The following is a 110,098-nucleotide window of genomic DNA, read 5'->3' on the forward strand; positions in this document are numbered from 1 at the left end:
AAGGGCCCGGCGAGAGGACATGCAATTGGGATTGACAAACCAAGGCCCGTTACAGAAGCCCGGATGAAAGGAGCGGCATCCGGGGCCTCACGAACTCCGAGTTTGAACCCGGATATCGCTCCGCTCATCCGGGCTACGCAGCCGGACTTTGGCTGATCCTGCCCATCCGGGGAGTTCCGAAACCCCGTCCGACGCTCCACATTGGCTACGACCCATGGAGCCATCGATGCCCGACCTCTCTTCGCTCTCCGCGCTGTCGTCAGCGATATCCGCGACCGTCGCCGCTGCCGCGCCCTCGCTCGTCTCCGTTCATTCGCACCGCTCGCGGGCCTCCGGCTTCATCTGGAAGCCGGGCCTCGTGGTCACAGCCGACGAAGCGCTAGCCGACGAAGGCGAGGTATCACTCGCATTCGCTGACGGTACGACGCGCGCTGCGACCATCGCCGGGCGCGATCACACCACGGACATCGCGCTGCTTCGCTTCGGCGGTCAGGACGCGCCGGCTGCGCTGCTCACAAACGATGTCCCGCCGCTCGGATCGCTCGCCGTCATCATGGCCGCCGACCAGGGCACGCCGGTCGCGGCACTCGCGCTCGTGTCGAAATCCGCCGGTCCCTGGCGTAGCCTGCGCGGCGGCGACATCGAGGCGAGGGTCGAGCTCGACACCCGCTTGCGCCACAGCTCCGAAGGCGGCCTCGTGCTCGACGCGCAGGGACACGCGATCGGGATGGCCGTACGCGGGCCGCGCCGCACGCTCGTCATTCCCGCCGCGACCATCGCCCGGGTGGCCGGCAAGCTCGAGACCCACGGCCGCATCGCGCGCGGCTATCTCGGCGCCGGGCTGCAGCCGGTCAGGCTCGATGACGGCTTGGGCGCAATGGTGATGAGCGTCGACAAGACTGGTCCGGCCGCCGTCGCCGGACTGCGCCAGGGCGATATCATCACCGCACTCAACAACCAGCCATTCAGAGGCATGCGCGCGCTGATGCGCGAGCTCGGCCCGGATAGCGTCGGCGCCGTGGTCGAGGTGGCGGCGCTGCGCGGCGGCGAGCCGTTACAGGTGGCACTGACCATCGGCGAGCGGCCCGCGTGAGCGCGGACGAACCCGCGCCGATCACGATCGCCATCACGGTCGACGATGCCGAGCTGGCCGACCGGCTGGCGGCGCTGCTCGGCGGCGTCGCCGGATTGCGGTTGGTCGCATCAGGCGAATACGCCGAGGTGGCGGTCACGCGCAACAGCGAGGACGCAAGCGACCGCCGGACGCCAGACGGTGCCGCGAGCGACGCGTTTCAGCTCACCGCGCGCGAGCGCGACGTGCTGGCGCTGATGGCCGAGGGCTGCTCCAACAAGGAGATCGCGCGCAGCCTCGGCATCTCCGTGCACACCGCGAAATTCCACGTCGGCTCGCTGCTCGACAAGCTCGATGCCACCGGCCGGACGGATGCGGTGGCGCATGCGGCACGGCGCGGGATCATCGAGCTTTAAGATGATCTCTCCGCACCGTCATTCCGGGGCGCCCGCAGGGCGAACCCGGAATCCATCGGGCGGCAGAACAAGAGGCAAGATGGATTCCGGGTTCATCGCTGCGCGATGCCCCGGAATGACGACGGAGTGTCGGGCGGCTACGCCTTCTTCTTCACGTCCTTGACGTTGGAGAACACGATGCCTTCTGCGCGTTCCTTGGTGTAGCCGAGATAGAACTCGTTCTTGGCGAGGAACACCGGATCGCCATCGACGTCGTCGGCGACACCGGAATTGTTGGAGGCGATGAACGCTTCCAGCTTCTTCTTGTCGTCGCAGGAGATCCAGCGGGCCAACGAGAATTCGGAGACCTCGAACTCCACCGGCAGCGAATATTCGGCGTCGAGCCGCGCCTTGAGCACGTCGAGCTGCAGCGGACCGACGACGCCGACCAGCGCCGGCGCACCGTCGCGCGGGCGGAACACCTGCACGACGCCCTCCTCCGACATCTGCTGCAGGGCTTCCTTCAGCTTCTTCGCCTTCATCGCATCGGTGAGGCGGACGCGGCGGACGATTTCCGGTGCGAAGCTCGGCACGCCGACGAAGGTCAGGTCCTCGCCCTCGGTCAGCGTGTCGCCGATGCGAAGCGAGCCGTGATTGGGAATGCCGACGACGTCGCCGGCAAAGGCTTCGTCCGCGACCGAGCGGTCCTGGGCGAAGAAGAATTGCGGGCTCGACAGCGGCATGGTCTTGCCGGTGCGCACCAGCTTGGCCTTCATGCCGCGGTTGAGCTTGCCCGAGCACAGCCGCGCGAACGCGATGCGGTCGCGATGGTTCGGATCCATGTTCGCCTGGATCTTGAACACGAAGGCGCTCATGCGCGGCTCGGCGGCATCGACCTTGCGCAGATTGGACTCCTGCGCACGCGGCGACGGCGCGTAGCGGCCGAGGCCTTCGAGCAGATCGCCGACGCCGAAATTGCGTAGCGCGCTGCCGAAATAGACCGGCGTCAGATGGCCCTCGCGGAACGCATCGAGCTCGAACGGCTTGCAGGCTTCCTTGACCAGCTCCAGCTCGTCGGTGATCTGGCCCATGTCGAGATTGGCGTTGAGCTTGCCGAGCTCGGAGATCGCGATCTGCTGCGCCGCGCCGGTCTTGGCGCCGCCGCCTTCGAGCAGGCGCACGCCGCCGTCGCGAACATCATAGGTGCCGATGAAGTCGCGGCCGCGGCCGACCGGCCAGGTCATCGGCGTGGTGTCGAGCGCCAGCGTCTTCTCGATCTCGTCCAAGAGATCGAACGTGTCGCGGCTCTCGCGATCCATCTTGTTGATGAAGGTGATGATCGGGATGTCGCGCAGGCGGCAGACCTCGAACAGCTTTCGCGTGCGCGCCTCGATGCCTTTGGCGGCGTCGATCACCATGACGGCGGAGTCGACCGCGGTCAGCGTACGGTAGGTGTCCTCGCTGAAGTCCTCGTGGCCCGGCGTGTCCAGCAGGTTGAAGACGAGGCCTTCGAACTCGAAGGTCATCACCGAGGTCACGACCGAGATGCCGCGCTCGCGCTCGATCTTCATCCAGTCCGAACGGGTGTTGCGGCGCTCGCCCTTGGCCTTGACCTGGCCGGCGAGATTGATGGCGCCGCCGAACAGCAGCAGTTTCTCCGTCAGCGTGGTCTTGCCGGCGTCCGGATGCGAGATGATGGCAAAGGTGCGCCGGCGCGCGACCTCGTCGGACAAGGCGGTGCGGGCGGGCTGTTCGGTCGTGATGGTGGTGTCGGACATGAGGCGGCAGGCGTCGTTTCGGGCCAGAGAACGGGCGATGTGTCGGGAGACGCGCGGGCTCACGGCCGCCGCGCGCCCTCCATATAGGCGTTTTGCACCGCAACTCCAACCGGGGAGTTCATCCCCCGCCCGCCCCGGATCAGTGCCGGAGCACCGACACCAGCCAGAAGGTCAGCGCCGAGACGATCGCGGAGGCCGGAATCGTGAAGATCCAAGCGTAGACGATCGATCCGGCGACGTTCCAGCGCACCGCAGAGGCGCGGCGGGCGGCGCCCACGCCGACGATGGCACCGGTGATGGTATGAGTGGTCGAGACGGGCACGCCGAGGAAGGTGGCCAGGAACAAGGTGATCGCACCGCCGGTCTCGGCACAGAAGCCCTGCATCGGATTCAGTTTGGTGATGCGCAGGCCCATGGTGCGGACGATGCGCCAGCCGCCCATCAGGGTGCCCAGCGCCATCGCCGCCTGACACGACAGCACCACCCAGAACGGCACCGTGAACTGCTCGCCGAGATGGCCTTGCGAATACAACAGCACGGCGATGATGCCCATCGTCTTCTGGGCGTCATTGCCGCCATGGCCGAGCGAGTAGAGCGAGGCGGAGGCGAATTGCAGGATGCGGAAGGCGCGGTCCACGGCAAACGGCGTCGATCGCACCGAGGCCCAGGACACGATCGCCACCAGGATCATCGCCAGCACCAATCCGACGAGGGGCGACAGCACGATGGCGAGGAGCGTCTTCGACAGTCCGCTCCAGACGGCGGCCGAGATGCCGGCCTTGGCGATCCCTGCCCCCACCAGCCCGCCGATCAGAGCGTGCGAGCTCGACGAGGGAATGCCGGCCGCCCAGGTGACGAGGTTCCAGACGATGGCGCCGACCAGCGCGGCAAAGATCACCTGTGCGTCGACGATCGCGGGATCGATGATTCCGGTGCCGATGGTCTGGGCAACATGCAGGCCGAATACGCCGAAAGCGATGAAGTTGAAGAACGCGGCCCAGAACACCGCATATTGCGGCCTGAGCACCCGGGTCGAAACGATGGTCGCGATCGAGTTGGCGGCATCGTGCAAGCCGTTCAGGAAGTCGAAGGCGAGCGCGACGCCGATGAGGCCGACCAGGATCGGAAGGCCGAGATGAGCATCCACGGCGCGCGCCCCTAGACCTGTTCGATCATGATCGAATTGATCTCGTTGGCGACGTCGTCGAAGCGGTCCGCGACCTTCTCCAGATGGTCGTAGATCTCGGCGCCGACGATGAAGTCCATGGTGTTGGCGTTGCGGTGCTTGAGGAACAGCTCCTTCAGGCCGATGTCATGGAGATCGTCGACACGCCCCTCGAGCTTGGTCATCTCCTCGGTGATCGCGGTGATCATCGGCACGTTCTGGCCGATGGCCTGCAGCAGCGGCAGCGCCTTCCCGATCAGATTGGCGCATTCGACCAGCAAAGTGCCCATCTCGCGCATGGTCGGCTCGAACTCCTTCACCTCGAACAGCACCACGGCCTTGGCCGTCTGCTGCATCTGGTCGATGGCGTCGTCCATCGAGGTGATCAGGTTCTTGATGTCGCCGCGATCGAACGGGGTGATGAAGGTGCGGCGGACGGCGGTCAGCACCTCCCTGGTGATGTTGTCGGCCTCGTTCTCGAACTGGCTGACGCGCTGGCAATGAACGAGAATGTCATCGCCGCCCTGCAGCATGTCCTGCAGCGCATGCGCGCCCTGGATCACCACCTTGTTGTGGCGGGTGAACAAATCGAAAAACCGCTCCTCCCGCGGGAGGACGGCGCGAAACCAGTGCAACATGGGACGAGGTCCATCGATTCTGGAACGGGCCAGGGCCGGCCCGTCACAGAACTGTCATATCCCGGATCTCGCCGCAGCAGAAGCGGCGGTCGGATCATCCACCGCTTTCTGCCATCTCGTAGGAATTACTCGCAAATCAATGACTTAGAGGGAGCGCTTGAACAGATGGGCGAGTTCCCCGATCACGCCGCGGCGGAAGGTCAGCACGCAGGCGACGAAGATGCCGCCCTGGATGACTTTCACCCACTGCCCGAAGCCGGCCAGATATTGCTCCATACCCACGATCACGAACGCGCCGACGACGGGCCCGAACACGGTTCCGAGGCCGCCGACCAGGGTCATCAGCACGATCTGACCCGACATCGCCACTTCGACGTCGGTCAGCGAGGCGTTCTGTGCAACGAACACCTTCAACGCGCCGGCCAAGCCGGCCAGCGTCCCCGACAGGATGAAGGCGAGCAGCTTGTACTGGTCGGTCTTGTAGCCAAGCGAGATCGCACGCTGCTCGTTCTCACGGATCGACTTCAACACCTCGCCGAACGGCGAGTTGATGGTGCGAAAGATCAACAGGAAGCCGCCCAGGAAACCAACCAGCACGACGTAATAGAGCACCGTCGGCTTGGACAGATCCAGGATGCCGAACATCCGGCCCTGCGGAATGCCCTGGATGCCGTCCTCACCATGGGTAAAGGGCACCTGCAGGTAGATGAAGTACAGCAGCTGCGACAGCGCCAAAGTGATCATCGCGAAATAGATGCCCTGGCGGCGGATCGAGATGTATCCCGCGACGACCGAGAGGACGAATGATCCGGCCACGCCGACCAGGATGCCGAGCTCGGGCGGCAGGCCCCAGACCTTGAGTGCGTGCGCGCTGCAATAACCGGCGGTGCCGAGGAACATCGCGTGACCGAACGACAGCAGGCCGCCATAGCCGATCAGCAAGTTGAAGGCGCAGGCGAGCAGCGCGAAGCACAGCGCCTGCATGACGAAGAACGGGTAGAGCCCCGTCCAGGGCACGATGGCGAGCAGCGCCGCCATGATGACGAACACGATCATCTCGTCGCGCATCGCGCGCGGGGTGATCGGCAGGGTCGCGTCGGTGATCGATGTCATGTCAGGCCGCCCGTCCGGTCAGACCCGTCGGCTTCACCAGCAGCACCAGGACCATCAGAACGAAGACCACGGTGTTGGAAGCCTCGGGATAGAAATATTTGGTCAGTCCCTCGATCACGCCGAGAGCAAAGCCGGTGATGATGGAGCCCATGATCGAGCCCATGCCGCCGATCACGACCACCGCGAACACGACGATAATCATGTTCTCGCCCATCAGCGGACGGACCTGGTTGATCGGTGCCGACAGCACGCCCGCGAGTGCGGCGAGTCCGACACCGAGCCCGTAGGTGAGCGTGATCATGCGCGGCACGTTGATGCCGAACGCCCTCACCAATGTCGGGTTCTCCGTGGCGGCGCGCAGATAGGCCCCGAGCCGGGTCCGCTCGATCAGGAACCAGGTCGCCAGACAGACGACAAGGGAGAAGATAACGACCCAGCCGCGATAGACCGGCAGATACATGAACCCGAGATTCATGCCGCCGCGGAGCTGATCGGGAATCGCATAAGGCAGGCCGGACGAGCCGAAGAAGTTCTGGAACACGCCCTGGATGATCAGCGCCAGACCGAAGGTCAGCAGCAGGCCGTAGAGATGATCGAGCCCGGCCAGCCATTGCAACATGGTGCGCTCGAGGACCATGCCGAAGATGCCGACGATGATCGGCGCCAGCAGCAGCGCCCACCAATAGCCGATGCCGCCGAGGTTCAACAGGAAATAGGCGCAGAACGCGCCCATCATGTAGAGCGCGCCATGGGCGAAGTTGATGATGTTGAGCATGCCGAAGATGACGGCAAGCCCGAGACTGAGCAGCGCGTAGAACGAGCCGTTGATCAGTCCAACCAGAAGCTGTGCGTAGAGGGCCTGCATCGTCTTGTTCTATTTTCTCTCGGCGTTTCCTCAGGGACCAACAGCCCCGGCGGCATCAGCCGCCTGGACTGCTGCGGCTCACTTCTTCAACAAGGCGCACGCGCTCTTGTCGAGCGGCGTGAAGGCCTGGTCGCCCGGCACCGAGCCGACCAGCTTATAGAGGTCCCACGGGCCCTTCGACTCCGCGGGCTTCTTCACCTCGAACAGATAGGCGGTGTGGATGGTGCGGCCGTTGGGCTGGATCTCGCCCTTCCCGAACAGCGCATCGTCGGTCGGCATCGACTTCATCTTGTCGACGATCTTGATGCCGTCATGCGGATTCTCGCCGAGCGCGTCCAGCGCCTTGAAGTAATGCGACAGGCCTGCATAGACGCCGGCCTGCACCATCGTCGGCGGCGCGCCGTTCTTCATCCGCTTGGCGAAGCGTTCGGAGAACGCTCGGGTCTGATCGTTCATGTCCCAGTAGAAGGTCTCGGTGAAGTTGAGGCCTTGCGCGATGTCGAGCCCAATCGATTTGACGTCGGTCAGGAACAAGAGCAGCGCCGCGAGCTTCTGGCCGCCCTTGGTGAGGCCGAACTCGGCCGCCTGCTTGATCGAATTGGTGGTGTCGCCGCCGGCATTGGCAAGACCGATGACCTTGGCGTTCGACGACTGCGCCTGCAGCAGGAAGGACGAGAAGTCGGAGGTGTTGAGCGGATGCTTGACGCCGCCGATCACCTTGCCGCCATTGGCAGTCACCACAGCCGTGGTATCGCGCTCCAGCGCCGCGCCAAAGGCATAGTCCGCGGTCAGGAAGAACCAGCTCGTGCCGCCCGCCTTGACCAGCGCCTGGCCGGTGGTGTGCGCGAGCATGTAGGTATCGTAGGTCCAGTGCACCGTGTTCGGCGAGCATTGCGCATTGGTGAGGTCGGAGGTGGCCGCGCCCGAATTGATATAGACGCCGTTCTTCTCCTTGACGACGTTGTTCACCGCCAGCGCCACGCCGGAGTTGGGCACGTCGACGACGACGTCGACCTTCTCCACGTCGAACCACTGCCGCGCGATCGAGGTGCCGATGTCGGGCTTGTTCTGGTGATCACCGGAGATCACATCGATCTTCCAGCCCTTGGCGGTGAGGCCGGAATCCTCGATCGCCATCTGCGCCGCGAGGGTCGAGCCGGGGCCGCCGAGGTCCGAGTACAGACCGGACTGATCGGACAGCGCGCCGATCTTGACGGTCTTGTCTCCGGCCGAGGCGATGCTGCCGGCTGCCACCGTGAGCGCCGTTCCCAGCAGCAATGACGCGATGAATCTGCTCTTCATTTCCAACTTTCCAGAACGTCCCAAAAACAGTGCCCCGACGCCGGTCAGACGCCGAGATAAGTATGCAGCTTGTCCATGTTGGCGGACAGATCGGCATTGGCGAATCCATCGATGATCTTGCCATGCTCGACGACGTAGTAGCGGTCCGCGACCGTCGAGGCGAACCGGAAGTTCTGCTCGACCAGGAGGATCGTGAAGCCCTCCTTCTTCAGCCGCGCGATGGTGTGACCGATCTGCTGGATGATGACCGGCGCGAGGCCTTCGGTCGGCTCGTCAAGCATCAGGAAACTGGCGCCCGTACGCAGGATGCGTGCGATCGCCAGCATCTGCTGCTCGCCGCCCGATAGCTTGGTGCCCTGGCTCTTCAAGCGCTCTTTCAGGTTCGGAAACAGCTCGAAGATCTGGTCGAGCGTCAGCCCGCCCGGCCGCACCACCGGCGGCAGCAGCAGGTTCTCGCGCACGTCGAGGCTTGCGAAGATGCCGCGCTCCTCCGGGCATAGTGCGATGCCGAGCCGCGCGATCTTGTCGGAGGTCATGCGGATCAGCTGCTGGCCGTTGAACTGAACCGAGCCGGTGCGTTTGCCGATGATCCCCATGATCGACTTCAGGGTCGTGGTCTTGCCGGCGCCGTTGCGCCCGAGCAGGGTGACCACCTCGCCGGCATTCACGTTGAAGTTCATGCCGTGGAGAATGTGGGATTCGCCGTACCAGCTCTCGAGATTCTTGACCTCGAGAATGGTGCTGGTGGCAGCCGCCTGCCCTGGGGTCGTGGCCGTCATCACCTCAGGCATGTCCGGCTCCCAGATAGGCTTCCTTGACGCGCTCGTCCTTGGAGAGCTCCGAATATGGACCTTCCGTCAGCACCTGCCCGCGCGTCAGCACGGTAATGGTGTCGGAGAGGTTGGCGACGACGCTGAGATTATGTTCGACCATCAGGATCGTGTACTTGGCCGAGATCCGCTTGATCAGGGCGGCGATCTTGTCGATGTCCTCGTGACCCATGCCGGCCATCGGCTCGTCCAGCAGCATCATCTCCGGATCGAGCGCCAACGTCGTCGCAATCTCCAGCGCGCGCTTGCGCCCATAGGGCATTTCGACTGCCGGAATATTGGCGAACTCGCTGAGACCGACGTCGTTGAGCAGCTCCAGCGCCCGACCGTTGAAGTGGTTCAGCACGCTCTTGGAGCGCCAGAAGTCGAATGACGAGCCATGCTGCCGCTGCAGGGCGACGCGAACGTTCTCCAGCGCGGTCATGTGCGGAAACACCGCGGAGATCTGGAACGAACGAACCAAGCCGAGGCGCGCCACGTCGGCCGGTGCCACGGCTGTAATGTCCTGACCCTTATAGAGAATCGTGCCGGCCGAGGGCCGTAGGAACTTGGTCAGCAGGTTGAAGCACGTCGTCTTGCCAGCCCCGTTCGGGCCGATCAGCGCGTGAATGGTGCCCCGGCGAATTTTGAGCGAAACATCGCGAACGGCAAAAAACCCCGCGAACTCCTTCGTCAATCCGTGGGTCTCGAGAATGAACTCGTCAGCCAAACAGATTCCCCCCGAGCCGGCGCCGTCAGCGCCTGGCCCTCGCTTCTCTTCCTGTAAGGCGGCTCTGCCGGATGGCTGGACGATTCCCGTCGCCACCCGCGGCCGCTTCGCGCCGGAATATGCCGTCAACCGAGGGAGTTAGGCAAGGCGGAAAGCTGGGCAACGGCGTCGCAAGCCGGCCGGTTGACCTTGCGTTGCGGGGGGTCTGTACTTCCCGCATACATAGAACCAAGCCCGACGCCGTCGCATGGACCGGGCGGAAGCTCGCGGGCGCGCCGACGGCCGTTCATCGGCGCAGCCGAAAGGTGCTCGCCGCTGCTGCGCTGCTACTTCGCCGTCTTCACCTCTTTGGCGTAGAGGTCGGGCTTGAAGCCCACCACCCGCTTGCCGCCGAGGTCCAGAACCGGCCGCTTGATCATCGACGGCTGCGCCAGCATCAGCGCGATCGCCTTGCTCTTGGTCAGGCCCTCCTTGTCGGCCTCTGGCAATTTCTTGAACGTGGTGCCGGCGCGATTGAGCAGCAGCTCCCAGCCGACCTCCTCGCTCCATGCCTCGAGCTTGGCCTTCTCGATGCCTGCGGCCTTGTAGTCGTGGAAGTCGTAAGCCACGCCGTGATCATCGAGCCAGGCCCGCGCCTTCTTCATCGTGTCGCAGTTCTTGATTCCGTAGATCGTGATGCTCATGCCACGCGTCCTCAACCAATCGTGTCCGACCGCGGCGCCTGTCTCATGTTGCGACAATCGGCCCCGCATTTTGCAGTGCGATTCACTCGCTTTTGATGCGGCAGCCGCAGTCCGTTCCGCAGTCGGAATTCACTCCGACCTTTGCCACGAAAGTGTCGGCTGAGCATTACATTTTCTTCGCATCCCCGGCGTATCTGGCCCACGAACAGGAGACCGCGAATGGGCAAGATCATGGTCCGTTGTCCGCAGACCGGCCGCAGCATCGAGACAGGGATGGAAATGGACGCCGAGCGCTTTCAGCGCATGCCCGTGTTCTTCTCCCGCGCCTACTGCCCGCACTGCCGCACCTACCATGAATGGTTTGCCGCCCACGCCTGGGTCGAAGAGACACGCGACCGCGAGCGCGTTGCGGTGGCGTGATTGCACATGCGATGACGCACGCCGTGACGACGGACGCGAGATCAAGATAGCAATGCAGCAACATCGTCCTCGGTGAGCGCCTTGCCGATGTTGCCTTCATTGTCGAACAACCGGTCGGCGATCGTCTGCTTGCGCAGCTTCAACTCGCCGATCTTCTCCTCGATCGTGCCGGCGGTCACGAGCCGATAGACGAAGTCCTTCTTGTCCTGGCCGATAAGGTGGGCGCGGTCGATCGCATGGGCTTGGACCGCCGGATTCCACCAGGGATCGTGGGTGACCACCGTGTCGGCGGCCGTCAGGTTCAGCCCGACGCCGCCCGCCTTTCAGGCGGATCGGGAATACCGGAATGTCACCGCGCTGGAACGGTGCGATCGCACGCTTGCGGTCGCGCGTGTTGCCGGTCAGCAGCTCATAGTCGATGTCAGCCGCCTCGAAGCGCTGCTCGATCAATTCGAGCATCGGAAGCAGCAGGATGGTGAACCTGGCGCACGCCGACGCGCATGCGCAGCATCCATGTACCGCGATCAGTGCCGAAGGATGGACTGGCGCTGCGGCCTGGGGATATCTGGGCGGGCCGCCGCATCTCATGGCTGGTACTGACAGCCCGCGGCGCGAGGTCAGCCATGCGCCGGAGGGCGCGGCATGCCGGCGGTGCCCGCAGCCGGCATGAGCGGCTGCCCGATCCAGGCGCGATTCAGTAAGCACGTGAGGGACGGACAGGGTTCGCCGCGGATGCGTGCCATGGCTTCCTGATAGGGGCCGACGGTCCGCAATCTCTCCGGCAATGCTGCGTAGGCCCGCGGCAGCCAGATTCGAGCTCGCGCCGCGCTGCGGCGATCGCGCTCGTCGAAGGGCAGTGCAAATGCCAGCCGCAGCCGCTCCGGCAGCATCTCGGCGGTCAGCGCCGTGAACCAGCGCGGCGGCCCGATCCATGTGGCCTCGCCCGAAAAGATGCGCTGCGCGATGTCACGCGCGGCGGCGCTGACCGTCAGCGTATCCGACGCCATCATCCCGGCCGTGTAGGCCTTGAAGGACACCCAGTCCGGCGGCAGCGCCTCGTGCGGAATGCCGAACAGCCCGGCGAAGCGCGTCGCCTCGCGCCAATATTGCTCGCGCTCAGCGTCACCGAGCGGCGGACACAACAGGCCGTAGGACATCATCGCCGTCTCGACCAGCGTCGCGTGCACCCAGCGCAGCGCATCGACGTCGTTGGCGACAAAGCGCGAGCCGACCGGGAATGGCCCGACGCTCTCCGGCATCACGCCGTCGACCGCAGCGTGCCGCCGATGAAGACGGCGCGCCACAGCGACCGCCTGAGCGCGCGTGCCGAACACCATGGTGTAGACGATGCCGAACGTGCGATGGAAGCGGCCGAGCGGATCGGCGAACACTTTCGACTGCTCGGCAATTCCGGCCGCGACCCAGGGATGGGCGAGTTGCAGCAGCAGCGCGCGTCCTGCCCCGAGAAACAGCGCGGCTTCGCGATGCACAAGCCACATCACGCTGTCAGGTCCAAGCACGCCATCGCCCGCGACGGCGGGGGCCGACAGCACCTCGTCGAGACAGCGCTGGAAATCGGCCTCGCTGACGATCACGGCCGTTTGGGGATCTCCAGCCCGCGCTGCACCGCCGGCCGCGCCAGGCCGCGTTCGAGCCAGGCCTTGACCTGCTTCAGTTCATCGAAGACGACCAGCTCGCGCGCGCCATAGAAGCCGATCAGATTGCGGACCCAACCGAGCGTGGCGATGTCGGCGATGGTGTAGTCGTCCTCCATGATCCACTGCCGGCCGTCGAGCCGCGCCTCGAGCACCGAGAGCAGCCGCCTGCTCTCGGCGACGTAGCGCTGCAGTGGCCGCTTGTCTTCGTACTCACGGCCGGCGAATTTGTGGAAGAAGCCGAGCTGGCCGAACATCGGCCCGATGCCGCCCATCTGGAAGTGCAGCCATTGGATGGTCTGCCAGCGCCGCGCCGGATCCGTGGGGAGGAATTTCCCGGTCTTCTCGGCCAGATATTGCAGGATCGCGCCGGACTCGAACAGGCCGAGCGGCTTGCCGCCGGGCCCATCGGGATCGACGATCGCCGGGATCTTGCCGTTCGGATTGAGCGAGAGAAACTCCGGCGTCTTCTGGTCGTCCGTGCCGAAATCGATCGTGTGCGGCTCGTAGGCCAGCCCGGTCTCCTCCAGCATGATCGAGACCTTCACGCCGTTGGGCGTCGGCAGCGAGTAGAGCTGGATGCGGTCGGGATGCTGCGCCGGCCAGCGCGTGGTGATCGGGAAGCTGGAGAGGTCGGACATCAGGGCTTGCTCGCGCGTTGCGGTGAGGCCTTCAATCTAAGTTCATCCCGAGCCGCTGCAAGATGTCAGGAACCGGCCGCACGTCCGGGGCCTTATGTGGCTGCAACGCGCAGAAGGTCAGCATGCCAAGTCCGACCTACCAGCTGATCATGCAGGCGATGCATGCACGACGACAGGTGTTGTGCATGTATGGTGGATTTGCCCGTGCGCTGTGCCCTATCATCCTCGGTCATACTGCGGGACGTGAGCGCGTGCTCGCATTTCAGTTCGCCGGTGGCGCGAGCCGCGGCCTGCCGCGAGGCGGACAGTGGAAGTGTTTCGACATTGCCGAGATGAGCGAGGTCGAGCTGCGCGAGGGCCGCTGGCATTCCGGGCGCAATCATCGCCACCCGCAACATTGCGTCGCCGAGGTCGAGCTCGATGTGAACCCGGACAGTCCCTACGCGCCGACGCGACCGATTGCGACGCCAAGCAGGCGATGATGCTATTGCGGCTCGCGCAGGCGCACACGCAGCAGCGCCGGCAGCTTGGCCGTGGCCTCGTGCTGGGCGAGCTTGGCCGCGACGCGGCGCATCAGCGACGAGGCCCCCTGCTTTGCCAGCACCTTCAGACCACGCGCGCTGAAATCGACAACCACCTCGTGATGGCGCATGCCCTTGCCGCCCTTGACCAGGCCAAGGTCGCGCACCAGGCAATAATGCCCGTCGCTCATGCGTGCCAATCGGGTGTTCTCGAACATGTCGAGAAGCAATGCATCGAGTCGGGATTCCGTCAAGATTGACAGGAACGACTCAGGAACTCAGCACGCTACCGACCGGACGTCGCGGTGAAAACGGCAGCGCAGGCCCGTAGCCGAAGCGCAGCACGAGATCCGGCCGCCGCGTCGTCCCGATCAGACGCGCCAGCTCGGGCCGCAAGGCGGCCACTTCGACCGGCTGGTTGATGAAGGCAAGCTTGAGCCCGAGCCGCGTTGCTTCGAGCGCGAAGCGCTGACAGGCCTGTCCGACCTTGATCCAGTGCGCGGCATCGGCCTGCTCGGCCGCGAACACGGCAATCCCCGCAGAGGACGCGATCTGGCGCGCATATTTGTCGTTCTCGGCGGATGCGTCGAACAGGCGGTCGAACGCGAGGCTGCCCAGCGCCGTCGGCAATGATGGATTGCCGCTGGCTCCAGCAAACAGGCCGTCGCCACTCGCCATCGCACTGCGCGGATTGAAGCGGATCCAGTCCTTCAGCTCGCGCATGAACGCGGCGTCGCGCATCTGTGCGCTGTTGCCGGCCATGACGAGATCGCGGATTGCCGCGATGGCGGCAGGCGCCGTGATGATGGCGAGATCGACACCGGCCACCGCTGACGCGACCTGCAGGGACGAGAGATCGCGCGGCGGCACCTCGCGTCCGTCATAGTCACCGCGCGTCGACTGTCTGCGGACGATGGCGGACAGCAGCGGATCGACGTCATCACGCCGCCCTCCGGTGAAGCTGTAGCGCACCATCGGACCGTCGATCATCACCTCGCCCGGACGGCCGCTGGCAGCGGCCGCGATCGCAAGGTTGGCCGCCGCGCAGCCGAGGCTGACGTACAGATGATGATCGTCGGGATCCACCACCGCCGTGCGTCGCGACAGATCGGGCGTGATCGTGATCGCATCGGCCGCCACGGCGAAGCGCCATGGCTGCGTGTTGTGGCCGTTGGCCGCCAAGGTCGCGTAGCGGATCACGTCGGCGACCTCCGCCGACAGCGGCGCGCGCAGCCGCGCGCTGTAGTCGTCGTATGCGGACATCGTCCCGGTGGCGGAGCGCCACGCACCCGCGCCGAGCGCAGCCGCCGTCAGCGCGCCGCTTGCTCCTAACAGGATCTGCCGTCGGTTCATGATCACATGCTCGCCGAACTGATGACGACGAGGATAAACGTGTCTCGCGCCAAAGTGTTGTTTCAGATCAACAACGTCACGTTCGACCAAAATACCTCGCAATGCGCCGTTGACAGCAACAACAAACGAGCGTAGGTACCGCCGCCTTGCGGATGACTGCACCCGCGACGAACATGAGCGAACCAATGTCCTTCTACGAACACATCATCTGCACGTCCAACGGCTTCGGGCCGTCGGATCGCGCACGCCATGCTCGGGGGAGCGGTCTTGCCTGACGCAAGATCCATTGTCCGGTTCACACGGACCCTCCCGAGCCAGCCGCTCCGGAGGGTTTTTTGTTGCCCTCACGTCAGCGGCTCGCACGGCGAACTCACAATTGTCCCGGCGACCAGCCGGAACGGGAGACCCGGATCCCGGGGCTCGCGCAGGTGATGCGCGTGCCCAAGAGCGCGGGGCCTGTCGGAGGGAACGAGGCGTTCGCGCCGGACACCGATGACAGAGCGAGCTTCCTTGGAGCTCGCACCATGCGGCGTCGATGAGCGCCGCAGACAAGCTATTTGAATTCCCGGCCGCTTGCGGCCCGGAACTGCTGGTGGTGAAGATCGCGGATCCTTCGCGCCAATGCGGCGACGAGCCGCCTTCGATCGATCGTACCGTGGAATCCGTCAAGCGAGACGGGTGAGTCGCGGGTTGCGGTGAGGCCGACGCCAAACCTGCGTTTCGATCGTCGTATTGCCGCGATCGCCCGTTCCCCAGCATGCAAACATCGTCGCCCGGCTGCATTTCGCAGCCGAGCAACGCACCGTCGCAACTAACAATCGGCGTCGTCCGCGCGAACGCGGGGCGACACAGCGGAGTTGCACGGCCCCACATCCACGAGCCGTGGTGAAGACGACTGTTACTTCGCTTGCCACGCCAGAGGTCGCGGGTTCGAATCCCGTCCGGCAGCACGCCGGTAGCTCAGAGGTCAGAGCGCTGTCCGGTCCGCGAAAGTGGGACCGGGTCTCAGTCGTCGCCTGTTCCCGGCTCGTGGTCCCGCTTTCGCGGCGGTGGTGAAGATGTCTGTTACTTCGTTGAAACCGAGCGCCCGACAAGGGCAGCGACAGCATCGACCCGTCCCCGCCGCCCCCTTGCCACGCGCCGTGGTGAAGAGTGCTGATACTTCGATTGCTAATCGAGAGGTCGTGGGTTCGACTCCCATCCGGCGTTCCATGCGCCGGTAGCTCAGCGGCAGAGCACTATCCGGTCCGCGCGAGTGGAGCGGAGCTCAGCATTCGCCCGTTCCCGGCGCGTGGTCGCCATCGCGTGTGATGTCACGGCATCGCGCGTGTCGGCCGGTGCTCCGGCCATTCCATCCAACATCCATCAACCCAGAGGAGGCCACCATGGTCAGGCTCAACACGTTCCTGCGCGCCTTCACCCACGAGGGTGCGCCATCCCGACAGCTCGCGCCGGTGCAGGCGCTCCAGCGCACGCTGATGAGCTGCCTGTTGTGGGAGGACCAGTTCTACGAGGACGGGGTCGCGATCGCCGATCGGATCAAGGCTCTCGTGGCGCAGGTCGAACCGCGCGAGGTCGCTCAGCTTGCAGTGCGCGCGCGCGAGGAGATGAAGCTGCGCCACGCGCCGCTGCTCGTCGCCCGAGAAATGGCACGGCTGCCGTCGCACCGCGCGCTGGTCGCCGAGACGCTGGCCCGCATCATCCAGCGGCCGGACGAGATGACCGAGCTGCTCGCGATCTACTGGGCGGATTCTCTGGGTCCGCAGCAGCAGCGCAAGCGGCAGCCGGTCTCGGCGCAGGTCAAGAAGGGGCTGGCGAAGGCGTTTGCGAAGTTCGACGCCTATCAGCTCGCGAAGTATGACCGCGACGGCCCGGTGCGGCTGCGCGACGTCCTGTTCCTGGTGCACGCCAAGCCCAAGGACGCGGACCAGGAGGCGGTGTGGAAGCAGCTCGTCGATGGCGAGCTGCCCTCGCCCGACACTTGGGAGGTCGCGCTGTCGGCGGGTGCGGACAAGCGGGCGAGCTTCGAGCGGCTGCTCGCCGAGAAGCGGCTCGGAGCGCTGGCGCTGCTGCGCAACCTGCGCCTGATGCGCCAGGCCGGGGTGCCGCGCGCGACGATCGCGGCCGCGATCGAGACGATGCGGACGGACCGTGTCCTGCCGTATCGGTTCATCACGGCGGCCCGGCATGCGCCGAACTTCGAGCCCGAGCTCGAGCAGGCAATGCTGCGCTCGGTCAAGGGCCATGCGCGGCTTCCGGGCCGCACGCGGCTCCTGATCGACGTGTCCGGTTCGATGTTCGCGACGCTGTCCGCCAAGTCGGAGATGACGCGGGCGGAGGCGGCGTGCGGGCTGGCGGTCCTCGCCCGCGAGGTCTGCGACGAGGTGGAGATCTTCACGTTCAGCGATGAGGTCGTGAAGCTGCCGCCGCGGCGGGGTTTCGCGCTGCGCGATGCGATCATCAACTCGCAGCCGCATTCCGGGACCTATCTCGGCCGCGCGGTGAAGGAGGTCGACCGCAAGGGCGACCGCCTGATCGTCTTCACCGACGAGCAGAGCCACGATCCGGTACCGTCGCCGAAAGCGCGCGGGACCATGGTCAACGTGGCGTCGTACCAGCACGGGGTCGGTTACGGCCCCTGGACGCGGGTCGACGGCTTCTCCGAGGCCGTGATCGCCTGGATCGCGGCGCAGGAGCAGACCCTCCGCGGCGCCACGCTGCACTGACGACAACCGGCCCGGACGCGTCACAGACGCGCCCGGGTCTCACTTCGAAAACGAGCACTGATGACATCTGCGCCGATCTCATCCGCGCGCAGCGAACGCCGTCTCCGCCTCGCGACGCAGCCGGTCCGGCGTGTCGACATAGCGCGGCGAGTAATGGAAGGTCGTCAGGCGTCGCGCGCCGGCCTCACGCGCCAGACGGCCCGCTTGGGCCGCGGTGAGATGCCGCCGCTCCCGCGCAATATCCGCATCTTCGTCGGCAAAGGCGCTCTCGATGAACAGGTGATCGGCGTTGCGCGCGAGCGCGACGATCCCAGCGGCGTTCTCGGGGGTGAACGCGGCATCGGTGACATAGGCGATGCGTTGGCCGGGGCCGCGGCGCAGCACATGCTCGCACAGCAGCCCCAGCGGCAGGATGCGACCGCCCGCCTCGATCGGTGTGTCGTCCCCCTCGCCGCGTCGTGCCGCGCTCTTGGCGATGTTGAGCCACGGACCGACGTCGAGACCGAGCGTGGCGAGGCCCTCGGTCCAGACATTGATCCGCATGGCTTCCTGCAGTGCGAAGCCGAGCGAGGGAATGTTGTGCTCCAGCGCGCAAGCCTCGATTCTGAGTTCGCCATCGTCGAACACGATGCCCTCCGGGAAGGACTCCTCCGGCAGCGCCTCGCCGCGGAATGCGTGCCGCGCGCGGAAGAGTGCGCGGCCGGCAAGTCGGTTGGACACGAACTCGCCGACATCGATCACGAGATCCGGCGAGCCCTCGCCGAGCAGATTCCAGTCGTAAGCGGCAAGCTTCGCAGCAACGCCTTCGATCAGGCCGGAAGGTCCGACCACACGCAGCGCGCCCATGCGCCCGAGATGTACGCGCAGCAGCCGGTCGAAGCCGCAAAAATGATCGAGATGGCGGTGGCTGACGAACACCTCGCTGACGCGCAGCAGCTCGCGATGGGACAAGGATCCGAGGTCGCCGCAGTCGAACAGCATCGCGCGGCGGCCGAAGCTGAAATCGACATAGACGCCGGGATCGCCGAACACATCGTTGATCAGGCGCGGCTGCACCAACGCACTCATGATGCCCTGCCGTGCTGTTCCACGAGCCCTCCGTCATCATCGCTCAATCAAGCATCGCGCGGCCTTCATCAGCGCAAAGCCGAGCAGATTGAAGCCAAGCCGTGCGGAGGGATCGCGCGCCCTTCGCAGCCATCACCTGATGGCCGCGATCAGATGTGCCAGATTTTCCTGCGATGTCCAGCTGCCGAGAAGGCAGCGAGCGGGCTCGTTCGTCTCACCGCCTGCTCGTTCGTCGCGCAACCCGTTCTTGCGTTGATCGAGGCGCTTGCACCGGCCGGCCCTCAAAGCGACTTCGCGCTGACCCGCCGCGCGCCCGCTTCCTTCAGTATGCCCTCCACCTCGCCCGACTGCCGTCCGTGACAATCGACGGATACCTCGATCTCGCCTCCCAGCTCGGGCGCGCCCGTCTTGTCGACGCCGGGGTGGCCACTCTCGACGTCGGCGCCGGCGGCTTGCGAGCCGGCGCTGTTGGCGGTGCCCGGCGCCTGCACGAACACGTCGGTGCGGGCGATGCCGTGATCCTGCACCAGATGCTCGACGGCGAGCTCGGCGTCACGGCGCGTTGCGAAATGACCGATGATCGTGCGTTCCATTTGATAGTCCTTGGCTGTCTCGCCGCTGAGCATCATCTGTGTTCAGCGTCGAACGCATGGCGCATGGACACCGTTCCATGGCGCCGCGGCGCCGGTGATCGACGCGCGCCGGCGCCATGCTCCACCGGGCCGAAGGGTTGGAACGATCACGATCGGCTGTTGTTGCCGGGTCCGGCAAACCGTTTCCCTCAGGACGTCTCGTCTCACGCGCATGACCGTCGACCATGCGTGGTGTTCGCGGGCGGGCTCGGACTCGGCGCCTATCATGGCGGTGTCATCGAAGCTTTCGTCGCGCGAGGCGGCCGGCTCGATTGCGTGACGGGCGCCTCCGCCGGCGCGATCACCGCGGTTCTGATCACAGGCAGCGCGCCCGACGCACGCCGGCAATTCAAGCGACTGTTGGCAGGCGGAGCACACGCTCGACGCCCGCTTGCTGCAGACAGCTGCAAGGCCGCGCCGGAACCGAGGAGATTCACCTGTCGAGCGACCTACCGTCCGGGCGCCGAGGAGGCCGGACCCGCAAAGTCGCTCGACCTTTCGGCCGCGGCGCTCGACGAGCGCTGGCGTGCCGGTTCCCTCGACACGCAGCAGGCCAGGGCGATGTCGCCGCCTGTCGACGGTATCCAGGTCGTGCGGCGGTCCTCCAATGCTTGACGACGGCCGAAATTCCCCAAAAACGCCGCTTCAACCCGCCGTCCGAGGTCACAGCCCTTGACGGAACAGCCATAAACCGGACAAAGATTGCGCCAAAATGTCGCGGCGGAGGTGATCCCATGAGATACGTCGACGGCGCTGTGATGTTCTTCAGCCTGTGGCTGCTGGCATCCATGATTCTCGACGCGCTGACGCCGCCCGAGCTGAATTTCTACATGATCGGCCCGATCATCGCGCCCGCGGTGCTCATCACCGGCTTCCTGTATGGGCTCCGCATTCCCTCTCGCGACTTCGTGCTGGTGTCAGCGGCGGTCTGGCTGGTCTGCGAGATGATGCTGGAGATGATCACCCCGAAACCGCTCTCACCCTTCCTGGCTGTTTCAGCCGTCGCGCCGCTGCTGTTGGCCGGCATCCTCCTGCACATCCAGCACTGGCGCCAGACCGGCGGCCATCCGCGCCGGCCCGGTTCGCCGTCGTTGACCGACGCGCCGGTCTCCTCCAACGTCCTTCCGAGCCGACGCCCGTTCTGACGGGATCCGGCAGCCCGCGTCACACGCCGGTGGCCTCCATCGCCAAGCCGGACGGCCCTGAACCGGCACCATCGCCCCTCGCCGCTTAGGAACGGCGGATCGCACGCATCGTGGTGACCGAATCGCGCGACCGCGGATTGCTCCGCACGCGCATCGAATCGCCATGGCGCGACGTGAGAGCAGGAATGGCGAGTGGCCCGTTTCAAGACGGTGCGCCGGGAGCGCTGGCGCTGCGGCCCGGCGAGGGCAAGCCGGACAACGCGACCGACCCCTATTTCATTGGGGTCCGCGACGATCTCGCCGACAAGGGATTCTTCACCGCAAATGCGGAGGAGCTGATCACCTGGGCGCGCAGCGGCTCGTTGATGTGGATGACCTTCGGGCTCGCCTGCTGCGCCGTGGAGATGATGCAGATGTCGATGCCGCGCTACGATGCCGAGCGCTTCGGCTTCGCGCCGCGCGCCTCGCCTCGGCAATCGGATGTGATCATCGTCGCCGGCACGCTCACCCACAGAATGGCGCCGGCCTTCCGCAAGATCTACGATCAGATGCCGGAGCCGCGCTACGTCATCTCGACACCGGGGCGAACGCGTAACGGCGTCATGCGCCCAGAAATTCGTTTCGCTTGTCAGCTCAACGACATCAGCGCTGTCCAGTCTTGTCCTTGAAAATATTTCTCTTTCTATTTTTCGGAATTCGTGTTCTATCTGCGTGATCCCGTGCTCCTCGAGAGGGACGCTTCGCGATCGTTACGGACGTTGGGCGCGGGATGCGGTGGCCGCTGACATGCCGCAGCGCAGGTGACTGTGCGGACGAACGGCAGTTGGCGGACGTGAAATCGCGTGGTCCTGGCATCCCGACGCTGATGCCAAGCCTTTGGGTGATGATGATCCCGAAGGCGACGGTGGCTAACACGCCGGACACCGGGGAGATCGCGTATAAGCGTGAAGACCATCGCGCGGGGAATGCCGGGTTGATCCGGCTGCACCTGTGGTGACTGCCGCCTGCTTTTCTTGCTGCAGGCGGGCCATGGGTGAGGCCATCACCCGGCATTCCCCGCGCCCTCTGTTTTCCGAGGGCGAACCGACCGCACAGCTCGGGCGCCATGCGCGTCGCGAGGCCGAACGCTGACGTCTGCAGGGGACGATGATGTCACCGCCGCCGGAGCAATCAGCGACAGAACCTCGAGGCCGAGAGAGAGACGTTCTCCGCCCTGGCAGCCTTTGGATAATGCACGGCAGAATGCAGAATTTTCCGTAATCCTACGGGACTGAAAATTTACGTGGAACTCAGAAACCTGCTCTTAAGCTCTCTACGTCCATCAGAAGCCGACACACAGCCGCGCGGGGACCATGCTGAACGAACTTCTTGTGATCGAAGATGCCGACGTTCATCTGTCGATCCTGCGCAAGATCGCTGTGCAGGCGGGCTTTGCGACGACCGGCGTAAACTCGGTGGACGGCGCCATGAACGTGCTGCGCCGGCGCAACTTCGAGTGCATTACGCTCGACCTGAATCTCGGCGAGCGCTCCGGCACCGAGGTGCTGCAACTCCTCGCCGACATCAAATCCCGCACCCCCGTCCTGATCATCAGCGGCTCGGACGACCAGACCCGCGACGTCACCGTCCGCGCCGGCAAGATCCTCGGCCTCAACGTCTACCCGCCCTTCTCCAAGCCGGTCGACCTCGCGCTGCTGCGTCAGACCTTGCGCCAGATCGCCGCCGATACCGATCGCCAGCGGCTCGTCAAAGCCAACATCCGCTAGCGCGAACGCGCGTCTCTCACCGGTGCTCTTCCTGCCGGCGCCCGCGGCATTGCCGCGCGGCGGCCATCGCCATGTCGCCTTTGATGCAGATCAAGGCGCCGCACGCCCGCCGCCTGTTGGCTGGTCCGGGGCGAACGGAAACGAGATGCAATGACGGCAGCGAATTCAGCCAGCGAAGCAGCGGTGGTCGAGGCCACGCCCTACGAACTCATCGGCGGGGAAGCGGGCGTGCGACGTCTGGCCGAGCGCTTCTACACGATCATGGACGAGGAGCCCGACGCGAGCGGCATCCGCGCGATGCACGATGCCGACCTCGGTCCGATCAAGCAGCTGCTGTTCGAGTTTCTCAGCGGCTGGCTGGGCGGACCGGCGCTGTATTTCGAGCGCGCCGAGCATCGCTGCATCATGTCGGCCCACCGGCCCTATCCGATCGGCGACGCCGAGCGCGACGAGTGGATGACGTGCATGCGCCGCGCGATGTTCGATTGCGACATCACCGGCGACATGTACGATCTGCTCGATCGGGCGTTCCTGCGGATGGCCAACGCCTTCCGGACGCGCACTGCCGGCTGAGCCCCTCGGGCTCAGCCCCGCTTCTCGGCGGCTTCGCGCGCCAAGCGCTCGGCGCGAAGACGCTCGCGGTTCTTGTAGAAGGCCCGCTGGGCCTCCTCATGCTCGCGCATGGCCTGCTCGGCATCGGCCCTGCGCATGGCATCGCGCGCCCGACGCTCTTCAGGCGTGAGGACGCGTGGCGGTCTGGCTGTGCTTTCGTAAGTCATGTTCAGATAACGCCGGGCATCGCGAGGAGTTCCGGGCGGGCCGGTCACTCAGTCCGCTTTGCGAGGAAACAGCCGGTCGCGGATGTAACGGGACGTCGGCGTCAGGCTCAGTCCGTAGGGCTTCTGCCAGACCGCGCGGTCGATCTCCTTCTTGTCGCCGATCTCGAGCCGGCCCTTGGCGTGCTTGGCAATGAAGATCGCGTCGCTCATCTTGCGACCGGACCGCTTGTTCTTGGCGGTGACCTCCTTCCACAGGCGCAGCCGGCCGAGCTTGAGCTTCGGAAGCTCCTCCTTGATCTCGCGCTTCAGACAGTCCTTCGCGGTCTCGCGCGCCCGCTTGCGGCCGCCTGGAAACATCCAGCGCCCATCGATACGGCGCCGGACCAGGAGAACCTTTCCGCCCTTGGCGGCAACCAGCTTGGACGCCTTGGTCATGTCTCCGGAACTCTCACCTCGGACGAGCAATGAAGCGGAGCGTATCAGGATTCGTTCCCAATCCCGCCCCGGACCTTTGCGGAGCCTCGCTGCGGTCCAACATCGTCAGGCTTCGCCGGCCGGCGAACGCCGCGCAGCCCGACGCCGCGCGGTTCTGCCCGGCGGCATCTCCGAGAGCGCCGGCTTGCAGCGCCTCGGCGATCAGGACCGGTCTAGTAGCAGGAGCGCGGATCGACCGCGACGTACTCTCCCGACGGGTAGCGATAGTAGCAATTGCCCTGCGACAGATAATAACCCGGCCGGGACGCTGCGGTCGCGCCCGCGATCGCTCCGGTGGCGCCACCGAGCACGGCGCCTGCGGCTGCGCCGCCGGCCTTGCCGGTCAGGATGCCGCCGAGGACGCCACCGATGATGGCGCCGCCGAGCGCGCTGGCGGCAGGATCCGGATCGGCCGGCGGGGGCGCGGGTTCGTATTCGACCGCCGGCGGCGCGCGATAGGCTGCGGCCGGCGCATAGACGACGTCGTCGGCGTAGTCCTCGGACACGTAGGTCGGCGGTCCGTCCATCGGCTCGTCATAATAATACCAGACGCCGCCCACGTCCCACCACCAGCCGCGGCGCCCATTGTGCACCTCGTGACGCCAGCGGCCGCCTTCCCAGCCGAGCCGGCCCCGATAGGATTGCCCGCCATAGTCCCGCACGGCGATGCCGCCGCGCGCATATCGGGCGTCGGGGCTCCGGCCCGCGGCCGCGGGGCCGGGCCCGGGAGCGTAGCCATGGCCACGGTCATAGCCGGCGCCCGGAGGGCGCCCCTGCTGTTGCGCGACGGGTGCCGCTGGACGAGGCTGGGGCGGCATGGCGACGCGCGGCGCCGGTCCACCCGGCTGTCCTGCCACCGGACCTTGGCTCGGCGTTGGGATGTGCCCCTGGACAGCCCCTTGCATAGCGCCCTGGCGTGGCCCCTGCTGCGCCTGGGGCTGACCGGCCGGCTGACCACCCTGCCCCTGGCGGATGACACCTGGCGGGCGGCCCTGCGGAGGATGGCCCGGGCCGGCCTGGTCCGGGCCGGGACCCTGGGCGTTTCCGGCGGCAGGCCATGCCACGGCCGTGAGGATCGCCAAGGCCGGCAGCCAGAATCTGGTTTGATCGAACGACGTCATGCTTCCCTACCCCTCGCTCGCCCGCCAACTCTGCTGTCGTGGCCAGGGCGGTGGCTTGCCGATCTCCGGCTGGACGCTGCGCCGAACCTCTCGGCCGCACCACATTCTGCGCGACAAACCGATCAAATCGCGACAATTTTGCGGCGAGTTCCCTCGGCCACGATCAGGATACGCGAAAAGCGCCCTGATTCGCCGCCGCGATCGCCCGGTCGAGCCGATGCGCAGCGGGCGATGATCGGGCTGCAGCCGATGCCGCATTCGGTGCTGCGTAATCGGGGGCCACCGTCCTCAGCGCTCCGGCGTGATGACGTTGCAATTGCTCCGCCCCGACATCAGGCAATCCTGCATCTTGCTCGCGGCCGTAAGGCTGTGCGCCAGCCAGAGGCCGAAACCGACCATAACTGCTGCGAACACCAGCGCTGCGATTGCGCCTCCGCGGCCGCTGCCCTCGTCCTGTCCACCCATGCGATGACGTGCCTAGGCCGAGCGCTGGTCGGCCGCCGCGCCGTGGGGCTCCTGGTGCTGACGCGAAGCCGGCGTGACCGGCGCGATCCGGGTGCAGCTCGTCACCCAGAAGATCTGCCCGCATTCCCATTCCGCGCCGAGCACGCCGGGCGGCACCGGCGTGGGACGGGCGAGGACCGCAGTCATGACGCATGCGCTGATCACGAGGCCCACAAGCGCGAGGGCGAGCGCGATGCGCCCGCGCCCCCGAAATACAGAGGTCATGCCGGTAAACTCCGTTGGACGTCGCACCCGGGCGGTGCGCCAGTGCCCGTGGGGTGTGAGGCAATTCACATCCGGCTGACCTTCGTCAGCGTGACGGGGAATGTTTACATAGCGCTGGGCGTACAGCATGCAAGCGTGGGGCATGACCGATGTGGAGGAGCGGCGATAAAGCATTTGTCATCGACGCATGCGATCCTATACACACGGCCTCGCGCTGGCCTTCGCTCCTGTTCACACGACCGTGGACGACCTGCCGGGTGGCGCACACAGCCCCTGACCGACCACACCCTGACCGAACACCCAAATAGCGAAGTGACGACGTCTCCATGAGAGGATTCAAGGAACCTGGATTTGCCGACCGGCAGAAGGCCGCACAGCAGGCCCGCCAGAGCATCGTGCAGAAGTTCAAGGCGCAGCCCGGGCCGGACGATCCCGAAGTCGTGAAGCGCCGGCAGGAGCGCGAAGCTGCCGCCGCCCGCCGCGAGCAGCAGCGGCTCGAGCGCGAGGTCGCGAAGGCCGAGCAGAAGCGGCTCGAGGAGGAGGCGAAGGCGGCCGAGGCCGCGCGGCTTGCCCGCGAAGCCGAAGAAGAGGCCGCCCGCCTGGCCGAGATGGAAGCCGAGCAGAAGGCCAAGCGCGATGCGCGCTACGCCGCGCGCAAGGCGCGCGGAAAGAAGAAGTAAGCGTGCGGGGCGCCGTGGCGAGCTGCTCGCCACGGCGCCCTCGTCGATGTTTCCGGCTTGGCCTCCAGACCAAGCCTCGAGCCTGACAGGGATTCGAGCCTGACAGGGACTCGGGCCCGACGGGGATGGGCCGAATCAGTTCTTCTTCATCATCCCGTCGTCCTTCTTCATTCCGTCCTTGGACATGGCATCGTCCTTCTTCATGCCGTCCTTGGCCATCGTGTCCTTCTTCATGCCGTCGTGGGACATCGCCCCTTTCTTCATCCCGTCGTCCTTGCCCATCTTGTCATCCGCAAAAGCGGCCGGCGCCGCAGCGACGCTGAACGCGACGGCAGCGGCAGACAAAGCGAGGATGAGGCGGTTGCGAGAGGTCATGATGGTCGCTCCTTCGAGGTGCGGGGTTGGACGGCGATCAATGCGCCGCTCACCCATCTCGACGATGCAAACAGAGCGGTTGTTACGGGCGCTCGGAATTATTTCCGTCGATCAATTTTGATTCGAGTTTGGCGATGTTTGGAACGTCGACACAATTTCGCCCAGGCAGGCCGATGTTAGTGCAACCGCTGCACGGGACTCAGAGGCTGACATTTGCGCCGCAGCAATATGTCGCTTCCCCTGCATTTGAACTCGAACCAACTGTATAGTTCGGCTAGAGGTAATTCCGGCGGTTTGGCTAATAATCAGCAGGCCAGCGAACCCGGTCGGGAACCCAATCAGAAGTTGTCCAGGGGAAGTCTCATGCTCTCACGACGCCATATCATCGCCTCCGCGCTCGCTGCGCCGGCCATCCTGCGCTTTGGAACGGGAACCGCCCAGGCCGCAACGACGCTGAAAATCTCGCATCAGTTCCCCGGTGGAACCATCGACAAAGGCGACTTCCGCGACCGGCTCTGCCGCGTGTTCTCCGAGGAAGTGGCCAAGCGTTCCGGCGGCGAGATCGCCACCGAGATCTACCCGAACTCGTCGCTCATCAAGACGGTGGCGCAGTTTTCGGCGATGCGGAAGGGTGCGCTCGATATCAGTCTTTACCCCATGCCCTACGCCGGCGGCGAGGTTCCCGAGACCAACATCGCGTTGATGCCGGGCCTTGTCACCACCTATGACCAGGGCATGCGCTGGAAGAACGAGCCGGTCGGCAAGATGCTGAGCGACTTCCTCGCCGACAAAGGCATCATTCTGCTGAGCTGGGTCTGGCAGGCCGGCGGCGTCGCCAGCCGCTCGCGTCCGCTGGTGACGCCCGACGATGCAAAGGGCATGAAGGTGCGCGGCGGCTCGCGCGAGATGGACATGGTGCTGCAGACCGCCGGCGCGTCCGTGCTTTCGGTTCCCTCGAACGAGATCTACACCGCGATGCAGACCGGCGCCTGCGATGCCGGCATCACGTCGTCGACCAGCCTGATCTCGTTCCGCCTGGAGGAGGTCTCGAAGGCCCTGACCTCCGGCGCCAAGGCGTCGTACTGGTTCATGCTCGAGCCGCTGATGATGTCCAAGGCCTCGTTCGACAAGCTGCCGAAGAACCAGCAGGACATCCTGCTCGCCGTCGGCGCAGAGATGGAAGCGTTCGGGCGCAAGGGCGCGCAGGAGGACGATATCGAGGTCGCCAAGGTCTATGAAAAGGCCGGTGCCAAGGTTGCCGAACTCGACGCCGAGACCGTCAACAAATGGCGCGACATCGCCCGCGACACCGCCTGGAAGGACTATGGCGGCAAGTCGGCGAACTGCGCCAAGCTCCTCAAGCTCGCCTCCGACGTCGCGGCCTGATTGATGCACGCGCCCGTCTCCGATAGCGAGGCATCGCCGGTCACCGGCGCCAGCGGACCGCTGGCGCCGCTTCAGCGTGTGATCTCGCTGCTCAACAGCATCATCGTCGTTCTCGCCGCGATCGCACTGGTCGCGGCCTGCGTCATCCTCAGCTACAGCGTGGCCGGCCGTGCGCTGTTCAAGGCCGCCAACTACTGGCAGGACGAGGCCGCCGTGTTCCTGCTCGTCGGCGCCACCTTCATGACCGCGGCCTATGTGCAGGAGCATCGCGGTCACGTCAGCATCGAGGCGTTCGTCGGCCTGATGTCGCCGCTCGCCAACAAGATCAGGCTCTGGCTGGTCGATGTCGCGAGCTTTTTGTTTTGCGCCTTCTTCACCTGGAAGTCCTGGACGCTGACCCACGAGGCCTGGGTCGATGGCCAGGTGTCCAACTCGATGTGGTCGCCGCCGCTCGCGATTCCGTACGGCCTGATGGCCGCCGGCATGAGCCTGCTGTGCATTCAGATGCTGCTGCAGATCGTGTCGCCGCTGACCGGAGCCCGTCGATGAGCGTATTCGGAATTGGAGTCGCTTACGGGCTTTCCACCCTGTTTGCGATGTTCGCGGGCATGCCGATCGCGTTCGCGCTCGGCGCCGTCGCTGTGGTGTTCATGGCGATCTACATGCCGACGGCATCGCTCGATACGGTCACGCAGAACGTCTACGAGGAAATGGCCTCGATCACGCTGCTGTCGATCCCGCTGTTCATCCTCAAGGGTGCCGCGATCGGCCGCTCCCGCGCCGGCCAGGATCTCTACTCGGCGCTGCATGCCTGGCTGCATCGCGTTCCCGGCGGCCTCGGCGTCGCCAACGTGTTCGCCTGCGCGTTGTTTGCCGCGATGGCCGGATCCTCGCCCGCCACCTGCTCGGCGATCGGCTCGGCCGGCATCCCCGAGATGCGCAAGCGCGGCTATTCCGGCGGCTTCGCGGCCGGCATCATCGCCGCCGGCGGCACGCTCGGCATTCTGTTGCCGCCCTCGATCACGATGATCCTGTTCGCAATCGCCGCCGAGAAATCGCTGGGCCGTCTCTTCCTGGCCGGCATCGGCCCGGGACTTCTGCTGGTCACCCTGTTCGGCGTCTACGCGGTGGTGCGCTTTCGCCAGGAATACGCCCGGGCCAAGGTCGCCTATGAGAAGTCCGGCGCCTGGTCAGACATCCTGACCAAGGACGACTTCACGATGGCGCAGCGCTTCTCGGTGCTGCCCCGCGTGATCCCGTTCGTGCTGCTCTTGACCGGCGTCATGGTCGCACTCTACGGCGGCTTCGCCACGCCGTCGGAGACGGCCGGCCTCGGCGGCATCCTCGCGCTGGTGCTGATTGCGATCATCTACCAGGTCTGGAGCCCGGCCGATCTCGCGCCGATCATGAAGGCGACCTTGCGGGAATCGACCATGCTGATGCTGATCATCGGCATGTCGCTGCTGTACTCCTACGTGATGAGCTACCTGCACATCTCGCAATCCGTGGCGGAGTACATCGTATCGCTGCATCTGCCGCGTTGGGAACTGTTGTTCGCGATCCTGCTGATGGTGGTGGTGCTCGGCTTCTTCCTGCCGCCGGTGTCGATCATCCTGATGACCGCGCCGATCATCCTGCCGCCGCTGCGGGCGGCGAATTTCGACATCATCTGGTTCGGCGTCGTTATGACGATCGTGATGGAGATGGGCCTGATCCACCCGCCGGTGGGCCTGAACATCTTCGTCATCCGCAACGTCGCTCCCGACATCCCCTTGCGCGAGGTGATCTGGGGCACCCTGCCCTTCGTGCTGCTGATGATGGCCGCGGTGGTGCTGCTCTGCTTCGTGCCGCAGATCTCGACCGCGCTGCCGGACCTGGTGATGGGGCCGGATCTCAGCCGCTGACGCGGCGGCGAATGACGACTAGGGAGTAGCGAATAGGGACGATCCGGTAGGCCTCGCCCATTCGCTACTCGCCATTCGCTACTCGCTTTTGTTTTGCATTCAGCGCGGCAGCGACACGGCTGACCGGCGGGCGGGCGAGCAGCCGGCTCATCTCATTGGTAGCCGCCAAGAGCTTCGTCATGTCGACGCCGGTGCGGATGCCCATCCCTTCGAGCATGTAGACGACGTCTTCGGTCGCGACATTCCCCGTCGCGCCCGGTGCGAACGGGCAGCCGCCGAGGCCGCCGGCGGCGGCGTCGATCACGCGGACTCCCTCCTCCAGGCCAGCATAGAGGTTGGCCAGCGCCTGCCCGTAGGTGTCGTGGAAGTGCATCGCCAGATGCGACACAGGGACGTCGTCGCAGACCGCACGCAGCATCTGCTTGGCCTTGAGCGGCGTGCCGACGCCGATCGTGTCGCCGAGCGAGACCTCGTAGCAGCCGAGGTCCCACAACGCCTTGGCGACATCGGCCACCGCCTGCGGCTTGATCTCGCCTTCATAGGGACAGCCGAGCGCGCAGGAGACGTAGCCGCGCACCTTGATGCCGTCGGTCTTGGCGTGCGCGATCACCGGCTTGAACCGCTCCAGCGACTCCTCGATTCCGCAGTTGATGTTGGCGCGGGAGAAGCTCTCCGAGGCCGCTGTGAACACCGAGATCACCTTGGCGCCGGCAGCATGCGCGGCCTCGTAGCCCTTCACGTTGGGCACCAGCACGTGGAATTCGCCGGGCAGCGCCGCCACGCTGCGCATGACCTCGTCCGAGCCCACCATCTGCGGGATCGCCTTGGGCGAGACGAACGCGCCGACCTCGACGGTGGTCAGGCCGGCGTCCACCAGCGCGCGGACGAAGGCGATGCGGTCGGCGACGCTGACCTGCGTCTTCTCGTTCTGCAGGCCGTCGCGCGGGCCCATTTCGATGATGCGCACGCTCTCGCTCATGCTGCCCTCTTTTGTTGGAGGATCAGGCGGAGGGTTCGACCTCCGCCAGTTCGACGCCTTCCTGCACGATGTCGCCGACCTTGCACTTGATCGCCTTGAGCCGACCGGCGAAGGGGGCACGCAAGGTCTGCTCCATCTTCATCACCTCCAGCGTCAGGATTGCCGCGCCTTTCTCCAGCTCGGCCCCCTCCTGCGCCAGCAAGGCCACCACCGTCCCCGGCAGCGGCGCAACGATCTTGTCCTCGCCGCTTTGCTCCTCGTCATCGCCGCCGAACGGATCGACCCAATGCAAGTCGAAGCGGCCATTGCGGGTGCGGAGATACAGTTCGTGCCCTTCGATGACGGCCACCACATGGGATTTGACACCGTCGCGTACAAGGTCGAAGCCGCCATCCTCGGTCGGAATGGCCGAGAATGAGCTCACGCGGTCCTCAATCGTCAAGGTCTGTGCGCCCGGACCATAGCCCAGCGTGATCGTGCGCGGCTCGCTGCCTGTACCCTGGCGCAACGAGAACACGCGCTGCCGCAGCCCGACAGGCATCCAGCCGGAGGCGCGCCATGGCGAGCCCCGCTCCGCCGCGGCGATCTTCTGCTCCTCGATGAGAATGGCGGCGACGGCAGCGCAGAGCTCGAGATCGCCGGCCGTAGCGCCGGCCTCCGTCAAACGCGTCAGGTGACGCTCGATGAAGCCGGTATCGATCGCATTGGCCGCGACGTCGGGATGGGTCAGCAACGCCGAGAGGAACGGAATGTTGCTGACGATCCCACGAACGTCCGTGTCCTCGAGGCCGCGATTGAGCCGTTCGATCGCCACGTCCCGCGTCGGCGCCCAGGCGATCATCTTGGCCAGCATGGCATCGTAATAGGGTGACACGGCATCGCCTTCGCGATAGCCGGCGTCGATGCGCAAGCCACCGGTCTCCGCCGGAGTCCGCCAGGTCTTGATGGTGCCGACCGAGGGCATGAAGTTCTTGGCAGGGTTCTCGGCGTAGACACGGGCCTCGATCGCATGCCCGTTCAGAGGAATCCGGTCCTGAGTCAGCGGTAGCTGCTCGCCAAACGCAACACGCAGTTGCCATTCGACGAGATCGACGCCCGTGATCAGTTCGGTGACGGGATGCTCGACCTGGAGACGCGTGTTCATTTCGATGAAGAACACGTCGCGGCCGTCGGAGACGAACTCGATCGTGCCGGCGCCCACATAGTTGACCGCCCCCGCCGCGCGGCGCGCGGCCGCGCACACCGCCTCGCGCTGCGCCGGCGTCAGCGTCGGCGACGGCGCCTCCTCGATCACCTTCTGATGCCGGCGCTGCAGCGTGCATTCGCGCTCGAACAGCGAGACAAGATTGCCGTGGCTGTCGCCGACGATCTGCACCTCGATGTGGCGTGGATTCTCGACGAACTTCTCGATCAGCACCCGGTCGTCACCGAACGCGGCCTTGGCTTCGCGCTTGGCGCTGGTGACCGCATCGGCGAGATCGCCCGCAGCATGCACCACGCGCATGCCGCGGCCGCCACCGCCGGCGGACGCCTTGATCAGCACGGGATAGCCGATCCGCGCGGCCTCGTTGGCGAGCGTCGGCGCGTCCTGTGCTTCGCCGTGATAGCCGGGCACCAGCGGGACGCCAGCCTGCTCCATCAGGAACTTGGAGCCGGATTTCGAGCCCATCGCGGTGATCATCGCGGCGGTCGGACCGACGAAGACGAGCCCCGCGTCGAGACAGGCCTGCGCGAACTCGGCGCTTTCGGACAGGAAGCCGTAACCGGGATGGACGGCCTCGGCGCCGGTCTGCCGGGCCGCTTCGATCAGCCGCTCGATGTTGAGATAGGAGTCACGGGCGCGCGCCGGCCCGAGCAGCACCGCTTCGTCGGCGAGTGCAACGTGCAGCGCACTGCGATCGGCCTCGGAATAGACGGCGACGGTCTTCAATCCCATCGCGCGGGCGCTGCGGATGACGCGCACGGCGATCTCGCCGCGGTTGGCGATCAGAAGCTTGTGGAAACGACGATACAATCCGGGACGAGCCATGATCACATCCTGAACAGGCCGAACTTGGTCGGCTCGACCGGGGCATTGGCGGCAGCCGACAATCCGAGACCAAGCACGAGGCGGGTGTCGGCGGGATCAATCACGCCATCGTCCCACAGCCGCGCCGTTGCGTAGTATGGATTGCCCTGCGCCTCATATTGCGCGCGGATGGGGCTGCGGAATTTCTCTTCCTCTTCCGATGACCAGCTCTCGCCTTTGGCCTCGATGCCGTCGCGGCGGACCTGGCTCAGCACCATCGCCGCCTGCTCGCCGCCCATGACCGAGATGCGGGCGTTCGGCCACATCCACAGAAAGCGCGGCGCATAGGCGCGGCCGCACATGCCGTAATTGCCAGCGCCGTAGGAGCCGCCGATCACGACGGTGAACTTCGGCACCGAGGCGGTCGCGACTGCCGTCACCAGCTTGGCGCCGTCGCGGGCGATGCCGCCGGCCTCGTATTTTTTCCCGACCATGAAGCCGGTGATGTTCTGCAGGAAGACCAGCGGGATGTTGCGCTGGCAGCACAGCTCGATGAAGTGCGCGCCCTTCAGCGAGCTCTCGCTGAACAGGATGCCATTGTTGGCGATGATGCCGACGGGATAGCCGAAGATGTGGGCGAAGCCGCACACCAGCGTCTGGCCGTACAGCTTCTTGAACTCGTCGAACTCCGAGCCGTCGACCACCCGCGCGATGATGTCGCGGACATCGAACGGCTTGCGGCCGTCGACCGGCACCACCCCGTAGATCTCCTCGGCCTGATAGCGCGGCTCGCGCACATCGCGCATGTTGAGCGCGGTGCGCACGCCCGGCGGCTTCAAGGTGCCGACGATGCGGCGCGCGATGCCGATCGCATGGGCATCGTTCTGGGCGTAGTGGTCGGTGACGCCGGATTGGCGCGAATGCACGTCGGCGCCGCCGAGTTCCTCGGCGCTGACGACCTCGCCGGTGGCGGCCTTCACCAGCGGCGGGCCGCCGAGGAAGATCGTGCCCTGATTGCGCACGATGATGCTCTCGTCGGACATCGCCGGCACGTAGGCTCCGCCCGCCGTGCAGGAGCCCATCACGATCGCGATCTGCGGAATACCCGCCGCCGACATCTGCGCCTGGTTGAAGAAGATGCGGCCGAAATGCCGCTCGTCGGGAAAGATCTCGTCCTGCAGCGGCAGAAATGCGCCGCCGGAATCGACCATGTAGACGCAGGGCAGATTGTTCTGCCGCGCGATGTCCTGGGCGCGCAGATGCTTCTTCACCGTCATCGGGTAGTAGGTGCCGCCCTTGATGGTGGCATCGTTGGCGACGACCATGCATTCGCGCCCCGCGATGCGGCCGATGCCGGTGACGATACTGGCCGAGTGCACGTCGCCGCCATAGAGCCCGTGAGCGGCCAGCGGCGACAGCTCCAGAAACGCGGTGCCGGGATCGAGCAGCAGGTCGACGCGCTGGCGCGCCAGCATCTTGCCGCGCGACAGATGCCGCTTGCGCGAGGCCTCGCCGCCGCCTTCGGACACCTGCGCGAGCTTGGTTCGCAGATCGGCGACCAGGGCCCGCATGGCGTCGGCGTTACGTGCAAAATCGGAGGATGAGGGATCGATCGTGGAATGAAGCGTCATGACCGGCGTCTTCGTTGCTGGGGCCGATTGGAAAGCCGTAGGAGCACGCGTCAGGACACGCGCGGCCGGAGCGACCGCCGCGAGCACGGGTGTACCATCTTTGCCGGCATCCTGTCCTCCCTGCCCGTCTGCGGCCATCAGAGGGCCGTCCGTCGTTCTCGAATTAAACGATCATACGTTTTTAAATTCTATTCTCAAGCGGATTGTTGTATGATCCAAACAGAATGGCAGCCTATTGAGAAAACGAATGTTTTCATACGTCAGCGACGAAAGCCGATCGCGTCGGGCTCTCCAAATCGACGCCCGCAGGACGGCCGGGCGAGGCTGAGATGGCGCGCACGATCGGGTCCCATGGTCCGACCACGATGGAGGCGATCCGCAAGGCCGGCCTGCGGCTGATCTTCCAGCATGGCTACGAGGCCATGAGCCTGCGCCAGCTCGCCGCCGAGGTCGGCATCCAGCCCGGCTCTCTCTACAATCACATCAGCACCAAGCAGGAGCTGCTGGCGGACCTGATCCAGGACCACATCAACGATCTTCTGCGCGAGCTCGAGACGGCGCTGCGCGACAAGGAGGGTGCGGTCGAACGTCTCAGGGCCTTCGTCGCCTTCCACGTCAGCTATCACATGACCAGGAAGCGCGAGGTCTTCATCGCCAATTCGGAGCTGCGCAGCCTCGACCCGCGCAACTATGAGGCGGTGGTGGCACTGCGCGGCGCGTATGAGCAGCGGCTCGCCGAGATCCTCACCGATGGCGTCGCGGAAGGCGTGTTCGACGTCGACGACGTCCAGGTCGCGACCTTTGCCATCATCGCGCTGCTCACGGGCCTGTGCAGCTGGTATCGTCCGGGAGGCCGGCTGACCAAGGATGCGATCATCGCCGCCCATGAAAAGCTCGTGTTGTCCGGCGTCATGCCGCGGAGCGCAAAGCCATCGCCGAGCGGCCGCGACGGCATCAAGACGGAATAGGCAAAGGCGGCGATGACGGAGCGCCCCGACCTCGACGAGATCGACCGCAGGATCCTCCGGGAGCTGCAGGCCGACGGCCGCATCCGCATCAACGAGCTCGCCGACCGTGTCGGCATCTCCCATCCGAATTGTCTGCGCCGCGTCCGCGCGCTGCGCAGCAGCGGCGTGATCAAGGCGATCCGCGCCACCATCGACGAGCGGCGGCTGGGCTATGAGGTCGTGTCTTTCGTGACGATTCAGCTGGAGAGCCAGCACCAGACAGCGCTGGGAGCATTCGAGGCCGCGATCATGCCGCTGTCTTGGGTCCAGCAATGCTGGCGGATCTCGGGAGACGCGGATTTCCTGCTGAAATGCGTCTCGACCGGGGTCGAGGGGATGAGCCGGCAGCTGCGCCAGTTTGCCGCCCTGCCCGGCGTCCGCGCGATCCGAAGCTTTCCGTCGCTCGGCCAGTCCAAAGACGAGCCCCTGCCGATCCCCGGCCGCGGCGATGACGCGCCCGGCTGAGCCTCGAGGGCACAGCAGGCCGTCCGGCCGGTCCGCCGGAATCAGGGCGCGAGGATCAGTGCGCGAGGATCAGTGCGTCCAAGGCTCGCCGCGGCGGAACGAGAAATTGTCGGCATAGGCGATCTGCCGCTTCACCGGCTCCTTCGGCTCGATCACCTGGTAGGGAATGCCCTTGCGCTCGCAATAAGCAATCGCCTCGTCCTTGCTGTCGAAACGCAGGGTCAGCTGCTGCTTCATGTCCGACGAGGACGTCCAGCCCATCAGCGGCTCGACCGCGCGGGGCTGCTCCGGCTCGTAATCCAGCTGCCAGTCCCGGGTCTTGGCCTTCCCGGATTGCATGGCGTTCTTGGCCGGCTTGAAAATGCGTGCGGTCATGGCTGGAAGAGCCCCTGGAAGCTGCGGTCGTCAGGCGTTTGGCGGAAACGGCCGGGATGGGGTACACGCAACCTTCAGCACGGAACGGTGATTCCCATCCTGGATGTGACCGTCTATCGTGCTCCGTATAGTCATTCTGCCGTCCCGTGACAATCTCGGTCGACTGCCACGGCGCCTCCTGCTCCCAAACGTTCCTCATTCAAAACAGCGCGTTGAAGCGGCCATGAAAATCAATGCCACGCTGCCCGAGAGGGGGCGCGACCTTCGGCTGGACCTGTTTCGCGGAATCGCCAACTGGGCGATCTATCTCGACCACATCCCCGACAATGTGGTGAACTGGATCACGACCCGGAATTACGGCTTCAGCGACGCCGCCGACCTGTTCGTCTTCATCTCCGGATATACCGCCTCGTTCGTCTATGCTCGGATGATGATCGACCGCGGCTTCATCGTCGGCGCAACGCGCCTGACCAAGCGCGTGTGGCAGCTCTACGTCGCCCACATCGTGCTGTTCGTGATCTACATCGTGGCCATCAGCTATCTGGCGACACGGTTCGGCGTGTCCGAGATCATCGACGAGTTCAACGTCGCAGGCCTCGTCGACCATGCCAGCGATACCCTTGCGCAAGGCCTGATCCTGAAGTTCAAGCCGGTCAATCTCGACGTTCTGCCGCTCTATATCGTGTTGATGGGGTTCTTCCCGCCGGTGCTGTGGATGATGCTGCGCCAGCCGGATCTGACGATGATCGCCTCGATCGTGCTGTGGCTCGTGGCGCGCCAGATGGGCTGGAATTTCGCCGCCTATCCGGCCGGCACCTGGTACTTCAATCCGTATTGCTGGCAGGTGCTGTTCGTGTTCGGCTCCTGGTGCGCGCTCGGCGGCGCCCGCCGTTCGATGGGCATCATCATGGCGCCCGCGACACTCTATTTCTGCCTCGCTTATCTGCTGCTCGCGCTGATCATGACGATGGCGGGCCGCTTCCCGGACTACGGCACGATGATGCCGCACTGGCTGTACTCGGCGTTCAACCCGAACGACAAGACCAATCTCGCGCCGTACCGCTTCCTGCATTTCGTGGTGATCGTGATCCTGGTCATCCGCTTCGTGCCCAAGGAATGGCCCGGGCTGGAATGGAAGGGCTTCGATCCGCTGGTCGTATGCGGCCAGCAGTCGCTCGCGGTGTTCTGCGTCGGCGTGTTCCTGTCCTTCATCGGACACTTCACGCTCATGCTGAGCTCGGGCTCGCTGCTGGCACAGATCCTGGTCAGCGCGGCCGGCATCGCGATCATGACGACGGTGGCCTATTACATCTCGTGGTCGAAGCGGCAGGACAAGCCGCTGCCGAAGCCGGCGGCCGCGAAGCCTGCCGCACCGGCTTCAGGCGGCGTCGAGGGGCGTATCGGTGAGCGGCCCGTCGGTTGACCTGCATCAAGGGCCCTCGAGCCGGGCCCGCTAAGGTCCGCAGCACAAGAGATGCCGCATCCGCAGCGCGCGCTTTCCGCGAGCGCGCCGATTGCAGCGCGGCGTCTTGCTGACGAGTTTGCTGACAAGGACCAGATCATGTCGACCCATTTCCATGCCGTCGTGTGGCTCGATCACAGCGAGGCCAAGCTGTTCCATATCGGCCTTACCGGCTCCGACGAGCTGACGCTGCATCCGCATCTGCAGACCAAGCATCTGCATCACAAGGCGAACGCGATCGGCAGCGGCCACGCCGCTCCCGACAAGCATTTCCTCGAGGAGATCGCCCACGCGCTCAACGACGCCGGTGAGATCCTGATCATCGGTCCGGCCAGCGCCAAGACGGAGCTTGCCAAGTACCTGCACGAGAAGCATCCTGCGGTTGGAAAGCGCATCGTCGCCGTCGAAGCAGCCGATCATCCGACCGATCGCCAGATCGTCGCCTATGCCAAGCAGCACTTCAAGATGGCGCCGCCGCGCGTGGCGACGGGCACTGCGGGCTAAATTGCGCCGTCGTCCCGTCGCAGGGTCCGCTCGATCATGGACATGCTGACGCCGGACGATGCCAACGCCATCAACGTTACGCCGGACGCTCATCACGGCCGGCGTCGCGTCCCCTGGTCCGGGCTGATCTCGATCATCCTGCTGCTGGCTGCCCTTGCCGGCTTGGCTGCGTGGTGGCTGCGCGGACCTGTCATCACCACAACGCGCATCACCCGCGGCACGGCGGCCGAGATCGTTTATGCGACCGGCGCGGTCGAGCCGGAGACGTGGTCGCGGACGACGCCCCTGGTGCGCGGCCGCATTGTCGAGCGCTGCCGCTGCGAGGGGCGGCAAGTGAAGGCCGGCGACCTCCTGGCGCGGCTCGACGACAAGGAGGCGCAGGCCACCTTGAACGATCTGCGCGCACAGGAGGACTTCCAGCGCCACGAATTCGAGCGGCAATCGCAGCTGCTGGCCCGGGGCGCCGCGACCTCGCAATCCTATCAGCGCTCAGAGAGCGACCTCGCCCGCATCCGCGCCCAGATCGCGGCGCAAAGCCAGCGCCTCGACTACTACAAGCTGGTCGCGCCGATGGACGGCGTCGTCCTCAAGGAGGATGGCGAGGTCGGCGACATGGTCGATCCCGGCACCATCCTCTACCGCGTCGGCCTGGAGAAGCCGCTCTGGGTCGTGGCCGATGTCAACGAGGAGGACATCCCCCGCGTCCAGGTCGGCCAGAAGGTGCTGCTGCGCACGGATGCGTTCGGCAATCAGGCCCTGGCCGGCACGGTGAAGCAGATCACGCCGGCCGGGGATCCCGTCGCCAAGACGTTCCGGGTCCGGATCGGCCTGCCCGACGACACGCCGCTGCGGGTCGGCATGAGCGTGGAGGCCAACATCGTCAGCCGCGAGAAGGCGGACGTGCTGCTCGCCCCAGCCAATGCGGTGGTGAGCAACAGCCTGCTGGTGATCGCGGACGACCGGGTGCACCGGCGCAAGGTCCGGATCGGCATCCGCGGCGCCGCGGCCGTGGAGATCGTGGAGGGCGCACAGGAGGGCGAGCTGGTGGCATCGCCGGCGACCGCCGACATCAGAGACGGTGAACGCGTCCGGCCGCAGGCCGAGACCGCACTGCCATGAAGCTCGTCCTCAGCATCGCCTGGACCCATGTGCGCCACCGCGCCCGGCAGACCCTGGTCGCGATCGCCGGCGTCATGACCGGCGTGGCGTTCTCGGTGATGATGGCCGCGATGATGGAGGGATCGCAGGACGACTTCATCCGCACCCTGGTCGACGCCCTACCGCACATCTCGATCACCGACGAGCTGCGCCGGCCGAGCCGGCAGCCGGCGGATAGGGTCTTTGCGGCAGCCGAATTCCACGGCCTGATCCCGAACGTGCGCCGCCCCGGCATCAAGAACCCGATGGCGACCATCGCCTCGTTGCAGAGCTGGGTCCCCGGCGCGCTGACGGCGTCGGTGCAATCCAAGGCCGTGCTGCGCTACGCCGGCCGCAATCTGACCGTCTCGATCATCGGCATCGACCCGCATACCGAGCGCGAGGTGTCGACGCTGGCCAGCCACATGCGCCAGGGCAACCTCAATTCCCTGTATCGCTCCTCGCACGCGATCCTGCTCGGCGACCGGCTTGCGGCCAAGATCGGTGCGCGGGTGAACTCCAACCTCACCCTCGCCTCGGCCCAGGGCGTGAGCATGAACGCCACCGTGGCCGGCACCTTCCATTCCGGCTTCCGAGCCACCGACGAGACCACCGGCTACGTGCTGTTGCGTACCGCGCAGATCCTGGAGCGCCAGACCGGCATCATCAACGAAATCCGTATCCGCACCAATGATCCGATGCAGGCGCGGCTGATCAGCGAGCGCATCGGCGAGCAGACCGGCTACAAGGCGATTTCCTGGCAGGAGGCGCAGGAGGATCTGCTGTCGGCGATCACGCTGCGCAACATACTGATGTACACGATCGTCGGCGCCATCCTGCTGGTGGCGAGCTTCGGCACCTACAACATCATCTCCACAATCACCCATGAGAAGACCCGCGACATCGCGATCCTCAAATCGCTCGGCTTCCGCGACCGGACCATTCGCGCCATCTTCATCGTCGAGGCGCTGCTCATCGGCCTGACCGGCGCCGCCCTCGGCTGGGTGTTCGGTTATCTCCTGACCCGCGGGCTTGCCTCGCTCGAGTTCAAGACGCCGTTCTCCGACTACAACCACCTGCCGGTGCTGTATTCGCTGAAACACTATCTGCTTGCCGGCGCCGTCGCGCTGGTCTCGAGCCTCGTCGCTGGCTACTTCCCGGCCCGCGCCGCGGCGCGTCTGCATCCGGTCGACATCATTCGGGGCGCGACGTGAGTCCGCCACTGATCGAAGCGCGCAAGATGACCAAGGTGCTGCCGGGCGAAGTGCCCGTGACACTGGTCGCCGACATCGATCTGGCGATCGCGCCGCGTGAGTTCATCGCCATCACGGGCCCGTCCGGATCGGGCAAGTCGTCCCTGCTCTATCTCCTCGGCCTGCTCGATTTGCCGAGCCGCGGCGACGTGCTGATCGACGGGCGTTCGACAACGGCCATGAGCGAGGAGGACCGGGCCGAGGTGCGGCTGTCGCGGCTCGGCTTCGTTTTCCAGTTTCATTTCCTGCTGCCGGAATTCTCGATCGCGGAGAACGTCGCCCTGCCGATGCGCGCGCTCGGCCGGCTGTCGCCGCGCGCGATCAGCCAACGCGCCGAGGAGCTGCTTACCTCGCTCGGTCTTGCCGACCATCTGCGCAAGACGCCGGACAAGCTGTCAGGCGGCCAGCGCCAGCGCGTGGCGGTCGCGCGTGCCCTCGCCAACGACCCGCCCGTGATCCTCGCCGACGAGCCGACCGGAAGTCTCGACACCGCTGCGACCGCGCAGGTGTTCGGCATCCTGCGCGATCTGGTCCTGATCAGGGGCAAGACGGTGGTGGCCGTGACCCACGACCTCAACCTCGCCGCCCAGATGCAACGGCGCGTGCACATCATCGATGGTCGGCTGGCGCAGGACGAGCTGACGCACCGAGCTCTCGGTGCATCAATCCCGCCAGGAGATTCGGCAGGTTCAGCCGGACAAGCCCCAAGCCGTTGATTTGATTTAGCGCAAAGACGCGTGTTTCGGATTCAGATGATGTGAGGGCTGGCGGATGTTCCTTCCCCGGATTCACCCGCACCACTTCGGATGCTCCCGGGTCTTGCCGCTGCGGGAGCATCCGGATTTTTTTGTAAAGCCGCGCATCGATCGCTTGTGCCGCTCGACGTCGCCCCCCGGAGCGACGTCCCTCCCCGGTGTCCCCATCATCGTGAGTCTCGGGACGGCAAGCCGCACGCTGCTTGCTGCGTCCGGGCAGACCCAGCCGCACGGGAATTGGTCGGGGCAGCTGGATTCGAACCAACGACCTGCAGTACCCAAAACTGCCGCGCTACCAGGCTGCGCTATACCCCGATGTCCTCAGGACCACCGTCCCGGAAGGACTAGGTCACTACACGGTCACGGCCCCGGCAGCAAGACCGCGGACAGCGGCATCCAAGGACCGGGCCCAGTCGCTTCGGCAGGGAAGCGGCAGAGGCAAAGAATGGCGTGCCTGACGACCTCCAGGAATGACAAAGCCCCGAACCCGGGGCTCTGCGAACTCGGCCAGATGCGCCTCGCTCAGTGCGAGGACAGCGCCGGAGATCCCGTCTCGGGATGGATCTCGGCCGCCATCATGCCCTTCGAGCCCGGCCCGTAGCGAACCAGCACCCACTGGCCGGGCCTCAACTCGGTCATGCCGAACCTGCGCAGGGTCTCCATATGGACGAAGATGTCCGGGCTCCCCTCGCCGCAGGTCACGAAGCCGAAACCGCGCAGGCGGTTGAACCACTTAACCTGAGCCCGCTCCAGCCCGCTGGTCGGCGTCACCGTGACGTGGGTGCGCGGCGGCAGCATCTGCGCCGGATGGATCGCCGTCGACTCGTCCATCGAGACGATGCGGAAGGCCTGGTAGCCCTTGGCGCGCTGGACGCATTCAACCACCAGACGGGCCCCCTCATAGGCGGTCTGGTAGCCGTCCCGCCTGAGCACCGTGACGTGCAGCAGAACATCCGGCCAGCCATTGTCGGGAACGATGAAGCCGTATCCCTTCGAGGCATCGAACCATTTGATGACGCCGCTGATTTCGACGAGGTTCTCGCCTAGACCAGCCAGCGCATCGATTGCCGAGTCGCGCGCGGCACCGCTCTGATAGTCAGCCCCGAGCCGGCTTGGTGTAGTAACACCAGCAACCGGGCCCCCAAGCTTCTTGGACTCAAATCCGTCCGACCCCATAACCCCGGACCTCACAGATGAATTGTGAGCCGCCACCCCTGCAACGGCGCCCTGCGCGTGCTCATCACTTATACCCTCGACGAGTCACGCGAATCTCTCGAATCAAAGATAACATTCCCTCGTGCCGCGCATAGACAAAAATCGGATTCAGTGAGGCATATGAACAGACTTGCCGACAAAAATGCATCAATTTCCGTTCAATTACGGACGAATGGTCCGAGCACTTCACCGATGTCGAAGCGAATGACGAGGTCTGCAACGTCGTCCTGATCGGTCGGTTCCCGATTGATGATCGCGAGTTGTGCGCCCGCCTGCTTTGCCATCAATGGAAAGCCGGCCGCCGGCCACACCACCAGCGATGAACCGATGGCGAGAAACAGATCGCAATGCTGCGCAAGCTCGGTCGCGCGCCGCATCTCAGCCTCGGGCATCGCCTGACCGAACGAGACCGTCGCCGTCTTCACCGGTTCGGCGCATTCCGGACAATCGGGCGCGGCGCCACCGGTCTGGAAGCGCCGCTGCACCCAGTCGAGCTCATAGCGCTGCCCGCATCCGATGCAGCGCGCATAGGTGGTGTTGCCGTGCAGCTCGATGACATGATCGGGGGCGAAGCCGGAGTCCTGATGCAGGTTGTCGATGTTCTGGGTGATGACCGCCGGAATCTTGCCGGCACGATAGAGTGAGGCGAGAGCATGATGGCCCCGGCCGGGCCGCGCCGCGGCAAATGTCTCCTGCATCGCGAAGCGTCGCCGCCACGCCTCGTCCCGCGCATCCTGGCTGGCAACGAACTCGTCGAAATGGATCGGGCGGTTGCGCGTCCACAGCCCGCCCGGGGAGCGGAAGTCGGGGATGCCGGTCTCGGTCGAGATGCCCGCCCCCGTAAACGGGACGATGACGTTCGCGCCCGCGATCATGTCGCCCAGGCGGTTCACGCCGTCCTGCAGATTGGACGCAATCATCAGCGGCCGCTCCGATGCATCTCGGTTGGCATCATTTTCTTCCCCTTCCTAGCACGTTCGGGACTGCCCGGTCCGGCGCCGCTCCTGCGTCGTTGAGCCACCCGAGCGCCGGAACTCTTCAGCATCGCGCTGCAAGCGGAACGAGTCTCGAACATCGGATTCTCCCGTGAGACGGCATCCCGCCCCTGCTCTCCCCAGCCAAGCCATCGACGTTGCGCGACCGGGCGGGCTCTCCGCAATCACGCCGCAATCAGGCATCCACATCGCGCCAGCGATTCGCCAGGAAGTTTGTCACGCGTCTCATGGCTCGTTTCGCCGGATAGCGACCGGAGCAGAGAGGATCCGTGGCCCAGAAAGAGACGCAGGACGATCGGCGCACCCAGGAGCGTGCCGAGATCACGGCAAGGATTGCGCGATTCAAGTCGACACAAGAGAGGTTCGCGCGCGAGCGCGAGGAATATGCGCGGCAAGCCTGGCGCAAAGCCCAGCGCGGCGAGGCTGCCGAATAGCGAGCCTTGCGTGCGGATGAAAGAAAAGCCCGGAGGCAGTGCCGTCCGGGCTGTTCTTCTCATCTCCGGCGCTCGCGCTTACCAGTGATGACGCCAGTAGTGACGGCGATGATAGTAGGGGGCGCCGTAATAGGCATACGGACCGGGTCCATAGGCGTAACGCGGGCCGTAACCGTAGTAGCCATAGCCCGGGCCATAGTAATAGGGATGCGAGGCCGCGATCGCGCCCGCGGTCAGCGCTCCCGCCGCGAGGCCGAATGCGAGCCCGGGTCCAAGGCCGCGCGCCTGTGCGGGCGCGGGCGTGGCCAGTGCGGTGGCAGCGACGGCGCCTGCTGTCGCCAGAACAGCCAATGTCTTTCTCAGCATGATGACCTCCAATTCAAATGCGTCCAAACAACGCAGTCGGCAGCGAATTGGTTGCAGCTGAGGGTGCCGTGACTGTGGGAACCGAAGACCCTCCCCGGACGTTTTGTGGGGTCAAGGTGGAGCGGACATGGCGTCTTGGCTGGAACTTCTGTTCAACATCATCGGCTATGGCGGCTTCGTCGTGATCGCCTCGCGGCACCATGCGCCGGCGTCCGTCGATGTGCGGGAGCGCCACGGCGATGTGCCCGGCGTGGATGGAGACGGCCTCTGACATCACACGGAGGCAGCCAGCTCCTCCACAGGTCATCCGCAGCATATCCACAGCTCGGTACGATCCGCTTTGGCGCCACCCGATCAACGGCTTGGTGCGCAATATGCGCAGAATTGTCCACATGATGCGGAGAACACCTGCCATCCGCCCCTCGCCCGCGGGATGCCTGCGGCTGCCGCTCGTGCCTGCGCTGCGGCGTCGGATCCGGCTTTACAAATTGCCTTGAACCTTCTGGTGCCTGCCCAAGACACATCAATACTGGGGATTTCAGGGCCCAGTCTTCGAGGGTGGCGCCACGCGACGAAGATATTCCGTCGCGCTGGCGCTGCTGTCGTTTCAGCTCGGCCGCTGCGCCATGCCGTCGACCGATCCCGCAAGGATCCACCCGGCCATGTCGTCAAAAAAAAAGAGGCCCCCTCTTCAGGGAGCCTCTGATCGCGATCGGCAACCGTGGAAGGTCGGATCAGGCGACCGCGTCCTTGGCGGCCTTGACCGGGCGTGCGCGCACGATCTTGCGGGCCGGCTTGGCCTTGAACATCATCTCTTCGCCGGTGAAGGGGTTGGTGCCCTTGCGCGCCTTGACGGCCGGCTTCTTGACGACGACGAACTTGGCGAAGCCCGGCACGAGGAACACGCCGTTCTTCTTCAGCTCCTTGTGGCCGACGTCGGTGAGCGTCTCCATGACGTTCTTGACGTCGCGCTTGGACAGCTCGGTGGAGGTCGCAATCTTCTCGATCAACTGCGACTTGGAAAGTTGGGTAGCCATCGTATCTCCTCGTGATTGGTACCGGGTGATTGGTACTGATGAATGACGTGACGACTGCGCGGCTATCAGCGCATTGCTGCGCAGACTGGTCGGGGCTTTCTGGCTGCATTGCACAGCCGGGACTTCAGTCGTCTGGTGGCGTATCACCCCGCGATTTTCGGGATTGTCCTGCATTTCAAGGGGCCCCGAAGCACCCACAGCGGCGCCAAAATTCCAACGGAGCGCGAAGAAGTCAAGCTGCGATGGCGATCGAACGGAGCATGCGATTCATTTTCCCCTATATTTCCAGGCATTTTCGACGCTCCTGCGTGATTTTGGCCGCACATGAGCGTCGAAAAGCGCTGAAAAGCCTGCACGCGGCGGCATCGCGCCGTTCATTCGTCGCCGCGAATCACTGCCAAAATAGCGATTCGTCAGCATTTCGCGGTCGCTACCCCGTCGCGCAAACCCAGTAAAGCTACGCGTCGAGCGGATCACAATCCGGCGCGGGCCCACATGTCTCGATCACAGGCGTGATGCGCGAAAGAACCAATTGCTGCTATGGATCGACGTCCATAGGCGGCGGTTGATCATCCGCTGCAAGTTCAGGGAGAGAAGAAACGATGCGTTATCTTCACACCATGCTGCGCGTGCGCAATCTCGACGCCGCGCTCAAATTCTATTCCGATGCGCTGGGCCTCAAGGAGGTACGCCGGATCGACAACGACAAGGGACGATTCACGCTGGTGTTTCTCTGCGCACCCGAAGATGAACATCTGCTGAAGAGCCTGCCGCCGACGCGCGGCGCGCCACTGGTCGAGCTCACCTACAATTGGGATGAGGAAAGCTATGGCGAGGATCGGTACTTCGGCCATCTCGCTTATGAGGTCGACGACATCTACGCCACCTGCGATCGGCTGATGAAGCTCGGCATCACCATCAACCGGCCGCCGCGCGACGGCAACATGGCCTTCGTCCGCTCGCCCGACCTGCACTCCATTGAACTGCTGCAGAAAGGCGAGCCGAAGGCGCCCGCCGAGCCCTGGCTGTCGATGCCGAACACCGGACATTGGTAGGCCGCTCGCCCGCATCATCCGGCCGGAACATCGAGCCCACCCTCGCGTTGTCGCTCCGATTGACGGAGAGGATATGAGGAGGCCGAGATGGGTCGTGGAATTCTACTGTGGTTGTTGGGCGTGCCGATCCCGGTGATCATTCTGCTGTGGCTGTTCTTCGGCCGCTGATCGCCGCGAACGATACGTTCGACGGAAAAGCCCCGCTTCGAGCGGGGCTTTTTGCGTAACATGAGCTAACGTCGATGCCATGCGAACGCCGAGACAGGAGCCGAACGTGTCCGACAACAAACTGACGATCTGGGGCCGTCCCAACTCGGTGAATGTACAGAAGGTGCTGTGGTGTCTCGCCGAGCTCGACCTCGCTCATGAGCGGATCGACGCCGGCATGCAATTCGGCCGCAACAACGAAGCCGACTATCTCGCCATGAATCCGAACGGCCGCATTCCCACGCTGGTCGATGGTGATTTCGTGCTGTGGGAGAGCAACGCGATCATGCGTTATCTCTGTCTGGCGGACGGCAAGGGCACCCCGCTCTATCCGGTCCTGCCGCGCCACCGCGCCGGCGTCGAGCGCTGGTTGGACTGGACCCTCTCGACGGTGCAGCCGATCGAGCGGCCGCTGTTCTGGGGCCTGGTGCGAACTCCGCCCGCGGAGCGCGATATGCGCGGGCTGCAGAAGGCGGCCGACGAGGCCGCGGCGATGTGGCGCATCCTGGACGCGCATCTGGCGACGCGAAGCTATGTCGAGGCCGAGAGCTTCACCCTCGCCGACATCGCGCTCGGCGCCTATGCGCGGCGCTGGTTCGGCGTCGAAGGCGTCGTCAAGCCGGAGCTGATCAACCTGGCGCGCTGGTACCACGTCGTCGCGCAGCGCCCGGCCTTCATCCGCCACATCGCGCCGCCGCTATCGTGAGGGCATCAGCGCCCGACCGAGGTCCCCGTCTCGAACCGCAGGGCCCCGCCGACTTTCATGCAGGTGTCAGTGCCTTCGACGCGGACGAAATTGGCGCCGTAGGATGCGCAGGGATTCCGAGCGACCGCGGCGGGACGGGATGCCGGCTTGTTGGTTGCCGCGGCCTTGGGTGTCAGGAGCGATGACCCCGGCGCGCCCGCGGATGCGGGGAGCGGCGCGACGGCCAACCATGTGACGATGCCGAGGATGAAAGACCTGAACATATCAGCTTGATAGCGCGTCGGTCGCGAGAACGCGACGGCGCGATGCGCTACTTCCCGATGAACTTGACGCCGACCGAAGCGCCGCGGCGCCAGACCACCTGGCACAGCCGGCCGGTGCGCGCATCACGCGCGAAGGCGAGCCGGATGGTCGCCGGCAGAGCCGCGGCATCCTCCAGGGTCAGCCGGGCGCCGGCACTCGAAATGTCCTGAACCAGGCAGTGCCGCACGGCGAATCCACCCTCCAGCGTGATCCACGCCGGTTGCTTCATCGATTTGCGGGCTTCCCGCTTCTTGGGCGCGGCCATCATCCTTCTCCTGCTTGCCCGCTGCAGTACGGCAAGGACCCTAATGGACGGTTGATTGGACCAAACAGGCCTCCGACCGACCGGAAGCCCGACCGTCGATCAATTGCGAATAATGAGGATGACCGTGCGGGGTGGCGCTCCCTAGCGGAATCGAACCGCTCTCTCCACCGTGAAAGGGTGGCGTCCTAACCGATAGACGAAGGGAGCCTACGTACGATGCTGCCAGGGCAAGCCACCCCAACACCACCGCCGCCTGCGCGCATTTGGCAAAACCTTCAACAAATCAGCGAGTTGAGGCTGAGATCTGCGAGGTCGGCCGAACCACCGGAGATGATTCCGTGCCGCGCGCGGCCGAACGTATAGAGGCGTTTGTCCGCCCGGGCAAGCCGCCCCTTGCACGTCTTTACCGGTCCTGTCGTGCCATGCTCAACGCGCCGCAAACAACGGAGAGATCCCGTCCGTGTCGATATAGACGATGCCGTCCTCGACCTTCAGGGGATACTGGGCCAGCGCGCTCTCCGGCGGATGCACGGGCTGGCCGGTCAGGGCATCCCAGGTCCAGTTGTGCACCGGACAGCTCAGCAGGCGGCCGTCAAAGCCAGCCTCCTCCATCGGCGCTGCGGTATGCGGGCACACGCCCTGGAAGGCCTTGAGCTCGCCCTGGTCGGGCCAGGCGAGGATGATGAGCTGGGCGTCGGCGATGACGAGGCGCATCCCGCCCTCGTCGATTGTGTCGGCCTTGCAGACGCGGGTGAACATGCGGGCCTCCTCGGTCCTGCCTGCGACGTACGTGGACGAAGCCAGACCAGCAAGACTCATTCCGTGCGCTCTTCGCGCCCACAGCAACAGCCCGGTGCTGGCACCCTTCTTGCGACATTACTCGCTGGGATCGCGTTGGACGTCGCGTCGTGTCGCAAAGGCGACAGAGCGTGCGGCCGGCGGCAAGTGGCGGCGGAGTGCGACATGACCGACATGACGGAACTGAGGACACGCAAGGAGCCGCTCAATCTCGCGATCGTGCATGTCGATCCCGACGCCTTCATCGCCAACCTGATGGGCTGGCTCGAGATCACGGCCTTCATCAAGGCGCAACGTGCCGGCGAGGCTGTCGTGCCTGCTGACGGCAAGACGCCGGCTTTGACGGCTGCGCAGCTGAAGAATGGCGGCGTGCATGAGGTCGGCAACGACGCGCTGTTCGCCTTCGCGATGACGGCGGCATTGAAGGGCGACAAGCCCGCCGTCGACAAGGTCGAGACCGCCCTGCTCGACAGCATGGGGCAGGATTTTCCGGGGTCGTTCGCGCTGTGGCACTTCCGCGCTGCGATCGACGCGCCGACCACGCTCGACGATTTCGTCGGCCAAGCGGGCAAGAAGATGCTGACGGGCGATCTGCCGCCGCCCCCCTTGCGCGCCAAGGAGTCTTGGAGCGCCGGACTGCGGTTCTTCGAGAAGGCGCGCAAGTCCAACTTCGTCCACGAGATCATGTATCCGCTGGCGAAATGGACGCGGGCGCGCTGGACCGAGACCGCCGAGAAAGGCGTCGCCTTCCTGCATCACATCGAGGACAACGTTCCGGTGCTGCGCGAGGTGCTCGAGGAGAAGCGCAACGACCAGGCGTTCATCGCCAACGTCCTGCTGCGGCTGGCGCCCGCCGTCGACATGGAGCTGAACGAGGAATATCAGGGATTTCTGCGCTCGCTGGCGCGGCGCAACTGACGGGGTCGCCCTCGCCGTGAGCTCGGTCGTCCGTAACGGGCGATTGCGATGGTGGGGTTTGCGACACGCGACAGCAAAAAGGCCGGCGGGCGTTACGCCGCCGACCTTTTGTCGCGACTGCCGGCTCCGGCTGGCCGGTTCCGTCGCACTCCTGGGGGAGTCCACGGACAGGGTCGCGCGACCTGGTTAATGATCTCCTAACGGCGACAGCCGTGCGCTTACGGAGAGCTCGGTCAGCTCAGCAGCAATGCACGCTTCTTCTCGCGCCGCAGCTTGAGCTCCTGACAACCGGAGAGCCGGACCAGCTCCTGCGGGTGCATGTCGTAGCCGTGGCTGCCATAGAGATTTTGCTGCGCCATCGGGACCTGCGCCGGCCGGCCGGCCACATCGGCGGTCAGCGAATCCCCGGACGGCGAACCACGGACCGGTTCGATCCCTGTCCTCAAAGCGGTCATAGCCAACTCCGTGAAAGAGTGCCTGCCCCCGGCGTGGAACTATAGCCCTCTGCCGGCGCGGCGCAATTGGGACAAAATGCCATCAGCGGCTGGCGCGGGCCTGCTCCGCCTCCTGCTCCCAGCGCAGGATCGACCGCTCCAGACTGTGAAATTTCTCGGCGACGTCGCCGTCGAATAGCGGGTCCTTGCGGTCGGACATGCGGGCGTCGATGTCGGCCCAGTCCTCGGCATGCAGGGCGCGCAAGGCAGCAGGAAACAGCAGCGTCTCCTCCTTGCGCAGATGCTCGCGCTGGCTGTCGATGAACTGCAGCACGGCCGCGTGGAAACTCTCGCGCAGGATCTCCTGGTCCGACAGCACCGCGTTCACCGCCTCGGCAAAGCCGCGCAGCCGCTGCGCCTCGCTGTCGTGCTCGTCATCGACGTCGCCATAGGTGGCCGCCGCCGCGGGATCGCGCGCGCGCAGCTTGGCGAAGATCATCTCCTCCTTGGGATGATGACAGCGCTGCGGATAGTCCTCGAAATAGGCGATGATGCTTTGCAGGATGTCGTAGTCGGGCTTCCGATTGTGATCGAACAGCTCCAGCTCGTGCTCGAGCACCGAAAGAAGCTTCTCGAGATTCTCGTGCTCCTGCAGCAGCGCTTCGATGATCTTTGCCATGGCGGTCTCGCCTTTGAGCCGGCCGGAACTGCCGAACCGGCATGCTCCCCTGATCGCAAAAGAATACGCCCGCGCGAGCGCGGGCGGCATTGCGGCAGATCAAACTGACACGGCGACATGACAGGCCGGCGGGACAGCCCTTACTCCGCGGCCATCGCCTGCGACGCACGCGGCAGGCCGAGCCGGTCCCAGACCTCGACCAGCGCTTCGGCAAGCGTGTCGATCAGGCCGTCATCATGGTAGGGCGACGGGGTGATGCGCAGCCGCTCCAGGCCGCGCGGCACGGTCGGGTAGTTGATCGGCTGGATGTAGATGCTGTGCTCGGCCAACAGCAGATCGGACGCCGTCTTGCACTTCTCGGGATCGCCGACATGCACCGGCACGATGTGGGTATCGGAGGGCATCACCGGCAGCCCGGAGGCGTTGAGCACGGCCTTCAGCCGCGCGGCGCGGTCCTGGTGCCGGTCGCGCTCCCATTGCGAGGTCTTCAAATGGCGGATCGCGGCGGTCGCGGCGGCGCAGACCGGCGGCGGCAGCGCCGTGGTGAAGATGAAGCCCGGCGCATAGGAGCGCACGGCGTCGATCAGATTGGCGTTGGCGGCGATGTAGCCGCCGAGGCAGCCGTAGGCCTTGGCCAGCGTGCCCTCGAGGATGTCGATGCGCGCCATCGCGCCGTCGCGCTCGGCAATGCCGCCGCCGCGCGGACCGTACATGCCGACCGCATGGACCTCGTCCACGTAAGTCAGCGCGTTGTAGCGCTCGGCCAGGTCGCAGATGCGATGCAGCGGCGCGACGTCGCCGTCCATCGAGTACAGGCTCTCGCAGACGATCAGCTTGGGCCGGTCCGGATCGGCCTGACGCAGCAGCTCTTCGAGATGGGCGAGGTCGTTGTGCCGCCAGACCTGCTTCTCGGTGCCGGCCTTGCGGACCCCCTCGATCATCGAATTGTGGTTCAGCGCATCCGACAGCAACAGGCAGTTCGGCAGCAGCTTTGCGATCGTCGAAATGCCGGTCTCGTTGGAGACGTAGCCTGACGTGAACACCAGCGCGGCTTCCTTGCCGTGGAGATCGGCGAGCTCGCGCTCGAGCTCGATCAGCGGATGGTTGGTGCCGGCGATGTTGCGGGTGCCGCCGGCGCCGGTGCCCATGCGCGCAGCGACATCGACCATGGCGCCGATGACCTTCGGGTGCTGGCCCATGCCGAGATAGTCGTTGGAGCACCAGATGACGACGTCCTTCGGCCCCTCTGGCGAATGCCAGATCGCGTGCGGAAAGCGGCCGGCGAGGCGCTCGAGATCGGCGAATACGCGATAGCGGCGCTCCTGGTGCAATTGATCGAGGGCGCGGTCGAAATAGCTGTCGTAGGTCTTCACCTGATCCGTCCTTCCCCTGCCCGGCGGTCCGACGTCACAGGTCCCCGCGAGCCCTCTTGAGGTTTGTTTCTGGCGTGGACCAAAGCGCAGTTCTGCCCCCCCTTCGTTGATCCAGATCAGGGATCGAGCAGGTCGGAGGGCATCCGGACCGGCTCAGGGGCTGGTGGGATTGGCTGCGTCGGCGATGTCGAGGGGGAGCGACCCACCGGTGTCGAGAAACGCGGACAGAGCTGCCTCGTACGGCGCGGGATCGAGGCCGCGGCCGGCCAGCCATTGCGGCTCGTAATAGGTCTGGCGGTAGCGCTCGCCGGAATCGCAGATCAGCGTGACCAGCGAGCCGGTCCGCCCGTCCTGCCGCATCTCGGCAGCGAGCCGGCACAGCGCCAGGAAGTTGGTCCCGGTCGAGCCGCCGACCGGACGGCGCAAACGCCGCGTCAGCACGTTCATCGCCGCGATCGAGGCGGCGTCCGGCACCTTCATCATCCGGTCGACCACGCCGGGCACGAAGGACGGCTCGCAGCGCGGACGGCCGACGCCCTCGATCAGCGACGGCCGATCGCAGGTCCTCGCGCAATCGCCCGAGCAGAAGGCGTCGAAGAACGCCGAGTGCTCGACATCGGCGACGCACAGTCGCGTCGGATGGCGGCGATAGCGCAGATAGCGCCCCATCGTGGCCGACGTGCCGCCGGTTCCCGCCCCCATCACGATCCATTCGGGCAGCGGACAACGCTCGCCCTGCAACTGGGTGAAGATCGACTCGGCGATGTTGTTGTTGCCGCGCCAGTCGGTGGCACGCTCGGCGAAGGTGAACTGGTCCATGTAATGGCCGCCGAGCCGGCTCGCGAGCGCCGCCGCCTCGGCATAGAGCGCGCGGCCGTCGTCGATCAGGTGGCAGTTGCCGCCATAATGCGTGATCGCCGCGATCTTTTCCGCCGAGGTCGTGCGCGGCATGACGGCATAGAACGGCACGCCGATCATCTGCGCGAAGTAGGCCTCGGACACCGCGGTCGAGCCCGAGGAGGCCTCGACGACCGGCGTGCCCTCACGGATATGGCCGTTGCACAGCGCGTACAGGAACAGCGAGCGCGCCAACCGATGCTTGAGGCTGCCGGTCGGGTGCGTCGATTCGTCCTTCAGGTAGACATCGATGCCGGCGAGCGCGGGCAGGATCAGGCGGATCAGATGGGTGTCGGCGGTCCGGCACTGGTCGGCCTCGATGGCCGCCACGGCGTCGTCGACCCAGCCGCGGCGATAGCGCGGACCACAGGGGATGGAAGGTGACCAAAGCGGCGAATTCATTGCGGCAACCGACCATGATCGCTTGCCGGCATCAAGCCCGTCGGTCCGGTCATGCGGAGCAAGCTGGGGGCAAACGGCTCGGCGCCAGCGATTCGCAAGTTCCCGCGCAGCCGCCGCGCCACCCCCAAGGCTCTCGCCCCGCGCGCAACGCGAGGCAGTCGCACGTGCGCGCCTCAGCAGGAATTTTGAATGACGGCGACAATGGTCAAACAAATGCACACTTTCGCGACGAAGTATGGCCGGGCATGGTCGACCGGGCGCGACCGCAATCGACCCATGCATGCGGGCGCACCGAGCCCGCTCCGAGGGGCACCATGAGAGTTGTTTCGATCATCCTTGTTGCGTGTGCAATCAGCCAGGCGGCCTCGGCAGAGGGCCTGGAATGCCGGCGTGTCGCCGATCCGACCCCGCGCCTGAGCTGCGTGGAGACACCGACCACGGCGCAGGCGCCGACGACGTCGCGCACCGACGCCTGGACGCCGGTCGAGCCACGGCGGGAGACCCCGCGTGACGGTGACGGCGCGGCTGCGCGAGGCTCCCGGACGCGCTGAGGCGGGCGCCCTGGGACCACCCTCCGGCTTGCGGGACGGCCGCGCGAGGTCCGCTCCGTCCATGCCTTGATGTGCGGCCGTTTTTGCCGACATGTAGGTCGTGGCTCGCAGCCACGGACCGACGTCGACCCCATGCCAGGCGCGGCAGGTGACGAGTTGGTTCGGCCAGCGGCACGGAATGATTGGAGACCATGGCCTACCTGCCCTCGCAAATGACCCTGCTCGAAGCGCTTGCGACCGTAATCGGCACCGCTGCCATCGCCCCTGCGCTGCTGATCCTGTGGCTGGTGGTGGCCGCCGGGGACAATTCCGGTCCGCCGCTCAAGATATGGACCGCATTCCTGCTCGGGGCAGCCAGCGTGTTGCTGCTCGGCATCGTCAGGATCCCGTTCCAGCACGTCGGATTGTCGCTGGAGAACCCGTGGATTGCGCAGGCCGTCCGGGCCCTGTTCACCGTCGCTCTCCCGGAAGAGATCGCCAAGGTGGCCGTGATCGCGGCGCTATGGTCGCGGCGCCGCCAAGTCGGCAATGCCATGGATACGGTGTTCTATGGCGCTGCAGTCGGCCTCGGCTTCGCGGCCTATGAGAACCTCGCCTACCTCGTCCAGCACGCGGAGATGTGGCGTTCGCTGGCGATCCTGCGCAGCGTGCTCACCGTGCCGTTCCATGGTGCGCTCGGCATCATCGCCGGCGCCTATCTGGCGATCGCCCGCACCTCGACGGCGCTCGGCGCCAACCGGCACAACCGCGACTGGGCGCGGATGTCGAGCTGGGCGCTGGTGCTGGCCGCCCCCGTGGCGCTGCATGCGGCCTTCGACTATCCTCTGCTGCTGCTGCAGCGGGCCTCCAATCTCGATCCGACCTCACGGCTCTGGCTCGGCGGCGTCAGCGTCTTGATCGGCTTCTCCTCGATCGGGCTTGCCGTGCGGCTGGTGCGCCGGGTCGCCCATCACCACACACCACGCACCGAGGTGGCGAAGGCCCGGCTCAGCCAGTTGCGCCGGATGTGGGCGCTGCTGCTGCTCGGCGGCGCGGCCGGCTTCATTGGTCTGGGCTTCGTGCTGACCTCGATCCGGCACTGGCTGCTCAACCCCGATCGCAACGTCGCCGGCGTCCTGGTTCCCCTGGGGCTGACGGCAATCCTGCTCGGGGTCGCCCTCCTGATTGTCACGACCACCATCTATGTCTTCGGCCGCAACCGGATGCGGACGACTGCGTAGGCGCAGGCCGCAGGACCTCGGATTGCAGCGAAACGCGCATCACGCGCTTGTCCGGGCCGCCGTTCCTCACCATTTGCCTGGCAGGCAGGCGCGTGGCCTTGCCCGGAGTGACGATCAATGACCCTTCCCCAGGATTCGATTCCGCCCGAGCTCGAGCGCATGAGGTCGCAGATGAGCGCGGCCGTGCACGCGCATTGGAAGGCCTTTCTCATCGAAGGCATCCTGCTCGCGGTGCTCGGCCTTGTTGCGATGGTTCTCACCCCGCTGGCGAGCCTCGCGGTGACGATCTTCCTCGGCTGGATGTTCCTGATCTCGGGCATTGCCGGGCTGGCGCTCACCTTCTGGGCGCGCGGCATGCCCGGCTTCTGGTGGTCGCTGCTATCTGCGGCGTTGGCCATCATCGCCGGCTTCATCCTGGTGGCACAGCCGGTCCAGGGCACGGTCACGCTGACCGTCGTGGTGGGCGTCTATTTCCTCGCGGAGGGCGTCGCCACCATCATGTATGCGCTGGAGCACCGGCGCGAGCTATCAGGACGCTGGTCGTGGCTCGCCATCTCCGGCATCGTCGACATCGCGATCGCCGGCATCATCATCTCTGGCCTGCCGGGCACGGCGACGTGGGCGATCGGCCTGCTGGTCGGCATCAACCTGCTGTTCGGCGGGCTGTCGATGATCGGCATGGCGCTCGCCGCGCGCAATGCCTGAGGCCGGACGGTCACGATTTTCCGGATGACAAGCGGCCGCGCGGCCGCTATAGAGCCTGTCATGATCACCGTCGCCACCAGCTATTATTGGTACTTTAGCTACGACAGCTCGCTGGCGGCGGGAGGATCGCGCTCAATCTGACACATTGCAGCAAGATATCCGAACGAGCCGCCAGACCTGGCGGCTTTTTTATTGCCGGCAGGTGCCCACCAAGACACGCAGGAGCCCGCCGTGCTGAGCACCACAGACGATCTTCGTATCAAGGAAATCAAGGAGTTGAGCCTGCCCGTGGAGGTGATGGGCGAGATTCCGCGGACCCTCACCGCCACCCGGGTGGTGATGGCCGCGCGTAACGCCATCCACGCCATCCTGACCGGGAGCGACGACCGCCTGCTGGTCATCGTCGGCCCCTGCTCGATCCATGATCCGGACGCCGCGATCGACTACGCCGGCCGGCTCGCGGCGCTGCGCGAGCGCCTGGGCGATCGGCTCGAGATCGTGATGCGCGTGTATTTCGAGAAGCCGCGCACCACCGTCGGCTGGAAGGGCCTGATCAACGATCCCGGTCTCGACAACTCGTTCGACATCAACAAGGGCCTGCGCCTCGCGCGCAGCGTGCTCTCGGCGGTCAACAATCTGGGCCTGCCGGCCGGATGCGAATTCCTCGACATGACGACGCCGCAATACATCGCGGATCTCGTCGCCTGGGCCGCGATCGGCGCGCGCACGACCGAGAGCCAGATCCATCGCGAGCTCGCCTCCGGCCTGTCCTGTCCGGTCGGCTTCAAGAACGGCACCGACGGCAACATCCGCATCGCGACGGATGCGGTGAAGTCGGCCGCGCACCCGCATCATTTCATGGCGGTGACCAAGGGCGGCCGCTCCGGCATCGCGGCGACCACGGGCAACGAGGACTGCCACATCATCCTGCGCGGCGGCAGCGGCCCGAACTACGACGCAGCTCATGTCGAGCAGGCCTCGGCCGAGCTGATCAAGGCTGGCCTGCCGGCGCGGCTGATGATCGACACCAGCCACGCCAATTCGAGCAAGAAGCCGGAGAACCAGCCGCTCGTCGCCGCCGACATCGCAGGCCAGCTCATCGCGGGCGAGCAGCGCATCATGGGCGTGATGATCGAAAGTCATCTCGTGGCGGGCCGGCAGGACGTCAAGCCTGGCGTGCCGCTGACCTACGGCCAGAGCATCACCGACGGCTGCATCGGATGGGACACGACGGTCGAGGTGCTGGAGCGGCTCGCCGAGGCGGTCGCGGCGCGACGGGCGCTGGGCCGCGAGGCCGTGCGAGAGCGCTCGGCTTAAGGCCCATTGGCATGAATGAGCGGTGCGCCTCCGGCGCGCCGTGGCCGCTCTCAGCAGCCGCGGCAGATGCTCTTGATCTTGCGATCGAGCTCGCGCTCTTCCTTGCTCATGCCGCTCATCGAACTTTCCTCGGCCTGCTCGGCCTTCGGCAGATCGCTCGGACGCGGCTGGCGGCGCTTCTTCTGCATCTGCGTCGAGGGATCGCCGCTCGCACCGCTGCTCTGCGCCAGCACGGCGCCATCGGTCACGAGGATCAGGAGCCCCATCGCGAGCGCAAGTTTCTTCATGTTGCTCCTCCGTGTCTGCGGATCGACTTCAGCGGAATCGCCGGGACACTTCATTCCCCGGCGGGCGGATAGAGGTGCGCCTCGCCGCAATAGTCAATCACACGATAGCGCTTTTGCGCATCCGCGGCATGATCCTGCTCAACAGAATCATCGGCAGTGAGGTATTGCGGCCCCACCGGCGCCTTGCCATGGCCGCCGGGAATGTCGAGCACATAGTCGGGCTGACATAGGCCTGACACGCGGCCGCGCAGCGACCGGACCAGGGCCTGCCCCTGCGCCAGGGTCGTACGCAGATGGGCTGTCCCCGGAGCGAGATCGCCGTGGTGCAGATAATACGGCTTGATACGGGTCTCGACAAACGCGCGCATCAGCGCAGCCAGAACCGCGGCATCGTCATTCACCCCGCGCAGCAGCACCGACTGGCTCACCATCGGAATCCCTGCGTCGACCAGCCGCGCGCAGGCGGCGCGCACCTCCGCGCTCAATTCGCGCGGATGATTGGCATGGAGCGCCACCCAGGTCGCTGCATTCTGCGCCTTCAGCGCATCGACCAGCGCCGGCGTGATGCGCCGGGGATCTGCGACCGGCAGCCGCGTGTGGATGCGGATGATCCTGACGTGCTCGATATCAGCGAGATCGGCCATGATCTCCTTCAGCCGCCGCGGCGACAGCATCAGGGGATCGCCACCGGTGAGGATGACCTCCCAGATTTCGCCGTGCGCGCGGATGTAGTCCAGCGCGCCGCGATAGGCGTCCTCCGACAGCGCATTGTCCTTGCCGGGACCGACCATCTCGCGGCGGAAGCAGAAGCGGCAATACACCGCGCAGACATGCACGAGCTTGAGCAGCACGCGATCGGGATAACGGTGCACGATGCCCGGCACCGGCGCATGCGCATCGTCGCCGATCGGATCGCCGCGTTCGCCGGGCGCCGCGACCAGCTCCTCTTCCGACGGCACGAACTGGCGCGCAATCGGATCATTGGGATCGTCGACGTCGATCAGGTCGGCCAGATGCGTCGTCACTGCGACGGCGTAGCGCTCGGCCACGCGCTCCAGCGCGGCCTGCTCGCTCGGATCGGCGAGGCCCTGTGCGACCAGGTCGGCCGCGCTGCGCAATGTCGTGGGCCGTTCGATCCTGTTCATCGCTCACCTGCCGGCGGCGTCCACACCACCTGATCGATCCTGACAGCGCCGGCCGCCAGCATCACCAGCCGGTCGAAGCCGAGGGCAACGCCGCTCGCCTGCGGCATCGCGGCCACGGCGGCGAGGAAATCCTCGTCGAGCGGATAGCGCTCGCCATAACGCCGCTGCTTCTCAGCCATCTCGTCCTCGAAGCGGCGGCGCTGCTCGGCCGCGTCCGTCAGTTCGCCGAAGCCGTTGGCCAGCTCGACGCCGCAGGCATAGACCTCGAAGCGCTCGGCGACGCGGGGGTCGCCGGTCTTCACCCGCGCCAGCGCAGCCTCAGGCGATGGGTATTCATACAGCACGGTCAACCGTCCCTGCCCGAGATGCGGCTCGACGTACTCGACCAGCAGCTTGCTGAACAGGTCCGACCAGGTGTCGTCCGCGGTGATCCGGATCTTGCCCGCAGCGGCCGCCGCGAGCGCCTCACGGTCTCCCGTCCGGTCACGGATGGTGGCCAAGAGGTCGATGCTTGCATGGCGGGCGAAGGCTGCGGCCACCGTCAGCAGCTCGGGTTCGGCGAAGGGATCGGCGGTCCGGCCACGGAAAGCGAACTGGCGGATGCCGGTCGCCTGGGCGGCGTGGGCGATCACCACGACCGTATCCGCCATGATGGCGTCGTAAGGCGCCTCGGCGCGATACCACTCGAGCATGGTGAATTCCGGCAAGTGCAGATCGCCGCGCTCGCGGTCGCGGAAGACGCGGGCAAACTCGAAGATCCGGCGCTCCCCGGCCGCCAGCAGCTTCTTGCAGGCGAATTCCGGCGAGGTCCTGAGATACCGCCGATGCCGGGTTCCATCGACCGCCGTCAGCTCGGTGGCCGGGGCGTGCAGATGGGTCTCGTTGCCAGGCGACACCTGCAGGACGCCGGTCTCGACCTCCATGAAGCCCTGCTCGTCGAACCAGGCCCGCAGCGCGCGGACGATTGCGGCCCGCGCCTGGAGGAACGGCCTGACGTCGGCGTGCCGCTGCGGCGACCACCAGGGGGACGGCGCGGGCTCCCGGGACATCAGGGGATCGCCCGCCGGAGGCGCAAAAGACTGGCAACCCCGGACAAAATCAGTATGTTGCCGCCCGAAACCGCATCCCGCGTCACGTGGCGCCCCGGCCCTGCCCGGCGCCCCCTTTTCAGTGTCAGGAAAACAGCTTTGAAAGTCATCGCCAGCTCTATTCGCAAGGGTAACGTCATTGAGCAAGATGGAAAGCTCTATGTCGTCGTGACCGCCGAGAACATCCATCCCGGCAAGGGCACCCCGGTCAGCCAGATCGAAATGCGCCGAATCAGCGACGGCGTGAAGATCTCCGAGCGCTTCAAGACCACCGACCAGGTCGAGAAGGCAACGATCGAGGAGCGCAACTTCACCTTCCTGTACGAAGATGCCGACGGCTTCCACTTCATGAACCCGGAAACCTACGACCAGGTCCAGGTGCCGAAGGACGTGGTCGGCACGCAGGCCGCCTATCTCCAGGAGAACATGACCGTCAAGCTGTCGATGCACGACGTGGTGCCGGTGGCGATCGCCCTGCCCCAGCGCGTCACGCTCGAGGTCGTCGAGACCGAGCCGGTCACCAAGGGCCAGACGGCGTCGTCGTCCTACAAGCCGGCGGTGCTGTCGAACGGCGTCCGCACCGGCGTGCCGGCGCACATCACGGTCGGCACCCGCATCGTGGTGATGACCGAGGACGGCTCCTATTGCGAGCGCGCCAAGGATTGACGCATGATGGTGCGCGCAGCGATGGCATGATCTGACGCCGGGGGGCGTGGGGATTGGGGGCAAGGATCACCTTTATCACCGCAGCCCTGGCGGCGGTGATCACGCTGGCCGCGACCTCCGCGGGACGCGCGGCCGACTCCTTCGCCACGCCTGCCATCTCGCTTCAGCGCGCCGACTGGCGCGCGGCGCTCGACCAGCTTCGTTCCGAGCTCACGACGGCACCTGACGTCGCAGCCGATGTCGCGCTGTCGGCGCGCCGGCGCGACGTCAGCAGCGATGACCCGCGCCGACGGCCCGCTTTGGTCCAGCTCAACGGCGTGACCTCGACCGTCTTCACGGGGATCGGACGCAGTCCGGTCCCCGTTTTGCTGCCGCTCGACACGTCGGCCTATCTGAGCGCGCGCCGGCGCGGCGCGGTCGATCCGCAGACCCTGCCGCGCTACCAGGCCGACTTCCAGGCCGACCTGTTCGATGCCGGCCCCTCCGGCTACGACGCCGTGTTCTCGCTTGCACCGGAGGTGACCGCGGGCCTGCCGTCGCGGATCTTCGCCAAGCCGGTCGAGGTCCAGATCACCGGCTCGCTCATCACCTACGACATCGCCGATCCCGCCGGCGGCAAGGGCGAGGGCGTGAAGGCGCTGTCGGCGCAATATCCCGACCTGCGCCGCTTCATCCGCGAGGGCTATGTCCGCTACGCCTTCACCCGCTTCGGCGTGCCCTATGTGGTCTCGATCCAGTGCCTCGACAGCGCACCGCGGCCGAAGCGCCTCGCGTGCCGCGAGGCGTATCCGATCGCCGAGCGCTTTCTGAGGGCGCTGCGCGTCGCCGGCGGCCAACCGTCGCGCAACGCACCGGAGATCACGCCGATCGCCGCCGAGCGGCCGTCGGCCTCCGATGCCGACTTCACCTATCGTCCGGTCGGCGACATCGTCGTCAACTCGGGTGCGCGCGGCCAGGGCGGCCGCGCCGATCCGACCGCCTATTCCCAGATCCGCTATCCGCTCGACGCGCCGGCCTATGTGCATTCGCAATCGTTCGGCCGCCGCCGCACCAGCGACAAGTTCGACCAGCCCTGGAGCCAATATCCCTGGCGCGACAATTTCTGCGAAACCCGCGACTTCAACGTCGGCCAGTGCGCCAGCGGGTTAGGCCACCAGGGCCAGGATCTCCGGCCCGGCGCATGTCCGGTCCGCCGCGACGGTCCCGACGGCTGCGATCCGTGGCGGCAGCGCGTGCTCGCGGTGCGCGACGGCGTGGTGATCCGGAGCGCCAGGCAACAGGGCGCCATCATCCAGGTCAATAGCGGCACCGAGCACGTCCGCTTCCGCTACATGCACATGAACCCGGCCGCGATGGACAAAGACGGCCTGCTCAACGGCCGCAGACTTCGCGAGGGCGAGCCGATCGGCGTGGTGTCGAACTATCTCGACCATCCCAACGGCACCACGCGGCATCTGCATTTCGACGTCCAGCTGTTCACGCGCGACGGCTGGATCTGGGTCAATCCCTACATGACCCTGATCGCGGCCTATGAGCGTCTGATCGGCGGCCGCGGCCGCGAGGTCGGGGTGGAGATCGCGGCAACGCCGCCCCCGGCGACGACCGGGGCACTGGGAACGCCGGCACTAGACTCTTCGCCGCTCGGCCCGGCCGCCGATGCCGCTGCAGGGCGCGATCGGAACTGAACGCAGCCGCGGCGGCGCGACGTGCCGGAACCGACCTCCACCGCTGCGGGTTAGCTGCCAGACGGAGGATGACGGATGACCACGAGCACGCTTGATCGCAGGACCGGATTGGCGCTGATGTCGGCGGCCATCGCGCTGGCATGCGTCGGCGCGCTCACCATGCTGGTGCGCGACCGCTGGCATCCGCCGGAGATCAAATCCGCCGAGGCGGCCCGACACTCGATGACCGGCGAAGTCGCCCGCGCCGCCGGCGCCCGCGTGATGCCGACCGACCCACGCCTCGCCGTGGAGCCGAAGCCCGAAGGGCCCAAACGCGCGCAGCCGGCCAATCCGTTCTGAGAGCACGAGTCCCCCGCCGGGGAGCGCGACGCCGTCAGCCGTCTCGCAGCCCGCAACCTGAAGCCATCGTCACGACTCAAGCCGACCACTTGTCCTCTTCTCGCCGGTGTTCCTCGGCGTTGAGGCGCTCGGCGATCTCATGTGCCATCGCCGCGTCCTTCGTCGTGGCGATCGGCTTGCCATTCTGGCACCGCACCCGCTCCTTGTCGGCCTCGAGCGGAAAATCGTCCGGCTTGAGCGGATCGTTCGCGTCGGTCATATGCGCCTCCTCGTTTAAAGGCACAACTCGCATCGCTTTGTCACGGTTCCCGACGACTCAGGAGGCCGCGCGCGCCGGCCGCTCAGCCGGGGTCCAGCGGAACGCGACGCCATAGCGGTTCCAGAGGTTGATGACGCCGATCGCCGAGGTCAGGAACACGAGCTCCGCTTCGGAGAATTCCGCGCGCGCCAGCGCATAGACCTCGTCGCTCACGCCGCCCTCCAGCCTGGTGAGCGCCTCGGTGAAGGCCAGCGCCGCGCGCTCGCGCGCCGTGAACTGTGGCGCCTCGCGCCAGACCACGACCAGGTTGATCTTGTCGGCGGACAGGCCGAGCTTCTCGGCCAGCAGCACGTGGTGCTGCACGCAGAACGCACAGCCGTTGATCTGCGAGGCCCGGATCTTGACGAGCTCCAGCAGCTGCTTGTCGAGGCCGGCCTTGGCCGCCTGCTGGCTGACGGCGAGAATGGCGTCGTAGAGCTCGGGCGCCAAGCTCCTGAAATCGGTGTACTCGCTGCGGGCATGTGACATGTTCTGTCTCTCATGTTATCATAGGTCTGATAACTTATCAGGGCTCTGAATATATGCGCAAGGCACGGATGTTGACGTCCTCGCGATCGCCTCGAAAGCCTCGCCCCGCGCGCCGTAAGGCAGCCGTCCGCCCGCCTCTCCCGGGCGAAGGCAAGCGCGGCGAGGACGGTCACCTCGCTTATCTGCTGCGCCAGGCGCAGGCGGCGGCGCGGCTCTCGCTGGACCGTGCGCTCACGGCGACCGGTCTCACCCATCCGCAATTCGTGGTGCTGACGATGCTGAAGGCCTATCCCGGCCTGTCCGGCGCCGACTGCGCCCGCGTCGCGCTGCTGACGCCGCAGACCGTGAACGTGATCATCGGCAACCTCGAACGCTACGGCGCCATTCGGAGCACGCCGCACCCAATCCATGGCCGCGTGCTGCAATGGAGCCTGACCCGCCGCGGCATCGCACTGCTGACCAGGGCGCGACGGCAGGCCATGGCGCTGGAGCGCAGGCTCGCGGGCGGTCTCGGCGAGCGGGACCTCGCGACCATCCGCCGCTGGCTGGCGCGCGTCGCCGTGGAGCTCCACGAGGCGTAAAGGTTCCGGCCCGCTTGAGGGCTTTGCCGCCGGCCCGCATCAGCGGGTAGAATGGGCGCCATGACACAGCCCGATTCCATGACCCGCCGCACCCTGCTCGGCTCCGGCCTCGGCGCCGCCGCGCTGCTCGTTCCGGCCTGGCCCGCCTCGGCCGCGCCGGCTGAATTCGAGGCCTGGCGCGACGGCTTTCGCAGCCGCGCCCTCGCCAAGGGCATTTCACAGGCGACCTGGACGCGGGTCATGGCGCGGCTCGAGCCCGACATGACCGTGTTCAAGGAGATGCGCAATCAGCCGGAGTTCAAGGAGCAGCTCTGGCAGTACATCAACCGTCGCGTCTCCGACTGGCGCGTCATCAATGGCAAGGCGGCGCTGGCGAAGAACGAGGCGCTGTTCGCCCGGATCGAGAAGGATTTCGGCGTCGAGCGCGGCACGCTGCTGGCGCTGTGGGGCGTCGAGTCCGCGTTCGGCGATCCCCTGGTGCAGCAGAACCACATGCGCCCGGTGTTTCCGGCGCTCGCCGCGCTCGCCTGGAACGAGCCGCGCCGCAAGGCCTATTGGGAGACCGAGCTGACCAACGCGCTCAGAATCGTCGATCGCGGCTGGAGCACGCCGGACGAGATGCGCGGCTCCTGGGCCGGCGCGATGGGCCACACGCAATGGATGCCCGAGGTCTGGCTCAATGTCGGCTTCGACTATGACGGCGACGGCAAGATCAACCCGTTCGGCCGGCCCGACGATGCGCTCGGCTCGACCGCGCGCTATCTCGTCAACCGCGGCAAGTATCACCGCGGCGAGCATTGGGGCTATGAGGTGCGCGCCCCCGGCAACATGTCGGGCAGCAGGACCTACGCGGCCTGGCAGGCGGCCGGCGTCACCCGCGCCGACGGTCAGCCCTTCCCGCAGCCGAATGCGTCGGCGCAGCTCTGGATCCCCGTCGCGGGCGGCCCCGCCTTCCTGCTCGGTCCGAACTTCTATTCGGTGAAGTCCTACAATCCGGCGATGAGCTACGCGCTCGCGATCTGCCATCTCGGCGATCGCATCCTGGGCGGACCGCCGTTCCTGCAGCCCTTCCCCGGCTCCGAGCGCGCGCTGACGCTCGCCGAGGTGCAGGAGATGCAGAAGCGCCTGACGGCGGCCGGCTTCGACACCGGCGGCACCGACGGCCGCGTCGGCAACGACACCATGAAGGCGATCCGCGACTTCCAGGCCAAGGCCGGCCTCACGCCCGCCGACGGCTATGGCGGGCTGAAGGTGCTGGCGAAGCTGAGACAAGGCGGGTAAGGCGGGTGATTGCCGCACAGCGCCGCTACGTCGCGGTCGTCCTTGCCGTGCTGACGTGGTTCAGTCTCTCGATCGCCGGATTTGCGTATCGCTTCGATGCGCTGACCACGCCGGCGCATCTCGCGGGCCTGCAATCGGCTGAACGCGACAACATCATTCTCCCGGCCGATCTCCGCTACAACGCCGCCTTCAAGCGGGCGCGCATCGCCGAGCTGGCGCCCGACATCATCGTCATCAGCAGCTCTCGCGCCGGCACGCTGCGCGACTGGATGTTCAGGCCCTATCGCTTCTACAACGCCGCCTTCACCGCCTGGACGACGCGGCAGCTCCTCGACGTGTTCGAGCATCTGACCCGCGAGGTCCGGCCCCGCGCCGTGATCGTGGTGCTCGACTATTTCATGTTCACCGATGCGTGGGAGGAGGCCTACGGCGCGCAGCGCACGATGGTCTACAGCTCGTCGCGCTACGTGTCGTTCAAGCTCGCCCGCCTGATCCGCGCGCTGCCGTCGCCGTCGGCTTTCCGCGAGCAGCGGCGACCCGACGGCTTCCGCGCCGACGGCTCGTATCTCTATCCGCAGGACTTCATCGACACCGCTCGGGAGAAATTCCAGACCGCGGCGCGACTGATCGAATCTTCGCCCGGCGCACCGCAGATGTCGGAACGGCAGAAGGAGCCGATCGCGCGGCTGGCGGCGCTCGCGCGCGAGCGCAACGTCCGGCTCATCGCCGTCCAGCTGCCTTACGTGCGCGCCGCGGTCGACTATCTCGACCACGACGAAGCCTATTGGACATATTCAGGCGTCTGGCGCGAGTTCGAAAGCCGGCAGACCGCGGACTGGCTGCGCGGTCTCGGCATCCCCTTCGTCGACCTCGCGCGGTCGGAGATTTCCGACTCTTCCCTCAACTTCATCGATGCCTTCCACCCTTCGGAGGATGGCATGGTCAGGGTGCGCGACGTCCTGGCACGGCAGCCTGACGTCCAGGCCGTGCTGCCGGAGCTGCAGCCGGCCCAATAGCCGGCTCAGCCCTTGGCCGATCCCTCCCGCTGCGCGGTCCGCGGCGCCCGCGCCTTGGGCTGCGAGCCCGTCGCCGGCTTGACGCGGATGCGCACCGAGCCGCCACCTTTCGACTGCTCCTCGATCTCGAAGGCGCCGGTCTTGCGCACGAGGTCGCTGAGCTTGCGGCAGCCATAGCTGCGCGGATCGAAGTCGGACACCAGGTTGGAGAGCTGCTTGCCGACCTCGCCGAGCGCAACCCAGCCGTCCTCGCTCTCCATCTGCGTGATCACCTTCTTGATCATCGGCGTCGCCGCGCTGATCGGCAGCAGCGGCTTCGGCGCCGCGGCGCTGTCCGCATCCTTGCTGCCGGCAGCATCGCTGCGCAGATTCTCGGTGTAGATGAATCTGCGGCAGGCCTGCCGAAAGCTCTCAGGCGTCTTCTGCTCGCCGAAGCCGAACACGTCGATGCCCTGCTCGCGGATGCGCGCCGCGAGCCGCGTGAAGTCGCTGTCAGACGACACCAGGCAGAAGCCATCGAAGCGGCCGCTGTGCAACAGGTCCATGGCGTCGATCACCAGTGTGATGTCGGAGGCGTTCTTGCCGGTGGTGTAGGCGAACTGCTGTTGCGGCACGATCGCATGTCGCGCCAGCGTATCGGCCCACGGCTTGGAGCGCGGGCTGGAGAAGTCGCCATAGATCCGGCGCACGCTGGCCTCCCCGATCTTGGCGATCTCCTCGAACAGCCCATCCACGATCTTGGCGGAGGCATTGTCGGCGTCGATGAGCACGGCAAGGCGCGGCGAACGGGCTTCGGATGGCATGGATCGGTCTCTCAAAGGCATCTGGTGTCGTACGTATCACGCTCGCCCGCTTGCGTCAGGCAAACTTTCTCTGCGGCTGCGGCGGAAACGCGTCGCCCGTAGAGTACCTTCATTCGCCGACGATCAAGGCGGCCGTCGTCCTTGGCGTAGTCTCTCTGGCAGCCCCGAATCCCATCGATGACCGTTCGTACACGAACAAATTGAGGGTTTTCGCCGCTATTCGGCGATCGTTTTCACCTTCCCTTAATTCGCACCGCACGACGATGCCGCGACCCAACGACGGGATCTGCGGCAGATGATGAAGGAAGGCACCTATTCCGCCTGGTTCAGGACCCCCAAGGGCCAAGGAACCGGCATCGTTGAGCTCGTTGGCGGCAAGGTCTGCGGCGGCGATACCGTGCTGAGCTACGCCGGAAGCTACGAGGCCCATGGCGATCGGTTTACCGCCATCATCAAGACCAAACGTCACGCCCCGGGACAGCCGTCCTTGTTCGGCCCGGACGAACTGACGCTCAGCCTCGAAGGGTGCTGCCGAGGGACGCCCGTCACGTGCTCCGGCTATGCCGCGGAAGCTCCCGACGTGCCGTTCGAGGCGCTTCTGCTGTTCTCGGCGTCCGACGACGCCGCGCCTCCGCCAGTTCCTCGGCCGACGCCGAAATTCAATCCCGATCAACTCCCGAAGCCCTCCTGGCGCTGAGCTGAAGATTGACTCGGCCGGCTCATGCCTGCGCGTGCCCGATCGCTCGTGCCAGCCTCTGCTCCGCGACAATCCGCACCGGCGGAAACACGACGCAATCGATGACATCGAATACGACCGTGAGGCGCCGGTCGAACGAGCGTGCAAAGGCCATGGCGTCGTCGCGGCGCGCATCCAAGATCCGCGTGCCCAGCGTGCAATGAGGTACCCACACGCTTGGGCGATAATGCTGGCGACAAAGCGCCGGGTCGATCGCCGCTGCGATCGCGGCGTGCCACTTGAGCAAGCCCTCGTTCATTTCCGGCTCGGCCCAGAGCACGAATCGCGGAGTCGAAAACCAGTTGATGCGGTTGAACTCCAGCTGCAAGGCCGGGGCAGCCTCAACGGCCGCGCGCATGACGCGCGAAGCAGTCTCGACGTCAATCTCAGGTGCATCATAGATGGCGAGGGTGAAATGCGGTCGATAGCCGAGACCGCGCATCGACGGCTCGTCCTCGAACGCCGCGACCTGATCCCACAGGCGCTCGATGTAGCCCGCGGAGACGTGGTCTGATCGAATATTGAGCGCGATGGCCATTGCGTGTTTCGCTCAAGGGACCAATGCACTGATCCTGCCAACAAGATCGAGAAAGCGTTGTGTGCGAACGCCTTGCTTGTTTACGGCAAGATCGACCAGCTCGACCAATATCAGATGTTTGGATGGAACGACCACGACCAGCTGTCCGCCGTAGCCCACGGCATAAAAGCCGCTGACACCCGATCTTCCGCTGCTGAAGGTCCACCAGAGATAGCCGTAGCCGCGTCCGGGCTCGGTGTCCGAGAGACGGCTCGTCGATTCCGTCACCCATTTCGACGGGATCAGTTGAGCCCCATTCCAGCGTCCGCCGTTCAGGAACAGCAGGCCGAACCGCGCCAGGTCGCGGGCGCTCATCCGGAACAGATAGGCCCGATGGACCGACGAAGACTCCCCCAAATACAGGCCATCGTAAGCGGAGAAATCCTCCATGCCGATTGGCCGGGCAATCCGCTTCTCGAAGCTCGCAAACACGTCGTCGACGGAGCGCTGATAGATCGTGCCGAGCGCGTTGAAGTCCCAGTTGTTGTAGTACCAGAAGCTGCCCGGCGGATGGCTCTCGCGCGCGGGCCGGAGCCGTTTCGTCTCGGGCGTCTCATAGGCCGCGAGATGATAGACCCCGGAGCGCGCCATGAGCAGTTGACGAACCGTCGCGGTCTTCTCGACCGGCGAAAGGGCCGGCGGAATGTCGTCGATCTCCAGCGCGGCAAGCGTGCTGTCGAGGTCGATCCGGCCGTCTTCGACGGCGATGCCATACAGCGCGCTCAGCAGACTCTTGCGTACTGACCGGACATTGACCTTCGCACCAAGGTCCCCGAACGAGGCAACAATGTCGTCGTCCCTGACCACCATGATCGCCGTCGGCTTCTGTTCGACCGCGAACTCCTGCACCTCGCGGGCGATGGATGCAGACCACGGCTTTTCATCCGGTCCTGCCGCCTGCCAATTCCGACCCGGTTCGGCGTGCGCCCAACACGATCCCAGCAGGACGGCTCCGAACACTGCAGGCAAACGTCGCATGGCCCCCTCAATCGGCTCGTCACAACTCAAGGTCGGGAGCGTAGTGGACGACAGTTGGAAGGTACAGTGGTCACGGCCCTGCGCCTTGCCCGGTGCGAAACACGTACCGGCGCGCGATGATCAATTTCGTCTGCGGCAACAGTCGGATGCCGGCCATCGCCGCACCGGCCGGAAGATTTCGCTTGCTTTCATTCCGAAAATCGGAAATAACGTCGATGTCCCGTCCTCATGAGAGGGGCGCTTCGCGATCGTCATGAACGTGGAGGGCGGGATGCGGTGGCCGCGATCGTGTCGCAGCGTGCTTCATGTGCGCGGACGAACGGCAGGTTGCGGACGTGAAATCGCGTGGTCCTGGCGCCCCGACGCTGGCGCCAAGCCTTCGGGGGATGATCAGCCCGCGGGCGACGGTGGCTAACAAGCCGGACACCGGGGAGATCGCGTATAAGCGTTAAGCCCATCGCGCAGGGAATGCCGGTTGACCGGCCTACCTGTGGTGACTGCCGCCTGCTTTTTGTTTGCAGGCGGGCCATGGGTGAGGCCTTCACCCGGCATTCCCTGCGCCCTCTCTTATCAAGAGGGTCATTGACGATGCATCACTCGGGCGCGAATGCGCGGCGAGATCGAATGGTCGTGTTGCATTTGATCATGCGAGGCACGATGCGCGCCACACACCCCGCTGTCGTCCCGGCCCCCGAGCCGGGACCCATACCCACAGGGAGCGGTGTGAGGCAGGATCGCAATGGGCATCTCGTCCTCTCAACATCCGCCGCGGCGTATGGATCCCGGATCGGCGCTCCGCCGACGCGAGCGTCGGCGAAGCTTGTCCGGGACGACACTGTGAGTGTGGCTCTACCTGATCATCGCCGGTCGACAATCGCGAACGCAAGCGCGGCGACATGTGGCTGGTCGCGGGTCATGAGAGGCACGACGGTCGCGTCGTCATACTCCGCTGTCGTCCCGGCCTCCGAGCCGGGACCCATACCCACAGGAAGCGGTGTGAGGCAGGATCGCAATGGGCATCTCGTTCTGACGACATCTGCTGCGGCGTATGGGTCCCGGATCGGCGCTTCGCCGACGCGCGCGTCGTCGAAGCTTGTCCGGGACGACACCGTTGATGTTGCTCTACCTGATCATCGCCGGACCATGATCCGGCACGGCGACGTCGAGCACGCGCAGCTGCACGCGCTCGACCCCCTGGTAGCGGTCGACGGTCAGCGTGCCCGCGACATGCAGCACCTGGCCGCGATGCTGCACCAGGGCATTGCCGAGCTTCTGGCCGACCGAGCGGAACGCGATGGCGTTCACGGTGGCGCCGTCGCCGGACTTGAAGCGCAGCTTGAGATGCGCCTGCCCGACCTCGTCGGCATAGACCAGCTGGTGCGACGGCAGCGCCACGATCGGCTCGGGATTGCCACTGCCGAAGGGACCTGCGCGGTTGAGCGTCGCGACCAGCTCCGGCGTCGCGGCGCGCGCACTGATCGCGCCATCGATCAGGATCTCGTTGACGTGACGCGCCGCGGCGACGTCGGCCGCGAGGGCGCTTTCGAGAAAGGCGCGAAACTCCGCCAGCCGCTCCTTGCGCAGGGTGACGCCGGCAGCCATCGCATGCCCGCCGCCCTTCATCAGGATGCCCTGCTCCACCGCATGGCGCACCGCCTTGCCGAGATCGACGCCGGGAATCGAGCGGCCCGATCCGGTGCCGATGCCGCCCGGCTCAAGCGCGATCGCAAATGCCGGCCGCGCAAACTTTTCCTTGAGCCTGGACGCGACCAGCCCGACCACACCGGGGTGCCAGCCCTCGGACGCCGTAACGATCACCGCGCCTTTGTCCTCCAGGCCGAGCGAGGCCAGCGCCTCGGCCTCGGCCTGCGCCTCGGCGTGCTGCTCGATGACGCGCCGCTCGGTGTTGAGCCGGTCGAGCTCGGCGGCGATCCGCGCGGCTTCCGACACGTCGGTCTCCAGCAGCAGCCGAACACCGAGATCGGCGCGGCCGATGCGGCCGCCGGCATTGATGCGCGGCCCCAGCATGAAGCCGAGATGCCAGGCCTCCGGGGGGCCATTGAGCCGGGCGACGTCCATCAGCGCGGTATGGCCGACGTGGTCGCGCCGGCGCATCGCGATCAGGCCCTTGGCGACGAAGGCGCGGTTGAGCCCGATCAGCGGGGCGACGTCGGCGACGGTGCCGAGCGCGACGTGATGCAGCATGCTCAGCAGATCCGGCTCCGGCCGCGTGCTGCTCCAAAAGCCGCGACCGCGCAGCTCGCGATTGACGGCAACCAGCGTCACGAGAGTGAGCCCGACGGCGGCGAGATGGCCGAGCCCGGAGAGATCGTCCGGCCGGTTCGGATTGACCAGCGCCTCGACCTCCGGCAATTCCTCGCCGCATTGATGGTGATCGATCACCACGACGGACATGCCGAGCCGCCGCGCCTCCGCGAGCGGCTCCAGACTGGTGGTGCCGCAGTCGACGGTCACGAGCAGCGTCGCGCCCTTGTTGGCAAGGCCACGGATGGCCTCGCTGTTCGGCCCGTAGCCCTCGAAGATGCGGTCGGGAATGTGGATCAGCGGATCGAGCCCGCAATGCCGCAGGTGCCAGGCGAGCAGCGCCGCCGAGGTCGCGCCGTCGACGTCGTAATCGCCGAAGATGGCGACCTTCTCGCCCTTGACTGCGGCGTCTGCAATGCGCTGCGCCGCCGCCTCCATCTGCGTCACCGTGAACGGGTCCGGCATCAGCTTGCGAATGGTCGGGTCGAGGAAGTCGTTGACCGCTTCGAGCTCGACGTCGCGCCCGGCGAGCACCCGCGCCAGCATCTCCGGCAGTTGATAGCGCTGGACGATGGCGAGCGCCCGCGCCGCACCGCGCGTATCCAGCCGGTCGCGCCACAGCTTGTTGGTCAACGACAGCCGCACGCCGAGGAACGCCTGCGGGGCGCTCACGGGCAGTGCAAGGGCGGATGGTGCCATCGGGCTAAGGGCCTCGCGTGCAGCATGGCGATTCGAGAACGACGGCACGGAATCTACAGTAAGTCTGCGGGCGCAGCAGGCCCTCACGGGGGAACCCACCGGAATCGCACTGCATCATCGCGGAAATCAGGCCCTGAGAGCGGGCAGCTGATGATATATGGTGCGACTTGCCTAAAATTACAGCTGTGTTCAGGACCGTGCATTAAACAGCCGTTAGGCGAACTCCGTGACATTTCAATCAAATTATACCGAGTAATTGCTCGCGGTCTCCGCATCTCGACTGAGACAGCGATGATATGGAGTTGTTCAATGCTAGCCGCGCCTGAGCTGAAGACCTCCCCCTCGATTGCGCCCTCCCCCACGCCCCCCCAGGACGAGACCGACGTCTCGGCGCTGATTGCGCGGCTCACCGGCGAGGTCAACCAGATCGCCTGCGAGAAGACCAAGTCGATCCAGCAGATCACCAACCAGATGAAGATGCTGGCGCTGAACGCGCTGATCGAGAGCTCGCGGGTGGGCGCGCAAGGCGCAGGCTTTGCCGTGGTGGCCCAGGAGGTACGTGCGGTTGGCCAGCTGGTCGAGACCATCGCGCGCGAGCTGGAAGGCCAGCTGACGACGCGCACCGGCAATCTCAAGAGCTCGATCGAGCGCATGACCGAGCGGGCGCGCGGCGAGCGCATGGTCGATCTCGCCCTGAACGCGATCGAGCTGATCGACCGCAATCTCTATGAGCGGACCTGCGACGTGCGCTGGTGGGCGACCGATTCCGCGGTGGTCGACTGCGCCGCTGCGCCGGAGGCCGACCGCGTCGCCTATGTCTCCGAACGGCTCGCGGTGATCCTGTCGGCCTACACGGTCTATCTCGATCTCTGGCTGTGCGACCCCAGCGGCAAGGTGATCGCCAACGGCCGCACCGACCGCTACAACGTGGTCGGCCAGAGCGTCGCCGACACCAAATGGTTTCGCGAGGCCCGCGGCCTGCGCTCGGGCGACGATTACGTCGCAGGCGACGTCGAGTGCCAGCCGCTGCTCGGCAACGCCCAGGTCGCGACCTATTGCGCCTCGGTCCGAGAGGACGGCAAGGCCCACGGCAAGCCGCTCGGCGTGCTCGCCATCCATTTCGACTGGGAGGCCCAGGCTCGCGCGATCGTGCAAGGGGTGCGCGTCGGCGAGAGCGACAAGGCCCGCGCGCTGCTGGTGGACTCCAATCACCGCGTGATCGCATCGTCGGATGGCCAGGGCATCCTCAGCGAACGGGTGTCGCTGAAGCTCGATGGCAAGCGCAGCGGCTTCTACCAGGATGCGTCCGGCCGCATGATCGCGTTCCACGCCACGCCCGGCTACGAGACCTACAAGGGGCTCGGCTGGTACGGCGTGATCGTGTCGGGCGCGTGAAGGAGGCGATCAGCAGCCAAGGCGATCGGCGATACCGTTGAAGTCAGCGGCGACGATGTCCCAGGCGCCGGTGGCCTCGAAGTCGCGGTTCTGCAGCGGGCCGTATTCGGTGGGCCGGGCGACGAAGGCGGTCTTCAGGCCGTAGCTTTGCGCAGCTTCGAGATCATTGTTGTGCGCGGCGACCATCATCACCTCGCCGGGCGCAACACCAAGCAGACGCGCGGCGCCGAGATAGGTCTCGGGGTCGGGCTTGTAGTGCGCGAACAGCTCGGCTGAGAGGATCAGGTCCCACGGCAGGCCTGCGAACTTCGCCATGTTGGTGAGCAGCGCGACGTTGCCGTTGGAGAGCGGCGCAATGATGTATCTGGACTTGAGCCGGGTCAGCCCGGCGACACTGTCCGTCCACGGATGCAGCCGGTGCCAGCCGCGGGTCAGGTAGTCGAGATCGGCTTCGGTCAGGCCGGTGATGCCGAGCTGGGCGACGAGCGTCTCCAGCGAGCGCCGGTGCAGCACGTCGAGGATGACGTAGCCGCGCTCGGGATGCTTGCGGACCTCGTCCATCGAGCCGACATAAAGCCCGCGCCAGCCGTCGACCAGCGCGGTCCAGTCGCCCTGAATGCCGCGGGTCTTCGACCACTCGGTGAAGTCGTCGATCAGGCTGGTGCGCCAGTCGACGACGGTGCCGAATACGTCGAACACCAGCGCCTTGACCATGGACAGGTCGGACATGTCAGCGCTCCGCCGTCAGTCGAGGTGGAACTTCTCGAGCTGGCGGTGCTCGGCGCGGATGTAGCGCACGGTGCCGGTGACCGAGCGCATCACGACCGTCTCGGTCTCGATCACGCCGTCCTTGCGGAACTTGACGCCGGAGAGCAGCGAGCCGGTGGTGACGCCGGTGGCCGCGAACAGGCAGTCGCCGCGGGCCATGTCCTCGATGCCGTAGATCATCTTGGGGTCGCCGACACCCATCTTGTGAGCGCGCTCACGCTTCTCCTCGGTGTCGAGGATCAGGCGGCACTGCATCTGGCCGCCGATGCAGCGCAGCGCCACCGCGGCCAGCACGCCTTCCGGCGCACCGCCGGTGCCAAGATACATGTCGACGCCGGTGTTGTCGGGATCGGCGCAGTGAATCACGCCAGCGACGTCACCATCGGTGATCAGGCGCACCGCGGCGCCGGTCGAGCGCACGCCCTGGATGATGTCGGCATGGCGCGGACGGTCCAGCACCAGCACCGTGATCGCGCCGGGCTCGACGCCCTTGGCCTTGGCGAGACGGCGGACGTTGTCGGCCGGGCTGGCATCGATGTCGACGACACCCTTGGCGTAGCCGGGGCCGACCGCGATCTTCTGCATGTAGACGTCCGGGGCATGCAGCAAGGTGCCGCCATCGGCCATCGCCATGGTCGCGATCGCGCCGGGCATGTTCTTGGCGCACAGCGTGGTGCCTTCGAGCGGGTCCACCGCGATATCGACCTTCGGGCCGGCATTGAGGCCGACCTTCTCGCCGATGTAGAGCATCGGCGCCTCGTCGCGCTCGCCCTCGCCGATCACGACCGTGCCTTCGATCGGCAGCTTGTTGAGCTCGCGGCGCATCGCGTCCACGGCCGCCTGGTCGGCCGGCTTCTCCTGGCCATGGCCGCGCAGCCGCGCCGCCGACACCGCAGCGCGCTCGGTCACGCGCACCAGCTCCAGCGTCAGGATGCGCTCGAGCAGCAATTGTTGCGGGACGGAAATCTGCGTCGACATCGGTCAACTCCTCAAGACGTCAAGGCGGCTCACCGCCATCAAATTCTACCAGCCGGAGGCCGCCGTCGGAGACGGCTCACGGTTCAGCGGGATGGCCCGGATGACCGCTCCTCGCCTCTCGATTCCACCGGTTTGAGCATGAACCTAACCCAAACGCCACGCGTTTGTTTGAGCAGGGACAAGCGGTTCCCCGGACATCATGCGCTAGTTCTTCTCGATGCGGATGACCTGCGGCTTGCCGCTGATGACCTTGTCCCGCTGCACGGCCTGAAGCGCGCGATGCACGGCGTCCTCATGGGTCGCATAGGTGATCAGGATGACCGGTACCGGCGCCGACTTGCCGGTGGTCTTCGCGGGCTCGCTGCCGTTCGGATGGCGCTGCACGATCGACTCGATCGAGATCTTCTGCTCGGCCAGCCGGGTCGCGATCGTCGCGGCGGTGCCGGCGTGATCGCGCGCCATCAGGCGGATGTAGTAGCCGCCCTCGTGCCGCTCCATGGGGGCCTTCTCCGTCGCCTGCAGCTTGTCGACCGGTCGACCGAACGGCGCCGCGCGGATGCCGCGCGCGACATCGGCGATGTCTGCCACCACAGCGGACGCCGTGGCCGCGCCCCCTGCTCCCGGACCGACAAGCGTGATCGGCGGGATCCCCTCGCCGTCGATCGTGACCGCATTGGTCACGCCCATGACCTGGGCGATGGAAGAGGATTTCGGCACCATCGTCGGATGCACGCGCTGCTCGATGCCCTTGGCGGTACGCATGGCGACGCCGAGCAGCTTGACGCGATAACCCAGCTCGGCCGCGGCCTTCAGATCCTCCGGGGCGATCGAGGAGATGCCTTCCACGTAGATGGATTTTTCGGCCACCTGGGTGCCGAAGGCGAGACTCGCCAGGATCGCCAGCTTCTGCGCGGTATCGTGGCCATGAATGTCGAACGACGGATCGGCCTCGGCGTAACCCAGGCGCTGGGCGTCCTTCAGGCACTCGTCGAACGACAGGCCCTCCTGCTCCATCCGGGTCAGGATGTAGTTGCAGGTCCCGTTGAGGATGCCATAGACGCGGCTGATGCCGGTGCCGGCGAGCCCCTCGCGCAGGGTCTTGATGACCGGAATGGCGGCCCCGACGGCGGCCTCGAAGTTCAGCGCTCCGCCGTGCTTCTCGGCGGCCTTGGCGAGTTTCAGGCCATGCTTGGCGATCAGCGCCTTGTTGGCGGTGACCACCGACTTGCCGGCCTTAAGCGCGGTGTCGATCGCTGACAGCGCCGGATCGCCGGCGCCGCCCATCAACTCGACGAAGCAGTCGACGTCCGGATCAGCAGCCAGCGCCAGCGGATCCTTGGCCCACTTGATGCCCGAGAGATCGACGGCGCGCCTCTTCTTCGACCGCGCCGTCACCGCCACCACCTGTACGGAACGTCCCGTCCGCTCGGTGAGCACGCGCCCCTGCTGCTCGATGAGACGAACGACTTCGGCACCCACGGTGCCGAGGCCCGCGATGCCCACTCTCAGGGGTGCGACCATGGAATCAAAGAACCTGTCGAAAGGAAAGTATGGGAGGGTTCAGCGCCGGTTGGCGATGGGAACGACGTTGTGCAACGTTTCGATGCCGCTTTCAAGGAAGCGGCGAACGTTGCGCGCGGCCTGCCGAATGCGCTGCTCGTTCTCGACCATCGCAATGCGGACATAGCCTTCGCCATGCTCGCCGAAGCCGACGCCCGGCGACACCGCCACGCCGGACTTCTCGACCATGAGCGTCGCAAACTGCATGCTGCCGAGGGTCTTGAACTTCTCCGGCAAAGGCGCCCAGGCGAACATCGAAGCCTCGGGGGACGGAATCTCCCAGCCGGCCCGGCCGAACGACTCGACCAGCGTATCGCGGCGCTTGCGGTAGACATCACGCATCTCGCGGATGCAGTCGTCGGGGCCGTTGAGCGCGGCGGTGGCCGCCACCTGGACAGGGGTGAACGCGCCGTAATCGAGGTAGGATTTCACGCGCGCGAGGGCGGCGATGATGCGCTCGTTGCCGACGGCAAAGCCCATGCGCCAGCCGGCCATCGAGTACGTCTTCGACATCGAGGTGAACTCGACCGCGACGTCCATCGCGCCCGGCACCTGCAGCACCGACGGCGGCGGATTCTTGTCGTCGAAATAGACCTCGGCGTAAGCGAGGTCCGACAGGATCAGGATCTCGTGCTTCTTCGCGAATGCGACGAGGTCGCGATAGAAGTCGAGGCTGGCGACATAGGCGGTCGGATTGCTCGGATAGCAGACGATCAGCGCCAGCGGCTTCGGGATGGAATGAATGATCGCACGCTCGGCCGCCTCGAAGAATTGCGGGGTCGGTTCCGACGGCACCGAGCGGATCACACCGCCCGCCATCAGGAAGCCGAAGGCGTGAATCGGATAGCTCGGATTCGGGCAAAGGATCACGTCGCCCGGCGCGGTGATCGCCTGAGCGACGTTGGCGAACCCTTCCTTGGAGCCGAGCGTGGCGACGATCTGGGTGTCAGGATTGAGCTTCACCCCGAAACGACGGTCATAATAGGCGGCCTGCGCCCGGCGCAGACCGACGATGCCGCGCGAGGCCGAATAGCGGTCGGTCCGCGGCTTGCCCAGGGTCTCCTTGAGCTTCTCCAGCACATGCGGCGGCGCCGGCAGATCCGGATTGCCCATGCCAAGATCGATGATGTCGGCGCCGGCGTTCCGCGCGGCCGCCTTGGCCCGGTTGACCTGCTCGAACACGTAAGGCGGCAGACGGCGGATGCGATAGAAATCTTCCATGGGTCTCTCGGCTCCGGCAACCGGGGGCGGATCAGCCAGCATCGCTGGCACGGTGGCGGCGCTGCCCTGAAATCCGTGCTAGAACATAAGCTTAGCACGGCCACGCGGCCTGGCTGGCGACGACACGCTGAGGTGCGGTTGATTCCGGTGTTTTATCATGGACACCGCGCCACGCCAGATAATTACGTCGCTCGTCCCGACCGCTTACCGGTCCCTGGCACCCGGCGGTCCCGCCGACGCTTGGCGGTCGCGGGCAGCCTTGAGCTCCTGCTCGATCTGGGCTCGCTCCTCCGGGGAGATCATCCGCGTCTCGCGCTCGCGCGGAACGTCGTTGACGGGAAGATAGCCCCCGGGCTCCCTGGGGCGCACGATGGCGTCAGCTTCCAGCGAAGGCATGTCGGCAATCGGGCTGGAACAGCCAGACAGCGCCAAGGGGGTGCAAAGCACCACGCTCGCTGCAAGGGCTCGCGCCCACCTCCTCCGCCCCTGACCCGCCGACGTCACGCCACAGCCCTCACTGACTCCACAACCGCCAGCCGCAATGCGGTGCATTTTGCCGCAGCACAACCCATTGTCACTCGAAAGGTTGGCGGCTTGAACAGGAATTTCGACCGCCTATGAGATCAGTATGACCGAAGCAAGAGACTTTTTCGCAGCGCAACACGTAGAAATCGAATTTACCGCGAACTCGCGGATTGTTGATCTCGCGCGGTGACGAAACGATTCCGACGCGATAGTGTAAGTTTGCCATGACCGACGTTCCGAACAACACCAATTCACAAAAAACATTCGACGCCGAAGCCTTCGCGACGAACATCGCGAGAGCAATGGAGACCAGCGGCAAGGCCCTCGCTGCCTATCTCAAGCCGCGGGAGACGGGAGAGGTTCAGGACCGGCCACCGACCGAGCTCGCCGAGGTCGTGAAGTCGTTCACGGCGGTCGCCGACTACTGGCTGTCGGACAAGGATCGCGCCGCCGACATCCAGACCAAGATCGCCAAGGGCTATCTCGACCTGTGGGGCTCAGCCTCGCGGCGCCTGGCTGGCGAAGAAGCGCCTCCGGCGATCTCGCCGTCGCCGCGCGACAAGCGCTTCGCCGATCCGGAATGGAAGTCGAACCAGTTCTACGATTTCGTCATGCAGGCCTATCTGCTGACGACGCAATGGGCGCAGGATCTGGTCCACAATGCCGAAGGACTCGATCCGCACACCCGCAAGAAGGCCGAGTTCTACGTCAACCAGATCACCAACGCGCTGGCGCCGTCGAACTTCGTCCTGACAAATCCCGAGGTGATGCGGCAGACGGTGGCCACGAGCGGCGACAATCTGGTGCGGGGCATGCAGATGCTCGCCGAGGACATCGAGGCCGGCAAGGGCTCACTGAAGATCCGCCAGTCCGACCCCGGCAATCTCGAGGTCGGCGTCAACATGGCGATGACGCCCGGCAAGGTGATCTTCCAGAATGACATGATGCAGCTGATCCAGTACGCACCGTCGACGGAGAACGTGCTGCGGACGCCGCTGCTGATCGTGCCGCCCTGGATCAACAAGTTCTACATCCTCGACCTGCGCCCCGAAAAATCCTTTGTCAAATGGTGCGTCGATCAGGGTCTCACGGTGTTCGTGATCTCCTGGGTCAATCCCGACAAGAAGCTCGGGAACAAGACCTGGGAGGACTACATGAAGGAGGGCCCGCTCACCGCGATGGACGTCATCGAGAAGGTGACGGGCGAGATGAAGGTGCACACGCTCGGCTATTGCGTCGGCGGCACCATGCTCGCGACCACCCTGGCCTGGCTTGCCGACAAGCGCCGTCAGCGTGTTACCTCCGCGACCTTCCTGGCCGCGCAGGTCGATTTCACTCATGCCGGTGATCTCCTGGTGTTCGTCGACGAGACCCAGATCTCGGCGCTCGAGCGCGACATGCAGGCCGCAGGCGTGCTCGAAGGCAGCAAGATGGCGATGGCCTTCAACATGCTCAGGTCGAACGATCTGATCTGGTCCTATGTCGTCAACAACTACCTCAAGGGCCAGCCACCGCAGGCTTTCGACCTGCTGCACTGGAATTCAGACGCCACCCGCATGTCGGCGGCCAATCATTCCTACTACCTGCGCAACTGCTATCTCGAGAACCGCCTGACATCGGGCACGATGGTGCTCGACAACACGCTGCTCGACCTCTCCAAGGTGAAGGTGCCGGTCTATAATCTCGCGACACGGGAGGACCACATCGCGCCGGCCGATTCCGTGCTGTATGGCTCGCAGTTCTTCGGCGGCCCGGTGAAGTATGTACTATCGGGCTCCGGCCACATCGCCGGCGTCGTCAACCCGCCCTCGTCGGGCAAATACCAGTACTGGACCAACGACCAGATCCACGACATCTCGCTGAAGGAGTGGATCAAGGGCGCGCAGGAGCACAAGGGTTCGTGGTGGCCCGACTGGCGCGCATGGCTGAGCGAGCTCGATCCGGAAGAGGTTCCCGCACGCGGCGTCGGCACCAATGCCTATCCACCGCTCGAGGACGCTCCGGGCTCCTATGTCCGTGTCCGCGCATAGCGCGATCCCCCGCAATTGACTATAACCGCTCCGTCCCGCCGGGACGGGACGGATATCAGTTGAGGGGATCTCGATGACGCGCGAACTGTTCTGGCTGACGCTGACGGTCATTCTGACCGGGCTGCTGTGGGTTCCCTATATCCTGAACCGCTGCCAGATCCGCGGCCTCACCGGCGCGATGGCCAATCCGACCCGCAACGACAAGCCGCACGCGCCCTGGGCGACGCGGCTGATGTTCGCGCACGACAACGCGATCGAGAACCTCGTGATCTTCGCGCCGCTGGTGCTGATCCTCAACGCGATCGACTACTCGACCAAATGGACCGTGCTCGCCTGCGCCGTCTATTTCTGGTCACGCGTCGCGCACGTCATCGTCTATGCGATCGGCTTGCCCGTGTTCCGCACGCTGGCGTTCGTGGTCGGCTTCGCGGCACAGGCGGTGCTGGCGATCGCGATCTTCGGCTGGCTGTAGCCCGTCAGCTACGGCAGATTATCCCGCAGAAAGATGTCGATGCGGATGCGCTCCTGATCGGGGCTGATCGGCTCGCCCGAGCAATGCGCGAGCAGGACGCGTGCCGCGGAGCGCGCCTCGTGGCCCGGATCCTGGTTGATGATGGCGTCGCACGTGCCACGGACCAGGAACCGCCTCGTGTGCTGGGTCAGCTCATGCGTGATCCAGACCACCTCGCGCGCCCGGCCCGAGGCTTCCAGCGCATCGGCAATGCCGCGGTTGCCGGCGCCGCAGCAATAGATGCCGCGCAGGTCGCCATGGCGCGCGAACAGCGTGGCAGTGAGCTCCCGCGTGCGCTCGCTGTCGTCGCGTCCCTCGAGGGCTGGCAACGCGCGCAGGTTCGGGTACTCGCTGGAGAGAATCTGGCTGAAGCCGAACTGCCGCTCGGCATGATCGCGCAGCGACAGCGATCCGGCGATGACAGCGACGGTCCCCTCCTGACCGCCGAGGTACCGTCCCATCAGCGTCGCCGCCGTCCGCCCCGCAGCCGGATTGTCGATCCCGACATAATGCAGACGGCGCGAGCTCGGCGCATCCGAGACCAGCGTCACCACGGCAACGCCGCGGGCGGAGAGCTCGTCGATCGCGGCCCGCACCCTGGGATGGTCTAGCGCGATGACGGCGACGCCCTGATAGGCCGGCGACAAGGTCTCCAGCGCGCCGGCCAGCACGTCCGGGTCGAACACGTCGACATGGATGATATCGATGAAGCCGCGCTGCCCGGCCAGCCACTCCGCGGTGTGCCGTACCTGCTCCGTCAGATTGGTCATGAAGCTGTTGCCGCCGGTCGGCAGCACGAAGGCAAAGCGGAAGCTCTGTCCGCGGGCGAGCCGCGCCGCGGCGATGTCGGCGCGGTAGCCGAGCTTCGCAACGGCGGCCTCGACCCGCGCAACCGTCTTCGCCCGCACGCCCTCGCGCCGGTTGATCACGCGGTCGACGGTGGCGAGCGACACGCCCGCCGTCCGCGCGACATCTTCGAGCGTGGCCCGCACCGGCAACGGGGTCGCCTCAGCTGTCACGCGCGCGCCGCCCATAGCATGCCGCGGGTCATCAACGTCCGGATCTCGGGGACGTCGAGCTCGTAGGCGCGGTGGCCGAGGGAAGAATAGAAGACCCTGCCCGCGCCATAACGCTTCTTCCAGACCACCGGCATCACCACCCCCTCGATCCAGGGGGCGTGCTCGCCGGTAAAGGTGGTCGTGGCCAACACCTCGTTGGCCGGGTCGACATGCATGTAATACTGCTCGGAACGATGCTCGAAGCTCTTCAGACCCTTCATGATGGGATCGTCCGGCCTGGTCAAGTCGACGCGGTAATCGATGATATTGCCGGGATGCGCGACCCACTGCCCGCCGCAGAGAAACTGGTAATCGACCGAATCGCGAAAGGCGTCGCACATACCGCCATGATGGCCGGCGAAGCCGACGCCGCTGCGGACCGCCGCGCAGAGGTTGAGCGCTTCGGCCTTTTCGATCTTCGACATCGTATAGATCGGGATGATCAGCGACAGGTCGTGGATCGCGGGATCGGCGAACGCCGCGGTCGTGGTCTCGATCCGCACCTCGAAGCCTTCCGCCTTCAACCAGCCGCGGATCATCGAGGCGCACAAATCAGGGTCGTGCCCCGGCCAGCCGCCCCATACAATCATTGCCTTGCGCATGTGTCCGTCCTCAGTCGATCTGTCCGGTTTCGCATCCCGCCGGCAGCATCGCCGGCCGCTCGACGCGGCTCTCGATCCTGACGCGCCGGCCTTCGCGGGCGGAGGTCTGGAACGCCTCCATTACCTCCAGCACATGAAAGGCGAGCGCGCCGCTGGCGCGGTGCGGCCGGTCGTTCAGGATCGCGGTGGCCATGTCGGCCACGCCGATGGAGCGGAATTCGCCGTCGACGTGGCCGTGCGTCAGCGGCACCGTCTCCCAGTCACCTCCGGTCTTGGCGACCTGGACCTCGCCGCCGAAGCGGTTCGGGTCCGGTACCAGCATGCTGCCCTCCTCCCCATAGATCTCGATCGGCGCGTGGCGGTGCTTCGGCACGTCGAAGCTCATCGTCACCGACACCACCGCCCCACTCTCGAATTCGAGCGTGCCCGCGACATGGGTGGCGACCTCGACCGGAATCAGCGTGCCATTCATCGGCTCGCTGGTGACGCGGCGCTCCGCGCGCGGGCGCGCGGTCGAGCCCTGCACGCCGGCGACTGGCCCGAGCAGCTGCACGAGATCGGTGATGTAATACGGCCCCATGTCGAGCATCGGCCCGCCGCCCCGCAGATAGTAGAAGCCCGGCGCGGGATGCCAGCGCTCATGCCCGGGGCAGCCGAAGAACGCGCTCCCCGCCACGGGCTTTCCGATCGCGCCGTCGTCGATCAGCTTGCGCGCGGTCTGGTGCCCGCCGCCGAGAAAGGTGTCGGGGGCACAGCCGACGCGCAGGTTCTTCTGCGCGGCGAGCTCGATCACCTTGCGAGCCTCGGCGACATCGATGCCGAGCGGCTTCTCGGAATGGACGTGCTTGCCGGCGTTCAACACCGCAAGGCTGACATCGGTGTGGGCGAGCGGCACGGTGAGATTGACGACGATCTCGACGTCATCGCGCCTGAGGAGCTGGTCGACCCGCATGGCGGGCAGGCCGAACGCAGCACCCTGCCGCTCGGCGACGTCGCTGCGCATGTCGGCAAGTGCCTTCACCTCCAGGACGGGGAAGCGCTGGGCCGCCTTCAGATAAGCGGTGCTGATGACGCCGCAGCCGACGATGCCGATGCCTACTCTTCTCATTGTGGTCTCCGTGAGGCCCCGTTCATCCCTTGATCGCACCCGACGTCAGGCCGGCAACGATGTGCTTCTGCGCCAGAAGGAAGAGGGTGATGGTAGGGAGGATGGTCAGGGTGATGAAGGCGAGGATCAGGTGCCACTCGGACGAATACTCGCCCTGATAGACCATGATGCCGAGCGGCCAGGGATACAGCGCGTCGGTGTTGAGCATCACGAGCGGCAGGAGATAGGCGTTCCAGCTGTTGACGAAGGTGATGGTGCCGACCGTCGCCAGGATCGGGCGCGACAGCGGCAGTGTCACATAGCGGAAGAACTTGACGTAGCTGCAGCCGTCGACCAGAGCGGCTTCGAGCAGCTCATAGGGGATGTCCTTGAAGAAGCGGCGCAGCAGCAGCACGCTCATCGCGAGGCTGAAGGCGACCTGCGGCAGCGCCACGCCGAAGTAAGTATCGAGCAGCCCGAGATCGCGTACCTTGATGAACAGTGGCAGCACCGCGGTCGCCGCCGGAAACAGCAGGCCAAGCGTCAGATAGCTCAGCAGCATCGAGCTGCCGAAGAACCGGACATGGGCGAAGGTGAACGCCGCCATGGAAGCGACGATCAGGGTCAGGGCCACCGTCAGAGTCGAGATGATGAGCGAATTGCGAAGCAGCTGCCAGTAGCGACCGGAAAACAGGATCTCGGCATAGTTCTGCCACTCCCAATGCTGGGGAAGGCCGAACGGATTGACGCGCAGCTCGCCGAGCGACTTGAAGCCGCCGAGCAGGGTCGCGAGCAGCGGCACCAGCACAAAGACGGCGACGGTCGCGAGAAACACCGCCTTGAACGGCACCGCCGGATCGAACGGCGCCCTCGTGGTCTCGGCATTACTCATCGCGCATGAACCATCGCTTGTAGGTGAAGGCAAAGGTCACGCAGATCACGAACAGAATGACGCCGATGGCGCTGCCATAGCCGACGCGCATGCGCGAGATGCCGTTGTTGTAGAGAAAGCTCACCATCGTGTTCGACGAATCGGCGGGTCCGCCGCGGGTCAGCGGCATGACCAGGTCGAACAGCTGCAAGGAGCCAACGACGGCAAAGAACACCGACAGCCGGATCGTCGGGTAGAGCAAGGGGATGACGACGTGGCGCAGGCTCTGCGCCCGCGTCGCGCCGTCGATCCGGGCGGCCTCAACCAGGCTCTTGTCGATGCTCTGCAGCGCCGCGATGAACAGCATCATGTGGAAGCCGAAATATTTCCAGACGATGACGATCAGTACCGCCAGCATCGCCGTGTCGGTCGAGGCCAGCAGATGCGGCGGGTCGGCGCCGAAGCTGCGCCAGATCGAGGCGACCAGGCCGTAATCGCCGTCATAGACGAAGCTGAAGATCAGCCCGGTCGCGATCTCGGCGAGGATGTAAGGCATGAAGAACAGCATGCGCAGCGCCACCGCGCCGCGGAACCGCTCCGCGAGCATCAGGGCCAGCGCCAGGGCCAGCGGCAGCTGCACGCACAGCGAGACCGCGATGATCAGGCCGTTGTTGCGTAGCGCCAGCCAGAACGCGCGCGTCTCCAGCACGAAGCGGTAATTGTCGAGCCCGATCCAGTTGGTCGGCTTGCCGAAGCCGTTCCAGTTGAAGGCCGAGTACCAGGCAGCCTCGCCGATTGGCAGCACGACGAACAGCGTGAACAGCACCAGCGCCGGCGGCAGGAACAGGATCAGGACGGTGAAGCGGCCGTCCCAGCTCGGCCCGCGCACCGCCTGTGCGGTGCGCGATGGCTGCGCAACGCCCATCGCCGGCGAACTCGCAATCGGTCGCGCCACGTCAATTGCCCTGCTTGCGCGCAGCCTCGATCGTCTTGGCCGCCTCCTGCGGGCTCATGCTGCCGCCGGCGATCTCCGCCGAGGCATCGTTGACGACGCGACCGACCGAAGGACCGAGGCTCTGATCGTAGAAGTTCTGGTGATAGTTCGACTTCGCCAGATTCGACGCGACCCGCTTCATGAAAGAGTTGTTGAGGCCGGCGTCGGCGCCCTGCACAACGGGAACGATGAAATTGCCGGCCGCAAGCCGCGTCTGCACGTCCTTCGAGATGAAGTACTTCAGGAAGTCGGCCGCTTCCTTCGGCGAGCCCTTCGTGATCAGCCAGCCGGTGATGCCGCCGAGCGTATCGGTCGGTGCGCCCTTGCCGCCCGCCACCGTCGGAAAATCGAACCAGCAGATCTTGTCCTCACCCAAGCCCACCTTGTCGGCCGCGAGCGCCCGCTGGAGATTGTAGACGGAGCTGATCGCGAGCGTCATCGCCGCCTTGCCGTCGCCGAAATAGCCCACGGCCTGCGGGTTCTTGAAGCCAAGGAAACCGTTCTGGAACGGCTGCAGGTCGACGAGCTGCTTGAACAGCTCGCCGGATTTGACGAAGGTGTCGCCGGCAAACCCGCCGTTCTCGCCGCGCAGCGCTGCCTCGAAGGCCGGTTTGCCGCCGATACGCACGGCGAGATGCGTCCAGTAGAAGTGCAGCGGCCATTTGTCGGCGCCGCCGACCACGATCGGGGTCACGCCCGCCGCCTTCAAGGTCTTCACGGCCGCCAGCAGATCGTCCCACGTCTTGATGGAGGCGGGATCGACCTTGGCCTTGGCCATCAGCTCCCTGTTGCAGACGAAGCCAACCTGCGACAACGCGGTCGGCAGGCCGTAGACGTGGCCATTGTCGGTGAAAGCCGCGAGCGCTGCCGGGGTCAGGCTGTCGCTGTAACCCTTCACCTGATCGGTGATGTCCTCCAACACACCGGCTTCGATCTGCGCGTTCAGGACGCCGCCGGCCCAGCTGTAGATGATGTTCGGCCGGTCCTTGGATTGCAGGATGGTCGGCAGCTTGGCCTTGTAGGCCTCGTTCTCCAGGAACTGCATCTCGACCTTGACGCCCGGATGCGACGCCTCATAGGCGCGGGCGACCTCCTCCCAGATCTTCACCTGGGCCGGGTTGACCTCGATGTGCAACCATTTGACGGTGGTGTCGGCGCTCGCGGCGTTGGCCCAGAGCAGGCATGCGGCAGCGGCGAGTCCCAGCTTCGCGAGCAGTCTCATTACAGTCCTCCCAACCATCTTCTTTTGTTGCGGTAATCCTGTCCTCAAATTTTGAGGTGCGCAACTAAAATTCTGATCTATGCACCTCACTCGGAGGCGTCTAAGCTTTGGAGTCGAGCTGGGCGGCGCGTCGCCCCACGAAAATCAAAGTTGGGAGATGTCCATGGCTGCCACTTATTCCGATCTCGCCCATAAGGTCGTTCTCGTGACCGGCGGCGCATCGGGAATCGGCGCAGCGACCGTGCGGCGCTTTGCCCAGCAGCGATCCACCGTCGTGTTCTTCGACATCAAGGCCGATGAGGGCCGCGGCCTGGAGCGCGAATTGTCGGGTCAAGGTCTCAGCGCGCATTTCCAATGCGTCGACCTGACCGACATCGCCGCTTTGCGGGCAGGCGTCGCGGAGGCACGCAAGGCACACGGCGCGATCAACGTCCTCGTCAACAATGCCGCCAATGACGAACGACACAGCACCGAGGAGATGACGCCGGAGTATTGGGACGACCGCGTCGCGGTCAACCTGAAGCACCAGTTCTTCGCCGCGCAGGCCGTACTGCCGGACATGAAGGCCGCGAATGCCGGCGTCATCATCAATTACGGCTCGATCTCATGGATGGCCGGACAAGGCGGCATGGCCGCCTACACGGCGAGCAAGTCAGCCGTGCTCGGCCTGACCCGCTCGCTGGCGCGCGACTACGGCCCCTACAATATCCGCGTGAACGCGATCGCGCCGGGATGGATCATGACCGAGCGCCAGCTCGAGAAGTGGATGACTCCACAAGGCGAGGTCGAGCTGATGCAGCGGCAATGCCTGAAGCGGAAGCTGATCCCCGACGAGCTCGCAAAGTTCACCGTCTTCCTCGCCTCCGAGGAGGCGTCAGCCTGCACCGGCCAGCACTATGTCGTCGATGGCGGCTGGGTGTGAATTACTGCTCCGTCGGTCTATCGCGCCGCAGTCCCCTCAGGTGCAGCGCGCCTGAAAGTTGGCTGCGGTCAGCCGCGTCATCACGTCGTTGAGATGCGCCTGGTCGCGCGTCTCGATCACCAGCTCCAGCAAGGTCGCCTTGGCCGGCAGGTCGGAGAAGGTGCGCTGATGCGACACCTCGATGATGTTGGCGCCGGCGTCCGCCAGCAGGGTCGACACGGCGGCGAGCTGCCCCGGGCGGTCGACGATGTCGATCGACAGCTGCGTCAGCCGTCCCTCGCGTGCAAGCTCGCGGGTCAGCACCGAGGCGATCAGGCGGGTGTCGATGTTGCCGCCGCTCAGCACCAGCCCGACATTGCGCCCGGCGAACTGCGCGGGGTGCGCGAGCACCGCCGCGAGGCCGACGGCGCCGGCGCCTTCGACCACCGTCTTCTCGATCGAGATCAAGGTGGCCAACGCCCGCTCGATCTGCGGCTCGGTGACGAGCAGGATGTCGTCGACGAGGTGGCGGATGATCTCGGTCGTGATGCGGCCCGGCGATTTCACCGCAATGCCCTCCGCCAGCGTATCGCCGCGCATCGGCAGGCCGCTGCTGTTGATGGCGTTGAACATCGACGGATAGAGCCCGGCCTGCACGCCGATGATGCGCAGGCCCGGCTTGAGGGCGCGCGCCGCGACCGCCATGCCGGAGATCAGGCCACCACCGCCGATCGGCACCACGAGGGTGTCGAGTTCGGGGACCACCGCCAGCATCTCGAGCGCCACGGTGCCCTGCCCTGCGATGATCAGCGGGTCGTCGTAGGGATGAATCATCGTCATGCCCTTGGCCACACCGTGCTCCCTGGCGAACGCGCCCGCCTCCTCCAACGTGGCACCGGAGATGACGACCTCGGCGCCGTGCCGTTTGGTGTTCTCCACCTTCACCATCGGCGTGCCAACCGGCATCACGATGGTGGCGGGAATTCCGAGACGCCGCGCGTTGTAGGCCACGCCCTGCGCATGGTTGCCGGCGGACATCGCGATCACGCCGCGCTCGCGCTGCTCGGCCGACAGCGCGTTCAACCTGTTAAGCGCGCCGCGCTCCTTGAACGAGGAGGTGAACTGCAGGTTCTCGAATTTGAGCCAGATGTTGCAACCGCAGATCTCGCCCAACGTCCGGCTTTGGTTGCAGGCGGTGGCCAGCACCGCGCCGCCGATGGTGTCCGCGGCGGCGCGCACATCGCTCAAGGTCACGGGCAGCGCGGTCAGATCGATGGCGGTCATGGCTCTGCCCATCCTTCAACGTGCATTATTGCACGGCGATATTGCACGGCGATGCCGACGAAGCACCGGCGCTCGCACGATATTGCCGATACGAGCCGACCGCCGGCGCGGTCGGACGGTTCGCCTCGATCTCAGGCCCCGAGATCGGGCAGCCCGAGCATCAGCCGCATATTCTGCACGGCCGCGCCCGAGGCGCCCTTGCCGAGATTGTCGAGGCGCGCCACCAGCACCGCCTGGTGATGCTTGTCGCTCGCGAACACGTGCAGCTCGAGCTTGTTGGTCTCGTTCAGCGCCTCCGGCTCGAGTCGGCCGCTCCTGGCCGCCGCGCCATCGAGCGGCATCACCGAGACGTACTTGCTGCCTGCATAATGCTTTGCCAACGCGGCCTGCAGGTCCGCACCACCAGGCTTGCCCGGCAGCGTGTCCAATTGCAGCGGCACCGAGACCAGCATGCCCTGCCGGTAATTGCCGACCGAGGGAATGAAGATCGGGCGCCGCGTCAGCCGCGAATAGAGCTGCAGCTCCGGCAGATGCTTGTGCTCGAGACTGAGACCATACAGCTCGAAATTGGGCGCGGTGCCATTCTCGTAAGCCGCAATCATCGTCTTGCCACCGCCGGAATAGCCGCTCACCGCATTCACGGTGATCGGATAGTCCTGCGGCAGCAGGCCGGCATCGACCAGCGGCCGCAGCAGCGCGATGCCGCCGGTCGGATAGCAGCCGGGATTGGAGACCTTGCGCGCGCTCCGGATCTTGTCGGCCTGGTCGGCCGCCAGCTCGGGAAAGCCATAGGCCCAGTCCGGCGCGACTCGATAGGCGGTCGACGCGTCCAGCACCTTCGGCGCCGACGAGCCCATGCCGTCGATCAACGCGACGGTCTCCTTGGCCGCGTCATCCGGCAGGCAGAGGATGACGAGATCCACCTCAGCCATCAGCTCGCGCTTGGCGGCGGGATCCTTGCGCCTGTCGTCGGCGATCGTCTTCACGACGATGTCGTTCTGATGCGCCAGCCGCTCGGCGATCCCGAGGCCGGTCGTCCCGGAGCCGCCGTCGACGAACACGGAACGGGTCGCGGCGCCGGTTGGGGTGTGAGCCTTCGGGTTGCTATCGATCACGGTCATGACACGCTCCTTCAGGTCTGGGGTTCGCCGGCAAAGGCCTGGGGCCGCGCCTGCCGCATGAGAGAGGATATCTGTTGCGAGCCGATGTCGGACCGCTCGCCGAGCCTGGCTGCGATCGCCGCGTAATCCGCTTCGGACTTGTGCTGGTTGAGCTTGAAGCTGCCCTCGACGGTCTCGATCGTCATGACGATTCCGACGATGGCCTTGCGCATCGCCTCGAGGCGTCCCGCCGTCATCTTGTCCGAAGTCCAGGGCTTCTTCGGCAGCAGGCGCTGCTCGAACTTGGCACTGACCTCGTCCACCTGCCGCGCAAGCTCAGCTTCGGACAGGATCCGCGCCGTGCCGGTCAGATGCACCGCCTGATAGAGCCAGGTCGGCACCTGGTCGGGCGACACGTACCAGTCGGCCGAGACATAGGCATCGGAGCCGCTCACGGCGAGCAGCCAGGGCGTCGCGCCGTCGGCAACCTTGGCCAACGGATTGTTGCGCGCGACATGAAAGAACGCCTGCGGCGTGCCGTCGTTCAGCGCGCCCAGATGAAACGGCACCGGCGACGCAATCGGCTTGCTGCCGTCCCACGCGCAGACCGTGCCGAAGCCGCGCGCGTCCGCAAAGCCGAGGCTCGCGGCGCGGTCAAGCTTGAAGGGCGGTGGCGTGTACATCGGAAACTCCTGCTGGACGAAGGAGCCGCCTGATCAATCGCGCCGCAAGGAGAAGGATTGCCGCGGGACCGGATCCGGCGGCAGGGGCTGTGATCTCAAACGCAGATCATCGCCCGTACCGCGGGGGTACGACGGCGCATTCCGGCGATCATGTTGGTCGCTGCGTGGATCATGGGCGCAGGCGTATAAGGCCGCACGGTTCCTGCGTCAAGATCGCAACTCGCCGGCGCGCATCAGACCGTGCGCCAGAGCCATTCCATGATGCGGCCGATGATGTCGCCGAACAGCAGCAGCACCGCCGACCACATCAGCGCCGAGACGAAATTGGCAACCTGGAACATCAGATAAGGCATCTCGAAGATGCCGGCCGCCAGCGGCACCGAGGCGCGCAACGGCCCGAAGAACCGGCCGATGAAGATGCTCGGTACCCCCCAGTCGCGCACGAAGGCTTCGCCACGCGGCAGCAACTCCGGATAGCGCGACAGCGGCCACATCTGGGCGACACGATCCTTGTAGCGGTAGCCGAACCAGTAGGAGACCCAGTCGCCGAGCGCTGCACCGATGCCGCCGGCCAGCCACACCGGCCAGAAGCTGATGCCGGTGGCCCCGATCAGGGCGCCGATCGCAACCAGGGCGCCCCAGGCGGGAATCAGCAGCGAAATGAAAGCGAGCGACTCGCCGAAAGCGAGCAGCAGGACGATCGGAGCAGCCCAGGCCTGATGGTCGCGCACGAAATCAGCTACCGCGCGGCCAAAATCTTCCATCTGCTCGATGCCTTTCCCGCTATGGAGCCCTAAGTCCTTGAAGGCTTTCGCGGTTCCCTGGCTCAGACTGGTACGCCACCGGGCCCGCCCACTTCAAGTCACAACAACCGGCTGTCTGCGTGAACGAATGTCTGTTCGGCCCTGCGGACGGGCGAAGGCGGTGCCGGAGCGTCCAGGGTCGATGTTTCCGGGGTCATTGTTTTATGGCCGCCCATGGCATAGTCAGGCTCGACGATTCGTTCCATCTTGCGCGAGCGCAACATCAGATTCCATGGGTAAGCCGTTGAAATCAGCTGCAAAAGCCAAGGGCAAGGGTATCGCCGACCCGTTGGCGGCGTTCGCCGCCAAGGGCAAGGCCCCCGCCAAGCCAGCCGCCCGCGCGGCGGGTGCGGAGGGCGATTACACCGCCCGTGACATCGAGGTGCTCGAGGGCCTGGAGCCGGTGCGCCGCCGCCCCGGCATGTATATCGGCGGCACCGACGAGAAGGCGCTGCACCACCTGTTCGCCGAGGTCATCGACAACTCGATGGACGAGGCGCTGGCCGGCCACGCCACTTTCATCGAGGTCGAGCTGGACGCCGAAGGCTTCCTGACGGTCACCGACAACGGCCGCGGCATTCCGATTGATCCCCACCCCAAATTCCCGAAGAAGTCGGCGCTCGAAATCATCATGTGCACGCTGCACGCGGGCGGCAAGTTCGACTCCAAGGTCTACGAGACCTCGGGCGGCCTGCACGGCGTCGGCATCTCCGTGGTGAACGCGCTGTCGACCCGGCTCGAGGTCGAGGTCGCGCGCAACCAGAAGCTCTACCGCATGATCTTCGAGCGCGGCCACCCCAAGGGCAAGCTCGAGGAAATCGGCAAGGTCGCAAACCGGCGCGGCACGAGGGTGCGCTTCCAGCCCGACCCGACCATCTTCGGCGCCAAGGCCACGTTCAAGCCGCAGCGCCTGTTCAAGATGGCGCGCTCCAAGGCCTACCTGTTCGGCGGCGTCGAGATCCGCTGGAAGTGCGATCCCGCGCTGCTCAAGGGCATCGAGGACGTCCAGCCCGAGGCGACCTTCCATTTCCCCGGCGGCCTGAAGGACTATCTTGCGGCCGCGATCCACGCCGACACGCTGGTCCATCCCGACATCTTCGCCGGCAAGTCCGGCCGGACCGGCGGCCATGGCGGCTGCGAATGGGCGGTGGCCTGGACCGCCGACGCCGACGGCTTCCTGTCGTCCTACTGCAACACGATTCCGACGCCCGATGGCGGCACGCACGAATCGGGCATCCGCAGCGCCCTGCTGCGTGGCCTGAAGGACCACGCCGAGCGCGTCGGCCAGGGCAAGCGCTCGGCCAACATCACCTCCGAGGACATCATGGCGGGCGCCGCCATCATGCTCTCGGTGTTCGTGCGCGAGCCGGAATTCCAGGGCCAGACCAAGGACCGCCTCGCCACGGCGGAGGCCCAGCGCATCGTCGAACAGGCCGTCAAGGACCCGTTCGATCATTGGCTGTCCGGCAATCCGGTGCAGGCGAATCGCCTGCTCGACTTCGTCGTCGAGCGCGCCGAGGAGCGCATCCGCCGCCGCCAGGAAAAGGAGACGGCGCGCAAGACCGCGACCAAGAAGCTGCGGCTGCCCGGCAAGCTCGCCGACTGCACCGACGCCGGCACCGAGGGCTCCGAGCTGTTCATCGTCGAGGGCGATTCGGCCGGCGGCAGCGCCAAGCAGGCGCGCGACCGCAAGAAGCAGGCGGTGCTCCCGCTGCGCGGCAAGATCCTCAACGTCGCCTCCGCCGGCAAGGACAAGCTGACCGCCAACGCCCAGCTCGCCGATCTCGTGATGGCGATCGGCGCCGGTACCGGCACGTCGTATCGCGAAGAGGATCTGCGCTATCAACGCATCATCATCATGACCGATGCCGACGTCGATGGCGCCCACATCGCCTCGCTGCTGATCACCTTCTTCTACCGGCAGATGCCGCGGCTGATCGACGAGGGCCATCTGTACCTGGCCGTGCCGCCGCTCTATCGGCTGACTCACAACAGCAAGACGTTCTACGCCCGCGACGACGCCCACAGGGACGAGATCCTCAAGCGCGAGTTCAACGCCAACGCCAAGGTCGACATCGGCCGCTTCAAAGGCCTGGGCGAGATGATGCCTGCGCAGTTGAAGGAAACCACCATGGATCCGTCCAAGCGAACCCTGCTCCGCGTGACGCTGATCGCTGATGATCGCGACGGCACCGCCGACTCTGTCGAACGCCTGATGGGCACCAAAGCGGAGGCGCGCTTCGCCTTCATCTCGGAGAAGGCGGAGTTCGCAAGCGACGAACTGCTCGACGTCTAGCTTTTGACCCGACTTCTCGCATCGATTGCAGGTTCCACGCACTCGCGCGGGCCTGCTTTTTCTTTTTATAAACAATCTGTTACCATTGCACTCGGCGTCCCGCACCGCACTTTCCCCTCCACTGTGCTCAACCGGCAACAGCTTTTGGGCACCAATCGGCTATAGTTCGGGCACATCTGGCGAGGGAATCGCCGCCGCTTTCCGGTCTTTCCGACCCGTCGATCTCTTGGGGAATTGAATATGAAAAAGCTTTTGCTTGCTGCGACCGCGGTGGTGGCGATGACGGGTGCAGCATCGGCTGCCGATCTGGCCGCCCGTCCCTATGCGAAGGCTCCGATGGCTGCGCCGGTCGCGCCGAGCTGGACTGGCTTCTACATCTTCGGTGGTGGCGGTGGCGGCCTCTGGAACGCCGACACCAACATTGTCAGCACTGCGACGGGGGCCGCACTCATCGGCCTCAACCAGAAGCAGGGTGGCGAAGGTTGGCTGGGCACCGCTGGCGCCGGTTACGACTGGCAGGTGACCCCGAGCTGGGTGTTCGGTATTCTGGCCGATGGTCAGTTCGGCAGCATCAAGGGCACGATCCAGGATCAGGGCCCGTTCATCGCCGGCAACATCAAGAACGACTATTCGTGGGCCGTCGGTGCGCGCGTCGGTTATCTCGTTGCCCCGAACGTTCTGTCCTACGTCAACGCCGGCTACTCCAGCTCGCACTGGAAGGGCACCACTCTCCTCAGCACGGTCACTGGCGCGCCCTCCGGCCTGCACACCGATGGCTTCGATCGCAGCGGCTGGTTCATCGGCGGCGGTGTCGAGAACAACCTGAACTTCTTCGGCATCACCGCGCCGGGCTGGTTCATGAAGACCGAGTACCGTTCGGCCTTCTACGACCGCAAGAACATCACCGAGCGCGTGGATGGCACGAATGCCGCGTTCGGCCGCGACATCACCTTCAAGCCGTGGGTCCAGACCATCACCACCTCGCTGGTCTACCGCTTCAACTGGACTGGCCCGGTGGTTGCCAAGTACTGAGCCGTTCCCACTCGACATCTCGAATTCGCTGCGAAAAGCCCCGGTTGATCCGGGGCTTTTTGTTTTGACGCGCGATCCGCTGGTCATCCGTCCCGTCCGCCGCTAGCTTCCTCTTCATAAAACTTCACAAAAAAGACGGCTGCAGCGTTTCCCATGCGGTGACGCCGGTCGACGAGGGAGGAAATGGCCATGCGGAGATTCCTGATGATCGGCGGCCTGCTTCTGCTCGCCGTCGGCCTGCTCTGGGTTGGTCAGGGCACCGGGGTTGTGGCGTGGCCGCGGACCAGCTTCATGATCAATCAGCTGCAATGGGCTGGCTACGGCGTCGGAATGGGTGCGCTGGGCCTGGTGATGATCTGGCAGGGCACCTGCTGACGACTTTCTCAATTTGATCTGGAGATGATGCATGGCGGGCCGTTTCGACCTCAAGGGCAAGGTTGCGATCGTGACAGGAGGCAATGGCGGAATCGGCCTCGGTATGGCCCGCGGTCTCGCCGAGGCCGGCGCCGATATCGCCGTGGTCGGCCGCAACGAGGCCAAGTCGCAGACTGCCGTGGCTGATCTCGCCACCCGCGGCGTCCGGACCATCGCGGTCACGGCGGATGTCAGCAACAAGGACGACGTCGCGGCGATGGTCGAGCGGGTGCTGGGCAGCTTCGGCCGCATCGACATCCTGATCAACAATGCCGGCATGAGCATCCGCAAGCCGCCGCACCAGCTCGAGCTGGAGGAATGGCAGGAGGTGATCGACACCAACCTCACCAGCGCCTTCCTGTGCTCGAAGGCCGCCTACCCCGCACTCAAAGCCACAGGCCGCGGCAAGATCATCAACATCGGCTCGATGCTGTCGATCTTCGGAGCCAGCTTCGCGCCGGCCTACGCCGCCAGCAAAGGCGGCATCGTGCAGTACACGCGCGCTTGCGCCTGCGCCTGGGCGCCCGACAACATCCAGGTGAATGCGATTCTGCCGGGCTGGATCGACACCGATCTGACCCGCGCCGCCCGCAAGCAGATCGACGGCCTGCACGACCGCGTGCTGGCGCGTACGCCGTCAGGACGTTGGGGCGACATCGACGATTTCGCCGGGATCGCCACCTTCCTGAGCTCGCCCGCTTCGGACTTCGTCACGGGCACCGCGATTCCGGTCGACGGCGGCTATTCGATCATGGCGTGAAGCCGGCCCGTCAACGCCGGAAGCTCTTGATCTCGGAGACGCTGCCGTCGCGGTAGGTCAGCTCGACCGAGACGAACTTCGTCGCCGGCGGCAGCTTGAGGTAGGGCATGGCGTTGGAAGGGATCGCGATCGGATCGCGCATGTCGCAGCCAGGCATGTTCAGCACCTTGTCCGGCACGGCGCTGTCGATGCCGATGCGCACCTCGCGGATCGCGCAGCGGTACGACATCAGATGCGTGTAGTAGACCAGCAGGCCGTTGAACTCGCGGAACGACAGCCAGCTGGTCGCGGTCATATCGAGGATCTTGCGCTGGTCGCGCACCAGCGCAACCTCAGGCTCGAAGCGAATCGGAAACGGCCCCTGCATCTCGCCTGACGCATCGACATAGCGGACCTGGATGGTGCCGGCCGGCGCATCCGCGGGCAATTGGATCGAGGGATTGGGCATGCGCTTTCGCGTGCGCGGATCGAGCACGTCCATGAAGCCGGTCTCGCGGAAATCTCCGCTCTCCCCCATGCGCCAGGAAATGCCGAGCGTCGGATCGGCGATCGAGAAGGTGACCGTCCAGCCGCCATTGTGGCGCGAGAACATCGCAATCGGCGCGTTCAGGATCTCGTTGGCCGGAGGAATGCGCGGCGCGGAGACGGGAGGAAGCGCCGCAAGCTTCTGCTGCGGCTCGGCGGGCTTGTCGGCGGCGGCCGGCCCCTTTGCCACGCCGTTGAGGAAGACGTCGTCGACCATCTGGTCGAAATAGACCGGGATCTGCTTGTGACGCACGGTCTCGGCGAGCTCGCTGACCGCGCGCCGAGTTCGCTGCGCCACCTGCACCAGGTTGACGCCGGGCTGCGTCAGCTCCTTGGCGAAGGTGCGCGTGAACACCGAGTTCGGATTGGCGTCGTCGTTCGAGAGCCGGTCGAGCGCCGTCTGCCGAGGACCAGCCGAGAACACCGAGAACACGCCCTCGGGCAACTGGGTCATCGGCGCGAGGCCGCCGGCACCTGCGACCGCGCGCGTGCCCGAACGCTCGAACGGATTGTTGCGGCAGGCGTCGAAGACGAGAATCGAGGTGCGCGCCTTCTTGTTCTGCAGCCGCTCGATGATGCGGTCCGCGAGGATCGAGGCGTCGCGCACCAGCTCTTCCTGCCCTTCAGTCGCAGCCGGCACGTCAGTCGGCAGCAGGAAGTTCTGGCCCGCAATTTCGAATCCGTGGCCGGCGTAGAAGAAAAATGCGGTGTCACCAGGCTCGACGGCGTTGTCGAACGTCAGCAATGTCTGGCTGAACTGCTGGCGATTGAGATTCTCCGCGACCATCACGCTGAAGCCGAGCTGCTTCAGCGTATCGCCCATCGTGCGTGCGTCGTTGACGGCCTTCTGCAGCTTCGGAACGAAGCGGTAGTCGTTGTTGCCGATCACGAGCGCAACGCGCTTCTCGGCTTGTGCGGCGGCTGGCGCCAGAACCACCACCAGCACCGCCAGCCCGCACGCCAGCCACGTCCGCATCGATCTCATCGTTCGTCCCTGCTTTCATCGCGTGGGCTGCCGCCTTCGATAGTCGGCGGTACGCCACCCCCGGTTCATGCCCGAACCGCCTGCGGCCGCTCCTCCCCGCCGAACACACGCCGCAATTCCGTCGACAATTCGACCAGAGCGCTTTCCGCGACCGGCCGCCAAGAGCTTCGGAGCACCCGAATACGACAGCTCGACGACAGGTTGCCTGCAAATAATGCAAAAACATTAAGCTTTTTCGGCACTTCGTCCCCCTCTTCCATTGACTTTGCGGGATTCGCCCCTATCTTCCCGTTCAGCGCGGCCGGGATCGGATCCGATTCCCAAACATTGACCGCGGGTCAGCGTAAGTCAGAACACCCCCAGCTTCCTTAGAGCATGCCGTTTCGGGGTTGAACGCGACCACAGCCTTTTACCCCTCGATTCCTAACGGCGGCGTCGAATAGAGGCCCCGTCGCCTGTTGGCGCGTGACACAGAGGCTCGATGTCCTTTTCCAATCTCGGCTTGTCCGACAAGGTGTTGGCTGCAGTTGCGGCCACCGGTTACACCACCCCGACCCCCATCCAGGAACAGGCGATTCCTCACGTATTGGCGCGCCGCGACGTGCTCGGCATCGCCCAGACCGGCACCGGCAAGACCGCCGCTTTCGTCCTGCCGATGCTCACCATTCTCGAAAAGGGCCGTGCCCGGGCGCGGATGCCGCGGACCCTGATCCTGGAGCCGACGCGCGAGCTGGCCGCCCAGGTCAAGGAGAATTTCGACCGCTACGGCGCCGGACAGAAGCTCAACGTCGCCCTCCTGATCGGCGGCGTGTCCTTCGGGGACCAGGATGCCAAGCTGACCCGCGGCGTCGACGTCCTGATCGCCACCCCCGGCCGCCTGCTCGATCACACCGAGCGCGGTGGATTGCTGCTCACCGGCGTCGAGCTCCTGGTCATCGACGAAGCGGATCGCATGCTCGACATGGGGTTCATTCCGGACATCGAGCGCATCTGCAAGCTCGTCCCGTTCACCCGCCAGACGCTGTTCTTCACCGCGACCATGCCGCCGGAGATCCGGCGCATCACCGAGGCCTTCCTGCACAATCCGCAGAAGGTCGAAGTGTCGAAGCCGGCGACGACGGCGGTCACCGTCACGCAGCTGCAAGTGCCCTCGGGACGCGAGGCGCATCAGAAGCGCGAGGTGCTGCGCAGGCTGTTGCGGGACGCCAAGGATCTCAACAACGCGATCATCTTCTGCAACCGCAAGCGCGACGTCGCCATCGTTCACAAGTCGCTGCAGAAGCATGGTTTCAGCGTCGGAGCCCTGCACGGCGACATGGACCAGTCGGCCCGCACCGCCGCGCTCGATCAGTTCCGCAAGGGCGAGCTGCCCTTGCTCGTGGCCTCCGATGTCGCGGCACGCGGCCTCGACATTCCCGAAGTGAGCCACGTCTTCAATTTCGACGTTCCGCACCATTCGGATGACTACGTCCACCGCATCGGTCGTACCGGCCGCGCCGGACGGACCGGTACCGCGATCTCGATCGTCTGCCCGGCCGAGCAGAAGTCGATGGTCGCGATCGAGAAGCTGATCGGACAGAGCATTCCGACCATCGAAGGCGACTACGAAGTAACCGAGGCCGCGCGCGATGAGGATACGCGTGAGCGCCGTCCGCGCGACAGCTCCCGCCGCAGCCGCGGCAAGACTCCGCGTGAGCGCGAGCCGCGTGAGCCCCGTGAGCGCGAGCACCGTGAACGTGAGCCGCGCGAGCCGCGTCCCTCCGCCGCCGCAGCGCCGCGCTCGGCCCAGCCCGCCTCACCTCGACCCGCACCCAGCGCCCGTAGCGAGCAGCCTCGCAACGAGCAGCCCCGCAATGAACCCCGACGGCCACGGCGCGACCACGACAATGAGCCAGCCGATCATTCGCATCTGCCCGCGTTCCTGCTCCGCCCGGTCCGCGCGCCGCTTCCTTGAACGGTCCAAGCTCCGGGCTCCGCCAACGGGGACGCTCGGAGTTCCGGCTCGTTGTCTTCTGCTGGTCTCACATAAGTTATTCGATCGATCGCGAGTGCAGCGCGATCGTGTCCGAGTCCGCGTGCTGGCAACGCTCAAGCAAGGCTGGCGGCGCACTTATGCAACTCATTGAACATATGAAATGACGGCCATCCTGTAAGCGTCGCTTGACGTTTGCCCGTGACTCTACGGCCGTATTTACCCCTGGTTCACACACGTCCTTTAGCTTGGCCGGCATTGTTTAAATTCATTGCTGTGACGGCGACGCGGGCGATTGGGGAGAACCTGTTGTGGTCAATGCGCTTGATGAACACGAACGCACGATAGCCTTCGCCGAGGTCGCGCTCAGCCAGATCAAGACGTTGCGTCACGCGGCCAACCCGCGCAACTACGAGATCTGGTACGTCTATGCGACGGGCTACAACGCGCAGCTGAACGAGATCATCAACGGAACGCTGTCCCGCAACGGCAAGCTGTCCCAGGCCGATCTCGACCAGCTTTATGAATCCTATCTCGCGCATCTCAAGACGTCGGACCGCATCGACAAGGTCGGCGCGCGCGTCGTCGGCGAGATCGACGACCTGATGACCATGATCACGGACGCTCTCGGCAGGACCGCGAGCTACGATGCGAGCCTCGCAGGCGCCGACCGGATGCTCGCCGCGGCCAACAGCCGCGAGCAGCTTGTCGATATCATCGAGGCGCTCGCGCATTCGACCAAGCAGATGCGGGAGACCAACCGGGTTCTCGAGGAGCGACTGTCGCTGTCCAAGGACGAGATCAGCGGACTGCAGCACAGCCTCGAAGCGATCCGGGCCGAGAGCCTGACCGATCCGCTCACCGGCCTCGGCAACCGCAAATATTTCGACCGGATGATCGAGACGACGGTGCAGACGGGGCTTGCGACCGATCAGCCGTTGTCGCTCCTGATGTTCGACATCGACCACTTTAAGTCGTTCAACGACTCCTACGGTCACCTCACCGGCGACCAGGTCCTGCGCCTCGTGGGAATGACCCTGAAGCACGCCATCAAGGGCCAGGACATCGCCGCGCGCTACGGCGGCGAAGAATTCGCGGTCGTGCTGCCGAACACTTCGCTGCGGCAGGCCTTGACCGTCGCCGACCAGATCCGCCGCGCGGTGACCGCGAAGGAGCTGAAGAAGAAGTCGACAGGTGAGATCCTGGGCCGCGTCACCATTTCGGTCGGCGTGTCGATGCTCCGCGCCGGCGACGACACCGATGCGCTGATCGAGCGCGCCGACGCCTGCCTCTATGCCGCCAAGCGCGGCGGCCGCAACAAGGTGGTGTGCGAGAGCGATCCCGAATATGCGGCAGCCACGCGCGGCCAGGTCGCCTGACGGTAGCCGGCCAGCCGCGTTCTCAGCACCATCAGCGCGTTCGCGAAGCGGCCGCGCTGCGCGTCTTGCGGCCGGTCGCGGCCGCCTTGCCGACGCTCTTGGCAGCCTTCCGCGTCTTGGCAGGCTTCGCCTTCTTCGCTGCCTTCTTAGTCGCTCCGAGCTTCGCCTCACCTGCGGTGGGCCTGCTGCGCGACGCTCCGCGCTTCGTCCTGGTCCGTTTGCTCAGGGCGGCCCTCTGGGCCGCCGCAAACGCCTCTCTTGCCCACATCGCAAAGTCGTCGGTGTCGTCGAACAGATGCGCCGGCACCTGCCAGTACGACCGCACGGTCATGGTCCGCGCGCGCGTTTCGTACGAAAACGGCTTGGATCCTGCGGCCTCGAACTTCCCGAAGCTCGCTTCGTCGGCCCGCAGATAGAGGCCGCTGCGCAGTGCCAGCGCAAAGTTGATGCCGTCCGCAGAGATCCCGAAACCAGAAAACATCCGCCGGATCGTGACCGGACCGAAGCCCGCGAACAGATCGATCAGGAACTCGCGGTCCATCGCGACACCTCCCGCCAACACCCAGTTGCTCCCTGGGGTTTGTCGGTCGGGAGCGTGGCGCGTGTCAATGTCCGGAACGCGACATGTCCGAATGCCGTCCCGGCTGACGGCGAACGGTCACACCTCGGCCGGCTTCAATTGTACCGACTCGCCGCAGCCACAGGCGCTGATCTGGTTCGGGTTGTTGAAGACGAACTGGGCCTGCATCTTGTCGGCCTGATAGTCCATCTCGGTGCCCAACAGGAACAGCACCGCCTTGGGATCGACGAGGATCTTGACGCCCTTATCCTCGACGACCTCGTCGGTCGGCCGGACGTCGTGGGCATATTCGACCGTATAGGACTGGCCGGCGCAGCCGCCGTTCTTGACGCCGACGCGCAGGCCGATGATCTCGGACTCCGCGCGATCGGTCAGCTCGCGGATGCGCGTGGCTGCCGCATCGGTCAACCGCATCACCTGCGGACGGGGCCGCGGCTTGGGCTTGCTGGCAACTGGCGTGTTCGTCATATCGGTCATCTGGTCAATCCCGGCGTTCGATCAATCCCGACCGCCATTCAAACTTCGTGCCTCACCACATATTGAGCACGAGGCGTGCCTCGTCGCTCATCCGGTCTGGCGTCCATTGCGGCTCCCAGACGATGCTGACGTTGACGATGCCGACGCCCGGGACACTCGCAATCGCGTTCTCGACCATCGTCGGCAGCTCGCCGGCCGCCGGACAGTTCGGGGTCGTCAGCGTCATCAGCACGTCGACGCTGCGGTCGTCCTTGATGTCGACCTTGTAGATCAGGCCCAGCTCGTAGATGTCGGCCGGGATCTCCGGATCGAACACCGTCTTCAGCGCCGCGATGATTTCGCTGGAGAGCCGTTCGGTCTCCTCCATCGGCAGCGCCGAATGAGTTTCGATAGACTGAGTTTTGACGTCGGCGGTGTCGGTCATGCAAACAAATCCTGCGCCTTGATCAATGCCTGTACCAGCTGATCGACCTCTTCCCTCGTATTGTACATGCCAAACGAGGCCCGGCAGGTCGCGGTGACGTTGAATCTCTCCAAAAGCGGCATCACGCAATGCGTGCCGGCCCGCACGGCGACGCCCTGGCGGTCGATCACGGTCGCGATGTCGTGGGCGTGCGCGCCCTTCATCTCGAACGAGATCACCGGCCCCTTGCCCTTGGCGGTGCCGATCAGCCGCAACGAATTGATCTCGCGCAGCCGCTCTTGCGCATATGTGAGCAGGTCGTGCTCGTGCGCGGCGATGCGCTCCTTGCCGACCGAGTTGACATAGTCGATGGCAGCGCCCAACCCGACTGCCTCGACGATCATCGGGGTGCCCGCCTCGAACCGGTGCGGCGGATCGCCATAGGTGACGACATCGCGCGAGACCTCGCGGATCATCTCGCCGCCACCATTGAAGGGGCGCATCGCGGCGAGCAGATCGTATTTGCCGTAGAGGACGCCGATGCCGGTCGGCCCATACAGCTTGTGGCCGGTGAAGACGTAGAAGTCGCAGTCGATGTCCTGAACATCGATGGCCAGATGCACCGCCGCCTGACTGCCGTCGACCAGCACCGGAATGCCGCGCGCGTGCGCGATGCGCACGACCTCCTTCACGGGGACGAGCGTGCCGAGCATGTTCGACATCTGCGTGATGGCGACCAGCTTGGTCTTGTCGGTCAGCAGCTTCTCGAACTCGTCGATCAGGAAGTTGCCGTCGTCATCGACCGGGGCCCACTTGATCACCGCCCCCTGGCGCTCGCGCAAGAAGTGCCACGGCACGATGTTGGAATGGTGCTCCATGATCGAGAGCACGATCTCGTCGCCCTCGCCGATGTTCGGCCCGCCCCAGGACGACGCCACGAGGTTGATCGCCTCGGTCGCGTTGCGGGTGAAAATGATCTCCTCGCTGCGCCGCGCATTGAGGAAGCGCGTCACTCGCTCGCGGCCGCCCTCATAGGCTTCGGTTGCCGCATTGGCGAGATAATGCAGGCCGCGATGCACGTTGGCGTATTCGCTGGTGTAGGCCTGCGTCATGCGGTCGAGCACCGCGCGCGGCTTCTGCGCCGAGGCAGCGTTGTCGAGATAGACCAGCTTCTTCCCATAGACCTGCAGCGCCAGCGCCGGGAAGTCCTCGCGGATGCGGGCGACGTCATAGGAGCCGTTGGTGACGGCCGGATGAGTGCTCATGCGCGCGCCTCCATCCAGTCCTGGGCGGAAGCGATGACGCGCTCGCGCAAATGGTCGTCCTCGATCGCCTCGATGGCCTCACCGACGAAGGCCTGGATCAGCAGCGCCTGCGCCTGCTTCTCGGGGAGACCGCGGGCACGCAGATAGAACAATAGGCTGTCGTCGAGCGCGCCGGCAGTGGCGCCATGTCCGCAGGAGACGTCGTCAGCGAAGATCTCGAGCTCCGGCTTGCTGTCGGCCTCGGCCTCGTCGGACAGCAGCAGCGCCCGCGTCATCATCTTGCCATCGGTCTGCTGCGCGTCCTGGCGGACGATGATGCGTCCCTGGAACACGGAGTGCGCGCGATCATCAAGCACGGCGCGAAAATTCTCACGGCTGGTGCAGCCGGGCACCGCGTGATCGACCACCAGCGTCATGTCGCCATGCTGCTTGTCACGCAGCAGGTTGACGCCGTTGACGATCAGCTCACTGCCTTCGCCTGCCATCGTGAAGAACGCCTGCAGCCGGCTGACGGCGGCGCCGCTGGTCATGTTGAACAGGTTGAGCCTGGACTTGGCGCCAATGGTGAACAGTTCGGACGAGACGTTCACGGCATCAGAGGCATCGCGCATCAGCCGGACATGCGACAACTGAGCCTCGTCGCCGACCCACACCACCGCGGCATCGTTGGCTTGGTAGGCGGCGGCGCCGGCGGCGGCGATCGCGCTCTCGACCAGAGTCACGCGCGCGCCCTGCCCGACCCGCACATGCGAGCGGCTGTAGCGCGCCGCCTTGGAGGCGGTGGCGACGTGAATGAGTTGCAAAGGCGACGAGAGCTGCGTGCCGTCCGCCACCGTGACCACGACGCCGTCGGTCACGAGCGCCGCGTTCAGCGACAGCATGGGATCGCTGGTCTTGGTGAGCAGCAAGTCGGCACGGGAGTCATTGGACTGCTCGTCGAGCACCGCGCGCAACATCCGCACCGTCACGCCGGAAGGCAGTGCCGCGAGATCCGACAGATCGGTGGCAACGACGCCATCGACCAGCACCAGCTTGGTCGCGCCTTCGATCGCAGCCTCTGCAACCGCGGCCTTCGCCCGCGCCAGCGCCGCCGCGTCGGGCGCGCCTGCCAGCGGCAGCACGTCGCGCACCAGCGCGCGCAGATCGGTGTACTTCCATTCCTCGATACGCCGGTGCGGCAGGCCGGTGCGCTCGAAGGCCGCAAAAGCATCGCGCCGGATCTCCGCCACCTTGCCGGTGCCGGGCAGCCGGCCCTGGGCGGCAGCGAACACGCTGCTCGCCGCCGGACCGCTGTCGTTCTTGACCAAAGCTACGTTCATCACAGATCCATTCAGGCCAGCGATCAGGCCGCGTCTTCGAACTGGGCGTAACCGGACGCCTCCAGCTCGAGCGCGAGCTCCTTGCCGCCGCTTTTCACGACACGGCCCTTCGACATCACGTGAACGACGTCGGGCACGATGTAGTTCAGAAGCCGCTGATAGTGGGTGATCACGATCATCGAGCGCTCCGGCGACCGCAGCGCATTGACGCCGTCGGCCGCGATACGCAGCGCGTCGATGTCGAGGCCGGAATCCATCTCGTCGAGGATGCACAGCGACGGCTGGAACAGCGCCATCTGCAGCACCTCGTTGCGCTTCTTCTCGCCGCCGGAGAAGCCGACATTGACGCCGCGCTTGAGCATGTCCTGCGGGATGTTGAGCGACTTCGAGATCTCGCGAACCTTCTTCAGGAAATCAGGCGTCGAATACTCCTCCTCACCGCGCGCCTTGCGCTGCGCATTCAGCGCGGTGCGCAGGAACGTCATGGTGGCGACGCCGGGGATCTCGACCGGATATTGGAACGCCAGGAACACACCCTTGGCGGCGCGCTCGTCCGGCGCCATGGCGAGCAGATCCTCGCCCTTGAACAGGATCTCGCCGCCCGTCACCTCATAGCCGGGCTTGCCGGCGATGACGTGGGACAGCGTCGACTTGCCGGAGCCGTTCGGCCCCATGATCGCGTGCACCTTGCCGGCGTCGATCGTCAGCGTCAGTCCGTGGAGGATCTCGCGTTCCTCGACGCGGACCTGAAGGTTCTTGATTTCGAGTAGTGCCATTGTTTTCTCTTCTGTCTGTTCCTCGTCCTCTCGGAGCGCCGCCGGCGCGTCTCGAAGGACCGAGGCCCACAAAGCTGATGCTTGCAGGAGGCCGCCCGGTGGCCTCCTCGCGATACGGCCTTAGCCGACCGATCCCTCGAGGCTGATCGAGATCAGCTTCTGCGCCTCGACGGCGAACTCCATCGGCAGCTGCTGCAGCACGTCCTTGACGAAGCCGTTGACGACGAGCCCGACCGCCTCTTCCTGCGAAAGACCGCGCTGGATGCAGTAGAACAGCACGTCCTCGGAGATCTTGGACGTGGTCGCCTCGTGCTCGAACGTGGCCGAGGAGTTCTTGGCCTCGATGTACGGCACGGTGTGCGCGCCGCATTTGTCGCCGATCAGCAGCGAATCGCAGGCGGTGAAGTTGCGCGCGTTGGACGCCTTGCGATGCGCCGTGACGAGACCACGATAGGTGTTCTGCGAGCGGCCCGCCGCGATGCCCTTGGAGATGATCCGGCTGGTCGTGTTCTTGCCGAGATGGATCATCTTGGTGCCGCTATCGACCTGCTGATAGCCGTTCGAGATCGCGATCGAATAGAACTCGCCGCGCGAATTGTCGCCGCGCAGGATGCAGCTCGGATATTTCCAGGTGATTGCCGATCCGGTCTCCACCTGGGTCCAGGAGATCTTCGAGTTGTTGCCACGGCAGTCGCCGCGTTTGGTGACGAAATTGTAGATGCCGCCCTTGCCTTCCGAATTGCCCGGATACCAGTTCTGCACCGTCGAATATTTGATCTCGGCATCGTCATGCGCGACCAGCTCGACGACCGCCGCGTGCAGCTGGTTTTCGTCGCGCTGCGGCGCCGTGCAGCCTTCGAGATAGCTGACGTAAGCGCCCTTGTCGGCGATGATGAGCGTGCGCTCGAACTGGCCGGTGTTGCGCTCGTTGATGCGGAAATAGGTCGACAGCTCCATCGGGCACCGCACACCCGGCGGCACGTAGACGAACGAGCCGTCGGAGAACACAGCCGAGTTCNCCGCACACCCGGCGGCACGTAGACGAACGAGCCGTCGGAGAACACAGCCGAGTTCAGCGTCGCATAGAAATTGTCGGACGTCGGCACCACGCTGCCGAGATATTTCTGCACGAGCTCAGGGTGCTCGCGAATGGCCTCCGAGATCGGCATGAAGATCACGCCGGCCTTCTTCAGCTCCTCCTTGAACGTCGTCGCCACCGACACCGAATCAAACACGGCATCGACCGCGATCTTACGCGTCTCGGGGCTACCGGCGCCGGGCTTCGGCTCCACACCCTCCAGGATCGCGACCTCGCGCAGGGGGATGCCAAGCTTCTCATAGGTCTTCAGGATCTCCGGATCGATCTCGTCGATCGAGGAGAGCTGCTTCTTCGGCTTCGGCGCCGAATAATAATACAGATCCTGGAAGTCGATCTTCGGGTAGTCGACGCGCGCCCAGGTCGGCTCCTGCATGGTCAGCCAGCGGCGATAGGCCTCCAGGCGCCATTCGAGCATCCAGGCGGGCTCGTTCTTCTTGCCCGAGATGTAGCGGATCGTGTCTTCGGAAAGCCCCTTGGGGGCCTTCTCGGATTCGATGACGGTCTCGAACCCATATCGATATTGATCGACGTCGATCCGCCTGACGCGGTCGACTGTCTCTTGTACGGCTGGCATTCCATCCTCCGCTCGCGGTTTCAAGGACCGCGGTGGACACGTTCTGGAACCGTCTTACGACGTTTCGCAGACGAAATCACGCCCTTAGAATCGCTCAAGCGCTGTTTCGTCACGTCCTTTAAGTAGGGTCAGGGACAACTTTCGCCAAGCCTGCAGACAGCGATCCACCTCCGCATCCGTCGTGGACCAGCCCAGACTGAGGCGCACCGCTCCCTGCGCGGCCGAAGGACTGACGCCCATGGCCTCCAGCACGTGAGAGGGCTGGACCTTGCCGGAGGAGCAGGCCGAGCCGGAAGATACTGCAATACCTTCGAGATCGAAGCCAATCACCGCCGTCTCGGCCTTCAGACCTGGCGCGGTGAACAGCGTGGTGTTGGGCAACCGCGCCGCCTGTGCGGAAAATACCGTCACGTTCTCTGTCTGCCGGAGCCCGGCTTCCAGCCGGTTGCGCAACGCCGAAACGCGCAGGTGCTCGGTCTCCAGGGCGGCCAGCGCTGCGCCAGCCGCCGCGCCGAACCCGGCGATGCCGATCACGTTCTCGGTTCCAGCCCGTCGCCCACGCTCCTGACCGCCGCCGCGCAGCAAAGGAATGACGTCGTCGACACCGGCGCCCAACACCAACGCGCCCACCCCCTTGGGGCCGCCGATCTTATGCCCAGAAAGGGTGACAAGATCTGCACCTATCCCATTGATATCCAGATGAATTTTTCCGAACGCCTGGATCGCATCGACATGCAGCAGGCCGCCCCCGCGGCGAACGATCCCCGCAACCTCCGAAATCGGTTGAAGCACGCCGGTCTCGTTGTTGGCGGACATCACGGAGACCAGTGCCGGCGGGCCGCCCGCCAGAAGCGTGTCCAGGCCGCAGAGATCGACTACGCCGGACGAATCGACCGGGATGGTCTGGACTGCCGACGGCGCGAACCGACCGCCCGCGAGCACCGAGGCATGCTCGGTTGCCGACACCAGCAGCCGCTCGGCCGGCCCTGCGGGGGCTTTGAGCCCCGGGCTCAAAGCGAGGACGTTGGCCTCGGTCCCCCCTGAGGTGAGCACCACCCGGCGGGCCACCGTTCCGAGGCCGCGGGCGATCACCTCGCGGGCTTCCTCCATCAACCGCCTGGCTTTGCGGCCCTCGGCATGAACCGAGGACGGATTGCCGAGAAGATCCATGGCGGCGAGCATCGCCTGCCGCGCTTCGGGGCGCAGCGGCGTCGTCGCGTTCCAATCGAGATAGATCCTGTCGGCCATCGTCCGTTCTTAGCAAGTTGCACTGCGACCGGCCATCGCGGCCATCCCGCGATGCTGCTCTGGCGCAAGGCGACGTGGTAACGTCGCATATCGGGATTGAGATAGCGGCTGCGCCACCATGAACAAGCTCGTCGTTTCCGTTTTGAGTTCCGTCTCGCGTCCAACCGATCGCATCTTCTACGCGGCCGTCGCCGCGATCTCGCTCGGCACCGGCCTCGTCAACGCCTTGTCAGCCGCGCAGGATGCCGCGAAGCGCGGTGCGATCTATGATGTACGCACGCCGCTGCTGTGGGAAATGACGAGCATCGTCGCGATCATCCTGCTCGCGCCGCTGCTGCTCCTCGCCGTCCGCACCCTTCGCCGGCGTCCGGCCGGGTCCGTCCGCATCGCCATCGCACTCGGCGCGATCCTGGCCTTCTCCGCGCTCCACATCGCCGGCATGGTGAGCTTGCGTAAGCTCGTGCTGTGGGCAGCCGGCAGCAGCTACGATTTCCATGTCTCGCTTGCCACCCTGGTCTACGAGTTCCGCAAGGACGTGCTCACGGCGATCCTGATCGGAGGCGCGCTCTGGCTGTTCGATCGTGCCTACGACGCAGCGGGCCGCGCAGAGGCGCCGAGCGAGGAGCGCCCGGCATCGGCGCCAGCCTCGCTGTGGCTGCGCGACGGCGCGAACCGCGTCCGCATCGTGCCGGCCGATATTCTCTGGGTCGCGTCCGCCGGCAACTATGTCGAATACGCCATGGCCGACGGCCGTCAGCACCTCGTCCGCGGCACGCTCTCGGCCGTCGAGACCGAGCTCGCCTGCTTCGCACTGGTGCGCATCCACCGCGGCCGGCTGGTCAACATGGCCAGGGTCACAGCGCTCTCGGTCCTGCCATCGGGCGAGTTCGGCCTGACCTTCGACACCGGGCAATCGGTCCAGGGCAGCCGTCGCTATCGAGGCGCCGTGGCCCATCTGGAGCGAATGCCGGCGGCGCGCTGAAACGGCGGCGTGGAGAATTGTGAAAACTCCAGCATTTTCATTGGATTGCAAAGGCATCCGGGTGGTCGACAGCAGCACCGGTCCCGCGAACCTGCAGCAGCGGCGACG

119 protein-coding genes, 3 tRNA genes and 2 pseudogenes are annotated in these 110,098 nt (G+C 65.6%); 52 read left to right on the forward strand and 72 right to left on the reverse strand.

Going from position 1 to position 110,098, the window contains the following annotated elements; genetic code table 11:
• Window positions 1-226: 226 nt before the first annotated feature.
• Both HL666_RS29870 and HL666_RS29875 read left to right on the forward strand, forming a co-directional pair.
• Complete coding sequence (locus HL666_RS29870; RefSeq protein ID WP_172185129.1) at window positions 227-1,093, forward strand: S1C family serine protease; 867 nt, start codon at window positions 227-229, stop codon at window positions 1,091-1,093.
• Entirely contained in the window at window positions 1,090-1,488 is a 399-nt protein-coding gene (locus HL666_RS29875) for a response regulator transcription factor (RefSeq protein WP_172131873.1), read from the forward strand. The genes HL666_RS29870 and HL666_RS29875 overlap by 4 nt, the downstream gene beginning before the upstream one ends.
• A 137-nt stretch (window positions 1,489-1,625) precedes the next feature.
• On the opposite strand, the gene HL666_RS29880 is transcribed toward HL666_RS29875, so the two are convergent.
• The 9 genes from HL666_RS29880 to HL666_RS29920 form a co-directional block, all read right to left on the reverse strand.
• A complete protein-coding gene (locus HL666_RS29880) occupies window positions 1,626-3,245 on the reverse strand; it encodes a peptide chain release factor 3 (RefSeq protein ID WP_172185131.1) in 1,620 nt (539 codons plus the stop codon).
• A gap of 139 nt (window positions 3,246-3,384) precedes the next feature.
• Window positions 3,385-4,392, reverse strand: a complete 1,008-nt coding sequence (locus tag HL666_RS29885) for an inorganic phosphate transporter (RefSeq protein WP_172131875.1) — start codon at window positions 4,390-4,392, stop codon at window positions 3,385-3,387.
• 11 nt (window positions 4,393-4,403) lie between these two features.
• Window positions 4,404-5,048, reverse strand: coding sequence for a DUF47 domain-containing protein (locus tag HL666_RS29890; protein ID WP_172109042.1), 645 nt, complete (start codon window positions 5,046-5,048; stop codon window positions 4,404-4,406).
• A gap of 144 nt (window positions 5,049-5,192) precedes the next feature.
• Window positions 5,193-6,161 carry a branched-chain amino acid ABC transporter permease gene (locus HL666_RS29895; RefSeq protein ID WP_172109044.1) on the reverse strand — a complete coding sequence of 323 codons (969 nt, stop codon included), beginning with the start codon at window positions 6,159-6,161 and terminating at the stop codon, window positions 5,193-5,195.
• A 1-nt stretch (window position 6,162) separates the two neighbouring features.
• Window positions 6,163-7,026, reverse strand: a complete 864-nt coding sequence (locus HL666_RS29900) for a branched-chain amino acid ABC transporter permease (protein ID WP_172109046.1) — start codon at window positions 7,024-7,026, stop codon at window positions 6,163-6,165.
• 78 nt (window positions 7,027-7,104) lie between these two features.
• Window positions 7,105-8,328, reverse strand: a complete 1,224-nt coding sequence (locus tag HL666_RS29905; RefSeq protein ID WP_172109048.1) for an ABC transporter substrate-binding protein — start codon at window positions 8,326-8,328, stop codon at window positions 7,105-7,107.
• Between the two features lie 44 nt (window positions 8,329-8,372).
• The gene (locus tag HL666_RS29910) at window positions 8,373-9,119 is read right to left on the reverse strand and encodes an ABC transporter ATP-binding protein (RefSeq protein ID WP_172185133.1); all 747 of its coding nucleotides are present in this window, start codon (window positions 9,117-9,119) and stop codon (window positions 8,373-8,375) included.
• Window positions 9,112-9,867: an ABC transporter ATP-binding protein gene (locus tag HL666_RS29915; RefSeq protein WP_172109052.1), complete on the reverse strand. Its 756-nt coding sequence runs from the start codon at window positions 9,865-9,867 to the stop codon at window positions 9,112-9,114. The genes HL666_RS29910 and HL666_RS29915 overlap by 8 nt, the downstream gene beginning before the upstream one ends.
• Before the next feature lie 326 nt (window positions 9,868-10,193).
• On the reverse strand, window positions 10,194-10,550 hold the full coding sequence (locus HL666_RS29920; protein ID WP_172109054.1) for an ArsC family reductase: 357 nt from the start codon (window positions 10,548-10,550) through the stop codon (window positions 10,194-10,196).
• A gap of 219 nt (window positions 10,551-10,769) precedes the next feature.
• Here HL666_RS29920 and HL666_RS29925 point away from each other — a divergent pair, with 219 nt between their 5' ends.
• The gene (locus tag HL666_RS29925) at window positions 10,770-10,970 is read left to right on the forward strand and encodes a hypothetical protein (protein ID WP_172185135.1); all 201 of its coding nucleotides are present in this window, start codon (window positions 10,770-10,772) and stop codon (window positions 10,968-10,970) included.
• 41 nt (window positions 10,971-11,011) lie between these two features.
• Here the strand turns inward: HL666_RS29925 and HL666_RS34530 are convergent, their stop codons facing one another.
• Window positions 11,012-11,251 carry a DEAD/DEAH box helicase gene (locus HL666_RS34530; protein WP_311976656.1) on the reverse strand — a complete coding sequence of 80 codons (240 nt, stop codon included), beginning with the start codon at window positions 11,249-11,251 and terminating at the stop codon, window positions 11,012-11,014.
• On the opposite strand from HL666_RS34530, the gene HL666_RS34535 reads away from it, so the two are divergent.
• Window positions 11,244-11,570 (forward strand): hypothetical protein, encoded by a 327-nt coding sequence (locus HL666_RS34535; protein ID WP_311976658.1) that lies wholly within the window; start codon window positions 11,244-11,246, stop codon window positions 11,568-11,570. The genes HL666_RS34530 and HL666_RS34535 overlap by 8 nt on opposite strands.
• Window positions 11,571-11,587: 17 nt before the next feature.
• On the opposite strand, the gene HL666_RS29935 is transcribed toward HL666_RS34535, so the two are convergent.
• Both HL666_RS29935 and HL666_RS29940 read right to left on the reverse strand, forming a co-directional pair.
• Window positions 11,588-12,565, reverse strand: a complete 978-nt coding sequence (locus tag HL666_RS29935; protein ID WP_172109058.1) for an oxygenase MpaB family protein — start codon at window positions 12,563-12,565, stop codon at window positions 11,588-11,590.
• The gene (locus HL666_RS29940; RefSeq protein WP_172185137.1) at window positions 12,562-13,266 is read right to left on the reverse strand and encodes a glutathione S-transferase family protein; all 705 of its coding nucleotides are present in this window, start codon (window positions 13,264-13,266) and stop codon (window positions 12,562-12,564) included. Before HL666_RS29940 ends, HL666_RS29935 begins: the two co-directional genes overlap by 4 nt.
• Window positions 13,267-13,388: 122 nt before the next feature.
• On the opposite strand from HL666_RS29940, the gene HL666_RS29945 reads away from it, so the two are divergent.
• Entirely contained in the window at window positions 13,389-13,748 is a 360-nt protein-coding gene (locus tag HL666_RS29945; RefSeq protein ID WP_172109063.1) for a hypothetical protein, read from the forward strand.
• A 2-nt stretch (window positions 13,749-13,750) separates the two neighbouring features.
• Here the strand turns inward: HL666_RS29945 and HL666_RS29950 are convergent, their stop codons facing one another.
• A complete protein-coding gene (locus tag HL666_RS29950) occupies window positions 13,751-13,978 on the reverse strand; it encodes a hypothetical protein (RefSeq protein WP_172109065.1) in 228 nt (75 codons plus the stop codon).
• Between the two features lie 79 nt (window positions 13,979-14,057).
• Window positions 14,058-15,140, reverse strand: coding sequence for an Acg family FMN-binding oxidoreductase (locus HL666_RS29955; protein WP_172185139.1), 1,083 nt, complete (start codon window positions 15,138-15,140; stop codon window positions 14,058-14,060).
• Between the two features lie 535 nt (window positions 15,141-15,675).
• Between HL666_RS29955 and HL666_RS29960 the strand changes: the two genes are divergently transcribed.
• The 3 genes from HL666_RS29960 to HL666_RS29970 all read left to right on the forward strand — a co-directional run bounded on the left by HL666_RS29960 (window position 15,676) and on the right by HL666_RS29970 (window position 17,866).
• Entirely contained in the window at window positions 15,676-15,822 is a 147-nt protein-coding gene (locus HL666_RS29960; protein ID WP_172109068.1) for a hypothetical protein, read from the forward strand.
• Window positions 15,823-16,277: 455 nt separating this feature from the next.
• Window positions 16,278-16,352 (forward strand) — tRNA-OTHER (locus HL666_RS29965).
• Between the two features lie 173 nt (window positions 16,353-16,525).
• On the forward strand, window positions 16,526-17,866 hold the full coding sequence (locus tag HL666_RS29970) for a TROVE domain-containing protein (RefSeq protein ID WP_172185141.1): 1,341 nt from the start codon (window positions 16,526-16,528) through the stop codon (window positions 17,864-17,866).
• A 78-nt stretch (window positions 17,867-17,944) separates the two neighbouring features.
• Here the strand turns inward: HL666_RS29970 and HL666_RS29975 are convergent, their stop codons facing one another.
• Window positions 17,945-18,934, reverse strand: coding sequence for a ribonuclease Z (locus HL666_RS29975; RefSeq protein WP_172185143.1), 990 nt, complete (start codon window positions 18,932-18,934; stop codon window positions 17,945-17,947).
• 281 nt (window positions 18,935-19,215) lie between these two features.
• Window positions 19,216-19,527: a hypothetical protein gene (locus HL666_RS29980; RefSeq protein ID WP_172109074.1), complete on the reverse strand. Its 312-nt coding sequence runs from the start codon at window positions 19,525-19,527 to the stop codon at window positions 19,216-19,218.
• Between the two features lie 63 nt (window positions 19,528-19,590).
• On the opposite strand from HL666_RS29980, the gene HL666_RS34345 reads away from it, so the two are divergent.
• The 6 genes and pseudogenes from HL666_RS34345 (at window position 19,591) to HL666_RS30010 (ending at window position 23,050) form a co-directional block, all read left to right on the forward strand.
• The gene (locus tag HL666_RS34345) at window positions 19,591-20,181 is read left to right on the forward strand and encodes a patatin-like phospholipase family protein (RefSeq protein ID WP_246741660.1); all 591 of its coding nucleotides are present in this window, start codon (window positions 19,591-19,593) and stop codon (window positions 20,179-20,181) included.
• A 119-nt stretch (window positions 20,182-20,300) separates the two neighbouring features.
• A complete protein-coding gene (locus tag HL666_RS29990; protein ID WP_376698631.1) occupies window positions 20,301-20,711 on the forward strand; it encodes a hypothetical protein in 411 nt (136 codons plus the stop codon).
• A gap of 185 nt (window positions 20,712-20,896) precedes the next feature.
• Window positions 20,897-21,310 (forward strand): annotated as a pseudogene (nuoB, locus tag HL666_RS29995) (NADH-quinone oxidoreductase subunit NuoB); the annotation flags it as partial.
• A 224-nt stretch (window positions 21,311-21,534) separates the two neighbouring features.
• Window positions 21,535-21,708 carry a hypothetical protein gene (locus HL666_RS30000; protein ID WP_172109076.1) on the forward strand — a complete coding sequence of 58 codons (174 nt, stop codon included), beginning with the start codon at window positions 21,535-21,537 and terminating at the stop codon, window positions 21,706-21,708.
• A 355-nt stretch (window positions 21,709-22,063) separates the two neighbouring features.
• On the forward strand, window positions 22,064-22,477 hold the full coding sequence (locus HL666_RS30005) for a response regulator (RefSeq protein ID WP_172109078.1): 414 nt from the start codon (window positions 22,064-22,066) through the stop codon (window positions 22,475-22,477).
• A 150-nt stretch (window positions 22,478-22,627) separates the two neighbouring features.
• A complete protein-coding gene (locus tag HL666_RS30010) occupies window positions 22,628-23,050 on the forward strand; it encodes a group II truncated hemoglobin (RefSeq protein WP_172109080.1) in 423 nt (140 codons plus the stop codon).
• 11 nt (window positions 23,051-23,061) lie between these two features.
• On the opposite strand, the gene HL666_RS30015 is transcribed toward HL666_RS30010, so the two are convergent.
• The 5 genes from HL666_RS30015 to HL666_RS30035 all read right to left on the reverse strand — a co-directional run bounded on the left by HL666_RS30015 (window position 23,062) and on the right by HL666_RS30035 (window position 25,580).
• The gene (locus HL666_RS30015) at window positions 23,062-23,256 is read right to left on the reverse strand and encodes a hypothetical protein (RefSeq protein ID WP_172109804.1); all 195 of its coding nucleotides are present in this window, start codon (window positions 23,254-23,256) and stop codon (window positions 23,062-23,064) included.
• A gap of 48 nt (window positions 23,257-23,304) precedes the next feature.
• Window positions 23,305-23,691: an NUDIX hydrolase gene (locus HL666_RS30020; RefSeq protein WP_172109082.1), complete on the reverse strand. Its 387-nt coding sequence runs from the start codon at window positions 23,689-23,691 to the stop codon at window positions 23,305-23,307.
• A 212-nt stretch (window positions 23,692-23,903) separates the two neighbouring features.
• Window positions 23,904-24,548, reverse strand: a complete 645-nt coding sequence (locus HL666_RS30025) for a hypothetical protein (RefSeq protein ID WP_210262309.1) — start codon at window positions 24,546-24,548, stop codon at window positions 23,904-23,906.
• Between the two features lie 591 nt (window positions 24,549-25,139).
• Complete coding sequence (locus tag HL666_RS30030; RefSeq protein WP_172109084.1) at window positions 25,140-25,316, reverse strand: hypothetical protein; 177 nt, start codon at window positions 25,314-25,316, stop codon at window positions 25,140-25,142.
• 12 nt (window positions 25,317-25,328) lie between these two features.
• The gene (locus HL666_RS30035) at window positions 25,329-25,580 is read right to left on the reverse strand and encodes a hypothetical protein (RefSeq protein WP_172109086.1); all 252 of its coding nucleotides are present in this window, start codon (window positions 25,578-25,580) and stop codon (window positions 25,329-25,331) included.
• Between the two features lie 326 nt (window positions 25,581-25,906).
• Between HL666_RS30035 and HL666_RS30040 the strand changes: the two genes are divergently transcribed.
• Window positions 25,907-26,260, forward strand: a complete 354-nt coding sequence (locus tag HL666_RS30040; RefSeq protein ID WP_172109088.1) for a DUF6481 family protein — start codon at window positions 25,907-25,909, stop codon at window positions 26,258-26,260.
• A gap of 135 nt (window positions 26,261-26,395) precedes the next feature.
• On the opposite strand, the gene HL666_RS30045 is transcribed toward HL666_RS30040, so the two are convergent.
• The gene (locus HL666_RS30045) at window positions 26,396-26,635 is read right to left on the reverse strand and encodes a pentapeptide MXKDX repeat protein (RefSeq protein WP_172109806.1); all 240 of its coding nucleotides are present in this window, start codon (window positions 26,633-26,635) and stop codon (window positions 26,396-26,398) included.
• Window positions 26,636-26,998: 363 nt separating this feature from the next.
• Between HL666_RS30045 and HL666_RS30050 the strand changes: the two genes are divergently transcribed.
• From HL666_RS30050 to HL666_RS30060, 3 genes are read left to right on the forward strand one after another with little or no spacing between them, the layout of a single operon-like run.
• The gene (locus HL666_RS30050) at window positions 26,999-28,021 is read left to right on the forward strand and encodes a TRAP transporter substrate-binding protein (protein ID WP_172109090.1); all 1,023 of its coding nucleotides are present in this window, start codon (window positions 26,999-27,001) and stop codon (window positions 28,019-28,021) included.
• 3 nt (window positions 28,022-28,024) lie between these two features.
• A complete protein-coding gene (locus HL666_RS30055; RefSeq protein ID WP_172185145.1) occupies window positions 28,025-28,570 on the forward strand; it encodes a TRAP transporter small permease in 546 nt (181 codons plus the stop codon).
• Entirely contained in the window at window positions 28,567-29,925 is a 1,359-nt protein-coding gene (locus HL666_RS30060) for a TRAP transporter large permease (protein WP_172109094.1), read from the forward strand. Before HL666_RS30055 ends, HL666_RS30060 begins: the two co-directional genes overlap by 4 nt.
• Window positions 29,926-29,989: 64 nt before the next feature.
• On the opposite strand, the gene HL666_RS30065 is transcribed toward HL666_RS30060, so the two are convergent.
• From HL666_RS30065 to HL666_RS30075, 3 genes are read right to left on the reverse strand one after another with little or no spacing between them, the layout of a single operon-like run.
• On the reverse strand, window positions 29,990-30,904 hold the full coding sequence (locus HL666_RS30065) for a hydroxymethylglutaryl-CoA lyase (RefSeq protein WP_172185147.1): 915 nt from the start codon (window positions 30,902-30,904) through the stop codon (window positions 29,990-29,992).
• 22 nt (window positions 30,905-30,926) lie between these two features.
• Window positions 30,927-32,933, reverse strand: a complete 2,007-nt coding sequence (locus HL666_RS30070; protein WP_172185149.1) for an acetyl-CoA carboxylase biotin carboxylase subunit — start codon at window positions 32,931-32,933, stop codon at window positions 30,927-30,929.
• Between the two features lie 2 nt (window positions 32,934-32,935).
• Window positions 32,936-34,543: a carboxyl transferase domain-containing protein gene (locus HL666_RS30075; RefSeq protein WP_172185151.1), complete on the reverse strand. Its 1,608-nt coding sequence runs from the start codon at window positions 34,541-34,543 to the stop codon at window positions 32,936-32,938.
• A gap of 329 nt (window positions 34,544-34,872) precedes the next feature.
• Between HL666_RS30075 and HL666_RS30080 the strand changes: the two genes are divergently transcribed.
• Window positions 34,873-35,511 (forward strand): TetR/AcrR family transcriptional regulator, encoded by a 639-nt coding sequence (locus tag HL666_RS30080; RefSeq protein WP_172109102.1) that lies wholly within the window; start codon window positions 34,873-34,875, stop codon window positions 35,509-35,511.
• 12 nt (window positions 35,512-35,523) lie between these two features.
• The gene (locus tag HL666_RS30085; RefSeq protein ID WP_172185153.1) at window positions 35,524-36,015 is read left to right on the forward strand and encodes an Lrp/AsnC family transcriptional regulator; all 492 of its coding nucleotides are present in this window, start codon (window positions 35,524-35,526) and stop codon (window positions 36,013-36,015) included.
• A 69-nt stretch (window positions 36,016-36,084) separates the two neighbouring features.
• Here HL666_RS30085 and HL666_RS30090 read toward each other — a convergent pair whose 3' ends face one another.
• Entirely contained in the window at window positions 36,085-36,390 is a 306-nt protein-coding gene (locus HL666_RS30090) for an ETC complex I subunit (protein WP_172109106.1), read from the reverse strand.
• Window positions 36,391-36,613: 223 nt separating this feature from the next.
• Between HL666_RS30090 and HL666_RS30095 the strand changes: the two genes are divergently transcribed.
• The 5 genes from HL666_RS30095 to HL666_RS30115 all read left to right on the forward strand — a co-directional run bounded on the left by HL666_RS30095 (window position 36,614) and on the right by HL666_RS30115 (window position 41,462).
• Window positions 36,614-37,813 (forward strand): OpgC domain-containing protein, encoded by a 1,200-nt coding sequence (locus HL666_RS30095; protein WP_172185155.1) that lies wholly within the window; start codon window positions 36,614-36,616, stop codon window positions 37,811-37,813.
• A gap of 138 nt (window positions 37,814-37,951) precedes the next feature.
• Window positions 37,952-38,356 (forward strand): translational machinery protein, encoded by a 405-nt coding sequence (locus tag HL666_RS30100; protein ID WP_172109110.1) that lies wholly within the window; start codon window positions 37,952-37,954, stop codon window positions 38,354-38,356.
• Between the two features lie 36 nt (window positions 38,357-38,392).
• Window positions 38,393-39,475 (forward strand): efflux RND transporter periplasmic adaptor subunit, encoded by a 1,083-nt coding sequence (locus HL666_RS30105; protein ID WP_172131888.1) that lies wholly within the window; start codon window positions 38,393-38,395, stop codon window positions 39,473-39,475.
• Window positions 39,472-40,707: an ABC transporter permease gene (locus HL666_RS30110; protein ID WP_172185157.1), complete on the forward strand. Its 1,236-nt coding sequence runs from the start codon at window positions 39,472-39,474 to the stop codon at window positions 40,705-40,707. Before HL666_RS30105 ends, HL666_RS30110 begins: the two co-directional genes overlap by 4 nt.
• A 26-nt stretch (window positions 40,708-40,733) precedes the next feature.
• Window positions 40,734-41,462 carry an ABC transporter ATP-binding protein gene (locus HL666_RS30115; protein ID WP_246741662.1) on the forward strand — a complete coding sequence of 243 codons (729 nt, stop codon included), beginning with the start codon at window positions 40,734-40,736 and terminating at the stop codon, window positions 41,460-41,462.
• A 277-nt stretch (window positions 41,463-41,739) separates the two neighbouring features.
• Here the strand turns inward: HL666_RS30115 and HL666_RS30120 are convergent.
• The 3 genes from HL666_RS30120 to HL666_RS30130 form a co-directional block, all read right to left on the reverse strand.
• Window positions 41,740-41,816 (reverse strand) — tRNA-Pro (locus HL666_RS30120).
• Between the two features lie 207 nt (window positions 41,817-42,023).
• Window positions 42,024-42,677, reverse strand: coding sequence for a cold-shock protein (locus HL666_RS30125; protein WP_172131890.1), 654 nt, complete (start codon window positions 42,675-42,677; stop codon window positions 42,024-42,026).
• A 197-nt stretch (window positions 42,678-42,874) separates the two neighbouring features.
• A complete protein-coding gene (locus HL666_RS30130; RefSeq protein ID WP_172185159.1) occupies window positions 42,875-43,636 on the reverse strand; it encodes an SIR2 family NAD-dependent protein deacylase in 762 nt (253 codons plus the stop codon).
• Window positions 43,637-43,980: 344 nt separating this feature from the next.
• Here HL666_RS30130 and HL666_RS30135 point away from each other — a divergent pair, with 344 nt between their 5' ends.
• A complete protein-coding gene (locus HL666_RS30135; RefSeq protein ID WP_172109117.1) occupies window positions 43,981-44,145 on the forward strand; it encodes a hypothetical protein in 165 nt (54 codons plus the stop codon).
• A gap of 78 nt (window positions 44,146-44,223) precedes the next feature.
• Here HL666_RS30135 and HL666_RS30140 read toward each other — a convergent pair whose 3' ends face one another.
• Entirely contained in the window at window positions 44,224-44,508 is a 285-nt protein-coding gene (locus HL666_RS30140; protein WP_172185250.1) for a hypothetical protein, read from the reverse strand.
• A 130-nt stretch (window positions 44,509-44,638) separates the two neighbouring features.
• On the opposite strand from HL666_RS30140, the gene HL666_RS30145 reads away from it, so the two are divergent.
• The gene (locus HL666_RS30145; RefSeq protein WP_172185127.1) at window positions 44,639-44,782 is read left to right on the forward strand and encodes a hypothetical protein; all 144 of its coding nucleotides are present in this window, start codon (window positions 44,639-44,641) and stop codon (window positions 44,780-44,782) included.
• Window positions 44,783-45,245: 463 nt separating this feature from the next.
• Here HL666_RS30145 and HL666_RS30150 read toward each other — a convergent pair whose 3' ends face one another.
• On the reverse strand, window positions 45,246-45,548 hold the full coding sequence (locus HL666_RS30150) for an HU family DNA-binding protein (protein WP_172109121.1): 303 nt from the start codon (window positions 45,546-45,548) through the stop codon (window positions 45,246-45,248).
• Between the two features lie 602 nt (window positions 45,549-46,150).
• Between HL666_RS30150 and HL666_RS30155 the strand changes: the two genes are divergently transcribed.
• Together HL666_RS30155 and HL666_RS30160 are read left to right on the forward strand one after the other, a co-directional pair.
• Complete coding sequence (locus HL666_RS30155; protein WP_172109123.1) at window positions 46,151-46,603, forward strand: VOC family protein; 453 nt, start codon at window positions 46,151-46,153, stop codon at window positions 46,601-46,603.
• A gap of 247 nt (window positions 46,604-46,850) precedes the next feature.
• On the forward strand, window positions 46,851-47,516 hold the full coding sequence (locus tag HL666_RS30160; RefSeq protein ID WP_172109125.1) for a glutathione S-transferase family protein: 666 nt from the start codon (window positions 46,851-46,853) through the stop codon (window positions 47,514-47,516).
• A 5-nt stretch (window positions 47,517-47,521) separates the two neighbouring features.
• Here the strand turns inward: HL666_RS30160 and HL666_RS34460 are convergent, their stop codons facing one another.
• From HL666_RS34460 to HL666_RS30180, 4 genes are all read right to left on the reverse strand, one after another.
• Window positions 47,522-47,779, reverse strand: coding sequence for a porin (locus tag HL666_RS34460; protein ID WP_172131894.1), 258 nt, complete (start codon window positions 47,777-47,779; stop codon window positions 47,522-47,524).
• 47 nt (window positions 47,780-47,826) lie between these two features.
• Entirely contained in the window at window positions 47,827-48,084 is a 258-nt protein-coding gene (locus tag HL666_RS30170) for a PilZ domain-containing protein (protein ID WP_172109129.1), read from the reverse strand.
• Window positions 48,085-48,216: 132 nt separating this feature from the next.
• Window positions 48,217-48,291: transfer RNA gene (locus tag HL666_RS30175), tRNA-Glu, on the reverse strand.
• A gap of 219 nt (window positions 48,292-48,510) precedes the next feature.
• On the reverse strand, window positions 48,511-48,843 hold the full coding sequence (locus HL666_RS30180) for a monooxygenase system ferredoxin subunit (protein ID WP_172109131.1): 333 nt from the start codon (window positions 48,841-48,843) through the stop codon (window positions 48,511-48,513).
• A 204-nt stretch (window positions 48,844-49,047) separates the two neighbouring features.
• Between HL666_RS30180 and HL666_RS30185 the strand changes: the two genes are divergently transcribed.
• Window positions 49,048-49,800, forward strand: coding sequence for a hypothetical protein (locus tag HL666_RS30185; RefSeq protein WP_172185161.1), 753 nt, complete (start codon window positions 49,048-49,050; stop codon window positions 49,798-49,800).
• 233 nt (window positions 49,801-50,033) lie between these two features.
• On the opposite strand, the gene HL666_RS30190 is transcribed toward HL666_RS30185, so the two are convergent.
• The 4 genes from HL666_RS30190 to HL666_RS30205 all read right to left on the reverse strand — a co-directional run bounded on the left by HL666_RS30190 (window position 50,034) and on the right by HL666_RS30205 (window position 53,585).
• Window positions 50,034-50,255: a hypothetical protein gene (locus HL666_RS30190; RefSeq protein WP_172109136.1), complete on the reverse strand. Its 222-nt coding sequence runs from the start codon at window positions 50,253-50,255 to the stop codon at window positions 50,034-50,036.
• An 82-nt stretch (window positions 50,256-50,337) separates the two neighbouring features.
• Entirely contained in the window at window positions 50,338-50,913 is a 576-nt protein-coding gene (locus tag HL666_RS30195) for a hemerythrin domain-containing protein (protein ID WP_172109145.1), read from the reverse strand.
• Between the two features lie 140 nt (window positions 50,914-51,053).
• Window positions 51,054-52,286 carry a 5-aminolevulinate synthase gene (gene hemA, locus HL666_RS30200; protein WP_172185163.1) on the reverse strand — a complete coding sequence of 411 codons (1,233 nt, stop codon included), beginning with the start codon at window positions 52,284-52,286 and terminating at the stop codon, window positions 51,054-51,056.
• A 153-nt stretch (window positions 52,287-52,439) separates the two neighbouring features.
• Entirely contained in the window at window positions 52,440-53,585 is a 1,146-nt protein-coding gene (locus HL666_RS30205) for a PLP-dependent cysteine synthase family protein (RefSeq protein WP_172185165.1), read from the reverse strand.
• 314 nt (window positions 53,586-53,899) lie between these two features.
• Here HL666_RS30205 and HL666_RS30210 point away from each other — a divergent pair, with 314 nt between their 5' ends.
• From HL666_RS30210 to HL666_RS30225, 4 genes are all read left to right on the forward strand, one after another.
• A complete protein-coding gene (locus tag HL666_RS30210) occupies window positions 53,900-54,136 on the forward strand; it encodes a hypothetical protein (protein ID WP_172109151.1) in 237 nt (78 codons plus the stop codon).
• 191 nt (window positions 54,137-54,327) lie between these two features.
• Entirely contained in the window at window positions 54,328-55,356 is a 1,029-nt protein-coding gene (locus HL666_RS30215) for a PrsW family intramembrane metalloprotease (protein WP_172131898.1), read from the forward strand.
• A 117-nt stretch (window positions 55,357-55,473) separates the two neighbouring features.
• Window positions 55,474-56,061: an HdeD family acid-resistance protein gene (locus HL666_RS30220; protein WP_172109155.1), complete on the forward strand. Its 588-nt coding sequence runs from the start codon at window positions 55,474-55,476 to the stop codon at window positions 56,059-56,061.
• 231 nt (window positions 56,062-56,292) lie between these two features.
• Window positions 56,293-57,378 (forward strand): 3-deoxy-7-phosphoheptulonate synthase, encoded by a 1,086-nt coding sequence (locus tag HL666_RS30225; protein ID WP_172109157.1) that lies wholly within the window; start codon window positions 56,293-56,295, stop codon window positions 57,376-57,378.
• A gap of 50 nt (window positions 57,379-57,428) precedes the next feature.
• Here HL666_RS30225 and HL666_RS30230 read toward each other — a convergent pair whose 3' ends face one another.
• The 3 genes from HL666_RS30230 to epmA are packed head-to-tail and all read right to left on the reverse strand — an operon-like array spanning window position 57,429 to window position 59,859.
• A complete protein-coding gene (locus HL666_RS30230) occupies window positions 57,429-57,665 on the reverse strand; it encodes a hypothetical protein (RefSeq protein ID WP_172185167.1) in 237 nt (78 codons plus the stop codon).
• Between the two features lie 50 nt (window positions 57,666-57,715).
• A complete protein-coding gene (locus HL666_RS30235; protein ID WP_172185169.1) occupies window positions 57,716-58,810 on the reverse strand; it encodes a lysine-2,3-aminomutase-like protein in 1,095 nt (364 codons plus the stop codon).
• Complete coding sequence (gene epmA / locus HL666_RS30240) at window positions 58,807-59,859, reverse strand: EF-P lysine aminoacylase EpmA (protein ID WP_172109163.1); 1,053 nt, start codon at window positions 59,857-59,859, stop codon at window positions 58,807-58,809. Before epmA ends, HL666_RS30235 begins: the two co-directional genes overlap by 4 nt.
• A 138-nt stretch (window positions 59,860-59,997) precedes the next feature.
• Here epmA and efp point away from each other — a divergent pair, with 138 nt between their 5' ends.
• The 3 genes from efp to HL666_RS30255 all read left to right on the forward strand — a co-directional run bounded on the left by efp (window position 59,998) and on the right by HL666_RS30255 (window position 62,588).
• Complete coding sequence (gene efp / locus HL666_RS30245) at window positions 59,998-60,564, forward strand: elongation factor P (RefSeq protein WP_172109165.1); 567 nt, start codon at window positions 59,998-60,000, stop codon at window positions 60,562-60,564.
• 53 nt (window positions 60,565-60,617) lie between these two features.
• The gene (locus tag HL666_RS30250; RefSeq protein ID WP_172185171.1) at window positions 60,618-62,249 is read left to right on the forward strand and encodes a M23 family metallopeptidase; all 1,632 of its coding nucleotides are present in this window, start codon (window positions 60,618-60,620) and stop codon (window positions 62,247-62,249) included.
• A 75-nt stretch (window positions 62,250-62,324) separates the two neighbouring features.
• A complete protein-coding gene (locus HL666_RS30255) occupies window positions 62,325-62,588 on the forward strand; it encodes a hypothetical protein (protein WP_172109169.1) in 264 nt (87 codons plus the stop codon).
• Window positions 62,589-62,664: 76 nt separating this feature from the next.
• Here HL666_RS30255 and HL666_RS30260 read toward each other — a convergent pair whose 3' ends face one another.
• Together HL666_RS30260 and HL666_RS30265 are read right to left on the reverse strand one after the other, a co-directional pair.
• Window positions 62,665-62,847, reverse strand: coding sequence for a hypothetical protein (locus HL666_RS30260; RefSeq protein ID WP_172185173.1), 183 nt, complete (start codon window positions 62,845-62,847; stop codon window positions 62,665-62,667).
• Window positions 62,848-62,904: 57 nt separating this feature from the next.
• The gene (locus HL666_RS30265) at window positions 62,905-63,375 is read right to left on the reverse strand and encodes a carboxymuconolactone decarboxylase family protein (protein WP_172185175.1); all 471 of its coding nucleotides are present in this window, start codon (window positions 63,373-63,375) and stop codon (window positions 62,905-62,907) included.
• Window positions 63,376-63,428: 53 nt separating this feature from the next.
• On the opposite strand from HL666_RS30265, the gene HL666_RS30270 reads away from it, so the two are divergent.
• The 3 genes from HL666_RS30270 to HL666_RS30280 are packed head-to-tail and all read left to right on the forward strand — an operon-like array spanning window position 63,429 to window position 66,253.
• Window positions 63,429-63,956, forward strand: coding sequence for a MarR family winged helix-turn-helix transcriptional regulator (locus HL666_RS30270; protein ID WP_172185177.1), 528 nt, complete (start codon window positions 63,429-63,431; stop codon window positions 63,954-63,956).
• Window positions 63,957-64,016: 60 nt separating this feature from the next.
• Window positions 64,017-65,237, forward strand: coding sequence for a lytic murein transglycosylase (locus HL666_RS30275; protein ID WP_172185179.1), 1,221 nt, complete (start codon window positions 64,017-64,019; stop codon window positions 65,235-65,237).
• A gap of 5 nt (window positions 65,238-65,242) precedes the next feature.
• A complete protein-coding gene (locus HL666_RS30280; protein WP_172185181.1) occupies window positions 65,243-66,253 on the forward strand; it encodes a hydrolase in 1,011 nt (336 codons plus the stop codon).
• Window positions 66,254-66,258: 5 nt separating this feature from the next.
• Here HL666_RS30280 and HL666_RS30285 read toward each other — a convergent pair whose 3' ends face one another.
• Window positions 66,259-67,056, reverse strand: a complete 798-nt coding sequence (locus tag HL666_RS30285; protein ID WP_172109181.1) for an NYN domain-containing protein — start codon at window positions 67,054-67,056, stop codon at window positions 66,259-66,261.
• Between the two features lie 295 nt (window positions 67,057-67,351).
• On the opposite strand from HL666_RS30285, the gene HL666_RS30290 reads away from it, so the two are divergent.
• Window positions 67,352-67,753 (forward strand): hypothetical protein, encoded by a 402-nt coding sequence (locus tag HL666_RS30290; RefSeq protein WP_172131909.1) that lies wholly within the window; start codon window positions 67,352-67,354, stop codon window positions 67,751-67,753.
• A gap of 22 nt (window positions 67,754-67,775) precedes the next feature.
• Here the strand turns inward: HL666_RS30290 and HL666_RS30295 are convergent, their stop codons facing one another.
• The 3 genes from HL666_RS30295 to recJ form a co-directional block, all read right to left on the reverse strand.
• Entirely contained in the window at window positions 67,776-68,330 is a 555-nt protein-coding gene (locus HL666_RS30295; protein WP_172131910.1) for a 2'-5' RNA ligase family protein, read from the reverse strand.
• 12 nt (window positions 68,331-68,342) lie between these two features.
• Complete coding sequence (locus HL666_RS30300) at window positions 68,343-69,347, reverse strand: serine hydrolase domain-containing protein (RefSeq protein ID WP_172131911.1); 1,005 nt, start codon at window positions 69,345-69,347, stop codon at window positions 68,343-68,345.
• A 1,122-nt stretch (window positions 69,348-70,469) separates the two neighbouring features.
• Entirely contained in the window at window positions 70,470-72,311 is a 1,842-nt protein-coding gene (gene recJ, locus HL666_RS30305) for a single-stranded-DNA-specific exonuclease RecJ (RefSeq protein WP_172109187.1), read from the reverse strand.
• A 309-nt stretch (window positions 72,312-72,620) separates the two neighbouring features.
• On the opposite strand from recJ, the gene HL666_RS30310 reads away from it, so the two are divergent.
• Window positions 72,621-73,706 (forward strand): methyl-accepting chemotaxis protein, encoded by a 1,086-nt coding sequence (locus HL666_RS30310; protein ID WP_172109189.1) that lies wholly within the window; start codon window positions 72,621-72,623, stop codon window positions 73,704-73,706.
• A gap of 9 nt (window positions 73,707-73,715) precedes the next feature.
• Here the strand turns inward: HL666_RS30310 and HL666_RS30315 are convergent, their stop codons facing one another.
• The 5 genes from HL666_RS30315 to HL666_RS30335 form a co-directional block, all read right to left on the reverse strand.
• On the reverse strand, window positions 73,716-74,435 hold the full coding sequence (locus HL666_RS30315; RefSeq protein ID WP_172109191.1) for a haloacid dehalogenase type II: 720 nt from the start codon (window positions 74,433-74,435) through the stop codon (window positions 73,716-73,718).
• Between the two features lie 15 nt (window positions 74,436-74,450).
• The gene (gene glpX / locus HL666_RS30320; protein WP_172109193.1) at window positions 74,451-75,452 is read right to left on the reverse strand and encodes a class II fructose-bisphosphatase; all 1,002 of its coding nucleotides are present in this window, start codon (window positions 75,450-75,452) and stop codon (window positions 74,451-74,453) included.
• A gap of 204 nt (window positions 75,453-75,656) precedes the next feature.
• Window positions 75,657-76,973, reverse strand: coding sequence for a homoserine dehydrogenase (locus tag HL666_RS30325; RefSeq protein WP_172185183.1), 1,317 nt, complete (start codon window positions 76,971-76,973; stop codon window positions 75,657-75,659).
• A 39-nt stretch (window positions 76,974-77,012) separates the two neighbouring features.
• A complete protein-coding gene (locus tag HL666_RS30330; RefSeq protein WP_015666831.1) occupies window positions 77,013-78,233 on the reverse strand; it encodes an LL-diaminopimelate aminotransferase in 1,221 nt (406 codons plus the stop codon).
• 204 nt (window positions 78,234-78,437) lie between these two features.
• Entirely contained in the window at window positions 78,438-78,629 is a 192-nt protein-coding gene (locus tag HL666_RS30335) for a hypothetical protein (protein ID WP_172109197.1), read from the reverse strand.
• A 353-nt stretch (window positions 78,630-78,982) separates the two neighbouring features.
• Here HL666_RS30335 and HL666_RS30340 point away from each other — a divergent pair, with 353 nt between their 5' ends.
• A complete protein-coding gene (locus tag HL666_RS30340; RefSeq protein ID WP_172185185.1) occupies window positions 78,983-80,788 on the forward strand; it encodes a PHA/PHB synthase family protein in 1,806 nt (601 codons plus the stop codon).
• Window positions 80,789-80,861: 73 nt separating this feature from the next.
• Window positions 80,862-81,260, forward strand: a complete 399-nt coding sequence (locus tag HL666_RS30345) for an MAPEG family protein (RefSeq protein WP_172185187.1) — start codon at window positions 80,862-80,864, stop codon at window positions 81,258-81,260.
• An 8-nt stretch (window positions 81,261-81,268) separates the two neighbouring features.
• Here HL666_RS30345 and HL666_RS30350 read toward each other — a convergent pair whose 3' ends face one another.
• The 6 genes from HL666_RS30350 to HL666_RS30375 are packed head-to-tail and all read right to left on the reverse strand — an operon-like array spanning window position 81,269 to window position 87,133.
• Window positions 81,269-82,318, reverse strand: coding sequence for a LacI family DNA-binding transcriptional regulator (locus HL666_RS30350; RefSeq protein WP_172185189.1), 1,050 nt, complete (start codon window positions 82,316-82,318; stop codon window positions 81,269-81,271).
• Window positions 82,315-82,959, reverse strand: a complete 645-nt coding sequence (locus HL666_RS30355) for a ThuA domain-containing protein (RefSeq protein ID WP_172131916.1) — start codon at window positions 82,957-82,959, stop codon at window positions 82,315-82,317. Before HL666_RS30355 ends, HL666_RS30350 begins: the two co-directional genes overlap by 4 nt.
• Window positions 82,960-82,969: 10 nt before the next feature.
• Entirely contained in the window at window positions 82,970-84,067 is a 1,098-nt protein-coding gene (locus HL666_RS30360; protein WP_172131917.1) for a Gfo/Idh/MocA family protein, read from the reverse strand.
• 22 nt (window positions 84,068-84,089) lie between these two features.
• Window positions 84,090-84,938, reverse strand: a complete 849-nt coding sequence (locus HL666_RS30365) for a carbohydrate ABC transporter permease (protein WP_172185191.1) — start codon at window positions 84,936-84,938, stop codon at window positions 84,090-84,092.
• Window positions 84,931-85,872 carry a carbohydrate ABC transporter permease gene (locus HL666_RS30370; protein WP_172109212.1) on the reverse strand — a complete coding sequence of 314 codons (942 nt, stop codon included), beginning with the start codon at window positions 85,870-85,872 and terminating at the stop codon, window positions 84,931-84,933. Before HL666_RS30370 ends, HL666_RS30365 begins: the two co-directional genes overlap by 8 nt.
• 1 nt (window position 85,873) lies before the next feature.
• Entirely contained in the window at window positions 85,874-87,133 is a 1,260-nt protein-coding gene (locus HL666_RS30375; protein ID WP_172185193.1) for an extracellular solute-binding protein, read from the reverse strand.
• A 163-nt stretch (window positions 87,134-87,296) separates the two neighbouring features.
• Between HL666_RS30375 and HL666_RS30380 the strand changes: the two genes are divergently transcribed.
• Complete coding sequence (locus HL666_RS30380; RefSeq protein WP_172185195.1) at window positions 87,297-88,055, forward strand: SDR family NAD(P)-dependent oxidoreductase; 759 nt, start codon at window positions 87,297-87,299, stop codon at window positions 88,053-88,055.
• A 36-nt stretch (window positions 88,056-88,091) separates the two neighbouring features.
• Here the strand turns inward: HL666_RS30380 and HL666_RS30385 are convergent, their stop codons facing one another.
• From HL666_RS30385 to HL666_RS30400, 4 genes are all read right to left on the reverse strand, one after another.
• The gene (locus tag HL666_RS30385; RefSeq protein ID WP_172185196.1) at window positions 88,092-89,318 is read right to left on the reverse strand and encodes a threonine ammonia-lyase; all 1,227 of its coding nucleotides are present in this window, start codon (window positions 89,316-89,318) and stop codon (window positions 88,092-88,094) included.
• 131 nt (window positions 89,319-89,449) lie between these two features.
• Window positions 89,450-90,439 (reverse strand): N-acetyl-gamma-glutamyl-phosphate reductase, encoded by a 990-nt coding sequence (argC, locus tag HL666_RS30390; RefSeq protein WP_172185198.1) that lies wholly within the window; start codon window positions 90,437-90,439, stop codon window positions 89,450-89,452.
• An 11-nt stretch (window positions 90,440-90,450) separates the two neighbouring features.
• On the reverse strand, window positions 90,451-91,101 hold the full coding sequence (locus HL666_RS30395) for an FMN-binding negative transcriptional regulator (protein ID WP_172185200.1): 651 nt from the start codon (window positions 91,099-91,101) through the stop codon (window positions 90,451-90,453).
• Window positions 91,102-91,334: 233 nt separating this feature from the next.
• Window positions 91,335-91,865, reverse strand: coding sequence for a DedA family protein (locus tag HL666_RS30400; protein ID WP_172131924.1), 531 nt, complete (start codon window positions 91,863-91,865; stop codon window positions 91,335-91,337).
• 271 nt (window positions 91,866-92,136) lie between these two features.
• Between HL666_RS30400 and parE the strand changes: the two genes are divergently transcribed.
• From parE to HL666_RS30420, 4 genes are all read left to right on the forward strand, one after another.
• A complete protein-coding gene (gene parE, locus HL666_RS30405) occupies window positions 92,137-94,200 on the forward strand; it encodes a DNA topoisomerase IV subunit B (RefSeq protein WP_172109227.1) in 2,064 nt (687 codons plus the stop codon).
• A gap of 240 nt (window positions 94,201-94,440) precedes the next feature.
• A complete protein-coding gene (locus HL666_RS30410) occupies window positions 94,441-95,232 on the forward strand; it encodes an outer membrane protein (protein WP_172109229.1) in 792 nt (263 codons plus the stop codon).
• 189 nt (window positions 95,233-95,421) lie between these two features.
• Window positions 95,422-95,607, forward strand: coding sequence for a hypothetical protein (locus HL666_RS30415; protein ID WP_009027935.1), 186 nt, complete (start codon window positions 95,422-95,424; stop codon window positions 95,605-95,607).
• 31 nt (window positions 95,608-95,638) lie between these two features.
• On the forward strand, window positions 95,639-96,406 hold the full coding sequence (locus HL666_RS30420) for an SDR family NAD(P)-dependent oxidoreductase (RefSeq protein WP_172109231.1): 768 nt from the start codon (window positions 95,639-95,641) through the stop codon (window positions 96,404-96,406).
• Between the two features lie 10 nt (window positions 96,407-96,416).
• On the opposite strand, the gene HL666_RS30425 is transcribed toward HL666_RS30420, so the two are convergent.
• Window positions 96,417-97,907, reverse strand: a complete 1,491-nt coding sequence (locus HL666_RS30425; protein WP_376698632.1) for a caspase family protein — start codon at window positions 97,905-97,907, stop codon at window positions 96,417-96,419.
• A gap of 490 nt (window positions 97,908-98,397) precedes the next feature.
• On the opposite strand from HL666_RS30425, the gene HL666_RS30430 reads away from it, so the two are divergent.
• The gene (locus tag HL666_RS30430; protein ID WP_172109235.1) at window positions 98,398-99,870 is read left to right on the forward strand and encodes a DEAD/DEAH box helicase; all 1,473 of its coding nucleotides are present in this window, start codon (window positions 98,398-98,400) and stop codon (window positions 99,868-99,870) included.
• Between the two features lie 329 nt (window positions 99,871-100,199).
• Window positions 100,200-101,267, forward strand: a complete 1,068-nt coding sequence (locus HL666_RS30435; protein WP_172131927.1) for a GGDEF domain-containing protein — start codon at window positions 100,200-100,202, stop codon at window positions 101,265-101,267.
• Window positions 101,268-101,298: 31 nt separating this feature from the next.
• Here the strand turns inward: HL666_RS30435 and HL666_RS30440 are convergent, their stop codons facing one another.
• The 8 genes and pseudogenes from HL666_RS30440 to HL666_RS30475 all read right to left on the reverse strand — a co-directional run bounded on the left by HL666_RS30440 (window position 101,299) and on the right by HL666_RS30475 (window position 109,008).
• A complete protein-coding gene (locus HL666_RS30440) occupies window positions 101,299-101,808 on the reverse strand; it encodes a TfoX/Sxy family protein (RefSeq protein ID WP_172185202.1) in 510 nt (169 codons plus the stop codon).
• A 117-nt stretch (window positions 101,809-101,925) separates the two neighbouring features.
• A complete protein-coding gene (locus HL666_RS30445) occupies window positions 101,926-102,315 on the reverse strand; it encodes a HesB/IscA family protein (protein ID WP_172109812.1) in 390 nt (129 codons plus the stop codon).
• Window positions 102,316-102,376: 61 nt separating this feature from the next.
• Complete coding sequence (locus HL666_RS30450) at window positions 102,377-102,748, reverse strand: SUF system Fe-S cluster assembly protein (protein WP_172109239.1); 372 nt, start codon at window positions 102,746-102,748, stop codon at window positions 102,377-102,379.
• Window positions 102,745-103,992 (reverse strand): cysteine desulfurase, encoded by a 1,248-nt coding sequence (locus tag HL666_RS30455; RefSeq protein WP_172109241.1) that lies wholly within the window; start codon window positions 103,990-103,992, stop codon window positions 102,745-102,747. Before HL666_RS30455 ends, HL666_RS30450 begins: the two co-directional genes overlap by 4 nt.
• On the reverse strand, window positions 103,989-105,311 hold the full coding sequence (gene sufD / locus HL666_RS30460) for a Fe-S cluster assembly protein SufD (RefSeq protein WP_172185204.1): 1,323 nt from the start codon (window positions 105,309-105,311) through the stop codon (window positions 103,989-103,991). The genes HL666_RS30455 and sufD overlap by 4 nt, the downstream gene beginning before the upstream one ends.
• A 23-nt stretch (window positions 105,312-105,334) precedes the next feature.
• Entirely contained in the window at window positions 105,335-106,087 is a 753-nt protein-coding gene (sufC, locus tag HL666_RS30465) for a Fe-S cluster assembly ATPase SufC (RefSeq protein WP_172109245.1), read from the reverse strand.
• Window positions 106,088-106,207: 120 nt separating this feature from the next.
• Window positions 106,208-107,760: pseudogene (gene sufB / locus HL666_RS30470) on the reverse strand (Fe-S cluster assembly protein SufB).
• Between the two features lie 84 nt (window positions 107,761-107,844).
• Window positions 107,845-109,008 (reverse strand): cysteine desulfurase family protein, encoded by a 1,164-nt coding sequence (locus tag HL666_RS30475; RefSeq protein ID WP_172185206.1) that lies wholly within the window; start codon window positions 109,006-109,008, stop codon window positions 107,845-107,847.
• A gap of 118 nt (window positions 109,009-109,126) precedes the next feature.
• Between HL666_RS30475 and HL666_RS30480 the strand changes: the two genes are divergently transcribed.
• Window positions 109,127-109,990 (forward strand): LytTR family DNA-binding domain-containing protein, encoded by an 864-nt coding sequence (locus HL666_RS30480; protein ID WP_172185208.1) that lies wholly within the window; start codon window positions 109,127-109,129, stop codon window positions 109,988-109,990.
• The last annotated feature ends 108 nt before the right edge of the window (window positions 109,991-110,098 follow it).

Source organism: Bradyrhizobium aeschynomenes, assembly GCF_013178945.1.
Classification (GTDB): domain Bacteria; phylum Pseudomonadota; class Alphaproteobacteria; order Rhizobiales; family Xanthobacteraceae; genus Bradyrhizobium; species Bradyrhizobium aeschynomenes.

Coding starts and splice junctions, on each gene's coding strand:
- HL666_RS29870 (WP_172185129.1), top strand. CDS start 227: ATGCCCGACCTCTCTTCGCTCTCCGCGCTGTCGTCAGCGATATCCGCG.
- HL666_RS29880 (WP_172185131.1), bottom strand. CDS start 3,245: ATGTCCGACACCACCATCACGACCGAACAGCCCGCCCGCACCGCCTTG.
- HL666_RS29890 (WP_172109042.1), bottom strand. CDS start 5,048: ATGTTGCACTGGTTTCGCGCCGTCCTCCCGCGGGAGGAGCGGTTTTTC.
- HL666_RS29895 (WP_172109044.1), bottom strand. CDS start 6,161: ATGACATCGATCACCGACGCGACCCTGCCGATCACCCCGCGCGCGATG.
- HL666_RS29900 (WP_172109046.1), bottom strand. CDS start 7,026: ATGCAGGCCCTCTACGCACAGCTTCTGGTTGGACTGATCAACGGCTCG.
- HL666_RS29905 (WP_172109048.1), bottom strand. CDS start 8,328: ATGAAGAGCAGATTCATCGCGTCATTGCTGCTGGGAACGGCGCTCACG.
- HL666_RS29910 (WP_172185133.1), bottom strand. CDS start 9,119: ATGCCTGAGGTGATGACGGCCACGACCCCAGGGCAGGCGGCTGCCACC.
- HL666_RS29920 (WP_172109054.1), bottom strand. CDS start 10,550: ATGAGCATCACGATCTACGGAATCAAGAACTGCGACACGATGAAGAAG.
- HL666_RS29925 (WP_172185135.1), top strand. CDS start 10,770: ATGGGCAAGATCATGGTCCGTTGTCCGCAGACCGGCCGCAGCATCGAG.
- HL666_RS29940 (WP_172185137.1), bottom strand. CDS start 13,266: ATGTCCGACCTCTCCAGCTTCCCGATCACCACGCGCTGGCCGGCGCAG.
- HL666_RS29945 (WP_172109063.1), top strand. CDS start 13,389: ATGCCAAGTCCGACCTACCAGCTGATCATGCAGGCGATGCATGCACGA.
- HL666_RS29950 (WP_172109065.1), bottom strand. CDS start 13,978: ATGAGCGACGGGCATTATTGCCTGGTGCGCGACCTTGGCCTGGTCAAG.
- HL666_RS29955 (WP_172185139.1), bottom strand. CDS start 15,140: ATGAACCGACGGCAGATCCTGTTAGGAGCAAGCGGCGCGCTGACGGCG.
- HL666_RS29960 (WP_172109068.1), top strand. CDS start 15,676: ATGAGCGCCGCAGACAAGCTATTTGAATTCCCGGCCGCTTGCGGCCCG.
- HL666_RS29970 (WP_172185141.1), top strand. CDS start 16,526: ATGGTCAGGCTCAACACGTTCCTGCGCGCCTTCACCCACGAGGGTGCG.
- HL666_RS29975 (WP_172185143.1), bottom strand. CDS start 18,934: ATGAGTGCGTTGGTGCAGCCGCGCCTGATCAACGATGTGTTCGGCGAT.
- HL666_RS29980 (WP_172109074.1), bottom strand. CDS start 19,527: ATGGAACGCACGATCATCGGTCATTTCGCAACGCGCCGTGACGCCGAG.
- HL666_RS34345 (WP_246741660.1), top strand. CDS start 19,591: ATGGACACCGTTCCATGGCGCCGCGGCGCCGGTGATCGACGCGCGCCG.
- HL666_RS29990 (WP_376698631.1), top strand. CDS start 20,301: ATGAGATACGTCGACGGCGCTGTGATGTTCTTCAGCCTGTGGCTGCTG.
- HL666_RS30005 (WP_172109078.1), top strand. CDS start 22,064: ATGCTGAACGAACTTCTTGTGATCGAAGATGCCGACGTTCATCTGTCG.
- HL666_RS30010 (WP_172109080.1), top strand. CDS start 22,628: ATGACGGCAGCGAATTCAGCCAGCGAAGCAGCGGTGGTCGAGGCCACG.
- HL666_RS30015 (WP_172109804.1), bottom strand. CDS start 23,256: ATGACTTACGAAAGCACAGCCAGACCGCCACGCGTCCTCACGCCTGAA.
- HL666_RS30020 (WP_172109082.1), bottom strand. CDS start 23,691: ATGACCAAGGCGTCCAAGCTGGTTGCCGCCAAGGGCGGAAAGGTTCTC.
- HL666_RS30025 (WP_210262309.1), bottom strand. CDS start 24,548: ATGCCGCCCCAGCCTCGTCCAGCGGCACCCGTCGCGCAACAGCAGGGG.
- HL666_RS30030 (WP_172109084.1), bottom strand. CDS start 25,316: ATGGGTGGACAGGACGAGGGCAGCGGCCGCGGAGGCGCAATCGCAGCG.
- HL666_RS30035 (WP_172109086.1), bottom strand. CDS start 25,580: ATGACCTCTGTATTTCGGGGGCGCGGGCGCATCGCGCTCGCCCTCGCG.
- HL666_RS30040 (WP_172109088.1), top strand. CDS start 25,907: ATGAGAGGATTCAAGGAACCTGGATTTGCCGACCGGCAGAAGGCCGCA.
- HL666_RS30045 (WP_172109806.1), bottom strand. CDS start 26,635: ATGACCTCTCGCAACCGCCTCATCCTCGCTTTGTCTGCCGCTGCCGTC.
- HL666_RS30050 (WP_172109090.1), top strand. CDS start 26,999: ATGCTCTCACGACGCCATATCATCGCCTCCGCGCTCGCTGCGCCGGCC.
- HL666_RS30055 (WP_172185145.1), top strand. CDS start 28,025: ATGCACGCGCCCGTCTCCGATAGCGAGGCATCGCCGGTCACCGGCGCC.
- HL666_RS30060 (WP_172109094.1), top strand. CDS start 28,567: ATGAGCGTATTCGGAATTGGAGTCGCTTACGGGCTTTCCACCCTGTTT.
- HL666_RS30065 (WP_172185147.1), bottom strand. CDS start 30,904: ATGAGCGAGAGCGTGCGCATCATCGAAATGGGCCCGCGCGACGGCCTG.
- HL666_RS30070 (WP_172185149.1), bottom strand. CDS start 32,933: ATGGCTCGTCCCGGATTGTATCGTCGTTTCCACAAGCTTCTGATCGCC.
- HL666_RS30075 (WP_172185151.1), bottom strand. CDS start 34,543: ATGACGCTTCATTCCACGATCGATCCCTCATCCTCCGATTTTGCACGT.
- HL666_RS30080 (WP_172109102.1), top strand. CDS start 34,873: ATGGCGCGCACGATCGGGTCCCATGGTCCGACCACGATGGAGGCGATC.
- HL666_RS30085 (WP_172185153.1), top strand. CDS start 35,524: ATGACGGAGCGCCCCGACCTCGACGAGATCGACCGCAGGATCCTCCGG.
- HL666_RS30090 (WP_172109106.1), bottom strand. CDS start 36,390: ATGACCGCACGCATTTTCAAGCCGGCCAAGAACGCCATGCAATCCGGG.
- HL666_RS30095 (WP_172185155.1), top strand. CDS start 36,614: ATGAAAATCAATGCCACGCTGCCCGAGAGGGGGCGCGACCTTCGGCTG.
- HL666_RS30100 (WP_172109110.1), top strand. CDS start 37,952: ATGTCGACCCATTTCCATGCCGTCGTGTGGCTCGATCACAGCGAGGCC.
- HL666_RS30105 (WP_172131888.1), top strand. CDS start 38,393: ATGGACATGCTGACGCCGGACGATGCCAACGCCATCAACGTTACGCCG.
- HL666_RS30110 (WP_172185157.1), top strand. CDS start 39,472: ATGAAGCTCGTCCTCAGCATCGCCTGGACCCATGTGCGCCACCGCGCC.
- HL666_RS30115 (WP_246741662.1), top strand. CDS start 40,734: ATGACCAAGGTGCTGCCGGGCGAAGTGCCCGTGACACTGGTCGCCGAC.
- HL666_RS30125 (WP_172131890.1), bottom strand. CDS start 42,677: ATGGGGTCGGACGGATTTGAGTCCAAGAAGCTTGGGGGCCCGGTTGCT.
- HL666_RS30130 (WP_172185159.1), bottom strand. CDS start 43,636: ATGATTGCGTCCAATCTGCAGGACGGCGTGAACCGCCTGGGCGACATG.
- HL666_RS30145 (WP_172185127.1), top strand. CDS start 44,639: ATGGCGTCTTGGCTGGAACTTCTGTTCAACATCATCGGCTATGGCGGC.
- HL666_RS30150 (WP_172109121.1), bottom strand. CDS start 45,548: ATGGCTACCCAACTTTCCAAGTCGCAGTTGATCGAGAAGATTGCGACC.
- HL666_RS30155 (WP_172109123.1), top strand. CDS start 46,151: ATGCGTTATCTTCACACCATGCTGCGCGTGCGCAATCTCGACGCCGCG.
- HL666_RS30160 (WP_172109125.1), top strand. CDS start 46,851: ATGCGAACGCCGAGACAGGAGCCGAACGTGTCCGACAACAAACTGACG.
- HL666_RS34460 (WP_172131894.1), bottom strand. CDS start 47,779: ATGTTCAGGTCTTTCATCCTCGGCATCGTCACATGGTTGGCCGTCGCG.
- HL666_RS30170 (WP_172109129.1), bottom strand. CDS start 48,084: ATGGCCGCGCCCAAGAAGCGGGAAGCCCGCAAATCGATGAAGCAACCG.
- HL666_RS30180 (WP_172109131.1), bottom strand. CDS start 48,843: ATGTTCACCCGCGTCTGCAAGGCCGACACAATCGACGAGGGCGGGATG.
- HL666_RS30185 (WP_172185161.1), top strand. CDS start 49,048: ATGACCGACATGACGGAACTGAGGACACGCAAGGAGCCGCTCAATCTC.
- HL666_RS30190 (WP_172109136.1), bottom strand. CDS start 50,255: ATGACCGCTTTGAGGACAGGGATCGAACCGGTCCGTGGTTCGCCGTCC.
- HL666_RS30195 (WP_172109145.1), bottom strand. CDS start 50,913: ATGGCAAAGATCATCGAAGCGCTGCTGCAGGAGCACGAGAATCTCGAG.
- HL666_RS30205 (WP_172185165.1), bottom strand. CDS start 53,585: ATGAATTCGCCGCTTTGGTCACCTTCCATCCCCTGTGGTCCGCGCTAT.
- HL666_RS30210 (WP_172109151.1), top strand. CDS start 53,900: ATGAGAGTTGTTTCGATCATCCTTGTTGCGTGTGCAATCAGCCAGGCG.
- HL666_RS30215 (WP_172131898.1), top strand. CDS start 54,328: ATGGCCTACCTGCCCTCGCAAATGACCCTGCTCGAAGCGCTTGCGACC.
- HL666_RS30220 (WP_172109155.1), top strand. CDS start 55,474: ATGACCCTTCCCCAGGATTCGATTCCGCCCGAGCTCGAGCGCATGAGG.
- HL666_RS30230 (WP_172185167.1), bottom strand. CDS start 57,665: ATGAAGAAACTTGCGCTCGCGATGGGGCTCCTGATCCTCGTGACCGAT.
- HL666_RS30235 (WP_172185169.1), bottom strand. CDS start 58,810: ATGAACAGGATCGAACGGCCCACGACATTGCGCAGCGCGGCCGACCTG.
- epmA (WP_172109163.1), bottom strand. CDS start 59,859: ATGTCCCGGGAGCCCGCGCCGTCCCCCTGGTGGTCGCCGCAGCGGCAC.
- HL666_RS30255 (WP_172109169.1), top strand. CDS start 62,325: ATGACCACGAGCACGCTTGATCGCAGGACCGGATTGGCGCTGATGTCG.
- HL666_RS30260 (WP_172185173.1), bottom strand. CDS start 62,847: ATGACCGACGCGAACGATCCGCTCAAGCCGGACGATTTTCCGCTCGAG.
- HL666_RS30265 (WP_172185175.1), bottom strand. CDS start 63,375: ATGTCACATGCCCGCAGCGAGTACACCGATTTCAGGAGCTTGGCGCCC.
- HL666_RS30270 (WP_172185177.1), top strand. CDS start 63,429: ATGCGCAAGGCACGGATGTTGACGTCCTCGCGATCGCCTCGAAAGCCT.
- HL666_RS30275 (WP_172185179.1), top strand. CDS start 64,017: ATGACACAGCCCGATTCCATGACCCGCCGCACCCTGCTCGGCTCCGGC.
- HL666_RS30285 (WP_172109181.1), bottom strand. CDS start 67,056: ATGCCATCCGAAGCCCGTTCGCCGCGCCTTGCCGTGCTCATCGACGCC.
- HL666_RS30290 (WP_172131909.1), top strand. CDS start 67,352: ATGATGAAGGAAGGCACCTATTCCGCCTGGTTCAGGACCCCCAAGGGC.
- HL666_RS30295 (WP_172131910.1), bottom strand. CDS start 68,330: ATGGCCATCGCGCTCAATATTCGATCAGACCACGTCTCCGCGGGCTAC.
- HL666_RS30300 (WP_172131911.1), bottom strand. CDS start 69,347: ATGCGACGTTTGCCTGCAGTGTTCGGAGCCGTCCTGCTGGGATCGTGT.
- recJ (WP_172109187.1), bottom strand. CDS start 72,311: ATGGCACCATCCGCCCTTGCACTGCCCGTGAGCGCCCCGCAGGCGTTC.
- HL666_RS30310 (WP_172109189.1), top strand. CDS start 72,621: ATGCTAGCCGCGCCTGAGCTGAAGACCTCCCCCTCGATTGCGCCCTCC.
- HL666_RS30315 (WP_172109191.1), bottom strand. CDS start 74,435: ATGTCCGACCTGTCCATGGTCAAGGCGCTGGTGTTCGACGTATTCGGC.
- glpX (WP_172109193.1), bottom strand. CDS start 75,452: ATGTCGACGCAGATTTCCGTCCCGCAACAATTGCTGCTCGAGCGCATC.
- HL666_RS30325 (WP_172185183.1), bottom strand. CDS start 76,973: ATGGTCGCACCCCTGAGAGTGGGCATCGCGGGCCTCGGCACCGTGGGT.
- HL666_RS30330 (WP_015666831.1), bottom strand. CDS start 78,233: ATGGAAGATTTCTATCGCATCCGCCGTCTGCCGCCTTACGTGTTCGAG.
- HL666_RS30335 (WP_172109197.1), bottom strand. CDS start 78,629: ATGCCTTCGCTGGAAGCTGACGCCATCGTGCGCCCCAGGGAGCCCGGG.
- HL666_RS30340 (WP_172185185.1), top strand. CDS start 78,983: ATGACCGACGTTCCGAACAACACCAATTCACAAAAAACATTCGACGCC.
- HL666_RS30345 (WP_172185187.1), top strand. CDS start 80,862: ATGACGCGCGAACTGTTCTGGCTGACGCTGACGGTCATTCTGACCGGG.
- HL666_RS30355 (WP_172131916.1), bottom strand. CDS start 82,959: ATGCGCAAGGCAATGATTGTATGGGGCGGCTGGCCGGGGCACGACCCT.
- HL666_RS30360 (WP_172131917.1), bottom strand. CDS start 84,067: ATGAGAAGAGTAGGCATCGGCATCGTCGGCTGCGGCGTCATCAGCACC.
- HL666_RS30365 (WP_172185191.1), bottom strand. CDS start 84,938: ATGAGTAATGCCGAGACCACGAGGGCGCCGTTCGATCCGGCGGTGCCG.
- HL666_RS30375 (WP_172185193.1), bottom strand. CDS start 87,133: ATGAGACTGCTCGCGAAGCTGGGACTCGCCGCTGCCGCATGCCTGCTC.
- HL666_RS30380 (WP_172185195.1), top strand. CDS start 87,297: ATGGCTGCCACTTATTCCGATCTCGCCCATAAGGTCGTTCTCGTGACC.
- HL666_RS30385 (WP_172185196.1), bottom strand. CDS start 89,318: ATGACCGCCATCGATCTGACCGCGCTGCCCGTGACCTTGAGCGATGTG.
- argC (WP_172185198.1), bottom strand. CDS start 90,439: ATGACCGTGATCGATAGCAACCCGAAGGCTCACACCCCAACCGGCGCC.
- HL666_RS30395 (WP_172185200.1), bottom strand. CDS start 91,101: ATGTACACGCCACCGCCCTTCAAGCTTGACCGCGCCGCGAGCCTCGGC.
- HL666_RS30400 (WP_172131924.1), bottom strand. CDS start 91,865: ATGGAAGATTTTGGCCGCGCGGTAGCTGATTTCGTGCGCGACCATCAG.
- parE (WP_172109227.1), top strand. CDS start 92,137: ATGGGTAAGCCGTTGAAATCAGCTGCAAAAGCCAAGGGCAAGGGTATC.
- HL666_RS30410 (WP_172109229.1), top strand. CDS start 94,441: ATGAAAAAGCTTTTGCTTGCTGCGACCGCGGTGGTGGCGATGACGGGT.
- HL666_RS30415 (WP_009027935.1), top strand. CDS start 95,422: ATGCGGAGATTCCTGATGATCGGCGGCCTGCTTCTGCTCGCCGTCGGC.
- HL666_RS30420 (WP_172109231.1), top strand. CDS start 95,639: ATGGCGGGCCGTTTCGACCTCAAGGGCAAGGTTGCGATCGTGACAGGA.
- HL666_RS30425 (WP_376698632.1), bottom strand. CDS start 97,907: ATGCGGACGTGGCTGGCGTGCGGGCTGGCGGTGCTGGTGGTGGTTCTG.
- HL666_RS30430 (WP_172109235.1), top strand. CDS start 98,398: ATGTCCTTTTCCAATCTCGGCTTGTCCGACAAGGTGTTGGCTGCAGTT.
- HL666_RS30440 (WP_172185202.1), bottom strand. CDS start 101,808: ATGGACCGCGAGTTCCTGATCGATCTGTTCGCGGGCTTCGGTCCGGTC.
- HL666_RS30445 (WP_172109812.1), bottom strand. CDS start 102,315: ATGACGAACACGCCAGTTGCCAGCAAGCCCAAGCCGCGGCCCCGTCCG.
- HL666_RS30450 (WP_172109239.1), bottom strand. CDS start 102,748: ATGACCGACACCGCCGACGTCAAAACTCAGTCTATCGAAACTCATTCG.
- HL666_RS30455 (WP_172109241.1), bottom strand. CDS start 103,992: ATGAGCACTCATCCGGCCGTCACCAACGGCTCCTATGACGTCGCCCGC.
- sufD (WP_172185204.1), bottom strand. CDS start 105,311: ATGAACGTAGCTTTGGTCAAGAACGACAGCGGTCCGGCGGCGAGCAGC.
- sufC (WP_172109245.1), bottom strand. CDS start 106,087: ATGGCACTACTCGAAATCAAGAACCTTCAGGTCCGCGTCGAGGAACGC.
- HL666_RS30475 (WP_172185206.1), bottom strand. CDS start 109,008: ATGGCCGACAGGATCTATCTCGATTGGAACGCGACGACGCCGCTGCGC.
- HL666_RS30480 (WP_172185208.1), top strand. CDS start 109,127: ATGAACAAGCTCGTCGTTTCCGTTTTGAGTTCCGTCTCGCGTCCAACC.